This is a genomic window from Pseudomonas reidholzensis (assembly GCF_900536025.1).
Classification (GTDB): Bacteria; Pseudomonadota; Gammaproteobacteria; order Pseudomonadales; family Pseudomonadaceae; genus Aquipseudomonas; species Aquipseudomonas reidholzensis.
The window spans coordinates 1-115,343 of sequence record NZ_UNOZ01000027.1 but is presented as its reverse complement, the minus strand read 5'-3'; the positions used below and the strand labels follow the sequence as shown (position 1 = coordinate 115,343).

The window sequence follows — 115,343 nt, the reverse complement described above, 5'->3', positions numbered from 1 at the left end:
CATTTTCGTGCGCTGATCGTCATTGTCTTCCTGGCTGGCGTGGTTTTTGCCATGGCCCGCACCCCCTCCACCGACCTGATCCCCGAGGCCGATTTCAAGCGACGGCGTAATCTGTGGTTCCTGCTGACCTTTGTGGCGTTCTTTTCCCACAGCTTCTGGGTGTATGCCGCGGTGGCGGCGGTCATCATGTACCTGGCTCAGCGGCGTGAACGCAACGTCGTGGCGCTGTTCTTCATCCTGCTGTTCATGATTCCCCCGGCCTCGGTGCAGATCCCCGGCTTTGGCGTGATCAACTACCTGTTCGAACTCAACCACATCCGCCTGCTGGCGCTGTTCGTGCTGTTGCCGGCGGCGCTGGCGCTGAGCCGGCAGAGCGACACCCTGCCCTTCGGCCGCAGCTTGCCGGACAAGCTGCTCGGGGCCGCCGTAGTGCTGATGGGCCTGCTGTACCTGCGCGAAACCACGCTCACCGACACCTTGCGCCAGATGCTCTCGCTGTACCTCGATGTGTTCCTGCCGTACTACGTGGTCAGCCGCGCCCTGAAGACCCTCAGCGACTTCAAGGATGCCTTGCTGGCGTTCGTCCTGGCCGGGTTCGTCCTGTCGCTGACGGCCGTCGCCGAGTTCACCCGCCACTGGCTGCTGTACAACGGCCTGCTCGAGGCCATGGGCGTGGACTGGAGCATGTCCAGCTACCTCAGCCGCGGCGGTTCGCTGCGCGCCAGCGCCACTACTGGCCAGGCCATCGCGCTGGGCTACGTGATCAGCGTGGCGATCGGCCTGTTCCTGTTCGTCCAGGGCTATGTGCGCAGCACGTTGCAGCGCGTCCTGGGCGCCCTGCTGCTGGCGGCCGGGCTGATCGTCCCGCTGTCGCGCGGGCCGTGGATCGGCGCAGCAGTGATCGTCGTCATGTTCATCGCCACCGGGCGCCACGCGGTCAAGCGCCTCACGGTGCTGGCGCTGGCCGGCATCCTGGCCATGCCGCTGCTGACGGTGGTGCCCGGCGGGCAAAAGGTGCTCGACCTGCTGCCGTTCATCGGCAACGTCGAGAAAGAGAACATCACCTACCGCGAGCGCCTGCTCGACAACTCGTGGATCGTCATAAAGCGCTACCCGCTGTTCGGCTCGTTCGATTTCCGCAATACCCCGGAAATGCAGTCGATGATCCAGGGCGAGGGCATCATCGACATCGTCAACACCTACGTCAGCCTGGCGCTGCGGGTCGGCCTGGTCGGGCTGTCGCTGTTCGTCGGCTTCTTCGTCAGCGTGATGCTCGGGATCCGCAAGGCCATGCGCACCTTCGACGACCACGACAACGAATATCGCCTGCTCGGGCGGGCGCTGTTCGCCACCTTGCTGGGCATCATGCTGATCATCTTCACCGTCAGCAGCATCACCGTCATCCCCATCGTCTACTGGTCGGTCGGGGGTCTGGGCGTGGCCTACATCCAGATGGTCCGCCGGCTAAGGTCCGCCCCGAACACAGTGCTTGCCCCCTCCAGCCTCCAACCCAGGTAAAGCCCATGACTGCAATTTCCCTGCGCCCGCTGCTCTGCGGGTCGGCACTGGTTGGCCTGCTGCTGATGCCACTGGCCGGCTGGACGGCGGACTGGAGCGTCAGCGTCGATGAACGCAACGGCCTGCCGACCGTCAGCCATGGCGGCGGCCCGGCGATGATCTCGCGCTTCGACTTCTGGGCCGGCGACTGGCGCTGGACCGGCTTCGGCACGGCCTTCAAGACCCTTGCACCGTTCAGCTACAGCCTGATCGGCAAGAACCCGGACCTGGACTTCGACCTGAAAGCCGCCATCGAACGGTCACAGCCACAGACCCTGACCTGGACCTTCGACCTCGACGCCCACAGCAAAAAGGCCGGCGTAGAGGGCGGCGGCATGGTCTTCAGCTTCGACTCGGGGCTGATCGCCGGGGCGATGGGCGCCCCGGTGCTGCTGCCCGACAACCGCGGCTGGTCGTGGGGCGGCAGCGCCCAGGGCCGGCGCATCGAGATGCGCTTCGATCCGCCGCTGGCCCGGGTGTTCTTCGAGCGCGGCGACGCCAGCGAGCTGCGCGCGTTCTTCTACAAGGACCCGATCCTGCCGGGCCGCCAGCAGATCAAGGCGGTGCTCAATGTCACCGGCGACATCTCCCTCGCGCCAACCGCCAGCGAGCGTTTCGGCCTGACCGACCCCACCCGCTGGCCGGACGACCAGATCGACTACCGCACCGCGCCGGTCGACCTGTCGTTTCTCAACGCCGAGGAAAAACCCGCCGGCAAGCGCGGCTTCGTCAAGGCGGTGGGTGAGCAACTGATGTTCGCCGACAACACGCCCGCACGCTTCTGGGGCACCAACATGTCGGCCTACGCGATCTTCAGCAGCTCTGACGAGGAGATCAAGCTGCAGGCCAAGCGCCTGTCGGCACTGGGTTTCAACCTGCTGCGCCTGCACCACCATGATTCGCCCTGGGTCAGCCCGAACATCTTTGGCGACGGCCAGAAACTGCGCGACACCCAGCAACTGAGCGCCGAGTCACTGCGCAAGATCGACTGGTGGATCAAATGCCTCAAGGACGAAGGGATCTACGTCTGGCTCGACCTGCATGTCGAGCGCGCCCTGACTGCCAACGACCACATCTATGGCTTTGACGAGCTGCCCAATGACGAAGGCCGCGCCGGCCTCAAGGGCTACGCCTACGTCAACGTCACGATCCAGCAGGCGATGAAGCGCTTCGCCGAGCAGTACCTGACCCACGTCAACGCCTACACCGGCCTTGCCTACAAGGACGATCCAGCGATTGCCGCGGTGTTGCTGACCAATGAAAACGACATCACCCAGCACTTCGGCAACGCCTTGCTGCCGGACAAGGACGTGCCCAAGCACAGCCGCCTGTACATGGACGAGGCCAAGGTCTTTGCCCGGCGTCATGACCTGCCCGCGGAGCAGACCTGGCGGTCCTGGGAGCAAGGCCCGTCGAAGCTGTTTCTCAATGACCTTGAGCGCCGCTGGAACGAAGACATGATCGGTTACCTGCACGGCCTGGGGGTCAAGGTGCCGATCGTCACCACCAGCACCTGGGGGCTCAACGGCCTGACATCGCTGCCGGCACTGACCGCCGGCGACATGATCGACGCGCACAGTTATGGCGGTATCGGCCAGCTCGAGAAGAACCCGCTGAGCAGCGACGGCATGATCAACTGGCTGGGCGCGGCGCAAGTCGTCGGCTTGCCGATGACGGTCACCGAGTGGAACGCCGAGCCCTTCCCCACCCCCGACCGCCACTCGCTGCCGCTGTACGTGGCCGGCACGGCCGCCTACCAGGGCTGGGATGCGATGATGCACTACGCCTACAGCCAGCAGGGCTTCAACCGTGAATGGATGCGCGCGGACAACTGGCACGCCTACAACGACCCGGCGCTGATCGCCACCCTGCCCGCCGCCGCGCTGCTCTACCGGCGTGCGGATGTCCATGAAGCGCGCACCCGTTATGTGTTCGCGCCCAGCGCCAGCACCCTGTTCGACCGCGCCATCACGCCGAACAGTTCGGTGCTGCTGCGCACGGCCATGGAAAAGGGCAAGCTGCAGATCGCCATGCCCGAAACCCCTCAGCTGCCCTGGTTGAAGCCGAGCGTGATCGCCGCCGACGCCCAGGTGCTGCGCGACCCGGACCAGTCGCTGCTGGAGGCCAACGCCAGCGAGTCGGTGTCGGACACCGGCGAGCTCAAGCGCAACTGGCAGCAAGGCCTCTACACCATCGACACGCCCCGGACCCAGGCGGCGACCGGTTGGCTCGGTGGGCGCTCGGTCAGCCTGGCGGATATCCAGCTGCAGCTGAAAACCGCCTACGCCAGTGTCGTGGTGCAGAGCCTGGACGCCAAGCCGCTGCACCAGTCACGGTCGTTGCTGATCTCGCTGGGGACCCGCGCCGTACCCCGGCCCGAGGACATGACGCCGTTCTACGTCGAACCGCTCGAAGGCACGCTGAAGATAAAGGCGCCGGCCGGCTTGAAGGTGTTCAGCCAGAATGCCGCGGGCGAGCCGACGGTGCTGCCGGCGAGCTATCAGGACGGCCGCTACACCCTCGAATTCGACGGCAAGCGCATGTCCAACTGGCTATTTATCAGATAACCGCCACGCGGGCTGCCAAGCAGCCCGCATTCACCCTCACTGCACCGGCAGGAAGTTCATCAGCAGCAGGCTCTGGGCGTAGTTGAGGCCAATCCGCCGATAGCGTTCATCGAGCATCTGCGCCAACAGGTCCAGCCGCGCGACGATCTTGCCGAACTCCACGGCAAAGCTGAGGTTGCTGCCCTCCTCGGAAATCTCATTGGAGAACAGCAGCAGGACACCATTGGCGTCTTGCCGTTGACTGAGCATCCAGGTGGCTTTTTCGATGTTGCGCGCCGCGTTGTTGACGAACAGCGGGTCGATCGCATCGGTCATGTAGAACTCGGTGCGCCCGCCATGGGCGGTGATGATCATGCTGCCGATGGCATAGATGAACGCGCCGACCCGATCGCCGCGAAACTCCGGGCTCAAGGCATAGCTCAGCGCCGCCAGGTCACGCCGATCGCCCAGTTGCGCCAGCGGTTGACGCTGCTCGATGGCCAGCCGGATCTGCCGTTCGGCCGTGGCCGCGTCGAGGTAGCCGGACTGCTTCCACTGGTTGGGATTGCGCAGGTACAGCTTGTTCATCAGCAGGTACAAGCTCTGCAGGTTGTCGCGCATCGACAGGCTGGCCATGCGGTCGACGCTGGTCTGGAACAGCTCGCTGGGCTTGCCTTCACCGAACTGGCTGACGATGTCGCGCCCCTGTTGCTGGGTGCACGCGCACAGGGCGATCAGGGCGCCTGCCAGGAGCAGGCGGGAGCAAGGTCGGGAGGCTGAGGCAAGCATTGGCACCGGGGTCTGAGATCAACGACGGTGCCGGGGATCGGCGCTGCCTGATCAGACATAGAGCGCGCAAATCGGAAAAAGTGCGGTAGCGGCCTGGCCGCAATGCCAGTCAGTCAAGACTTGGTCGCGTGTTTTGGGGGCGCTTTGCGGGCCTTTCTGAGCGGGCCGGGGTGCCGTTCAAGGCCGCTCCCACAGTATCAGCGCTTGTCCCGTGAATAGGGTTCTTCACGGGTTATTGGGATCGTTGCCTGGAGTGCCGGGGTTCGATTGGTGAGCTTATCCGGTGGGTGTGGTGCTGCTGATGGCCCCTTCCGCCCTTACGGCGGGTCACTTTTTTTCTTGGAAAAAAGTAACCAAAAACCGCTTGCTCCTACATACGGCCCTTCGCTGCGCTACGGGTTCCCTCACTCCGGCCTTGCTCCCGTGAGGACCGCGCCGGACGGGCCTTCCTGGCCCGCGGCGCTTGCCGGCCATCCATGGCCGTCACCTCACTCCGCAAGACCTCCATTCGGCCTCCTGAAGTCGCAGTAGATCAAGAGCCAGATCAAAGGCCAGATCAAGTGCCACGGCAACGGCTGGCGAATCGCTGCGCTCTCGCTGGTTTATAAGGGCGGTACAGCGCGTCAGCGCCAGAACTTGTACTGGCAGTCCCGGCCTCTTCGCGGGGCAAGCCCGCTCCCACAGGATAGCGTCGCTCGTTCGGTCAGCGGAGATCCTGTGGGAGCGGGCTTGCCCCGCGAAAGTGCCTGAATAGCCACCACCGATGCCACTATCGAAGATAACGCCAGCCCAGGCACCACCCCTAACTTGGCGACCTCAGGAGGCCGAACGGAGGTCTTGCGGAGCGAGGTGACGGCCATGGATGGCCGGCAAGCGCCGCGGGCCAGGAAGGCCCGTCCGGCGCGGTCCTCGCGGGAGCAAGGCCGGAGTGAGGGAACCCGCAGCGCAGCGGAGGGCCGTATGTGGGAGCCGGCGGTTTTTGGTTACTTTTTTCCAAGAAAAAAAGTGACCCGCCGTAAGGGCGGAAGGGGCCCTAAGCGCCACCAAATCGAATGGATCAACCCCAACGCCCAACGCCTCTACACCGAACACACGCAAAAAACAGGAGCGTCACGCGGTCGGCGCCGGACCGGTCGGAAAGGGCTGCGTAGCGGCCCCAGCTTCTTGACTGACTGGCACTAGGCCTGGCCCGGCCGCGCGAGTAGGCCGGGCTGTCGCACCCTTACTGGGCGTGACGCAACATCTCCAGCACCTGCGCATGCAGCGCCGGATCACCGCAGGCGACCACGCAACCGCCTTTCTGCGCCGAGCTGCCATCCCAGGCGGTAATCACCCCGCCGGCACCTTCGATGATCGGCATCAATGCCTGCACGTCGTAAGGCTGCAGGCTGGCCTCGACGATCACATCGACAAAGCCCGAGGCGAGCATGCAGTAGGCGTAGCAGTCACCGCCGTAGCGCATCAGGCGCGCCTTGCCGGCGACCGCTTCGAAGGCGGCCTTGCGCTCGGCCGTGTCGAACATGTCCGGGGTAGTGCACATCAGCGTCGCCGCAGCCAGGTCGGTGCAGGCACGGGTCTTCAGCGGCGCACTGCCGAGCCAGGCCCCTTCTGGCGTGCCGATGAAGCGCTCACCGGTGAACGGCTGGTTCATCACGCCGACCACCGGCCGTTCGCCGTCGTTGAGGGCGATCAGGGTGCCCCACAGCGGCAGCCCGGTGATGAACGCACGGGTACCGTCGATCGGGTCGAGCACCCAGGTCAGCGGGCTGCTGCCCAGCGCCACGCCCTGCTCCTCGCCGAGGATGCCGTGCTCGGGATAACGCGCCTCGATCAATGCGCGCATGGCGTCTTCGGCAGCCTTGTCGGCCACGGTCACCGGGTCGTACAGGCGCCCGCCCTTGTCCTCGACATCCAGGCTGGCGCGAAAATACGGCTTGATCGCCGCAGCGGCGGCATCGGCCAACTGTTCAGCGAACGCGCGGTATTCGCCAATCTGTTCAGCGCTCAGGGACATGGGCAAGGCCTCTTCGAATGATGGGGCCCGCATCATACCCGAGCGAATCGGCAGATGGGGCTACGAACACCTATCTGCGCCGAAGCCACTATAATGCCACCATCGGCCCTTCATTTAACCGTCACTCAATCGTTGTACTAGGATAGCAACCACTCCCGCCGCGTTTTTACCCAGTCCAGGATCGTGACTGCGGTGCTGGCGGGGTACCCGCACCACGGCCCCTCATGGACGACACGATGAATTCACACCTGCTCTACCCGCAGATCGGCAAGGTCATTGCCAGCACGGGCAGCCGCCAGTTCCCGCGCATGCTGCATGACCTGATCCACGCCCACCTGACCATCGACGCCACGCAGATTCGCCAGTTGCGCGAGCCGCCTGCCAGCTGCAGCGCCGAGTCGACCTTGCTCAATGAAACGGTGTTTTCCTCGCAGGCGCGCGCCGATGACCATTTGCGCGACGCTTCGCGGCTGCACCTGTTCCGCCGCAAGGACGATTACCGCTACGAGATCCACGTGCTGCGTGCCGATTCGGCCGACGGCTTTTCTGCGCTGGAGCGCAGCCGCCTGGACGACATTTCGACCTTGCTGCTGCCGATGCTGGAAAAACACATCGATGCCCTGCAGCCCACCGCCCCCGAACGCAGCGCGCCAGAAAGCATCGAGCAGCGGTTTGTCGAGCGCCTCGCGCAGTCGGGGCTGAACCTGTCAGAACGCGAGTGCCAGGTGTGCCTGGGGCTGCTGGCCGGGCACACCGCCCCGGAGCAAGCCGAGCGCCTGGCACTCAAGGTCAATACCGTGGAGAGCTACCTGCGCCGTGCGGCGATCAAGCTGGGGATCAGCGGGCGCCATTCGTTGATGCGCTGGATGTATGCCCAGGCGTGAGTGAAGGGGGCCGCTTTGCGGCCCCAATGTACCCTTCAGTCCCGCGCCAATGCCTCGATCGGGTCCAGTCGCGCCGCATTTCTCGCCGGCACAAACCCGAACACCACGCCAATCAACGTCGAACAGGCAAACGCCATCACGATCGACGCCGGCGAAAACACCATCTCCCACTGCTTCACGAACACCTCGAACAACGAGCCGATCCCATACGACAAGGCAATCCCCACCACCCCGCCAAACAGGCAGACCATCACCGCCTCCACCAGAAACTGCTGGCGAATGTCCGACTGCCGGGCGCCCACCGCCATGCGAATGCCGATCTCGCGGGTGCGCTCGGTCACCGACACCAGCATGATGTTCATCACCCCGATACCGCCCACCACCAGCGAGATCACCGCAATCAGCGACAGCAGCAGGGTCAGCGAGCGGCTGGTTTTCTGCACGGTCTGCATGATGCTGTCGAGGTTGTTGGTGAAGAAGTCCTTGGTGCCGTGGCGCTGCATCATCACCTTGGTCACCTCCTCCTCCACCCGCTTGCTCGGCACGCCGTCCTTGATGCGCACGCTGATGCTGTCCAGGTGGCGCTGGCCGAGCACGCGGCCTGCCGCGGTTTCGTAGGGCACCCAGATGTTCAGCTGGTTGCTGGCGACGAACAGGTTCTTGTTCTCGGCGGTCACGCCAATCACCGTGCACGGCAGGTTGCCGACCAGGATCACCTGGCCCAGCGGGTCGATGTGCTGCCCGAACAGGCGCTTGCGCGTGTTGTGGTCGATCACCACCACTTGTGCCTGGCGCCGGGCGTCGTCGGCGCTGAACACGATGCCCGAGGCCAGGGGGATGTTGCGCACCTGGAAGTAGTGTTCACTGACGCCGTTGAGCTGCACGTCGACATCCAGGTTGCGGTAGCGCACCAGGGTGCTCTGGCCGATGACGGGGGTGGCGCTGTCGACGTAGTACAGTTCGTTGAGTGCCGCCACGTCGGCCGGTAGCAGGGTTTCGATGGTCTTGGCCCGGCTGTCGCCGAAGTTGCTGCCTGAGTAGATATCGATGGTATTGCTGCCGATGGCCTGGATGTCCTTGAGCACATAGCCTTTGGCGCCCTCACCGATGGCCGAGATGGACACCACCGAGGTGATGCCGATGACGATCCCGAGCATGGTCAGCAAGGTGCGCATGCGGTGCGAGACCAAGGCAATCCAGGCCATCTTGAAGGCTTCGCGGAACATCCCCAGGCTGGCCACCAGGCGCCGCGCTGCCGGTGCCTGCGGGGCCGGTTCGGCAGCTGGGGTGGGTAACGCTTCGGCGGCGTTGCGGCGGTCGCTGATGATCTGCCCGTCACTGACCTCGATGATCCGCTGTGCATGGGCGGCGACCTTCGGGTCGTGGGTCACCAGGATCACCGTGTGGCCTGCGGCGTGCAGCTCCAGCAGGATGTTCATCACCTCCTTGCCGCTGGCGGTGTCCAGCGCACCCGTGGGCTCGTCGGCGAGGATCACCTGGCCGCCGTTCATCAAGGCGCGGCAGATACTCACCCGCTGCTGCTGGCCACCGGACAGCTGGCTGGGGCGGTGTTCAAGGTGCCCGGCCAGGCCCAGGCGCGTCAGCAGTTCGCGCGCACGGTCATGGCGCTGGCCCTGCGGCGTGCCGGCGTATACCGCCGGGATCTCGACGTTGTGCAGGGCATCCAGGTGCGGCAGCAGGTGGTAGCGCTGGAAGATGAAGCCGAAATGGTCGCGGCGCAGCGCCGCCAAGGCGTCGTCGTCCAGCTCGCGGGTTTCCTGCCCGCCGACCTGGTAGCTGCCGCTGCTGGCGTTATCCAGGCAACCGAGGATGTTCATCAGGGTCGATTTGCCCGACCCGGACGCGCCGATGATCGCCACCAGCTCGCCGCTGTGAATCTCCAGGTCGATCCCCTTGAGCGCCAGGAACTCGCGGTCACCCGCCATGAAACTGCGGGTGACGCCTTGCAGGCGCAGCAAGGCCCCGCCGGTGCCGCTGGCGACCGCCCTGTGCGGGGTAAGCTCGACATTCATGTGCATGCTCACGCCCCTGCTTCGCCGGACACCGGCTCGCCGATCACCACCCGGTCGCCTTCGGCCAGGCCATCCTTGATCTGCACCTTGACGTTGTTGTTGATGCCGGTCTGCACGTTGCGCACCTGGGCAAAGCCCTTGGCATCGAGCACCCGCACCGGGAAGCTGCCGTCGCCGTTGCGCAGGCCCAGCGCCGCCACCGGCACGGTCAGCACGCCGGGGGCGGTGTCGAGGACGATATGCACCTGGGCAGTCATCGAGATGCGCAGGCGGTGCTCGGGGTTGGGCACTTCGAACAGTGCGTTGTAGAACACCGCGCCATTGGGCTTGGCGCTGCTGCCGTCGCTCTTGTCGCTGCTGTGCGCGTAGTTCTGCGGGGCAGGCTCGGTGCCGCGCAGCTTGGCGTAGTAGCGCTTGTCCTCGCCGAGGATGGTGAAGTACACCTCCTGGCCGGGGGTGATGTGGATCACGTCGGCTTCCGAGACCTGCGCCTTGACCGTCATGGTGTCGAGGTCGGCCAGCTTGAGCAGTATCGGCGCGAGCTGGTTGGCGATCACGGTCTGCCCTTCCTGGGTGACGATGCCGACCACATGGCCGGTAATCGGGGCGTTGATGCGGGTGTAGCCGAGGTTGACCTTGGCGGTGTCGATTTCGACCCGGGCGCTCTGGATCTGCGCGTCGAGCGAACGCACGGCGGCCTGCTGCACTTCGTACTCCGATTCTGCGTTTTCGTAGTCCTGGCGCGACACCGACTCGTCCGCCTGCAGCGCGCGGTAGCGCTCGTACACACGCCTGGCCTGCTTCAGCTGCGCCAAGGTCGAACGCCGTTCGGCCTGCAGTTTGTCTTCGTCGACCTCGGCCTGGCGCAGGGTATTGCGCAACACCAGCGGGTCGATCTCGGCCAGCCACTGGCCCTGGTCGACCTTGTCGCCAAGCTTGACCTTGAGCGACTTCAACTGCCCGGACACCTGGGCACCGACATCCACCTGTTTGATGCCTTCAAGGGTACCGGTGGCCAGCACCGCGCTCTCGATGTCACCCCGTTCGACCGTGGCGATGATGTACTGCGGCGCCTTGGCCGGGGCCTGGATGGCGTACAGCGCGATGCCGGCGACCAGGGCCACGGCGGCGCCGAGGGTGTATTTGCGGAATCTGGACTTGTCCATGAATACTCACTTTCACATTGAATGGCCATACCTCGCCCCCTGTGGGAGCGGGTTTACCCGCGACAGCGATGCAGGCTGCACCGCCATATTCGCGGGTAAACCCGCTCCCACAAGGGCCGAGGTGTCCCATGATTACTGGGTAACCTTGCCCAGCTGCAGCGCCTGCCCGTCATGCCACCAGGCCGCCAGGCTGAACACATCCGGCACCTTGAGGATGCTGAAGTGGTTGCCCGGCCCCTGCCACAACGCCAGTTGCGGCATCAGTTGCTGCCAGCCGTCCTGCATCGCCGCCTGTTCCCGTGCGTTACCGGCCGCATCCAGGCTCGGGTCATCGACCAGCACCAACCCCACCGGCCCGCTGTAGCCCAGCGTCGGCCGATAGCGCGTGCGCAGCGCCGTGGCGAACGTGCGCACGGTGCCTTCCAGGGCTTTGGGCGCGGAGCGCGCCGGCATCAACCCAACTCGCACCATGGCCCCGTGCAGTTGGCGCAGTTGCTCGTCATCGCTGGCCTGGGCAAACGCCATGGGCTCGATGTCCAAGGCCTTGCCGGTCGACAACTGCAACGCGTCGATCAGGCGCTGCAGCGCTTCGCCGAAGGTGTAGGGCTGGCCACAGGTACCGCCTTCGCCCGGTGCCTCGCTGTCGATCAGGGTCAATGAACGCACCGTGCGCCCTTTGGCCTGGAAGCGGGCCGCCATGGCATGCGCCACCCAGCCGCCGAACGAATGGCCCACCAGGTTGAGCGGCCCTTGCGGGTACAGCGCCTCGATGGCCTGCATGTGGCAATCGGCGGCGGCCTCTACCGATGTATGCGGCACCGAGCAACCCTCCAGGCCACGCGCCTGTAGCCCGTACAGCGGCCAGTCCGGCCCCAGCGCTTCGGCCAGGCCGATAAAGCTGGTAACGCTGTCACCCGCCCCCGGCACGCAGAACAGCGGTGCATGGCCCTGCTGGCCAGTCTGGATCGCCACCAGCGGCTGATAAGCCACAGCCTGCTCAGCCGGGCGCGCCGCGATGCTGGCGAGCGCGTTGCTGATCGCCTCACCCACCGCTGCCACATGCGGCGCCTGCATCATGCTGCGGTGGTCACCGGGCACGGCGATTTCAATCAGCGTCTGAGTCGGCAACGCTTCGCTCCAGCCCAGGCCGGGCAGGCCGTCGCTGCCCTGCTCGGCCCGGAACAGGTGCACCGGCACACTGAGCGGCGCCAGGCGGTACTGGGCCATGGCATGGCCGTGCGCCAGTTCGCGGGTGAAGTAATGGAGCAGCTGCTCATCGCTCATGCCCGACCACAGGCCGTAGAACAGGTGGTGTTCGCGGCAACTGGCCAGCAGCGTGGCGAAATCGGCCTGTTCCGCCTCCAGGCGCTGCAGATGCGCCAAGCGCGCTTCGCCGACCTCGCCCTGCGTACCCCAGAAGGCGCTGCAGTTGAGCAGCAGCTGCCGCTCCAGCGCGCGCGGCCCTTGCCAACGTGCCTTGCCCTGGTCGGCCAGGCGCGGCACATAGGTGTCGATCAGCCCGAGGAACTCGACGGTTTCATCCAGGCCCTGCAACTGGTTGGCCATTTCGAACGCCAAGACGCCACCGAACGACCAGCCTGCCAGGCGGTAAGGGCCATGTGGCTGCACCTTGCGCAGCTGTTCGATCTGGTAGCGGGCCAGGCATTCCAGCGTGCGCGGCTGCGGTTCGCCGCCAGGCACCCCCGGCAGGCCGTAGAGGGGGAAATCGCCTGGCAGGTGCTGGCCGAGCACCGGGAAGTAGAAGTCCAGGCCGCTGAACTCATGCACCAGGAACACCGCAGGTTGGCTGCCTGCTGCCCTGACGGTGACCACCGTCTGCACCTGAGCGGCGCTGCTGGCCGCCAGGTGGCGGGCCAGCGCCGCCACACCAGGGTGCTGGAACACGTCGTTGATGGCCACCTGCAGGCCTGCCTTGGTGAGTCTGTCGATCAGGCGGATGGCTGCCAGCGAATGGCCGCCGAGTTCGAAGAAGTTGTCGTGGCGGCCTACCCGCTCCACGCCCAGCAGTTCGGACCAGATCGCGGCCAGCAGCGTTTCGGTCTCGCCTTGCGGCGCTTCATAAGGGCGGTCTTGAATCGCCTCGGGCTGTGGCAGTGCCTTGCGGTCGAGCTTGCCGTTGGGGCTCAGCGGCAGGGCTTGGAGGTGCATGAACAGTGCGGGCAGCATGAATTCCGGCAGGTGTGCCGAAAGCGCCGAGCGCAGGGCTTCCAGCGCTTGCGGCTCGCCGGTGTAATACGCGATCAGGCGTTGATCGCGGGCCACGACGACGGCTTCCTTGATCCCGGCGATGGCGGTCAGGCCGGCCTGGATCTCGCCCAGCTCGATGCGCAGGCCACGGATTTTTACCTGGTCATCGTTGCGGCCAAGGTATTCGATGTTGCCGTCAGCCAGATGGCGCGCCAGGTCACCGGTGCGGTACAGACGTGCCCCGAGGCGGGTGCTGAACGGGTCGTCGATGAAGCGCTCGGCGGTCAGTTCGGCGCGGTTGAGGTAGCCACGGGCAACCTGCACGCCACCGATGAACAGCTCGCCTGCCACGCCCTGCGGTACGGGTTGGCCTTGCCCATCCAGCACGTACAGCGTGGTGTTGGCGATGGGTTTGCCGATCGGCGTGTTGTCCGGCGCGGTGACGCAGTGCCAGGCGCTCACATCCACCGCTGCTTCGGTTGGGCCGTAGAGGTTATGCAGTTCGACGCTCGGGAGCTGAGCGTGGAATCGACGCACCAGACTGCCCGGCAAGGCCTCGCCGCTGCACAGGACGCGTTTGAGACGATCTGCCGCCGCGTCGCCATGAGCGAGGAACACGTCCAGCATCGATGGCACGAAGTGCAAGGTGGTGACGCCTTCGCTGCGGATAAGCTGGCGCAGGTACTCCGGATCGCGGTGGCCGCCTGGGCGGGCCATGACCAGGCGCGCACCGGTCTGCAGCGGCCAGAGGAATTCCCACACCGACACGTCGAAGCTGAACGGCGTTTTTTGCAGCACCACATCGTCAGCACCGAGGCCGTAAGCCTCTTGCATCCACAGCAAGCGGTTCACCACCCCGGCATGCTCGTTCATCACGCCTTTTGGCAGGCCGGTGGAACCGGAGGTGTAGATAACGTAGGCCAGATGGCGCGGCGTCAGCGCTGCCACGACCGGGTTGCTGGCAGGTTCTGCGCTCCAGCTTGGCTGATCGAGATCGATCACCCTCCCAGCTTCCGGCACATGGCGGGTCGCCGCATGCACCAGCACTGCCACCGGCGCGCTGTCGCTCAGCATGTGCCGCACACGTTCGGCCGGGTAATCCGGATCGACCGGCACATAAGCACCGCCAGTTTTGAGGATGGCCAGCAAACCCACCACCATCGCCAAACCACGTTCGACGCAGATCGCCACGCGATCGTCCGGCTTCACACCAAGTCCGATCAGGTGATGCGCCAGACGGTTGGCCTGCTCGTTGAGCTGGCGGTAGCTCAATGCACCCTCTTCAGCCTGCACCGCCACTGCATCTGGCGTGCGCTCGACCTGCGCCTCGATCATCCCATGCAAGGTCTGCTCAAGGTCGTAGTCCACCGCCGTATCGTTGAACGCCAGCAACAGCTGCTTGCGTTCATCCGCATCCGGCAACCCGGTGTGCGCTGGAATCGCCTTCTCACCTTCGGCAAAGGTCCACAGCAATTGCTCCAGGTACCCCGAGTAACGCTCGATGGTCGCCCGGTCGAACAATGCCGTGGCATAGACGATGCCCCCGGCAAAGCCATCCACGCCCTCGCCCATGCTCAGGCTCAGGTCGAACTTGGCGATCCGCGCCTGCCCGCCCAGCGCACTCACCGCCAGCTCGCCCAACTTCAACGCCTGACGATCAGGGCTGCCCTCCCAGTCCAGCGACACCTGGTACACCGGCGTATGGGCAAGGCTGCGCTGCGGCCGCACGGCCTCGACCACCTGCTCGAAGGGCAGGTCCTGATGCGCCTGGGCCGCCAGCACGGTCGCTTTCACCCGCGCCAGCAGCGTGGCGACGCACGGCGCGCCCGAGGTGTCCACGCGCACGGCAATGGAGTTGACGAACATGCCGATCAACCCGTCCACCTCGGCCTGGCGGCGGTTGGCCAATGGCGAACCGACCACCACTTCGTCCTGCCCCGCAAGGCGCGTCAGCAACACCGCCCAGGTAGCCATGAACAGCATGTACGGTGTCACCCCATGGTCACGGCACAGCGCCTTCAGCTCGACGCTCAGCCGTGGGTCCAGGCAGATCGCGACGCTGTCGCCGGCGTACTGCTGGCGTTCAGGCCGTGGCCGGTCCCAAGGCAGGCTGATCAACGAGGGTGCCCCGGCCAGGTTGGCGGCCCAGTAGTCGGCCTGGCGCTGCATGTGGTCGGCGCCCAGCCAGCGCCGCTGCCACAAGGCGTAGTCCAGGTACTGCACGGGCAACGCTGGCAATGGGTCAGCGCGATCCTGGCTGAACGCTTCGTACAACTCGCCCAGCTCGCGCACCAGCACGCCCAGCGACCAGCCGTCAGCCACCAGGTGGTGCAGGGTCAGCAGCAGCACGTGGTGGTCCGCTGCCAGGTGCAACAGGCGGCCACGGATCGGCAGGCCCTGATTCAACGTGAAGGCTCGGCTGGCTTCCTGCTCGATCAGCGCAGCGATCCCCTGTTCGTCCAGGCCAGGCACTTCTATCCGGGCAAGGCTGAATGCGTCTGTGGCCAGCACCACCTGCGGTTCGCCATCCTGTTCGACAAACTGGCTGCGCAGGCTCTCATGGCGCTCGACCAGGCGCCGCAGCGCCCGCTCCAGCGCACCCGCATCCAGCGCACCGCGCAGGCGCAGGCCGATGGGGATGTGATAGGCCGCACTGCCGGGCGCCATCTGCGCCAGGAACCACAGGCGTTGCTGGGCGAACGACAACGGCAAGGGTCCCACGCGCAGGCTCGGCTGGATGGCCGGCAACGGCTGCGCCGGATGGCTGGCCAGGCTCGCCGCCACCGCGGCCAGGCGGTCGTCGGCAAACAGGTCGGCCAACGCCAGTTCCAGGCCCAGCCGCTGGCGGATCTGGGCCAGCATGCGCATCGCCAGCAACGAGTGGCCGCCCAGCTCGAAGAAGCGGTCGTCGCGCCCCACCCGCTCGACCTGCAACAGCTCGCACCACAGCTGGGCCAGGGCTTGTTCCTGCTGACCTTCAGGTGCTTCGTAGGCCGCTGCCGCGAAGTCCTGCGGCCCCGGCAGCGGCAATGCCCTGCGTTCGACCTTGCCGTTGTTGCTCAGCGGCATCCGCTGCAGCGCGACAAAGGCAGCCGGTACCATGTACTCCGGCAGGCGCCCACGCAGGTGGCTGCGCAGGTCACTGGCTTGCAGCGCCGCATCCAGGCGGGTGAACCAGGCCACCAGGCGCAACGGCCCCTGCTCGGCCGGCACGGCCATGACGACGACGTCGCCGATACCCGGGCACTGCGCCAGCTGCTGCTGGATTTCCCCCAGTTCGATGCGGAAACCGCGGATCTTGACCTGGTCGTCGTTGCGCCCCAGGCACTCCAGCTGGCCGTCGGCCTGCCAGCGCACCAGGTCGCCGGTGCGGTACAGCCTGGCACCGGCCTGTTGGCTGAACGGGTCATCGACAAAGCGCTCGGCGGTCAGCTCAGGGCGGTTGAGGTAGCCGAGGGCCAGGCCATCGCCGCCGATGTACAGCTCACCCACCACGCCCCGGGGGACCAGTTGCTGGTGGGCGTCGAGTACATAGACCTGGGTATTACCGATCGGCTGGCCGATCGGGACGTGGGTAGCGTTGGCGGCCAGCTCACGGACTTCGCAGGTGACCGCGAAGGTGGTGGTTTCGGTGGGCCCATAGCCGTTGACCAGGCGCAGCGTCGGCGCCCGTCCGAGCAGCGCCCGGAACGCCGCAGGCTCGGCACGCTCGCCACCGCTGATGACAATGCGCAGCCCCGCCAGTGCCTCGGGCAGCAGTTGTACGTACTGGTTGAACAGCGCCGTGGTGAGGAACAGCACGCTGATGCCTTCCTCTGCCAGGGCCACCGCGAAGTGCTGTGGGTCCACCAGCGTCGAGTGGTCGATCACCCGCACCTGGCCGCCGTTGAGCAGCGCGCCCCAGACTTCCAGGGTGCTGGCATCGAACGCCGGGTTGGAGGCAAAGGCGACACGGTCCAGGGCATTGAAATCGGCATAACCATTGGCCATCACCAGCCGCACGATGCCGCGGTGCGGCACGCACACGCCCTTGGGCATGCCGGTGGTGCCCGAGGTGTACATCACGTAGGCGCTGCTGCCGGCGTCCTGGGGCAGGCCTGGGTTGTGCACGGGCTGGCTGTCGAGTGCCAACCGGTCAAGGTCGATGCGCTGCACCGGGAACGCTGCAGCCGTGTCGGCCAACGTCAATAGCGCAGCAGCCTGGCAATCCTCGACCATGAACGCCTGCCGCTCGACGGGCGCATGGATGTCCAGCGGCACATACACCGCCGCGCACTTGAGCACCGCCAGTTGCGCCACCAGCAACGGCAGCGAGCGCGGCAGCAGGATCGCCACGCAGGCACCCGGCGTCACGCCTTCGGCGATCAGGTAGTGGGCCAGGCGGTTGGCGCGGGCGTTGAGCTCGCCGTAGCTCACGGCCTGCTGGCCATGCACGGCCGCCAGCGCCAGAGGGTGGCGTGCGACCCGTTGTTCGAACAGGCGCTGCACGCTGTGTTCACGCGGGTAATCGCGTCGGGTTGCGTTGAAGCCGTTCAGCAGGGTTTCGCGCTCTTGCTCGCCGATCAGGTCGACGTGTTCCAGGCGTGCCTGGTCATTGCCGACCATCGCCCACAGCAGGGTGTCGAAATAACCGAGGTACCGGCGCACGGTAGCCTCATCGAACAGCGCCGTGGCGTAGTCGAGGCTGCCGGCCAACGCTTCGCCTTGCTCGCCCAGGTTCAGCGTGAGGTCGAACTTGGCCACCTGCCCGGCCTGGGCCACGGCCTCGAGCTGCAGGCCCTGCAGTTGCAGCGCCGGGCCATGGGTAGCCTGCCAGTTGAGGGTCGCCTGGAACAACGGCGTGTGGGCCAAGCTGCGGGCCGGGCGGACGATCTCGACCACCTGTTCGAACGGCAGGTCCTGATGCGCCTGGGCTTCGAGCACACGGCTCCTGACCTGTTCGATCAGCGCCTGCGCGCTGGGTGCGCTGCCCGTGTCGATGCGGATGGCCAGGGTATTGACGAACAGCCCCGCCAGCGCTTCGAGTTCGGCGCGGCCTCGGCCAGCCACCGGGCAGCCGATCACCACCTCGGCCTGCCCGGAAAGCCGGGCCAGCAGCGCCGCCCAGGCGCCAAGCAGGGTCATGTACAGCGTTACCCCATGGCGCTGGGCCAGGGTGCGCAAGCCGGCGGCCAGGCGCGGGTCCAGCTGCACCGGCAGGCTGGCACCGGCGAAGTCCTGGCGCTCGGGGCGCGGCCGGTCGCCGGGGAGTTTGAGCAAGGTCGGTGCGCCTTCCAGCGCCTGGCGCCAGTAGTCGGCCTGGCGTTGCAACTGCTCACCGGCCAGCCAGCGACGCTGCCATACGGCGTAGTCGCCGTACTGGATTGCCAGGGGTGGCAATGGGTCTTCCAGGCCTTGGCACAGGGCCGGGTACAAGGTGCTCAACTCCTGGGTCAGCACACCGAGCGACCAGCCATCAGCGACGATATGGTGCACGGTCAGTGCCAGCACATGGTGTTCGGCGCCCAGGCGCAGCAGGCGCGCCCGCAGCAATGGCCCATGGGCCAGGTCGAAGGGCGCGCGGGCCTCCTCTGGCAGCCTTGTGGCCAGTGCTTCAAGGCTCGACGCCTCGCGCTGGAACCACTCGCCGCCGGCCGTGGCGGCGATGATCACCTCGGCGCTGTCATCACGCGGCACAAAGCGGCTGCGCAGGGTTTCATGGCGCTCGACGATGCGCAGCAGCGCACACTCCAGCGCATCGGCATCCAGCGGCCCGCGCAGGCCCAGGGCCAGCGGTACGTTGTAGGCCTGGTTGCCGCCTTCCATCTGCGCCAGGAACCACAGCCGTTGCTGGGCGAACGACATCGGCAGCGGTTGCTCGCGTGGCACCGGCAGAATGGCCGGCAGTTCACTGCGCCCGGCATCGGCCAGCACCGCGGCCACCGCCGCCAGTTCGGCATTGGCGAACAGCTCGGCCAAGGTCAGTTCTACGCCCAGGCGCAGGCGCACCTGCGAAACCATGCGCATGGCCAGCAGCGAATGGCCGCCGAGGGTGAAGAAGTGGTCATGCCGGCCCACCCGCTCGACCTGCAGCAATTCTGCCCAGATCTGCGCCAGGGCATGTTCGAGTTCGCCTTCGGGGCCCTCGTAGCCGTGCTCGAACAGCGCCGAACGCTCAGGCCTGGGCAACGCCCGGCGGTCCAGCTTGCCGTTGGCGGTCAGGGGCAAGGCCGCCAGCTCGACGAACGCTACCGGCACCATGTACTCCGGCAGGTGCGCCTGCAACTGGGCACGCAGGCTTTCAGGGGTTGCCGCCTCGACATCGGCCTGGCGCGTGAAGTACGCCACCAGGCGCGGCTGGCCGGGCTGGTCCTCGCGGGCGAGCACCACGGCCTCGTTGATGCCGGGCAAGGTGGCCAGGCGGTTCTCGATTTCGCCCAGTTCGATGCGCACGCCGCGGATCTTCACCTGGTCATCGTTGCGGCCCAGGTAGTCCAGCGTGCCATCGCCCCGCCAGCGCACCAGGTCGCCGGTGCGGTACATGCGTGCGTCAGGCGTAGCGCAGAAAGGGTCGTCGAGGAAGCGCTCAGCGGTGAGTTGAGGGCGGTTCAGGTAACCGCGGGCGACACCGGCACCGCCGATGTACAGCTCGCCCGGCACACCCAACGCCACCGGCTGGTGACGTTCGTCGAGTACGTACAGGCGGGCGTTGTCCACCGGCCGGCCGATGTGCAGCACCCCACCCGCCTCGACCACACCGGAGCTTGCCACCACGGTGGTCTCGGTGGGGCCGTAGTTGTTGACCACGGCAAAGCGCTGGGTGCGGTTGAACTGGCGCAGGCGGTCGCCACCGATCAGCAGGGTGCGCAGGGTCGGGTGTTCGATCTGGTGGCTGAAGGCATATTCGGCCACCGGCGTGGGCAGGAAGCTCACATCCAGTGGCTGGTCGCGCCACCAGGCGAGCATGGCATCGAGGTCTTCGTTGCCTTCAGCGGCCGGGGCCAGGTGCAGGGTGGCGCCGGCGCACAAGGCGGGCCACACCTCCCAGGCCATGGCGTCGAAGCCGAAGCCTGCCAGGCACGAAGTATGGCGGCCGTGGCAGAGGTCGAAGGCGCGGCAGTGCCAATCGACCAGGTTGTTGACGGTCTGGTGCTCGACCATCACGCCCTTGGGCTGGCCGGTCGAGCCGGAGGTGTAGATCACATAGGCCAGGTGGCGGGCGCCGAGGTCAGGGATTACCGGGTTGTCCTCGCGGGCGGGCCAGTCGGGCTGGTCCAGCAGCAGTACAGGAACGTTCAGGGCCCCCAGGCGCGTGCGCAGGGCGTGCTGGGCCAGCACCACCACCGGCGCGCTGTCGGCGAGCAGATACTGCACCCGCTCATCCGGGTGGGCCGGGTCGATCGGCACATAACCGGCACCGGCCTTGAGCACGGCCAGCAAGCCGGCAAGGGTCTCCAGGCCACGCCGGGCAACCACCGCAACGCGGTCATCGGCACGTACGCCAAGGCGGATCAGGTGATGGGCCAAGGCATTGGCCTGGCGGTTGAGGTCGGCGTACGTCAGGGATACGCCCGCATGGGTGGCGGCCGTATCGTGCGGATGTTTCTCGGCCTGCCGCTCGATACGCTGGTGCAGTGTCAGGCCGGTTTCATGGCTGATCGCGTAGTCATTGAAGCCTTCCAGCAGCGCCTGCCGCTCGCTGGCTGGCAGCATGTCGAGCCCCGCTACCTGTGCGCCCGGCGCCTCCAGCAGGCTTTCCAGGGTCTGCTGCAGGTAGGCGCAAACACGCTGCGCCGGCACTTCGGCACTGGCCAGCAAGGTCAGGCGGAAGGCTTCGCCCAGGTCATCGACGCTGAGCGTCAGCGGGTAATTGGTGGCCTCGGCCGAGTCGACGATGTCGATGCCGGCCAGTGCCGCACGGCGCGGTGCGCTGGCGGCCACCGCGCTGTGGCGATAGTTGAGCAGCGCGTTGAACAGCGGCGCCGGCGCCGCCACGCCGCTGCAGCGCTGGGCCAGTGCCAGCGGCGCGTGTTCATGGCGCATCAGCGCGCTCAGCCGCTGGTGGGTGGCACGGATCGCTGTCGGCAGGTCAACGCCGCCCAGGTCTACCCGCAGCGGCAACGTATTGATGAAGATGCCCAGCGCCCGGTCGGTGGCCTCGGCGCCCTGCAGGCGGCCCATCAGCACGGTGCCGAAGACCACCTGCGAGCGCCCGGTCAGGCCGCCCAGCACCCGGCCCCAGGCCAGGTGGAACAGGCTGGCGACACTGACGCCCTGCCCCCGGGCATAGGCCCGCAGGCGCAGGTTCAGTTCAAGCGACAGGTCGAGCTGATGCTCGTTGTGCTCCGCGCCATCGCCCTGTACGTCCTGGATGCCATAGGCCAGGGTCGATTCATCGATGTCGCCGAGCATCTCGCGGAAGAACGCCTCATGCTGCGCTTCGCTGATACCCAGCACCGCCTGCGCGACGTAGTTGCGGAACGGCACCGGCGCACCCAGGTGCTGATCTTCCCCGGTCAGGAAGGCGATCAACTCGTGGCGGACCACATCCAGGGCACTGTGGTCCATGGCGATATGGTGGAACTGCAACGTGGCGCTCAGTTTGCCATCGGCCTGGGCGGGCTCACGCAGCAGGCGGATCAGTGGGGCTTGGGTCAGGTCGAGCCGGGCACGGTCCGGGTCGTTCTCGGGCAACCCCAGCACCTGCAGTTCAGCTTCTCGCCAGACCACTTGCACCGGGGTTTCCAGGCCTTGCCAGTGGACCGAGGTGCGCAGGATGTCGTGGCGCGCGACCACACCGCGTAGGGCATCGGCGAACGCCTGCAAGCGCGCTTCGCTGGCAAACACGAAGCGCGCCTGCATCACGTACGGGTCATGGTCGGTGGCGCTGGCGTGGTGGAACAGCATGCCCTGCTGCAGCGGTGCCAACGGGTAGATGTCCTGCACATTGGCCGCGCCACCGGGGATGCAGGCGACGATTCGGTCGAGGGTGGCCTGGTCGAGGTCGATCAGGTTCACCAGCTGCGGCGTGATCCGCGTGCAGCCGGGCCCGATCAGGTTGCCCGGTACCTGTACCGCGCCCTGCTTCACGGCCATGTATTCGCCGCTTTCGATCATCGCCAGCAGTGCCGGCTTGTGCTCGCGCAGGCGCGCCACCAGGCTGGCATCGGTCAACGCCTGGCGATTGCCCTGGACCACCAGCTGGCCGTCCTTGAGCGCGAGTTGCACATTGTGGGCTGCCAGGGTTTCAAGTAATTGGTTAACACTCACAGGACGATCTCCATTCTGTCTGTGATGGCTGCATAGCCCGCCAGCGTGGGTTGTTCGAACAGCGCGCGGACATCGGCTTCCAAGCCTTCCTGGCGCAGCCGCGAAGTGAGGCTCACGGCCAGCAGCGAGTGGCCGCCCAGTTCGAAGAAGTTGTCGTTTCGGCCTACCCGCTCAACGCCCAGCAGTTCACCCCAGAGTTGCGCCAGGAGGATTTCGGTGTCGCCTTCGGGCGCCTCGTAGGCACGTTCTTGCAGCGCGTCGAGACCTGGGGCTGGCAGGGCCTTGCGGTCCAGCTTGCCGTTGGGGCTCAGTGGCAAGGACTCCAGGTGCATGAACAGCGCCGGGACCATGAACTCCGGCAGGTGTGCGAGCAAGGCTGCACGCAGCGTTTCCACCGGCTGTGGAATGCCGGTGTAGTACGCCACCAAGCGTTGTTCGTGGGCCAGGACTACAGCCTCCTTGACCCCGGCGATGCGGGTGAGGCCCGCCTGGATTTCACCCAGTTCGATACGCAGGCCACGGATTTTCACCTGGTCATCGTTACGACCCAGGTACTCCAGGTTGCCGTCGGCGAGGTGCCGTGCCAGGTCGCCGGTGCGGTACAGCTTCGCATCCGGCCGCGAGCTGAACGGGTCGTCGATGAAGCGCTCGGCAGTCAGTTCGGCGCGGTTCAGATAACCGCGAGCGACCTGCACGCCACCGATGTACAGCTCGCCGGCCACGCCCTGAGGCACCGGCTGGCCTTGCGCATCCAGCACATACAGCGTGGTGTTGGCGATGGGCTTGCCGATCGGCGTGTTGTCCGGCGACTCGACGCAGTGCCAGGCACTGACGTCGACGGCCGCTTCGGTTGGGCCATACAGATTATGCAGCTCTACCGTTGGCAGTTGCGTGTGGAAACGTCGGACAAGGCTGCCCGGTAGTGCTTCACCGCTGCACAGTACGCGCTTGAGGCCGTTGGCCGATGCTTCTCCGTGAGCCAAGAACACATCCAGCATCGACGGCACGAAGTGCAGCGTGCTGACACCCTCGGCACGGATCACCTGACGCAGGTACTCCGGGTCACGATGGCCACCTGGGCGTGCCATGACTAGCTTCGCGCCGGTCTGCAGCGGCCAGAGGAATTCCCACACCGAAACGTCGAAGCTGAACGGAGTCTTTTGCAGCACCACGTCCTGGGCATCAAGACCGTAGGCCTCCTGCATCCACAGCAGGCGGTTGACCACGGCGGCGTGTTCGTTCATCACGCCCTTGGGCAGGCCAGTAGAGCCCGAGGTGTAGATCACGTAAGCCAGATGACGCGGTGTCAGCCCAACAACCCGAGGGTTGGCAGCCGATTGCGCCTGCCAGCTTGGCTGATCGAGATCGATGACTTGCGCTGAATCCGTCACACGATGCGTGGCGGCATGCACCAGGACCGCCACCGGGGCACTGTCGCTGAGCATATGGCGAATACGCTCGGCCGGGTAATCCGGATCGACCGGCACATAAGCGCCACCCGCTTTGAGAATGGCCAGCAAGCCGACCACCATCGACAAACCCCGTTCGACGCAGATCGCCACTCGATCATCGGGTTTCACCCCAAGCCCGATGAGGTGATGCGCCAAGCGGTTGGCCTGCTCGTTGAGCTGGCGATAGCTCAGCTCACCCTCCTCCCCGCGCACCGCCAGTGCGTCGGGGCTGCGCTCGACCTGGGCCTCGATCAGCCCATGCAAGGTCTGCTTGAGGTCGTAATCACGTGCCGTATCGTTGAAGCCCGACACGACTCGCTGCCGCTCAGCGTCCTGCAGCACCGGCAACCGCTGCAACGGCAGTTCCGGCTGTTGTTCAAGGGCCTCGGCCATGGCCTCGAGCACTTGATTGAGCTGACCACAGACCCGCGCCGCGCCGACCCCGGCTGACGTCTGGGCCACCAGCCGGAAGCCCTCGCCGAGGTCATCGACGTTGAGATTGAGCGGGTAGTTGGTGCGCTCCTTGCCCTCGCCCGTGTCGATCCCCAGCAGTGCCTCGCGCTGCTCAGGGTTGATCTCACTGCCGTGGCGGTAGTTGAGCATCGCGCTGAACAGCGGCGCCGGCGCGACCACGCCACTGCAGCGCTGGGCCAGGGCCAGCGACGCGTGCTCATGAGCGAGCAGCGCGCTGAGCCGTTGATGGGTCGCCTGCGCCGCCTGGCGCAGGCTGACATCCGCCAGGTCGACGCGCAGCGGCAAGGTGTTGATGAACATCCCCAGCGCCCGTTCGGCGCCCTCGCCACCTTGCAGACGGCCAAGCAGCACGGTGCCGAAGACCACGCTGTGCTGGCCGCTGGCGGCGCCCAGGAGGCGCGCCCAGGCCAGGTGGAACAGGCTGGCGACGCTGATCCCCTGCTGCCGCGCAGCCTGGCGCAGGCGCTGGGCCAGGTCGGCCTGCAACCACAGCTGCGCCTCTTCCAGGGCGCGACCATCGCCGCGCACGTCGCTCAGGCCGAACGGCAAGGTCGGCTCGTCGATATCGCTCAGTTGCGCACGGAAGAACGCCTCGTGCTCGCCCTCGCTGACGCCAAGGCGGGCCTGGGCCACGTAGTTGCGGTACGGCACCGGCGGTTGTGCCGGGGCCGGGGCGCCTTGCAGGTAACCGACCAGCTCGTGGCCGAGCACCTCCAGGGCGGTGTGGTCGAGCACGATATGGTGGAAGCGCAGGCTGGCGAGCAGCCCCGGCCCTTGCGGGTCCTGCCAGTACACCAGCTCGATCAGCGGTGCCTGCTCAAGCGGCAGGCGCTGCACCAGCGCCTGCGGCCCCGCCACTTCGATCACCCGCGGCTCGGCCTGTCGCCAGACCACCTGCAACGGTTGCTCGAGCCCTTCCCAGAGCACGGCGGTACGCAGCACGTCATGCCGAGCGACGCCCTTGGCCAGGGCGGCGGCGAAGGCCTGCAAGCGTTCACGGCTGGCAAACGCCATGCCGGTCTGCAGCACATAGGGGTCATGCTCGGCGGCGCTGAGGTGGTGGTAGAGAATGCCCTCCTGCAACGGAGCCAGCGGGTAGATGTCCTGCACGTTGGCGGCACCACCCGGCACCGTGGCGACGACTCGGTCGATCGCGGCCTGGTCCAGCGTGACCAGGCTGAGCAGGTCCGGGGTGATGCGGCTGCAGCCGACCGCGATACGGTTGGCCGGCACCTCGACCTGGCGGCCTTGGCCGAGGGTCGCCGCCAGCGCGGCCACGCTCGGCTGGCCGAACAGCGTGCGCACATCGACGCTCAGGCCTTGCTGACGGAGTCGCGCAGTCAGGCTCACGGCCAGCAACGAGTGGCCGCCGAGTTCGAAGAAGTTGTCGTGGCGCCCTACCCGCTCAACCCCGAGCATCTCTGCCCAGACAGCGGCCAACAGGGTTTCCACCTTGCCTTGCGGCGCGGCGTAGGCCTGGCCGACCAGCGCGCCGAGGTCCGGCTCTGGCAAGGCCTTGCGGTCAAGCTTGCCGTGGCTGGTCAGTGGCAACTGCTGAAGGCGGGTGAAGGCCTGGGGCAGCAGGTGCGCCGGCAAGCTGGCTTGCAGGGCCTCGCGCAACGCCTCGATGCGCACTGGCTGCTGCTCGGTGTACCAAGCCAGGAGACGCTCGCCCCGCACCAGCACCACGGCATCGACGATGCCCGGCTGGGCCGCCAGTGCCGCTTCGATTTCGCCCAGTTCGACGCGTACGCCGCGGATCTTCACCTGGTCATCGTTGCGGCCCAGGTAATCCAGTGTGCCGTCCGCGTTCCAGCGCACCAGGTCGCCGCTGCGGTACATGCGGGCAGCGTGCTCGGTGCTGAATGGGTCGGCGAGGAAGCGTTCCTCGGTCAGATCGGGACGGTTCAGGTAGCCGCGGGCTACTTGCGCACCGCCGATGTAGAGCTCGCCAGTGACGCCGACAGGTACGGGCTGGAGGCCTTCGTCCAGCACATAGACACGCGTGTTGGCGATCGGTTGACCGATATGCAGCGCACCGCCCGGCGTCAGTTGCCCAGAGGTCGCGACGACGGTGGTTTCGGTCGGGCCATAGTTGTTGACCACGGCAAAACCGGGGTCGCGGTCGAACTGACGCAGGCGATCACCGCCGACCAGCAGGGTGCGCAAGGTCGGGTGCTGGCGATCACGGCGCAACGCTTGTTCAGCCACCGGGGTCGGCAGGAAGCTGACGTGCAGCGGTTGCTCCAGCCACCAGTCGAGCAGTTCGTCGACGTGTTCGTTGCCGATCTGGGCAGGCGGCAGGTGCAGCGCAGCCCCCGCACACAGCGCCGGCCAGACTTCCCAGGCCATGGCGTCGAAGCCGAAGCCCGCGACGCTCGAGGTCTGTGCCTGGTGATCCAGCTCAAATGCCTGGCAGTGCCAATGCACCAGGTTGGCCAAGGTGTGGTGCTCGACCATCACGCCTTTCGGCTGGCCAGTGGAACCCGAGGTATAGATGACATAGGCCAGCTGCCGTGCGTCCAGCCCCGCCACCTGCGGATTGCCCTCAGGCTCACCGCGCCAGGCGGCGCGGTCCAGCTCGACCTGCGGCGTCGCGCCGACCAGCCCCGAGGTATCGTGCTCGGTCAGCACCAGCAGCGGCGCGCTGTCGGCCAGCAGGTAGCGGATGCGCTCGGCCGGATAGGCCGGGTCCACCGGCACGTAGGCCGCACCGGCCTTGAGCACCGCCAGCAGGCCGACCAGGCGCTGGGTGCTGCGCGACAGGCACAGCGCGACCCGGTCACCGACCTTGACGCCACGGCCGATCAGGTGATGGGCCAGGCGGTTGGCGCGGCGGTTGAGCTCACCATAGCTGAGCACCTGCCCGGCCTGGACCACGGCCACCGCTTCAGGCATCTGCGCAGCGCGTGCTTCGACCCGTGCGTGCACCGTCTGCCCCTGCGGATGCGCCTGGACGGTGCTGTTGAATGCCTCGAGCACCTGCCGGCGAGCCGCTGTGTCGAGGATCGGCAGGGCGTCCAGCGCAGTGTCCGGCGCGGCTTCCAACGCCTGCACCAGCTGCGCCAGCGCCTCGGCCATCCACCCGGCGATACGCGCGGCGCCGACCCCCTGCTGTGCCTGCACACTCAGGGCAAACCCTTGCCCCAGGTCGTCGACACTCAGGGTCAACGGGTAGTTGCTGCGCTCTTCACCGCCGAGCAGCTGCACCCCTTGAAGACGCTGGTCGCCCGCCACCGGAGCGGCCAATGCGCTGTGCCGGTAGTTGAACAAGGCGCTGAACAACGGCGCCGAAGCCGGCACGCCACTGCAACGCTGGGCCAGGGCCAGCGACGCGTGTTCGTGGCCGAGTAACGCCGACAGCCGACCATGGGTGGCGCGCAGCGCTGCGCCGACCGGCGCCGAGGTATCGATGCGCAGCGGCAGGGTATTGATGAATACCCCCAGCGCCCGGTCGGCGCCCTCACCGCCCTGCAGACGGCCCATCAGCACGGTGCCGAAAACCACGTCACTGCGGTTGGCCAGCACCCCGAGCACCCGCGCCCAGGCCAGGTGGGCCAGGCTTGCGGCGCTCACCCCACGCTGGCGGGCCTGCTCGCGCAGGCGCTGGGCGAGGCTCGGATCAAGCAGCTCACGGACTTCTTCGACCGCCCCCCCATCACCTTGCACGTCGGCCAGGCCGAAGGGCAGCGTCGGCGTATCGAGATCACCGAGCATGTCGCGGAAGAACGCTTCGTGGCCGGCGTCATCGGCGCCCAGCCGCGCCTGGGCGACATAGGTGCGATAAGGCACCGGCGCCGCCAGTTGCTCGCCACGCCCGTTGAGCAATGCCTGCATCTCCTCGGCGATCACCGCCATGGCGGTGTGGTCGAGGGCCAAGTGATGGAACTGGAGGATCGCTACCACCCGCTGGTTGGCCGGATCTTCGGCATACACCAGGCGCATCAGCGGCGCCTGGGCCAGGTCGATGCGCTGATGGCGCGCGTCGAAGCGCGCCTGCAGGGCATCGATGACCGGGCCATCGGCGAGCCCGCTGATCGGCGTCAGCGCCAGTTGCGCGCGGCGCCAGACCACCTGCACCGGCTGCAGCAAGCCGTTGTGGAGCACCGCGGTACGGAGGATGTCGTGGCGGTCGATGACCTGCTGCAACACCGCGCACCAGCTGTGCAGGCGGGCAACGCTGTCGAAGGCCAGGCGCGACTGCAGCAGGTACGGGTCGCCCTGCTCGGCGCTCAGGTGATGGTAGAGAATGCCCTCCTGCAGCGGCGCCAGTGGGTAGATCTCCTGCACGTTGGCGGCACCTCCCGGCACCGTGGCGACGATCAGGTCCAGGGTCGCCTGGTCGAGGTCGATCAGGCTGAGCATGTCCGGGGTGATGCGTTGTGCGTCGCCCGGTACACGGTTGGCCGGCACCTGCACCTCGCGCCCGCTGCCCACCGCCGCCGCCAGTGCGGCCAGGGTCGGCTGGGCGAACAGCACCCGCACATCGGCAGACAAGCCGGCCTTGCGCATGCGTTCGACCAGACTGACGGCAAGCAGTGAATGGCCGCCCAGCTCGAAGAAGTGGTCGTGGCGACCGACCTGTTCGACCTTCAACAGCTCAGCCCAGATCGCCGCCAGGGTGCATTCCACCTCACCCTGCGGCGCGGCGAAGGCGCGGCTGAGCACGGCGTCGCGGTCAGGTGCCGGCAAGGCGCGGCGGTCGAGCTTGCCATTGGCGGTCAATGGCAGCTCAGCCAGGCACACGTAGGCCGCTGGTAGCATGTAGTCGGGCAACTGCCCTTGCAACTGGGCGTGCAGCGCGGTGATCGCCGGGGCCGGCGCATTGGCCGTGAAGTAGGCGACCAGGCGCTTGTCGCCCGGCGTGTCTTCGCGCAGTTGCACCACGGCATCGCGCACCCCTGCGCACTGACCCAGGCGTGCTTCGATCTCGCCCAGTTCGATACGGAAGCCGCGCAGCTTGATCTGCTGGTCGGCGCGGCCGAGGTACAGCAGGCTGCCGTCGGCCTGCCAGCACACACGGTCGCCGCTGCGGTACATGCGCGCACCGGGCTGGTCACTGAACGGGTCGTCGAGGAAGCGCTCGGCGGTCAGTTGCGGCTGGCCCAGGTAGCCCAGCGCAAGGCCGTCGCCTGCAATGTAAAGCTCACCGACCGCGCCCACCGGCAGGGGCTGCTGGTGGCTGTCGAGCACGTAGCAGCGGGCATTGCCGATCGGTCGGCCAATCGGGATGCTGGCCGCGTCCACGCCGAGGATGGCATGGGTGGTGGTGAAGGTGGTGGCTTCGGTCGGGCCGTAGCCGTTGAGCAGGTGCGCGGGGGCACCGTGGCGCAGCACCCGGGCGATCACCGCCGGGTCCAGCACATCACCGCCGACCAACAGGTAGCGCAGCTGGCGCAGGGCCGGCAGCAGGTCGTCGGCGTATTGATGGAACAGCCCGGCGGTCAGCCACAGCACGCTGACCCGCTGCGTCAGCAGCACCTCGCACAAGGCCGGGCGGGACAGCACCTGGTCCTGGTCGATCACCACCACCGCGCCGCCGTTGAGCAACGCTGCCCAGACTTCCAGGGTGCTGGCGTCGAACGCCGGGTTGGAGGCAAAGGCCACACGGTCCTGGGCGCTGAAGGCGGCATAGCCGTTGTTGATCACCAGGCGCACGATGGCCTGGTGCGGCACCTGGACGCCCTTGGGCGTGCCGGTCGAGCCGGAGGTGTACATGATGTAAGCCGCCTGGGTGGCCGCCACCGCAGGGCCTGGAGCCTCGGCTGAAGCGCCGCTCAGGGCGAGCTGATCGAGGTCGAGCCGGCGCACGGTGCCAACGGCGTGCTCATCGCTGCGGGTCAGCAGCACGACCGCTTGGCTGTCCTCGAGCATGAACGCCTGGCGCTCGACCGGGGCATTGCCGTCCAGCGGCACGAACACCGCGCCGCACTTGCTCGCCGCCAGTTGCGCAGCCAGCAGCTCCGGCGAGCGTGGCAGCAGGATCGCCACCCGCTCCCCCGGCTCAACGCCCAGTTGCAGCAGATGATGCGCCAGGCGGTTGGCCTGGGCGTCGAGCTGCTGGTAGGTCCACTGGCGCTCGCCGTGGACCACTGCCACGGCGTCGGGCGTGGACCGTGCGTGGGCCTCGAACAGCGTGTGCACGGCGTGTGTACGCGGGTAGTCACGCTGGGTCGCGTTGAACTGGTGCAGCACCTGCTCGCGCTCCTCGGGCAACAGGCAGCCGACGCGGTACAGCGGCGTGGCCGGGTCCTGTTCCAGGGCCTGGACCAGTGCGGCGAGCGCCGTTTGCAGCAGCTGGCAGACCCGCCCGCCGTCCACTTCAAGCACGGCCTGCACGGTCAGGGCAAAGCCTGCGCCGAGGTCATCGACGTTGACCACCAGCGGGTAGTTGCTGCGCTCATGCGCACCGAGCGATTCGATACCCTGCCAGGCCTCGCGGTGCTGAGGGTCGCTGGGCACGCTGTGGCGGTAGTTGAGCAGGCTGGTGAACAGCGCCTGCGACGCCGGCACGGCGCTGCAGCGCTGGGCCAGGGCCAACGAGGCCTGCTCATGGGCGAGCAGCCGCGCCAGCCGCTGGTGGGTCAGGCGCACGCCCTCGGCAGCGCCGGTGGCGCCACGGCTGACGCGCAATGGCAGGGTGTTGATGAACATGCCCAAGGCCCGTTCAGCGCCCTCGCCGCCGCGCAGACGACCGAGCAGCACGGTGCCGAACACCACCTCCTCACGCCCGGACAACTGCGCCAGGACTTGCCCCCAGGCCTGGTGCACCAGGCTGGCGACGCTGATGCCGAGCTGACGCGCCTGGTCCCGCAGGCGGCCGGCCAGGGCGTCGTCCAGGGCCAGGCGGCTCTCGCGCACCTCGCGGCCATCGCCTTGAGTGTCACGCAGGCCAAACGCCTCGGTCGGCTCGTCGATATCGCCGAGCAACTCGCGGAACAACGCCTCGTCGGCGGCGACATCGGCGCCCAGCCGCGCCTGAGCGACGTAGTTGCGGTACGGCACGCTGGCCCGTTGCGGCGCCTGGCCCTGCAGCGCGGCACCGAGCTCGGCGACCAACTGCTCGACGGCAGTGTGGTCGAGGAGGATGTGGTGCAGCAACAGGGTCGCGTGCAAACGGCCGTCCTCGACGCTGCTGCTCAGGTGCAGCAACGGCGCCTGGGTCAGGTCGAGGCGGTTGTCGGCGCGCGGCGTACCGAGCTGCAGGCGTGCTTCGCGCCAGACCACCTGCACCGCTTCGTCCAGCCCTTGCCAGTGGAGGCTGGTGCGCAGGATGTCGTGGTGGGCGATGACCTGGTTGAGCGCCGCGATGAAGGCGTCCAGCTCAGCCTGCCCGGCAAACGCGAAGCGTGCTTGCAGCACGTACGGGTCGGCGCCTTCGCTGGCCAGGTGGTGGTAGAGAATGCCCTGTTGCAGCGGGGCCAGGGCATAGATGTCCTGGACGTTGGAGACGCCACCGGGGACGGCGGCGACCAGACTGTCGATGGCCTCCTGGGTCAGATCAGCCAGGGGCAGCAGGTCCGGGGTGATGTGCGTGCACTCGGCGCTGATGCGATTGGCGGGCACCACGATCGGGGCTTCGCCGCCGACCGCGGCCGCCAGCGCGGCCAAGGTCGGCTGGCCGAACAACACGCGGACATCGGCTTGCAGACCGGCTTGGCGCAGGCGCGAGGTCAGGCTCACGGCCAGCAGCGAGTGGCCGCCCAGTTCGAAGAAGTTGTCGTTTCGGCCTACCCGCTCGACGCCCAGCAGCTCACGCCAGAGCTGCGCCAGGAGGATTTCGGTGTCGCCTTCGGGCGCTTCGTACGGACGTTCTTGCAGTGCGTCTAGGCCTGGAGCTGGCAGGGCCTTGCGGTCGAGCTTGCCGTTGGGGCTCAGTGGCAAGGACTCCAGGTGCATGAACAGCGCCGGGACCATGAACTCCGGCAGGTGTGCGAGCAAGGCTGCACGCATCGTTTCCACCGGCTGTGGAATGCCGGTGTAGTACGCCACCAAGCGTTGTTCGTGGGCCAGCACCACCGCCTCCTTGACCCCGGCGATGCGCGTCAGGCCGGCCTGGATCTCACCCAGTTCGATGCGCAGACCACGGATTTTCACCTGGTCATCGTTACGGCCCAGGTACTCCAGGTTGCCGTCGGCCAGGTGCCGCGCCAGGTCGCCGGTGCGGTACAGCCTGGCATCCGGCCGGGTGCTGAACGGGTCGTCGATGAAGCGTTCGGCGGTCAGTTCGGCGCGGTTCAGGTAACCGCGAGCGACCTGCACGCCACCGATGTACAGCTCGCCGGCCACGCCTTGTGGCACCGGTTGACCTTGCGCATCCAGCACGTACAGCGTGGTGTTGGCGATGGGCTTGCCGATCGGCGTGTTGTCCGGCGACTCGATGCAGTGCCAGGCACTGACGTCCACCGCCGCTTCGGTTGGGCCATACAGGTTATGCAGCTCTACCGTTGGCAGTTGCGTGTGGAAGCGTCGGACAAGGCTGCCCGGTAGTGCTTCACCGCTGCACAGTACGCGCTTGAGGCCGTCGGCCGATGCTTCTCCGTGAGCCAAGAACACATCCAGCATCGACGGCACGAAGTGCAGCGTGCTGACACCCTCGGTACGGATCACCTGCCGCAGGTACTCAGGATCACGATGGCCGCCGGGACGCGCCATGACCAGCTTGGCGCCGGTCTGCAGCGGCCAGAGGAATTCCCACACCGAAACGTCGAAGCTGAACGGGGTCTTTTGCAGCACCACGTCCTGGGCATCAAGGCCATACGCTTCCTGCATCCACAGCAAGCGGTTAACCACGGCGGCGTGCTCGTTCATCACGCCTTTGGGCAGGCCGGTGGAGCCAGAGGTGTAGATCACATAGGCCAGATGACGCGGTGTCAGCCCTACAACCCGTGGATTTGCAGCCGATTGCGTCTGCCAGCTTGGCTGATCCAGATCGATGACCTGCGCCGTATCCGTCACACCGCGTGTGGCGGCATGCACCAGCACCGCCACCGGGGCACTGTCGCTGAGCATATGGCGAATACGCTCGGCCGGGTAATCCGGGTCGACCGGCACATAGGCGCCACCGGCCTTGAGAATGGCCAGCAACCCGACCACCATCGACAAGCCACGTTCGACGCAGATCGCCACCCGATCATCGGGTTTCACCCCAAGCCCGATCAGGTGATGCGCCAATCGGTTGGCCTGCTCGTTGAGCTGCCGATAGCTCAGCTCGCCCTCCTCGCCACGCACTGCCAGCGCGTCGGGGCTGCGCTCGACCTGGGCCTCGATCAGCCCATGCAAGGTCTGCTCGAGGTCGTAATCACGTGCCGTATCGTTGAAGCCAGCCAGCACCCGCTGCCGCTCCTGCGCCTGCAGCACCGGCAGACCTTGCAACGGCCTGTCCGGCTGCTGCTCCAGGCCCTCGACCAGTGCCTCCAGCACCTGGCTCATCTGCCCGCAGATCCGTGCGGCGCCGATGTGCGCCGGCGTCATCGCCACCAGGCGGAAGCCCTCGCCGAGGTCATCGACGTTGAGGCTCAGCGGGTAGTTGGTGCGCTCCTTGCCCTCGATCACCTCGATGCCCTGCCAGGCCTGGCGCTGCTCGGCCGTCGCCTCGCCGCCATGGCGGTAGTTGAGCATCGCGCTGAACAGCGGCAGCGGCGCCGCCACCCCGCTGCAGCGCTGGGCCAGGGCCAGCGAGGCGTGCTCGTGGGCGAGCAGCGCGCTCAGCCCCTGGTGCACCGCCTGCACACCCTCGCGCAGGCTGACATCCGCCAGGTCGACGCGCAGCGGCAAGGTGTTGATGAACATCCCCAGCGCCCGTTCGGCGCCCTCACCGCCTTGCAGACGGCCGAGCAGCACGGTGCCGAAGACCACGCGGTCCTGGCCGCTGGCGGCGCCCAGCACACGGGCCCAGGCCAGTTGGAACAAGCTGGCGACACTGATGCCCAGCTGCCGCGCCTGACGGCGCAAGCGCAACGCCAGCGGGCCTGGCAGCGGCAGCTTGACCTCCTGCATGTCGCGACCATCGCCCTGCACGTCGCTGAGGCCGAACGGCAAGGTCGGCGCGTCGATGTCAGCCAGTTGCGACCTGAAGAAGGCCTCGTGCTCGGCCTGGCTCATGCCCAGGCGGGCCTGGGCCACATAGTTGCGATACGGGACCGACGCGTGGCGTGGCGCTGGTGCGCCCTGCAGGTACCCGGCCAGCTCCTCGGCGACCACCTCCAGCGCGGTGTGGTCGAGGACCATGTGGTGGAACTGCAACACGGCGTCCAGCCGTGGGCTGTCAGCCTGCGCGGTGAAGCGCAGGCGCATCAGTGGGGCCTGGCTCAGGTCGAAGTGGCCGTCAGCCTCCTGACCCTCCAGCACCTGCAGCTCAGCCTGGCGCCAGACCACTTGCAGCGGCTGCGCCAGGCCCTCCCAGAGCACGGCGGTGCGCAACACGTCATGGCGGTCGATGACCTTCTGCAACGCCGCGGCAAACGCCTGCAGCCGCGCCAGGCTGTCGAAGCTCAGCCGCGAGTGCAGCACGTACGGGTCATGCTCCGGCGCGCTGAGGTGGTGGTAGAGAATGCCCTCCTGCAACGGCGCGAGGGGGTAGATGTCCTGCACATTGGCGGCGCCGCCCGGCACCGTGGCAACGATGCGCTCGATGGCGGCCGGGTCGAGGTCGATCAGGCTGAGCATCGCCGGGGTGATCCGCGTGCAGTCGGCCGGGATGCGGTTGGCCGGCACCTCGACCTGCTGATCGCGCCCCAGGGTGGCCGCCAGCGCCGCCACGGTGGGCTGGCCGAACAGCGTGCGCACATCGACTTGCAGGCCTTCCAGGCGCAAACGTGCGGTCAGGCTGACCGCCAGCAACGAGTGGCCGCCCAGCTCGAAGAAGTTGTCATGGCGGCCGACGTTGTCGACGCCGAGCAGCTCGGCCCACAGCCGCGCCAGCAGCGTTTCGGTCTCGCCTTGCGCCGGTTCATAGGCCCGCCGTTGCAGGTGTGCGGCATCGGGTGCCGGCAGCGCCTGCAGGTCGAGCTTGCCATTGGGTGTCAGCGGCAGCGCATCGAGGTGGATGAACAGCGCCGGCACCATGTACTCCGGCAACTGGGCCAGCAGCGCCTGGCGCAGGGTCTCCAGCGCCTGTGCCGCCCCCGTGTGGTAGGCGACCAGGCGTGGCCCGCTGACGGCGTCGTCATGCACCCGCACCACCGCTTCGCGCACGCCGGGCTGGCGTGTCAGGGCGGCTTCGATCTCGCCCGGCTCGATGCGCAGGCCGCGCAGCTTGATCTGCTGGTCGTTGCGCCCGATGAAGTGCAGGGTACCGTCTTCGCCCTGGCGCACCAGGTCGCCGCTGCGGTACAGGCGCTCGCCAGGCAGCCATGGGCACGCGATGAAGCGCTCGGCCTGCTGCTCCGGCAAGCCCAGGTAACCCCGCGCCAAGCCAGCGCCGCCGATGTGCAGGTGGCCGATCACCCCCCACGGCAGCGGCTGGTCATGGGCGTCCAGTACGTACAGCTGGGTATTGTCGATCGGCCGGCCAATCGGCAGCGTGCCGCGCGGCAGCGGCGCGTCTGCCGGCAGGGTCCAGACACTGCAGTCGACCGTCGCCTCGGTGGGCCCATAGACGTTGTGCAGGCGTACCTGCGGCAGTTGCCGGCGTACCTGCGCCGCCAGCGCCTCGGTCAGCTCGCCGCCACCGCAGACGATGTCGGTGAGGCTGGTGCAGCGCGCACTGGCGGGCTGCTCGAGGAACTGCTGGAGCAGCGCCGGGACGAACTGCACCACGCTGACCTGGCGGGCCTCGATCACCTCTGCCAGGTAGTGCGGATCGCGCTGCCCGTCCGGCCGCGCCAGGACCAGCCGCAGGCCGCTGCACAACGGCCAGAACAGCTCCCACACCGAGGCATCGAAGCTGATCGGGGTCTTGTGCAGCAGCGCCGCCTGGGCGCCCGGCGGGCACAGCCCTGCGCTCCATTTGACCAGGTTGACCACACTGCGGTGCTCGACCATCACGCCCTTGGGCTGGCCGGTGGAGCCGGAGGTATAGATGACATAGGCCAGGTGTTCAGGTGTCAGCCCGGCAACCACTGGCCGGGTGGCCGGCAAGCGGTGCCAGCTGGGTAGGTCGAGGTCGACCTGCGGCACGTGAGTGGCCTCTGCCAAGGCACGTGTAGAGGCTTGCACCAGCACCGCGAGCGGCGCGCTGTCGAGCAGCATGTGGCCGATGCGTTCGGCCGGGTAACCCGGGTCGACCGGTACATAGGCACCGCCGGCCTTGAGAATGGCCAGCAGGCCAACCACCATCGGCAGGCCCCGTTCGACACAGATCGCTACCCGATCGTCCGGCTTGACCCCCAGGCCGACCAAGTGGTGCGCCAGGCGGTTGGCCTGCTCTTCGAGCTGGCGATAGCTCAGGTTGCCGTCCTCGGCCATCACGGCCAGGGCATTCGGCGTGCGCTGGCACTGCGCCTCGAACAGCGCGTGCAGCGGCTGCTGCAGGTCATGCGCGACGGCCGTCTGGTTGCTCGCGACCAGCAGTTGCTGACGCTCTTGCGGGGCGATCACCGGCAGTTGCCAGAGCGGCCGCTCGGGCTGCACTTCGAGGGCCTGGACCAGGCCGCTGAGGACCTGCTCCAGTTGCGCGCAGACCCGCGCTGCGCCAATCCGCGAGGTGACCTGGGCGGTCAGGCGCATGCCGTCGCCGAGGTCGTCGACGTTGACACTCAACGGGTAATGGCCGTGCTCGCCGCTGGGCAGGGTCTCGACCCCTTCCAGCACGTCGCGCTGGGCCTGTTGCTCGTCGGCACTGGCGCCATGGCGGTAATTGAGAATGGCGCTGAACAAGGGCGTCGGCGCCTGCACACCGCTGCAACGCTGGGCCAGGCCCAGCGACGCGTGCTCGTGGGCGAGCAAGGCGCTGAGGCGCTGGTGGGTGACCCGCACGCCTTCTCGCACACCCAGGCCGTCGAGGTCCAGGCGCAGTGGCAGGGTGTTGATGAACAGCCCCAGCGCACGGTCGGCGCCGGCGCCGCCCTGCAGGCGGCCGAGCAATACGGTGCCGAAGACCACCCGGTGGGTGCCACTGGTCACCGCCAGCCACTGCGCCCAGGCCAGGTGCAGCAGGCTTGCGGCGCTCACACCGAGCAACTGGGCCTGACGGCGCAGGCGCGGGTACAAGGCCGGGTCGACGGCGAGCGTGGCCTGTTCGATGGCCGAAGCGGGCTCGCTGGCCTCGCTCAGGCCGAACGGCAAGGTCGGTTCGTCGATGTCCGCCAGTTGCGCACGGAAGAACGCCTCGTGCTCGGCTTCGCTGATGCCCAGGCGCGCCTGGGCCACGTAGTTGCGGTAAGGCACTGCCGGCTGGGTCGGTTGGCCGTGACCTCGCAGGTGGTCGCGCATCTCCTCCAGCACCCGCTTGATGGCGGTGTGGTCGATGGCGATGTGGTGGAATTGCAGGGTGGCCTCGACTCGCGAGGTGGCTGCAGCCTGACGGTGCAGCAGGCGGATCAGCGGAGCCTGGCTCAGGTCGAGGGTGCCCGCGCCGCTGTCGCTGCCGTGCTCGATGACCGGCAGCTCGGCCGTACGCCAGACCACCTGCACCGGCTGGGCCAGGCCGTCCCAGAGCACGGCGGTACGCAGGATGTCATGCCGGGCAATGACCTGTTGCAGCGCGCCGGCGAAAGCGTGCAGGCGTGCCGGGCTGTCGAAGACCAGGCGCCATTGCAGTAGGTACGGGTCGTGACCGACGGCGCTCAGGTGGTGGTAGAGAATACCCTCCTGCAACGGCGCCAGCGGGTAGATGTCCTGCACGTTGGCGGCACCGCCCGGGACCGTGGCGACGATGCGCCCCAGGGTGACCGGGTCGAGTTCGATCAGGCTGAGCAGGTCTGGGGTGATCTGCGTGCAGCCGGCCGGGATGCGGTTGGCCGGCACGCTGACCTGGCGACCCTGGCCCAACGTCGCCGCCAGGGCGGCCACGCTCGGCTGGCTGAACAGCACGCGGACATCGGCCGACAGGCCGGCCTTGCGCATGCGCTCGACCAGGGTCACCGCCAGCAGCGAGTGGCCACCGAGCTCGAAGAAGTTGTCGTGGCGCCCTACCCGCTCGACGCCAAGCACCTCGGCCCAGAGCGCGGCCATCGCCTGCTCCGTCTCGCCCAGTGGCGCCTCATAGGCCTGGCCGAGCAGCGAGGCTGGATCGGGTTCGGGCAAGGCACGGCGGTCGAGCTTGCCGTGGCTGGTCAGCGGCAGTTCATCCAGGCGGATGAACGCCTGGGGCAGCAGGTGTGCAGGCAGGCTCGCCTGCAACGCTTGGCGCAGGGTGTCGAGATCGACCGGGGCGGATTCGGTGAACCAGGCCAGCAGGCGCTCGCCACGCACCAGCACCACGGCATCGGCGATGCCCGGCTGGGCCGCCAGGGCCGCTTCGATCTCGCCCAGTTCGACGCGTACGCCGCGGATCTTCACCTGGTCATCGTTGCGGCCGAGGTAGTCCAGGGTGCCGTCCGCATTCCAGCGCACGAGGTCGCCGCTGCGGTACATGCGGGCAGCCGGTTCGGCGCTGAACGGGTCGGCGAGGAAGCGTTCCTCGGTCAACTCGGGACGGTTGAGGTAGCCACGGGCGACTTGCGCACCGCCGATGTAGAGCTCGCCAGTGACCCCTACCGGTACGGGCTGCAGGCCTTCGTCCAGCACATAGACGCGGGTGTTGGCGATAGGTTGACCAATATGCAGCGCGCCGCCCGGCGTCAGTTGCCCAGAGGTTGCGACGACGGTGGTTTCGGTCGGGCCATAGTTGTTGACCAGAGCAAAACCGGGGTCGCGGTCGAACTGCCGCAGGCGATCACCGCCGACCAGCAGCGTGCGCAACGTCGGGTGCTGGCGGTCACGGCGCAAGGCTTGCTCAGCCACCGGGGTGGGCAGGAAGCTGACGTTCAGAGGTTGCTCCAGCCACCAGTCGAGCAGTTCGTCGACGTGCTCGTTGCCGATCTGCGCGGGCGGCAAGTGCAGCGCAGCGCCCGCGCACAGTGCCGGCCAGACTTCCCAGGCCATGGCGTCGAAGCCAAAGCCCGCGACGCTGGAGGTCTGTGCCTGGTCATCCAGTGCGAACGCTTGGCAGTGCCAATGCACCAGGTTGGCCAGGGTATGGTGCTCGACCATCACCCCTTTTGGCTGGCCGGTGGAGCCGGACGTGTAGACCACATAGGCCAACTGGCGATCATCCAGCCCAACCACCTGCGGATTGTTCTCGGCTGCCGCGTAGGCACCCGGCTGATCCAGGTCCAGGCGCGGTGCGCCCTCGGGCAAGCCTTCAAGGCTCGACACGGACAGCACCAGGGCCGGCGCACTGTCGGCCAGCAGATAGGCGATTCGCTCCGCCGGATAGTTCGGATCGACCGGTACATAGGCAGCGCCAGCCTTGAGCACCGCCAACAGCGCCACCACGCGCTCGCAGGTGCGCGGCAGGCACAGCGCGACGCGATCGCCGCACTGCACACCGCGCGCGATCAGGTGATGGGCCAACTGGTTGGCCCGCGGGTTCAGCTCGCCATAGCTCAGCACCTTGCCGGCCTGGACCAGCGCCACCGCCTCGGGCGAACGCGCTGCTTGGGCCTCGACCAAGGCATGCACGGTCTGCCCCTTAGGATAAGCCTGAGCCTCTTGATTAAAGCCTTCGAGCAGTTGCCGACGGCTGTCGACATCCAGGATCGGCAGGCAGTCGACCTTGCTGCCCAAGCCCTGTTCCAGCGCCTGCACCAGTTCAGCCACTGCCTGGCCCATCCACGCGGCGACCCGCGCGGCACCGATGCCGTCGACCGCCAGCACGCTGAAGCTGAAGCCGTCGCCATGGTCATTGACGCTGAGGGTCAGCGGGTAGTTGCTGCGCTCCTCGCCACCGAGCAGGCGCACGCCCTGCCAGATGCCCTCGCCCTCGCGCGGCGCATCGCCGGCGCTGTGGCGGTAGTTGAGCAAGGCACTGAACAGTGGCGCCGACGCGGCCACGCCACTGCAACGCTGGGCCAGCGCCAGGGGCGCGTGTTCGTGGCCCAGCAGGGCCGACAAGCGCTGGTGCGTGGCACCCACGGCGGCGCCCACCGAGGCGCCGGTGTCGACCCGCAATGGCAAGGTGTTGATGAACATCCCGAGTGCCCGGTCGGCACCCTCGCCGCCCTGCAGGCGGCCCATCAGCACGGTGCCGAAGACCACGTCGCGGCGATTGGCCAGCACCCCGAGCACCCGCGCCCAGGCCAGGTGCATCAGGCTGGCGGCGCTGACCCCACGTTGCCGGGCCTGCTCGCGCACGCGGCCGGCCAGCGCGCTGCGCAATGCCAACTGCGCCTGCTCGATGCCCCGGCCATCGCCCTGCACGTCGGCAAAGCCCAGGGGCAAGGTCGGCTCTTCGACATCCGCGAGCATCTCGCGGAAAAACGCCTCGTGCCCGGCCTGGTCACCCAGGCGCGCCTGGGCTACGTAATTGCGGTAGGGCACTTGCGCAGGCAGCGTGTGCGCCTGGCCGAACAACAACGCACGCATCTCGCGGGCAACCACGTCCATCGCCGTGTGGTCGAGGGTCAGGTGATGGAACAGCAGGATCGCCACCACCTGCCGGTTGAGCGGATCGAGGCTGTAGACCAGCCGCGTGAGCGGCGCCTGGGCGAGGTCCAGGCGGTAATGACGGGCATCGAAACGCGCCTGCAACTGGTCGATGCGCGCGGCCTGCGGGTCGCTGACCAGGTCATCGACTTCGACCAGTGCCAGTTCGGCCGTGCGCCAGACCACCTGCACCGGCTGCGCCAGCCCCTGCCACACCACCGAGGTGCGCAGGATGTCGTGCCGATCGATCACCTGCTGCAGGGCGCCGGCCCAGGCCAGCAGCCGTTCGACGCTGTCGAACGCCAGGCGGGTCTGCAGCAGGTACGGGTCGCCCTGCTCGGCACTCAGGTGATGGTAGAGAATGCCTTCCTGCAACGGTGCCAGCGGGTAGATTTCCTGCACATTGGCGGCGCCACCGGGCACCGTGGCGACGATCTGCTCGATGCTGGACGGGTCCAGTTCGATCAGGCTGAGCATCTCCGGAGTAATCCGCTCGGCATCCTGGGGAACACGGTTTGCCGGTACCTCGACCTCACGCCCGGTACCGACCGCTGCCGCCAGGGCGAGCAGGGTCGGCTGGGCGAACAGCACGCGCACATCCGCCGACAGGCCGGCCTTGCGCATGCGCTCGACCAGGGTCACCGCCAGCAGCGAATGGCCGCCGAGTTCGAAGAAGTTGTCATGTCGCCCTACCCGCTCGACGCCAAGCACCTCGGCCCAAATGGCCGCCATTGCCTGTTCCGTCTGGCCGAGCGGCGCCTCGTAGGCCTGGCCGAGCAGCAGCGCCGGGTCAGGTTGCGGCAAGGCACGGCGATCGAGCTTGCCGTGACTGGTCAACGGCAGTTCATCCAGACGGATGAACGCCTGCGGCAGCAGGTGTGCAGGCAGGCTGGCCTGCAACGCTTGGCGCAGGGTGTCGATCTCCACCGGGGCGGATTCGGTGAACCAGGCCAGCAGACGCTCGCCACGGACCAGCACCACGGCATCGCGGATGCCGGGCTGAGCCGCCAGGGCCGCTTCGATCTCGCCCAGTTCGACGCGCACGCCACGGATCTTCACCTGGTCATCATTACGGCCCAGGTAGTCCAGGGTGCCGTCCGGGTTCCAGCGCACCAGGTCGCCGCTACGGTACATGCGGGCAGCCCGTTCACTGCTGAACGGGTCGGCGAGGAAGCGTTCCTCGGTCAGTTCGGGGCGGTTCAGGTAGCCACGCGCTACCTGTGCGCCGCCGATGTACAGCTCGCCGGTGACGCCAACAGGGACCGGCTGGAGGCCTTCGTCCAGCACATAGACGCGGGTGTTGGCGATCGGTTGGCCGATATGCAGCGCGCCGCCCGGTGTCATCTGCCCGGAGGTCGCGACGACCGTGGTTTCGGTGGGGCCATAGTTGTTGACCAGAGCAAAACCGGGGTCGCGGTCGAACTGCCGCAGGCGATCACCGCCGACCAGCAGCGTGCGCAACGTCGGGTGCTGGCGGTCACGGCGCAAGGCTTGCTCAGCCACCGGGGTGGGCAGGAAGCTGACGTTCAGAGGTTGCTCCAGCCACCAGTCGAGCAGTTCGTCGACGTGCTCGTTGCCGATCTGCGCGGGCGGCAAGTGCAGCGCAGCGCCCGCGCACAGCGCCGGCCAGACTTCCCAGGCCATGGCGTCGAAGCCGAAACCGGCGACGCTGGAGGTCTGTGATCGAGCATCCAGTGCGAACGCTTGGCAGTGCCAATGCACCAGGTTGGCCAGGGTATGGTGCTCGACCATGACCCCTTTTGGCTGGCCGGTGGAGCCGGACGTGTAGACCACATAGGCCAACTGGCGATCATCCAGCCCAACCACCTGCGGATTGTTCTCGGCCGCCGCATAGGCACCCGGCAGGTCCAGGTCCAGGCGCGGTGCGCCCTCGGGCAAGCCGTCAAGGCTCGACACGGACAGCACCAGGGCCGGCGCACTGTCGGCCAGCAGATACGCGATACGCTCCGCCGGATAGCTCGGATCGACCGGCACATAGGCAGCGCCCGCCTTGAGCACCGCCAGCAGCGCCACGACGCGTTCGCAGGTGCGCGGCAGGCACAGCGCGACTCGATCGCCGCACTGCACACCACGCGCAATCAGGTGATGGGCCAACTGGTTGGCCCGCCGGTTCAGTTCGCCATAGCTCAGCACTTCGCCGGCCTGGGCCACGGCCACCGCCTCGGCCGCACGTGCCGCCTGGGCCTCGACCAAGGCGTGCACGGTCTGCCACTGCGCATAGGCCTGGGCGTGGCGGTTGAAGCCTTCCAGCACCTGTTCACGCTCATCGGCCGGCAGCACCGCGAGCCCTTGCAGGGGCGCCGTCGGGTTCGACTCCAACGCGTCGATTACGCTCACGAGCACCTGTTGCAGTTGCTCGCCGAGGCGCGCCGCGCCCCATTCCGGCAGGGTCTGGATAGTCAGGCGCAGGTCGTCGCCGAGGTCGTCGACACTGACCGTCAGCGGGTAGTCGGTGCGCTCCTCGGCGCCGACGATATCGATGCCCGGCGCCACCGCGATGACCTCGGCGGCATCGCCGACATCACTGTGCCGGTAGTTGAGCATGGCGTTGAACAACGGCGCCGGCGCGGCGACACCGCTGCAGCGCTGGGCCAGGGCCAGCGGCGCCTGCTCGTGGCCGAGCAAGGCGCTCAGGCGCAGGTGCGTGGCCAGCAGTGCATCACGCACCGCGTGCTGACCGAGGTCGATGCGCAGCGGCAAGGTATTGATGAACATGCCCAGCGCCTGCTCGCCGCCTTCGCCCGTGGTCATGCGCCCGAGCAGCACGCTGCCGAACACCACCGCCTGGCGGGCCGACAGCTGCCCGATCAGGCGGGCAAAGCCCAGGTGCAGGACACTCGCCGGGCTGACCCCGAGCTGGCGGGCCTGGGCGCGCAGGCGCTGGCTGAGGGCCGGCGCAAGCATCTGCCGCGCTTCTTCGACCCGGCGTTCGCCGATATGGGCCAGGCCAAAGGCCAGGGTCGGCTCGTCGATGTCGGCCAGCATCTCGCGGAAGAACCGCTCGTGGGCGCGCTCGTCATGGGCCAGGCGGGCCGCGGCGAGGACGTTGCGAAACGGCATCGGTGCACTCAGCTGGGCGTGCTCGCCGGCTAGGCACGCCTGGATCTCGCGACGGACGATGTCCAGGGCGGTGTGGTCCATCACCGTGTGGTGGAACAGCAGCAAGGCCAGCCATTGCTCGCCCTCGCCGCGGGTGTGCATCAGCTGCATCAATGGCGCCTGGCTGAGGTCCAGGCGATAGTGGCGGGCATCGAAGCGCGTGCGCAGCGCGGCCAGCGGGTCAGCGCCAGACACCGCCACCGCCTCACGCACCAGCGTCGCTTCGCGCCAGACCACTTGCACCGGCGTGTCGAGGTACTGCCAGTGCAACGCCGTGCGCAGGATGTCGTGACGCTGGATAACCCATTGCAGGGCCGTGGCGAAGGCCTCCAGGTGCGCCTCGCTGGCGAAGCGCAGCTGCACCTGCGACAGGTACGGGTCGCCGGCGCTGGCCGACAGGTGCTCGTAGAGCATGCCCTGCTGCAGCGGCGCCAGCGGGTAGATGTCCTGCACGTTGGCGGCGCCGCCCGGCACGCTGGCGACGATGCGGTCGATGGCGCCCTGGTCGAGCTGGACCAGCGGCAGCATGTCCGGGGTGATCTTGAACGCCGGGCTGAGCCAGTCGCCGTCGCGCGTGGCGAGCATCTCCAGCAACGCAGGCTTGTGCCTCGACAGTGCCTCCCACAAGGTGTCGTCGAGCGTCTCCTCGTCACCGAGGACGATCAGGTCCTGGTGTTCGCGCTGGAGGCGGATCGGGCGGGTGGAGAGTGCAGCCATCAGTTCGCTGAAGTGCATCGGTAAGCATCCTGCTTTGCCAATCGGAAGTGGGCAAGAAGCTAAAGGATCGTGACCGCAGGGGCTGACAGGGGAACCGGGGACAATGCCCGTCAGGGCAAATGCCGGGGCCGTGAGGCGGCCCCGGCGGAGGGCTCAGAGACGCCGCCGGGTGGCAAGCTTGGGGATGGTCGTCTCGGGGATCACCACCTGCACCTGCTCGAGCCGGGTACTGGCCGCCAGCCCGGCCAGGGTCGGCTGGCTGAACAAGGTGCGCGCATCGACGTGCAAGCCGGCCTGGCGCATGCGCGCGACCAACCCCACCGCCAGCAGCGAATGCCCGCCGAGCTCGAAGAAGTTGTCATCGCGCCCGACCTGCTCGATCTTCAGCACCTGCGTCCAGATCTCGGCCAGGGCCGTCTCCAGCTCGCCCTGTGGCGCCTGGTAAGCGCGGCTGATCACCGACTCGGCGCCCGGTGCCGGCAGCGCCTGGCGGTCGACCTTGCCATTGGTGCTCAAGGGCAACACGGCCAAGGCGACGAACGCCTGCGGCACCATGTACTCCGGCAAGCGCGCCAGCAGGTGGCTGCGCAGCACCTCCAGGGCCGGCGCCGGGCGCCCATCGCGGCAGGTGAAATAGGCCACCAGGCGCTCCTCGCGCATCAGCACCACACTCTGGCCGACGGCCGGATGCTCACCCAGCAGCGCCTCGATCTCGCCCAACTCGACCCGCAAGCCACGCAACTTGACCTGGAAGTCGTTGCGCCCGACGAACTCCAGCTCCCCGTCCAGGCGATAACGCACCAGGTCACCGGTGCGGTACAGGCGGTCCCCCGTGACAAACGGGCTGGCGATGAAGCGCTCGGCCTGCAGCGTCGGCAGCCCAAGGTAGCCGCGCGCCACGCCGACACCGCCGATATGCAGCTGACCGATAGCGCCCAACGGAACGGGTCGGTCGTGGGCGTCGAGCACATACAGACGGGTATTGCTGATCGGCCGGCCGATCGGCGGTGGCAGGTCGGGCAGCGGCTGATGCGGGTGCAGGGTCCAGGCGGTGCTGTCGACGGTCGCCTCGGTCGGGCCATAGACGTTGTGCACGCGCACCTGCGGCAGGCGTTCGCGCACGCTGCGCAACAGCGCCAGGGTCAGTTCGCCACCGCCACAGAAGATCTCGCGCAGGCTGCTGCAGCGCTCGACCCCCGGTTGCTCGAGAAACTGATGCAGCAGCGCCGGCACGAACTTCACCGTGGTCACCTGGCGCGCCTGGATCAACTCCACCAGATAAGCCGGGTCGCGGTGGCCATCGGGCCGCGCCAGCACCAGCCGCAGCCCCGCCACCAGCGGCCAGAACAGCTCCCAGACCGAACCGTCGAAGCTGAACGGCGCCCGTTGCAGCAAGGCATCCCCCGCCTGTGGGGGACAGATCAGCGAGCCCCAGTGCATCAGGTTGCACAGGCCGCGGTGCTCGACCATCACCCCTTTGGGCGTGCCCGTGGAGCCCGAGGTGTACATCACGTAGGCCAGGTGCGCAGGGCCCAGGCCGGCAACCTGTGGGTTGTCCTGCGGGTAGCCAGTGGCCCCGTCACGGTCGAGGTCGAGCAGCGGCGCCGGCAACTGGTCGAACAGGCCCAGCGTGGCGCCGTGCACCAGCACCACCTGCGGTGCGCTGTCGTCGAGCATGAAACGCAAGCGCTCGCTCGGGTAGCCTGGGTCCATTGGTACATAGGCGCCACCGGCCTTGAGCACCCCGAGCAGCGCGACGATCAGCGCCTCACCGCGCTCGACGCACACCGCCACCCGGCTGTCGGCCTCGACGCCCCGCGCGATCAGTTGATGAGCCAGGCGGTTGGCCTGGGCATTGAGGGTCTGGTAATCCAGGCTGGTGCTGTCGGTCTGCAACGCTATCGCGTGAGGCGTGCGCCGCACCTGGGCCTCGAACAGCGCTGGCAGCGTCTGCTGCACGGGGCTGTGCGGGTCATCGCTGGCATTGAACGCGTGCAGCAGGCGTTGGAGTTCGCCGGCGGGCACGCTGCACAGTGACTGCAAGGGCATGCCGGCGCCTTGCGCCAGGGCCTCGGTGAACCTGGCCAGCGTAGTCGTCAGGTAGTCCGTTACGCGCTGCGCGCCGATCGCGCGCGGGGCCCGCAGCGCAACCTGGACGCCCTGGGCGTGGTCATCCACCGTCAGCACCAGGGCATGGCTGAGCACTTCGCTGGCCTCGAGCAACTGCACCCCCGGCAGCACCTCGGCCTGCAACAGGCCGCCTGAGCGGTAGTTGATCAGGCTGTGGAACAGCGGCGTGCCGGCCGGCAGGCCACTGCAACGCTGGGCCAGCAGCAACGGCGCGTCTTCGTGGCCGAGCAGGCCGGCGAGGCGTGCATGGGTCTCGCGCAAGGTTTGCGCAACGCTGCCCTGGGCCAGGTCGACCCGCAGCGGCAGGCTGTTGATGAACATGCCCAAGGCGCGATCGGCGCCCTCACCGGCCATGGCCCGGCCGAGCAATACCGTGCCGACGGTAACCTGGTCCTGCCCCGCAAGCGTGCCCAACACCTGTGCCCAGGCCAGGTGAAACAGGCTGGCGAGGCTGACGCCCTGTTGCCGGGCCTGCTCGCGCAGGGGCTCGATGAGGCTCGGGTCAAGGGGCTGGGTGTGGGTCTGCAAATCGTCTTCATCGACCGGCACACCGCCCAGGCCTGGGATCGGCGCGGGCGCCTCGACACCGGCCAGCTGTGCCCGGAAGAACGCTTCGTGGCGGGCCTGACGCGCCGCCGCGCCACTGCGTGCGACGTACTCGCGGTAGGCCACCGGCGCCGGCAACTGCTCACTGCGCCCGTGCATGAACGCCTCCAGCTCGCCGAGCAGGACCTGGATCGACACCGCGTCGTTGATCAGGTGGTGGAAGCGCAGCAGGCCCAGCCAGCGGCCGCGCTGCGGGTCTGCGGCGCAGCCCAGCGCCATCATCAGCGCGTGACGCAGGTCGAGGGCGCTCTGGCCGGGGTCGTAATGACTGCGCAGCTGCGCGGCGACATCGGCGCTGGCAGGGTCGCACGCGAGCGTGTGCACCTCCAGGCGCGCCTGGCGCCAGACCACCTGCTGCGGCTGCTCGAGGTCTTCCCAGACCAGGCTGGTGCGCAAGATGTCATGGCGCTCGATCACCTGTTGCAGGGCCTGGGCAAAAGCCTGCAACTGGGCGTGGCTGGCGAAGGCGAACAGCGCCTGCTGCTGGTACGGGTCACGCACGTCGGTGACGTGGTGGTAGAGCAAGCCTTGCTGGAGCGGCGCCAGCGGGTAGATCTCCTGCACATTGGCGGCACCGCCGGGCACGCCGGCGACGATCCGCTCGATGGCCGCCTGATCCAGCTCGGTCAGTGCGAGCATGTCCGGGGTGATCCGCTGGCAGCCCGGCGGGATGCGGTTGGCCGGCACGCTCGGCGCCTCGCCGACCACCACGGCGGCGGCCAGGCTGGCCAGGGTCGGCTGACCGAACAGCACCTGGGCGTCGGCCTGCAAGCCTTGCTCACGCATGCGCGCGATCAGTTGCACAGCCAGCAGCGAATGGCCGCCGAGCTCGAAGAAGTGGTCCTGGCGCCCTACCCGCTCGACCTGCAACAGCTCGGCCCAGAGCAGCGCCAGGCGCTGTTCGATATCGCCCTCGGGGGCTTCATGCAGGCGCTGTAACAAGGCCTCGGCGTCGGGCGCCGGGAGCGCCCGACGGTCGAGCTTGCCGTTGGCCGTGAGCGGCCAGGCCGCCAGGCATACATAGGCCACCGGCAGCAACGCGGCGGGCAGGCGGCTGCGCAGATGCGCGTGCAACGCCAGCGGCGTCACTGCCGCCGCGCCGATGAACCAGGCCTGCAACTGGCCTTCGCGCAGCAGCACCACGCACTCGCGCACCGCCGCATGGCTGGCCAGGGCCGCCTCGATCTCGGCCAGCTCGACGCGCACGCCGCGGATCTTCACCTGGTCGTCGTTGCGCCCGAGGTACTCCAGGGTGCCGTCGGCCAGCCAGCGCACCAGGTCGCCGGTGCGGTACAGGCGCGCGCCGGGTGCGGGGTGGAACGGGTCATCGAGAAAGCGTTCGGCGGTCATCTGCGGCCGGTTCAGGTAGCCGCGCGCGACCCCGGCACCGCCGACATACAGCTCGCCGGTGGCGCCGATCGGCAGCAACCGCTGCTGCGCGTCAAGCACGTACAGCCGGGTGTTGGCCACAGGTCGGCCGATATGCAGCGGGCCACCCGCCTCGACTTCACCGGCGCTGGCGACCACGGTGGCCTCGGTCGGCCCATAGTTGTTGATCACCCGGTAGCCACGCTCCCGCGCCAGCCGGCGCAGGCGGTCGCCGCCGACCAGCAGGGTGCGCAGGGTCGGGTGCGGTTCACCTTGGGCGAACGCATGCTCGGCCACCGGGGTGGGCAGGAAGCTGACATCCAACGGCTGCGCCCGCCACCAACGGAGCAAGCCGTCGATGTCCTCGGCACCGTCGCGCGGCGGTGCCAGGTGCAGGGTGGCACCGCTGCAGAGGGCGGGCCAGAGCTCCCAGGCCATGGCATCGAAGCCAAACCCGGCCAGGCACGACTGCTGGCGGCCGGGGCCCACGTCGAAGGCCTGGCAGTGCCAGTCGACCAGGTTGGCCAGGCTCTGGTGCTCGACCATCACACCTTTTGGCTGGCCCGTGGAGCCGGAGGTGTAGATGACGTAGGCAAGGTTGTGCGGGGCCTGGCAGGTGATGGCAGAGACGCTACCGGCCGCCTGCCAGTCGAAGCGGTCCAGCTCGATCTGTGGCAGGGCATGCTCAGGCAGGCGCCCGACCAGCGCCGACTGGGTCAGCAGCACCCGCGGGGCACTGTCTTCAAGCAGGTAGGCCAGCCGCTCATGCGGGTGTGCAGGGTCGATCGGCACATACGCGCCGCCCGCTTTGAGCACCGCCAGCAAGCCGACCAGGGTGTCGAGGTCACGGCGGGCGATCACCGCGACGCGTTGATCGGCCCCCACGCCCAGGGCGACCAGGCGCTGGGCGAGCAGCTCGGCGCGCCGGTCCAGCTCGCCATAATTGAGGCTGCGCCCGTCCTGCACCAGCGCCAGCGCCTCAGGCCGGGCCTTGGCCTGGGCCTCGACCCGGCGGTGGATCAGCCGTTCTGCCTGGGCTGCCAGGTCGGTATCGTTCCAGCGCTGCAGTTGCGTGTGCTCGCTGGCGGTCAGCAGGTCGAACTGGTCAATCCCCAGCTGTGGCTGGCTCAGCCCCTGCTCCAGCACGTGCAGCAGGCGCGCCGCCAGCGCCTCGACGTCTGCCGAGCTGAACCAGGCGCGGTTGTGCACCAGGTGCAGGCAGGCCTTGCCACTTTGGCTGTTGCTGCGCAGGTGCACGGTCAACGGTGTCGGCTCATGGCCGTTGCTGATCATCACCGTGTGCCCGGGGATCTCGCCGTAGCGCAGGTCATTGCTGTCCTCCTCGTAGGAGACCACCAGCTCGAACAGTTGCGCACGCGCTTCGCGCAGCACGCCAAGGCTGCGGTTCAGCTCGCTGAGGGCGAAGCGCTGGTGGCGAAAGTCCTGCTTGAGGGCGTCGCGAATGCCGCCCACCAGGTCGGCGAACGACTGGCTGCGGCCAAAGTCCATGCGCAACGCGCTGACCTGGGTGAACAGCCCCAAGGTCGCCTTGAAACGGGCATTGGCGCGGTTGCGCACCGGCAGGCCGACGATCCATTCGTCACGCTGCCAGGTGCGCGCGCAGCAGACGTGCAAAGCGCCCAGCAGCACATGGAAGGCAGACGCCTGCAACGTCCCGGCGAGCTGATGCATGCGTGCCAGCAGCGCGCTGTCGAATGGCAGCTCGAGTGCGCCGCTAGGGTCGCCGCTGGCGACGGCGCCGCGCTCACGCGGCAACAGCAAGGCATCCGGCAGCTGCTGGTACTTGCCCAGCCAATAGTCGCGGTCGCGGGCTTGTCGGGGCGATGCCTGGTAAGCGCCATCGTCATCGATGAACGCACGGTACGACGGCGCGCTGTCGGGCAACGGCTGGCCGTGTTCGAGGAGGCGGTAGTAGTCGGCAACCTGCTTGAACAGCTGGTCGACACCCCAGCCGTCGAGAATCAGGTGATGGGCCTGCACGGCGAACAGGTAGCCCTGGGCGTCGACGCGGATCAGCATCGCGCGCCACAGCGGGCTGCTGTCCAGCGCACAGGGCCGCTGCATCTGGGCGTTCAGCAGTGCCTGGGCAGCGGCGCGCGGCTCGGGGCCGTGCTGCACGTCCCACTCGATCAGCTCGACGGCCAGCGACGCGGCAAAATACTGGCGAGGCACCCCGCTCGGCTCGCTGCCCGTCACCAGCACCGTGCGCAGCGCGTCGTGCAGGCTCGCCAGGTGGTTCAGCGCCTGCCGCAACCGCTCGGCATCCACCGCCCCGGCCAGCTCGACATAGGCGCCAATGTTGTACAGCGGCGAGTCGCCATGGCTGATCTGGTCCAGCCAGATGTCGCGCTGGGCAGTGGTCAGGGCAAAGGTTTCGGCGGCGGGCATGGCTTGGCAGGTCCTTCTGAAGGGTCATCGGCGGATTCAAGCACCCTCGCCTCGGCCTGTATGGCCCCTGAAACCCGGACAGCCTGGCCCCCCAGCGCCGGGCGCTGAAAATCGTGTAGGAGATCTGCCATAGAGCAGCACCGGATCAAGCCTACGTCTTCGAGCATCAGCGCTGAAAGGTCGGGATCGTCTGCCTTTCTGACGTCAATTAGCTGGCTACCGATGCCATCAGCGATTGCAGCAGGAAACCCGCAACGCCCCAGCGGCGCGCGATTGCTGGCATTTTCTGTCCCGGATTTCCATTACAGACGTCGAACAGGCGCCGAGCTTGAATAGCGCCACACCATTGCCAGGAGTACTCGACCGCGAGACCACCCGCCGTAATGCCCGGAATCAAGGATGAGCCGACCTATGAAGCTGAACGACAGCCACGCACACCGCCCCGACCCACACCTCTATCTGCAACTCGGTGAGCTGGTCGCCAGCACCGGCGACGACAGCTTCGCCGAGCAGATGCACCGCCTGGTCGACGCCCAAGTGCCGATCCACCGGCTCGAACTCAGCGAATGGACCCTCGACCCGCGTCAGACCAGCGTCAGCCATATCAAGCTGCTTGGCAGTGCCGGCCTGGCGCCTGAGGCGCCGCCCGCGAACACCCTGCGCCATCCGCTGCTGCAAAGCATCATGCAGATGAAGGACCCGCTGCTGATCCAGTTCAAGGCTCCGCAAGACCCCGAGCAGGCCCGCCACGGCGCGCACCAGTGCCACCTGGTGTCGCGCAGCCGTGACCGGCGCTGGGTGATCGGCTGCCATCGGCTGCCCAGCCAGCGGGGCTTCTCGCTGGCCGAGCTGTCGCTGCTCAAGAACCTTTCCGACACCTTGCTGCCGCTGGTCGAGCACCACGGCCAGATCCTCGCCCAGGCCCTTGGCCGGGGCCTCGGCACTGCGCCGGCGGAACTGCAAAGCGGCTCGTTGCGTCAAGCCTTCGGCGAGCGCCTGGCGCTGGACGCGATCACCCTGTCGGCCCGCGAACAGGAAGTCTGCCTGGGCTTGCTGACCGGCGGCACGGTGCCGCAGATGGCGCACCAGCTCAACGTCAAGAACAGCTCGGTGGAAACCTACCTCAAGCGCGCCACCGCCAAGCTCGGCGTCAGTGGCCGCCACGGCCTGGCCAAATGGATGGCCGGCGCCTGAACCTGCAAGGGAATTGCTGATGCGCAGATCCACCCTCACCCTGCTCGTCCTGTGCCTGGGCGGCTGCAGCCTGGCTCCGGACTACCGGCGCCCCGCCGCGCCCGTTGCCGCCAGCTACCCGCAGGGACCGGCCTACGCAACCGTCAACACAGCCGGCGCCAGCGCCGAGGACTGGCGCGGGGTGTTCAGTGATCCGGCCCTGCGCCAGCTGATCGACCTGGCCCTGGGCAATAACCGCGACCTGCGGGTGGCGGCGTTGAACGTCGAGGCGTACCGCGCGCAGTACCGCATCCAGCGCGCCGACCTGTTGCCCAAAGTCTCGCTGGACGCTTCGGGCCAACGCCAGTACCTGCCACGCAACAGCACCGGCACCGGTGAGGGCGTGATCAGCTCGACGCAGGCCACCACATTAGGCATCAGCGCCTATGAGCTGGACCTGTTCGGCCGCGTGCGCAGCCTCAGCGACCAGGCGCTGCTGACCTACCTGGCGAGCGACCAGGCCCGGCGCAGCGTGCAACTGAGCCTGGTGGCCAGCGTCGCCAGCGGCTACCTGACCTGGCGTGCCGACCAGGAGCTGCTCGAGGTAGCGTTGCACACCCTCGCCGCAGACGAACAAAGCCTGCGCCTGACCCGCGGCCAGCGCCGCGTCGGCAGTGTTTCGGCACTCGAGCAGATCCAGGCGCAGACCAGCGTCGACAGCACCCGCGCCGCCGTGGCGCGCTACCGCCGGCAAATCGCCGAGGACCTCAACAACCTGGGCCTGCTGGTCGGCGCAAGCCTGCCCGATGCGCTGCCCGGCGCACCGCTGACCAGCGCACAGGTAGCACAATTGCCGGCGGGCTTGCCTTCGGCACTGCTGCAACGCCGGCCCGACATCGTCCAGGCCGAGTACGACCTGCTGGCCGCCAACGCCAACATCGGCGCGGCGCGTGCGGCGTTCTTCCCGAGCATCAGCCTGACCGCCAACGCCGGCACCACCAGCCCCGAGCTGTCCGGCCTGTTCACCGGCGGCTCCGGCACCTGGCTGTTCCAGCCACAGATCAGCCTGCCGATCTTCAATGCCGGCAGCCTGCGCGCCAGCCTCGACGCTGCGCGGCTGCAGAAGGACATCCAGGTGGCGCAGTACGAGAAAGCCGTCCAAGGCGCCTTCCAGGAAGTCGCCGACGGCCTGGCCGCGCGCGCCACCTACCAGCGCCAGGTGCAGGCGCAACGCGACCTGGTCGCCTCGACACAGCGCTACTACGACCTGGCGAACAACCGCTACCGCAATGGCGTCGACAGCAGCCTGGTGTTTCTCGACGCCCAGCGCGCGCTGTTCAGCGCCCAGCAGGGGCTGATCAACGATCGCCTGGCGCAGTTGCTGGCAGAGGTGAACCTGTATGCGGCGCTGGGGGGTGGTTGGGGAGAGAATGCCGGCCCTGTGCTGGGCGCGACGAATTGAGCCGCCAACCTGGAGCACAGCCTGAGCGGTTTTGCCGCGCCGATCAACGCACGTCCTTTTCCAGTGACCGCCACAGTTCGAGCATGGTCGGGTTGCTGTTATTGATGGCCTTGAACGACCAGATCTCCAGCTCCGCACTCCACTGCGTGTCGCCCGCCGGCACCAGGCGGCCCGCCGCCAGTTCGTCTTCGACCGCCGAGACCGGCACCCAGCAGACGCCATAGCCTTCGCGCGCCATGCGCGCCAGGTGCATGGCCATGTCGGCTTCATGGAAGCGTTCCAGCGCCAGGGGTTGCGGCGCAGCGCGCAGGATCATCTCGACCACCCGACCGAGAAACGATGTCGCGGTGTACCCCAGGTACGGAATCGGCTGTTGGCTGTCACCCGGCAAACGGAACAACGCCTGGCCCTGCGCGTCGGGCGCGGACACCGGGATGAAACGGTCGATGCCCAGGCGCAGGCCGACAAACTTGTCCGGATCGAGAAAGATCGGCACCTGCGGGTGGCTGTAGCCGATCATCAGGTCGCAGTTGCCCTCGGCCAGGGCAATGACCGCCTCCTGGACGTTATCGGCCAGTACCCGTGCGTTGAAGTAGCCGTTGCGCCGCTGAAACGCGGCGAACCATTGCGGCACGAAGGTCATCGACAAGGTGTGCCCGGCAACGACCTGGATCGAGCGGCCGGGCATGCGTTCGCCACGGCGCAGCGCGGTGCGCAGTTGCATGAAGCTGGCCAGCGCTTCGCCGCCCTCGGCGCAGAAGGTCTGGCCAGCCTGGGTCAGCTGCACGGGGTACGTGCCGCGGTCGACCAGTTCGACGCCAACCCATTCTTCCAGTGAGCGGATGCGTCGGGACAGCGCCGATTGGGTGATGCAACGGATCTCGGCAGCGCGGGAGAAGTTCTTGGTCTGGGCCACTGCCAGGAGGTCGTCGATCCATTTGGTTTGCATGGGGTGCCTGGGTGTGAGCGTGAATAAGGCGATTTTAAGGCCGCTTTGGCGCTATCGCGAGAGACGACCACTCAGGCGTTTGCCTACCGCAGTGATTCATTGAGTATTTCGTCGCAAATGGTCACCCGTTCGAAGCCAATCGGCAGTATTGGCAAACTATGCAATTGTCGCATCGAACTATGGTGCGAACTCATCAAGGCCCCTCTCGATCACTTTTAGTCTGTTGTTGTCAGCCACCGGTGGTGGCGACCCACAACAAGAGAGGTTGCGATGAACCACAAGAAACTCCCCCGCTATATCGCCCTGGCGATCGTGCTCGGCATCCTGGTGGGCTGGGGCTGCCATCATTACGCCGAGGATGCTCAAGCCAGTCAGCGTATCGCCGGTTATTTCAGCCTGGTGACGGATATTTTTCTGCGCATGATCAAGATGATCATCGCCCCGTTGGTGTTTGCCACCCTGGTCGGTGGCATCGCCAGCCTTGGCAGCTCGGGCTCGGTGGGCCGCATCGGCCTGCGCGCGATGACCTGGTTCGTCTGCGCCTCGTTCGCGTCGCTGGCACTCGGCATGTTGCTGGTCAACCTGTTCCAGCCCGGCGCCCACCTCGACCTCAGCGTCAGCCAGGGCAGCGCCCAGGCCGCAGTCAGTGCAGGCGATTTCAGCCTCAAGGCGTTCATCGGCCATGTGTTCCCACGCAGCATTGCCGAAGCCATGGCCAACAACGAAATCCTCCAGATCGTGGTGTTCTCGCTGTTCTTCGGGCTGGCCCTGGCCTACGCCAAGCGTCAGGGGCACAACGCCATCGCCAACCTGGTCGACGAATTGGCCAAGGTCATGTTCCGCATCACCGACTACGTCATGCTGTTCGCCCCCGTGGGCGTGTTCGCAGCACTTGCCGCGGCGATCACCGCCCAGGGTATCGGCCTGCTGCTGGACTACGGCAAGCTGATCGGCCAGTTCTACCTGGGCATCCTGCTGCTGTGGGCGCTGCTGTTCGCGGTGGGCTTCATGTTCCTTGGGCGCCCGGTGTTCACCCTCGCCAAGCTGATCCGCGAGCCGGTGCTGCTGGCCTTCTCCACGGCCAGCAGCGAGTCCGCCTACCCCAAGACCATCGACGCCCTGGAGAAATTCGGCGCGCCCAAGCGGGTCTCCAGCTTCGTCCTGCCACTGGGTTACTCGTTCAACCTGGACGGCTCGATGATGTACCAGGCCTTCGCCATCATGTTCATCGCCCAGGCCTACAACATCGAGCTGAGCTTTGCCCAGCAGTTGTTGATCCTGTTGACCCTGATGATCACCAGCAAGGGCATGGCCGGCGTGGCCCGCGCCTCGGTGGTGGTGGTCGCGGCAACGCTGCCGATGTTCAACCTGCCCGAAGCCGGGCTGCTGCTGATCCTGGCTATCGACCAGTTCCTCGACATGGCCCGCACTGCCACCAACGTGGTCGGCAACAGCATTGCCACTGCCGTGATCGCCGACCTCGAGAAACGTCGAGGCGAGCAGGACGAGACTGCGCCCGCCGCCCCTCCGATCGCCGTACAAAACGCCTGAGACCGACCATGAACAGCAACCCTGCGCGTCAACCCACCCGTACCCTTGGCGTCATCGGCGGCCTCGGCGCCCTGGCTGGCGGCGACCTGTTCTACAAACTGCTCAGGAGCCAGCCGTTGCTGGCCGATCAGGGCCGCTATCACCTGTTGTTCGAGCAACACCCGTTCAGGGACCTCGAGCTGCCATTGGAGGCCGGCGCACGGCTGACGTCACGCCAGCTGTATGTGTTCCAGGCCGGCCAGCGCTTCGCCGAGCGCGGCGCCGATGCGCTGCTGGTGCCCTGTTTTGCCAGCCAGAGTGTGCTCGGCGAGTTGCAGGCCGAGTTGCCGATCCCGATCCTGGACCTGTTCGCCGCACTCGAATTCCCCTTGGCGCAGCGCGTTGTAGACGGTGCCCGGCTGGGCGTGCTGGCGTCGGATTATGTCCGCGCGTCAGGCAGCTTCGAGCGGCATTTCGGCGACCGCTTCGAACTGGTCTATCCGAGCCCACGCAGCCAGGCGCGGCTGATGGAAGCGGTCTATGGCGCACGTGGCATCAAGCGTGGCCACCTGGAGGGCGAGGTGCTGGAGCAGTTGCATCAGGTGTGCCTTGAGCTGCAGGCGCAAGGGGCGACGTTGCTGTTGCCCGGGATGACCGAGCTTTCGCTGGTGGCCAGCGACCTGCAGGGTCGCGGCGTGCCCTTGGTGGACGCCAACCAGGCCTATGCCGACTACGCCAGCAGCGACCTCGCGGTGCCTGCGCCGATGCCGTTCAAGCTTGGCGTCGTCGGCGGTGTCGGGCCGGCGGCAACGGTCGATTTCATCGCCAAGGTGGTTCAGGAGACCCCGGCGGGCCGAGACCAGGAGCACCTCAAGCTGGTGGTCGAGCAGAACCCGCAGATTCCCGATCGCACGGCCAACCTGCTGCACGGCGCCAGCGACCCGACCGTGGCCCTGTATGCCACCTGCAAGCGCCTCGAAGACGAAGGCGCGCAGGCGATCGCCATCCCGTGCAACACGGCGCATGCCTATGTCGAGCGGATCCAGGGTCATCTGCGGGTGCCGATCGTCAATATGCTGGAAGAGACCCTGGGGTATATACGCGAGCACTTTGGCGAGGGCCTGCCAATCGGCCTTTTGGCGACTTCGGGGACGCTGCAGAGCCGGGTCTACCACGAGGTCGCCGGGCGGCTCGGGCTGGTGCTGAAGGTCCCCGACGACGCGGGTCAGGCGCGGGTGATGCAGGCGATTTATGGTGAGTGCGGGGTCAAAGCCGGGTTTACCGAGGGGCAGTGTCGGCAGGATCTGCGCATGGCGGCGCAACAACTGGTGGAGATGGGCGTGCGGGTGCTGATTCTGGGGTGCACCGAGCTGCCGTTGATCCAGGCCGCTGGCGAGGAGGTACTGGATGGGGTGAGCGTTACCTATGTGGACCCTACGAGGGTGTTGGCGAAACGCTGCGTGAAACTGGGGCTGACAGGACGCTAGGCGGCTCCTGCTGATAGGCTGCTAGCATGAGCTCGCTGTGCTGGCCTCATCGCGGGGCAAGCACCAGCCAGCGAACCTCGGACAAGGAATCTCCAGCATGACCTGCAAGGCAGTTGCCCTGGTACTCGCCGCTGGCCGTAGCCGGCGCTTCGGCAGCGACAAGCGCCATCACCCTCTGGATGCTGGCAGGACCTTGCTGCAATCCAGCCTGGCGCTGCCCTGCGCGCTGTTGGAGGAGGTCTGGCTGGCCCTGCGCGATGACGACCCGCCACCTGCCCACCTGCCCGCCAAGGTGCACATCGTGCAATCCAGCCGCAGCCGGCTGGGGCTAGGCCAGAGCATTGCCGCCAGTGTCGAGTGCATCAGCCGGGCGAGCGATGCCGACGCCCTGGTGCTGTTGCTCGGCGACATGCCGTTCATCCAGCCAGGCACCCTCGCCACCCTGCTCGCCCATGCCAGCCGCGAGGGCATCTGCCGCCCCGCCTTTCAGGGCAGGCCCGGCCACCCGGTGGTCTTCGGACGGGCCCTGTGGCCCGAACTGGCCAGGCTCGAAGGCGACCAAGGGGCCCGCGCCGTGTTGCAGGCGCACCCTTCGCAGGTGCTGACGTTGGCGGTGGACGACCCCGGGGTGCTGCTGGACATCGATCACCCCAGCGACCTGCCAGGGCCAGACAGGGTCTAGACTAGAGGTGGGATTTGCCGGGCCATGTGATCCGGCGTACCCGCACGGCATGAACGGGGGGCTGCCACACGTGGAGGTGTGAGATGAGCCAGTTCAAGCGAATGTTGGTCATGCTCGGCCCGCAGATGCGCCATACACCCGCCTTGCAGCGGGCGGCGGCGCTGGCCGAATCCAGCGGCGCGCTGTTGGATATCAACGTAATGGTCGACGATGTCGACACGTTCGGCCTGATGAGCGATGGCAGCGAGCGCGAGCGCCTGCTCACGCACAATCGCCTGTGGCTGGCCGACGAAGCCGAACAGCTGCGCGACAGCGGTTTGGATGTTTCCACTGACCTGCTGCTCACCCGCGACCCGCTGGGCAGCGTGCTCGAACAGGTCGAACGGCTGGGCTGCGACCTGTTGATCAAGGATGTGCAGCACGAGCCGGTGCTCAAGCGCTTGCTGGTGACGCCACTGGACTGGCAGCTGCTCAAGGACAGCCCGGTCGCCGTGCACCTGGTCAGCGACATCCGCCTGCCGTTGCCCAGGCAGATCGCCGCCGCCGTCGACCTCAACAGCCACGGCGCCGGCGAGCACCTCGACGAGCAAGTGATTCACACCGCCCGCGCCCTGGCCTTGCAGTGCAACGCCGAACTGCACCTGCTGCACGTGTGCGACGCGAGCAAGACCCACCTGGCCGACTTTGGCGCCGGCACGGTGACCATGCCGGGCTTCGAGGGCGGTGTGCGGACCGCCCAGCGCACGACGTTCAACCAGTTGGGTGACCATCACCAGATCGAGCTGGAACACCGGCACTTCCTCGAAGGCCCGGCGATCAGGGCGATCGCCCAGTACATCAGCCACAGCCGGGTCGATGTGATCGTCATGGGCAGCCATCGCCACGATGCCTTGCAAACGTTCCTGGGCGGCACTACAGCGCATGTGCTGGAGCATCCGCTGTGCAATGTGCTGGCGATCAAGGCGGGGCATTGAGGTATCGGCGCCGAACTGACACGCGGCCGCTCGGCTAGCGCCAGTTCAAGTCCACCTTGGCCGGACCCTTGCCGTCGACGACGACCAGTTGCTGCACGGTCTGGCCTTCCGCCTGGCCCGTCACCCGATAGTGCCCGGGCGGCAACTGCACATAGATCATGGGGCCGACATCCTCAAGGGTGATCACTGGCTGCCCTTGGGCGCTTTGGATGGCCACGGACGCGCCGCTCTGGAACTTGCCCTCAGGCCCGGTCGAGAGGGTGATGTGCAGGTTGTAGCCTTGTGTCTGACGCAAGGCCAGGGCTTCGTCCTGGCCAATGCCGCCCTGCAGGTAGCGAATGCCGTTCTGTTCCTGGGGCTGCAGTTGGACGGCCTGGTAGTCGACCGCTGCAACGGGATCGGCCGCGGCCGCCAGGCCCCACGGCATGGCCAACGCCAGCAGCAGCGTGCCACACACACTGTAGTGATGGTTGCGCATGATGCACTCCTCCATCGAGGGATGGTTACTCTGCTTTTGACGCTGCCGCCTGCCCGCCGTTCGGCCCATCGGTCAGGCGGCGCGGCGCTCTTCGAGCAGCTTGATGAACATGCTCAGGCTGCGCGACACCGTGCCCCGGCGCCACACCAGCCAGGTCTTCAGGTAGCGGAAGTCCTGCGACAGCGGCCAGACACTGACGGTACTCAGCCCCGGCATGCTGTCGAGCATGCTGCGCGGCATCAGCGCCAGGCCGGCACCGGCGCTGACGCAGGCGAGCATGCCGTGGTAGGACTCCATTTCGTGGATCTTGCCGGGCACGGCCTGGTCCTGGACGAACCAGTTCTCGAAATGGTGGCGGTACGAGCAGTTGGCGCGAAAGGCATAGATGCTCTCGCCGTTGACGTCCTGGGCGCGGCCGATTGGCGCATGGTTGAGCGGCGCGATGACCACCATCTCCTCCTCGAACACCGCCATGCCCTCCAGGGTCGGGTGCAACACCGGCCCGTCGACGAAGGCGGCCACCAGCCGACCCGACAACACCCCTTCGAGCATGGTCCCGGACGGCCCCGTCGAGAGGTCCAGGTCGACCTTGGGGAAGCGTTGGTTGTAGGCCGCGAGCAACGCCGGGATACGCACCGCCGCGGTACTTTCCAGCGAACCCAGGGCGAACGTGCCTTGCGGGTCTTCACCCGCTACGGTCAGCCGCGCCTCGTGCACCAGGTCGAGGATCCGCCGCGTGTACTCGAGAAAATTCCAGCCGGCCGGCGACAGCCGCAGGCGGCTTTTTTCGCGGATGAACAGCTCGACGCCGAGGTCTTCCTCGAGCTGTTTGATCCGCGTGGTCAGGTTCGACGGCACCCGATGGATCTGCTGGGCGGCGGCGCTGATGCTGCCGTGTTCGGCGACGGCCTTGAAGATTTCCAGTTGCACCAGGTCCACAGCCATTCTCCAAACGTGAATGTTTCGCTCATTATTATTCAGTTTTCAATAAAGATGCACGCCACTAGTCTGAGCACCACTCACTACAACAACGAGGAACTCCGCCATGAGCCAGATCAGCAGCCTGACCCACGCCATCTCGGTCGACCCGCACAGCGGCGAACAGATCGGCCACTACGCTTTCGACACCGACGCCGCACTGGACGCGGCGCTGCAACGCGCCAAGGTTGGCTTCAACCAATGGCGCAAGGTGTCGCTGGGTCAGCGCAGCGAGTACCTGGTGGCCCTGGCGGATGCCCTGCAGGCCAATCACGAGGCCCTGGCGGTGATGATCAGCCGCGAGATCGGCAAGCCGATCAGCCAGGCCCGTGGTGAAGTGAGCAAATGCGTCGGGCTGTGCCAGTGGTACGCCGAACACGGCCCTGCCATGCTCGCGCCAGAACCGACCCAGATTGAAAAAGCCCGCATCGAATACCGCCCACTGGGGCCGATCCTGGCGGTCATGCCATGGAACTTCCCGGTCTGGCAGGTGCTGCGCGGGGCGGTACCGGCGCTGCTGGCCGGCAACACCTACGTGCTCAAGCACGCACCGAACGTGATGGGCAGCGCCTACCTGATGCTGGACATCATTCGCCAGGCGGGTCTGCCAGAAGGCATCTTCGAAGTGCTCAACGTCACCCCGGAAGGCGTCACCCGCGCGATCAACGACCCGCGGATCGCCGCCGTCACCCTGACCGGCAGCGTGCGCGCCGGCATGGCGATCGGTGCCCAGGCTGGCGCCGCGCTGAAGAAGTGCGTGCTCGAGCTGGGCGGCTCCGACCCGTTCATCGTACTGGCAGACGCTGACCTCGATGCCGCTGTGAAGGCTGCCGTGATCGGCCGCTACCAGAACACCGGCCAGGTTTGCGCTGCGGCCAAGCGCCTGATCGTCGAAGACAGCATCGTCGATGAGTTCACCCGCAAGTTCGTCGAGGCGACCCGCCAACTGAAAGTCGGCAACCCGCTGGAAGACGACACTTACATTGGCCCGATGGCCCGCTACGACTTGCGTGACGAGCTCGATGGGCAGGTCCAGGCGACGCTGGCGGAAGGCGCGACCCTGCTGCTGGGGGGCAAGAAGGTCGAAGGCGTGGGCAACTTCTACGAACCGACGGTGTTTGCCGGGGTGACCTCGACGATGACCGCGTTCAAGCAGGAGCTGTTCGGGCCGGTGGCGGCGATTATCAGCGCTCGCGATGCCGAGCACGCGGTGGAACTGGCCAATGACAGCGAGTTCGGGCTGGCGGCGACCATTTACACGGCGGATGTGGCGTTGGCGGAGCGGATGACCGAAGCGCTGGACACCGGCGGTGTGTTCATCAATGGCTACTGCGCTTCTGATCCGCGCGTGGCGTTTGGCGGCGTGAAGAAGAGCGGGTTTGGGCGGGAGCTGTCGCACTTTGGCGTGCGGGAGTTCTGTAACGTGCAGACGGTGTGGCTGGATCGGAATTGATTCTGATCTGAGATTTTGGGGCCGCTTTGCGGCCCTTTCGCGACACAAGGCCGCTCCCACAAGGGACTTGCGCAAGGCGTTCCACTGTGGGAGCGGCCTTGTGTCGCGAAAGGGGCGCAACGCGCCCCCAAAACATTCAATCGCGTACCTGATCCTTGACCCAATCCAACATGCCACCCGGCACGATCAGCTCATGCCGTGCCCGCGAACACGCGGTGTAGAGACCGGCGAGCATCCGCGCCCGCTCGTTGCGGTTGTTCCCGGCCGTAGGCGCCACCATCAGTTCCGGCGACACCATGACCCGAGCGAACTCCATGTTCTTCACATCCCGCACCCGGCCGAGAAACAGCTTGGGCGCCTTGTCCCAGCGGTAACGACTCTTGGCTTTGGCAAAGTGCTCCGGCGAGTAACCCTTGCGCAGCATGTTGGCCACCGCGGCAAACGCCTTGTCATCGCCTTTGTCCTGCTCCAAGGCCTGCCAGCTGGCATAGCGGAACAGCATGTTGTGCCGCGGCCGCGTGCCATGCCGGTACAGCTCGATGCAGTCCTCGACGAACAGCTCGAACTCCTTGCGCGCGCCCTGCAGCAACACGAACGGCACGCCCTGGTGGGTCAGGCGCTGGAACCAGCCGAACAAGCCCCACTCGTCATCGACGATCAGCGCCGTAGGCTGCTCCGGCACCGTCACGGTGTCGAAGAAGCTCACCCGCGTGTAGTGCTCGGCACTGCCGCTGAAGGCTGCTTGGATCGCCGCCGGGTGGGCCAGGATCAACGGGTTGAGCACGCCTTCCATGGCCGGCCCGGCGCGCAGCGAATGGTCGATGCAACGCTGGCGAATGAACCCGCCATGGTGCGGGCTCAAGCCATTGAGGTTCTGCAGGTCGTCGCCCAGGGTGATGATCGCCTGGGGGCTGCGGTCGAGCACCGCGAGCATCGGCGCTGACAGTTCGTGCGCCTCGTCGACGATGACATGGCTAAACTGGACGTCGATCACTTCAAGGGTCAGCGACAGCAGCTTGACCCGGTGATAGTCACGCACCGGCAGCTGGATCTCCCGCGCCGCGGGGCGGATCAGCTGCTGCCAGTACAGGCGCGCCTTCTCCAGCAGCACCTCCTGGTCCAGCGGCGAAAACCCTGGCCCCATCCACGGCAGGTGCTGCAGCTGCAACGTGGCATCGCCACTGCGGCAGAAGCTGCGCACGGCCTTGATGCACAGGGCGACCACCTCACGGGCGGCCAGCGGGCCGATATCGGGTATCCCCAGCCATTGCACCACCTGCGCCTCCTGCGGGCGCCACGAGAGCTTGGTCCGGTAGACATCCCGCAGCCGCCAGCCGTTGCTGGTCAGGTCGCGGTTGAGGATCTCGTCGGCCAGTTGGCCGAAAGTCATGGCGGTAAACGCCGAGGCGTCCTTGACCCGCGCCTGCAACGCCCGCAATTGGCCTTCGGTCATGGCCAGGAGCAAGGTGCGCTGAGGGTCGAGCAGGCGCGCGAACTGGTGGATCAGAAACGTCTTGCCGGTACCGGCAAAGCCTTGCACGGCCACCGACTCGTCAACGCCGGAGAGGAATTCGCGCAGCAGGCGGTTCTGCTGGTCGCTCAGGCGCAGGTCGCTCGACAGCGACGGCAGGCTGACCGGTTGCAATGGCGTGACCCGTTGGCGGTAGCTGTCGGCAAAACGGAAGTTCCAGCCGCCTTCCGTGTCGCGCAGATCGACCGGGTCGACCGGGTGCTCGGCGGACAGCAGGCCGATGCCGTTCTCGCCCAGCATGCCCAGGCCCATGGCAAACACCTCGGCATCGAAGCGCTGGGCTACCTGCTGCTGAAACTGGCCAGGCGCCGCGGCTTCGACTTCATCGGCGATGCGCAGGATTTCGGCGAAACGCCGCTCCTGCGCCTCGACCGACGGCGCGCCGTGCTGGCGCGGCAGGTTCTGGATGAACAGCACGGTGGCCGCCTCCAGCAAGCTGGCGCGGCTGATGAAGTCGGTGGCGGGCGAGCTGGTAAGGGGCTCGGCCTGCTCGCTGGTGAGTGGCAGATAGAACATCGGGACCTCGGGGGGAAACTGCCGCGCACGATACCAGTAATGGGGATTCGCTGCTGGGCTGGAGGGCCCTCAGCTTCTGCCGCGCTTGAGCGTCTCGCTCGGCAACTCGCCGAACAACTGCCGGTAACTCTCGGAAAACCGCCCCAGGTGCCAGAACGACCAGCGCATCGCCACCTCGGCCACGGTCGGGCCACCACCGCGCAGCAGGTCCCGCCGCGCGCCGTTGAGCCGGCGCAAGCGCAGCCATTGCGCCGGCGGCATGTTGGTGAAGGCCTTGAAGGTCTGCTGCAACTGGCGTACCGAGACCCCGGCCACCCGCGCCAGCTGCACCAGGTTCAGCGTCTCGTCCGGGCAATCCGCCGCCCAGTCACTGACCCGGCGCATGACCGTGCGCGCCTCACCGCGCCGCCCGAGGGCATCGCCCTGCAAGCGCTGGCTGGCGCCGTCGAGGATGAACAGGCAGTCCTCCAGCAACTGTTCGGCCAGCGCCCTGCCCTCCAGCGGGCAATCCGCCTGCCCCAGGCGGGTCAGGGTAGCGCTGAGCCAACTGCCGAACAGCGCGTTCTGCACGCTGTCCAGCGGCACCATGAACAACCCCTCGAGGCGCGCGACATCCAGGCCATGCCCCTGCAGGAAACCGCGGTCGAACACCACCGCCACCTCTTGGTAGTTCTCCGGGGTGATCCAGATATTGCGGCTGTCTTCATTGAGCAGGTAAAGGCTGTTTTCGCTGCGGTCGAAGCAGAACGTCAACGACCCGCTTGGGGCGCTGAAAAACTGCTCCACGCGGGTATTCAGACGCTCTTCGTAAACCTCCACGCCCTCGAGCCCCAGACAGCGCAACTGGCCATTGAAATGGCCCGGCGACATCTGCCGGTACTGCTGTTGCCAACCGGGCGTGGCACGCACCTGCTCGGTCACGTCGCTGGTCTGGTAAGCCTGCACTTGCAAGGCATTGGCCGTTGTCACGCTAAATCCTATATGCACTCTTTTGGTGCATTTGCTAACGAAAGAAGTGGATAGATCAACCCTGCGGGCTGCGCCCAAGATAGCCCTCAGCGCGTCGCCTGGGAAGATTCCTGCACCGATGCGCCACCCAATGGCAACCCTGAGGTCTGTATGAACGCCCCCTTCGATCAGCTTTCAACGTGGCTGAAAGAACACCGCATCACCGAAGTCGAATGCGTGATCAGCGACCTGACCGGCATCGCCCGGGGCAAGATCGCGCCCACGGCCAAGTTTCTCCATGAGCGCGGCATGCGCCTGCCCGAGAGCGTGCTGCTGCAGACCGTGACCGGCGACTACGTCGACGACGACATCTACTACGACCTGCTCGACCCGGCCGACATCGACATGATCTGCCGCCCCGACCCGTCGGCGGTGTACCAGATCCCTTGGGCCATCGAACCGACCGCGATCGTCATCCACGACACCTTCGACAAACAGGGCAACCCGATCGAGCTGTCGCCGCGCAACGTCCTCAAGAAGGTCCTCAAGCTGTATGCCGACAAGGGCTGGCAGCCGATCGTCGCGCCGGAGATGGAGTTCTACCTGACCAAGCGCTGCGAAGACCCGGACCTGCCGCTGCAGGTGCCGATGGGCCGCTCCGGGCGTGCCGAGAGTGGCCGCCAGTCGTTCTCGATCGACGCCGCCAACGAATTCGACCCGCTGTTCGAAGACGTCTACGACTGGTGCGAAATCCAGGGCCTGGACCTCGACACGCTGATCCATGAAGACGGCCCGGCGCAGATGGAGATCAACTTCCGCCATGGCGATGCGCTCGACCTGGCCGACCAGATCACCGTGTTCAAGCGCACCATGCGTGAGGCGGCGCTCAAGCACAACGTCGCCGCGACGTTCATGGCCAAGCCGATCACCGACGAGCCTGGCAGTGCCATGCACCTGCACCAGAGCGTGGTCGACATCGCCACCGGCAAGCCGATCTTCGCCAACGACGACGGCAGCATGAGCGAATTGTTCCTGCACCACATCGGCGGCCTGCAGAAGTACATCCCCAAAGTGCTGCCGATGTTCGCCCCGAACGTCAACTCGTTCCGCCGCTTCCTGCCCGACACCTCGGCGCCGGTCAACGTCGAGTGGGGTGAAGAAAACCGCACCGCCGGCCTGCGGGTACCAACTTCGAGCCCGGAAGCGATGCGTGTCGAAAACCGCCTGCCAGGCGCCGACGCCAACCCGTACCTGGCGATTGCCGCGAGCCTGCTCTGTGGTTACCTGGGCATGGTCGACAGGATCGAGCCGAGCGCGCCGGTCCAGGGCCGCGCCTATGAGCGACGCAACCTGCGCCTGCCGATCACCATCGAAGACGCCCTGCAGCACATGGAAGACTGCCAGATCCTGCAAGACTACCTGGGCAAGCAGTTCGTCCAGGGCTACGTGGCGGTCAAGCGCGCCGAGCACGAGAACTTCAAGCGGGTGATCAGTTCCTGGGAGCGTGAGTTCCTGATGCTCAGCGTCTGATCCCGAGCACCCGCAACAGACCCCAGAAAAAATCCAACGAGGTGTCGACATGCGTCATTTGCAAGCCCTGATCCCCGCGGCATTCACCCTGCTGTTCGGCGCGAGCGCCCAGGCCGCCCAGCCGAGCGTCAGCGTGTACAACTGGACCGACTATATCGGTGACACCACCCTGGCGGACTTCCAGGCCAGCAGCGGGATCAAGGTGGTGTATGACGTGTTCGACTCCAACGAGACCCTGGAGGGCAAGTTGCTGGCCGGGCGTACCGGCTACGACGTGGTGGTGCCCTCCAACCACTTCCTGGCGCGCCAGGCCAAGGCCGGCGCCTTTCTGGCGCTGGACCGCAGCAAGCTGCCCAACTTCAAGCACCTCGACCCCAAACTGCTCAAGCAGCTCGAACAGAACGACCCCGGCAACCAGTACGCGGTGCCGTACCTGTGGGGCACCAACGGCATCGGCTACAACGTCGACAAGGTCAAGGCTGCCTTGGGTATCGACAAGATCGACTCCTGGGCGGTGCTGTTCGAGCCGGAGAACCTGAAAAAACTCCAGCAGTGCGGCGTGGCCTTCATGGACTCGCCGGACGAGCTGTTCCCGGCGATGCTCAACTATTTAGGCATGAACCCGCGCAGCGAGAATGAGGACGACTACAAGAAGGCCGAGGCGCAACTGCTGAAATTGCGCCCGTACATCACCTATTTCCACTCCTCCAAGTACGTCTCGGACCTGGCCAACGGTGATGTCTGCATCGCCTTCGGCTATTCGGGCGATGTATTCCAGGCAGCCAACCGCGCCGTAGAGGCGAAAAACGGCGTGAAGATCGCCTACAGCATTCCCAAGGAAGGCAGCAACCTGTGGTTCGACCTGCTGGCGATCCCCAAGGACGCCAGCAACCCCGAGCAGGCCCTGGCCTTCATCAACTACCTGCTCGACCCGCAGGTGATCGCCAAGGTCAGCACCACGGTCGGCTACGCCAACGCCAACCTCGAGGCCAAGCAGCACATGGCCCCGGCCTTGGTGAACAACCCCGAGGTCTACCCGCCGCAGGAGGTGCTGGACAAACTGTACGTGTCGAGCACCCCGAGCGCGAAGATCATGCGCGTCATGACCCGCTCCTGGAGCAAGATCAAATCCAACCGCTGAGGCGAGCACCAGCCATGTCCCTTGATACCCGACACACCGCCTCCTACTACGCCGCCACGGCGCGCGCAGCGGCGCCCTACCCCACGCTCGACGCCGAGCTGATTGCCGACGTCTGCGTAGTCGGCGGCGGGCTGACCGGCGTCAATACCGCCCTGGAACTGGCCGAGCGCGGGCTTTCGGTGATCCTCCTGGAGGCCCGGCGGATCGGCTGGGGCGCCAGCGGGCGCAACGGCGGCCAGCTCATCCGCGGCATCGGCCATGACGTCAGTGGCTTTGCCCGCTATGTCGGCCAGGAGGGCGTGCGCTACCTGAAACAGGCCGGCATCGACTCGGTCGAGCTGGTGCGTGAGCGGATCGACCAGTATGCGATCCCGTGCGACTTGCGCTGGGGCTTTTGCGAACTGGCCAACACCCCGGCGCAGTTCGCCGCCTTCAGCACCGAGCAGGACGAGTTGGCCAGCCTCGGCTACCGCCATGAGACCCGCCTGGTCAGTGCCGAGCGCATCCACGAAGTGGTCGCCAGTGAGCAGTATGCCGGCGGCCTGGTCGACATGGGCTCGGGCCACCTGCACCCGCTCGACCTGGTTCAGGGTGAAGCGCGTGCCGCGGCCAGCCTCGGTGTGCAGATCTTCGAGCAAAGCCCGGTGCTGCGTATCGAGCATGGCGCTACCGTGACCCTGCACTGCGCGCACGGCAAGGTGCGCGCCAAGAGCCTGGTGCTCGGCTGCAACGCCCATCTCGATGAGCTGGAGCCGCGTCTGACCGGCAAGGTGTTACCGGCCGGCAGCTATGTGGTCGCCACCGAGCCCCTGCCCGAGCAGGTTGCCAACGCCTTGATCCCGCAGAACATGGCGCTCTGCGACCAGAAGGTCGGTCTCGATTACTACCGCCTGACCGCCGACCGCCGCTTGCTGTTTGGCGGCGCCTGCCACTACTCCGGGCGCGACCCCAAGGACATCGCCGCCTACATGCTGCCGAAGGTGCGCAAGGTGTTCCCGCAGTTGGGCGAGGTGCGCATCGACTATCAATGGGGCGGGATGATCGGCATCACCGCCAACCGCTTCCCCCAGGTCGGGCGGCTGAGCCAGCACCCTAATGTGTATTACGCCCAGGGGTATTCAGGTCACGGGCTGAACGTCACCCACTGGACCGCCAGGCTGCTGGCGGAAGCGATTGCAGTGGGTCATAGCCGAGGGTTGGATGTGTTCAGCGCGGTCCCGCACCTGACCTTCCCGGGCGGCAAGGCGCTGCGCTCGCCGCTGCTGGCGTTGGGGATGTTGTGGTATCGGGTGCGGGAGGTGTTGGGGTAGGCCTGGGAGGGCTGATCAACGCTGCAGGCCCCTCAAGACCGATCGTCGTCAACTCTTGCAAGCAATTCAAAGAATGGCATGCAACCCCTTGTCAGCAATAACATTAAGCAGCTTCAGGGCCGGCCCCGCAGGACGCGTTTCTCCCTGCTCCCATTTGCGCACCGTGGACGCACTGGTGTGCAGATGCAAGGCAAAAACCGGCTGGCTGAAATTGAGCGTTTCGCGCAATTGGCGAATGTCCAATGCGCTGAAATCGCGCACCGGGGCCGGGCAGATGGCCTCAAAGTCACGCAGGGTGACCTTGCTGACAGCGCCAGCCGCGTACAGAGCGCTGAGGTCATCGCGCAAGGATTCAATAAGTTTGCTGGTCACAGCATACCTCCATCAATACACCTGCCTTCAGGGCCTTGTTCAAGGCGACCGCAGACAGCTCGAGAAAAATCTTACCGGCAAACTGCAAGGCTTTTTGCTCATCTTGAGTGATCGAAGCTTTGTCACTCTTGGCAAAGCCATGCAGGAACACATAGCGACTTCCGATGCGCGCCGAAACGAGGGTCCTGTAACCTGAGCTTTTCCCCGTTCCGTCTGCAGCGATTCGCTTCTTGTACAGCAGACCACCAAGGCTTGCATCGACGAGGCCATTGCGCATCTCGTTGACCGCCCTGCACAACATCGCGTCCGATAATTTCACGCTGACCTGCCAGCGTGAAAAATCCCTTCGCTTGTAAACATCCATTATGAGACCGTCCAAATCATACCCTTAACGGGTATAGTTTTTCAATCTTGCACATCGAACGATAGTCAGCACAGTCAGGTTTTTTTGTAGGATTCAGCCTCACCCCCCACCTCAGCGTGCCTCCCCATCCCTTCACTCGCGCATCAAAAACCAGCCGCCACTGGCCAACTGCCAAGCACCTGCTAGCGTTGTTCTGGCCGTCCCCTCAATGGATGCCCTCAATCATGAAACCACTGCCCCGCGCCACCCTGCTGTGCGCCGCCGTGCTTGCCCTGGCCGCGTGCTCCAGCAACCGTGTCGATCCGAGCGAGTATTCCGGGTTTCTCAAGGACTACAGTCGGCTAAAGCCCGCTGAAAGCGTTTCTGGCCAGCCGGTGATGCGCTGGATAGACCCCAACGTCAAAGCCGGGGACTACACCCAGGTGTTCATCGAGCCGAGCCAGTTCTATCCCAAGCCACAAGCCACCGCGGTGATCTCCGCACAGACCCTGCAAGAGATCACCCGCTACTTCAACGACGCCATGCGCCGCGAGCTGGGCAGCGTCCTGACGCTGGCCAAGGCACCGGGGCCCAACACCATCGTGGTGCGCCCCGCGATCACGGCGGTGTCCACCCACACCGAGGGCCTCAAGCCCTATGAGGTCGTGCCCATCGCCCTGGTCGCCGCCGCCGTGAACACCGCCGCGGGCGGGCGTGACCAGGCCGTCGACATCGCCGTGGAAGCGGCCTTCCTCGACGGCGGCAATCAGAAGGTGCTGGCGCAGGTGGTGCGCAAAGGCAGCGGCAAGGAGCTGGAAAACGATACCCAGCAACTCACCTTGCAAGACGTCAAGCCGGTGCTCGATGGCTGGGCCAGCGACATGCGCAAGAGCTTTGTCGCGTTGAAGGACAAGACGCGCTGAGGGCCGTTTTGGGGCCGCCTGGCAGCGGCCCCGGCACTGCCGGCATCCTGATATCTGCCCTCTGCTCAAGCACCGCGAAACATCCCCGCAGTCAAAGCCCCAGTTCCGACAACCCCGGATGATCATCCGGGCGCCGACCCAGCGGCCACAGGTACTTGCGCTCGGACGGATGGATCGGCAGGTCGTTGATGCAGGCAAACCGCAGCGCCATCAGCCCATTGTCGGCGAACTGCCAGTTCTCGTTGCCGTAGGAGCGGAACCAGTTGCCCGAGTCGTCGTGCCATTCGTAGGCGTAGCGCACGGCGATGCGGTTTTCACTGAACGCCCACAACTCCTTGATCAAACGGTACTCGAGTTCCCTGTTCCACTTGCGCGTCAGGAACGCTTCGACTTCGTCGCGACCGTGAATGAACTCGGCGCGATTGCGCCACTGGGTGTCGACGGTGTAGGCCGTGGCGACCTTTTTGGCGTCGCGGCTGTTCCAGCCATCCTCGGCCATGCGCACTTTCTGGATCGCCGACGCGTGGGTGAACGGCGGCAAGGGCGGACGGGGTGCGTCGGGAGCGGTCATGGCAGTGTCTCCAGGGTTAGCGGCGCAAGGTGGCGGCGCGAAGAGGCCGGTACAGCCTGCAACGATAGCCGCTTCACGCGGAACCAAGCGGGCCTGATCCAGCTCTTCTGATCAACAGTCCATCGCAGGGGCGACGGCATCCGTCCTTCGCCCGCCCATCCTTTGTGCTAGTTTTTTTGCACGGGTGCGCACAACGAGGCGCCTTCGACCGCCCGACAAGACCTACCAGATCCATCCAACCGACTGATTACGGGTGAGCCATGCAACTTCGAATCAACCAGACGACCTACGAGGTCGATGCTGAGGCAGACACGCCTTTATTGTGGGTGATCCGCGACGATCTGGGCATGACCGGCACCAAATACGGCTGCGGCCTGGCACAGTGCGGCGCCTGCTCGGTGCTGGTGGACGGTAACGTGGTGCGTGCCTGCGTGACGCCGGTGGCGGGCGTGGTCGGGCGCGAGATCACCACCATCGAGGCCATCGAAACCGACGAGGTCGGCAAACGCGTGGTGGCGGCCTGGGTGGAAAACCAGGTGGCACAGTGCGGTTATTGTCAGTCCGGACAGGTGATGGCGGCCACCGCGCTCCTAAAGCACACCCCCAAACCCAGCGATGAGCAGATCGCGGCGGCGATGGTCAACCTGTGCCGGTGCGGCACCTACAACGCCATTCATACCGCCGTGCACGCCCTCGCCGCACAAGCACCCAAGCAGGAGGGCGCGTGATGGACAAGCCCGTCGATTATCCCGCCGATTTGCTCACCCTGGACGCGCCGGTCAACCTCTCGCGCCGGCGCTTCCTCGCCGGCACCGCCGTCGGCGCCCTGGTGCTGGGCTTCGGCCTGCCGCTCGGCAGCTCAAGGGTGCAGGCCGCCGCAGCGGCAGCACCGGCGCAAGGCACCCAGGTGCCGGCGTTTCTGGAAATTCGCCCGGACAACAGCATCCGCCTGCTCAGCCCGTTCATGGAGGGCGGCCAGGGCACCTTTACCGCCATGGCACAGATCGTCGGCGAAGAGCTGGACGCCGACCCGGCAACCTTCCTGGTCGACGCAGCGCCACCCGGCGAGGCCTATGTGGTGATGGAGAACGGCATGCGCATCACCGGTGGCAGCATGTCGGTGCGCATGAGCTACCCGACCATGCGCCGCCTCGGAGCGCTGGCCCGGGCCATGCTCCTGCAGGCCGGCGCTGAGCGCCTCGGCGTGCCGCTGAGCGAGCTGAGCACCGAGCCGGGGCGCGTGGTGCACGCTGCCTCGGGGCGTTCGCTGGCCTATGGCGAGCTGGCCGGCGCCGCGATGGACCTGCCGGTACCCGACCCCGGCAGCGTGACGCTGCGCGATCCGAGCCAGTTCCGCTGGATCGGCAAGCCGGTCAAGCGCGTCGATGCCTATGAAAAATCCACCGGCAAGGCGCTCTATTGCATCGACCTGAAGCTCGACGACATGCTTCACGCTGCGGTGCAGCACGCGCCGCGCCTGGGCATGAATGTCGGCGAGCTGCGCAACGAAGCACAGGTCAAGGCGATGCAAGGCGTGCACTCGGTCCACCGCCTGCCCGGCGCAGTGGCGGTGGTCGCTGAACGCTGGTGGCATGCCAAGCGCGCAGCCGAAGCCCTGCAGGTGCAGTGGCAGGAGCCGACCGCCGATTCGCCAGTGCGGCCGATGCCGGCGGACTTTTCCAGTGAGGGCTTTCGCGAGCGGCTGGCCGGCGCAAGCGGCCCGGCACGTGAGGAGGAGCGCGAGGGCGATTTTGCCAAGGCGCTGGAGGGAGCCAAGACCCAGGTCGAAGCGACCTACCACAACCAGTTTCTCAACCATGGCCAACTGGAGCCGCCCTCGGCGCTGGCGCGTTTCAATGCCGACGGTTCGCTTGAGGTCTGGCTGCCCAACCAGGCACCCGACATGTTCCGTGCCGACATCGCCAAGCGCACCGGCCTGGACCCGGCGCAGATCACCCTGCACTCGCCCTTGCTCGGCGGCTTCTTTGGCCGGCATTTCCTCTACGACAGCGCCAACCCCTATCCACAGGCGATTGCCCTGGCCAAGGCCGTCGGCCGGCCGATCAAGCTGATCTGGAGCCGTGAAGAAGAGTTTCTGCGCGACGTGCTGCGGCCGATGGCGGTGGTCAAGTTCCGCGCCGGGCTCGACGCCGATGGCCTGCCGGTGGCGCTCGAAGCGGTCAGTGCCACCGAGGGGCCAACCGAGGCGATTGCCGGCAAACAGGGGGACAAGATCGACCCGACGGCGCTGGAAGGCCTGTCGGGCAAGTCCTACGCCATCGCCAATCGCCGCGTGGCGCAGATTTACGTGAAAGGCCCGGCGATGCTCGGCTACTGGCGTTCGGTGGGCAACTCGATGAACGACTTCTTCTACGAAGCGTTTCTCGATGAGCTGGCCGACAAGGGCGGCCACGACCCCTATGAACTGCGCCTGCGCCTGCTGCGCGACAACCCACGCCTGACCACCTTGCTGCAGGCCGTGGGCGAGTTGTCCGGCGGTTGGCAGCGCGGCCCGTTCACCGCCGCGGACGGCAGCAAGCGCGCCCGTGGGGTGGCCATGGCCTCGCCATTCGGCTCGCATGCGGCGGTGATCGCCGAAGTCTCGATCGAGAACGGCCAGGTGCGCGTGCACGATATCTGGCAGGCCATCGACCCTGGCAGCGTGGTCAACCCGGCGATCGTCGAGGCGCAGGTCAACGGTGCGGTGGCGCTGGGCCTGTCACAGGTGCTGCTGGAAGAGGCGGTGTACCTGGACGGCAAGCCGCGTGCGCGCAACTACGACCTGTACCCGATCTTGCCGGCGGCACGCATGGCGCGGGTGCATGTGCGGATCGTCGAGAGCGGCGAGAAGATGGGCGGCATCGGTGAACCGCCGTTGCCTGCCGTGGCCCCGGCGGTGGCCAACGCGGTCGCGCGGCTGACCGGCCAGCGCATTCGCAGCATGCCGCTGTCGCGGTACACCTTCAGCTAGCCCGGCCAGGACGACCCGCACATGACCCGATCCAGCACTGCAAAAACCTTGGGCGTGCTCGCCGTGCCCTGCCTCGTCGCGGCCGGCCTGCTGGCCTGGTATGTCACCCGCGAGCCGGCGTCGGCGCTCGCCGACAGCCCAGCGGCGGCGGCGGACCCGGCGCTGATCCAGCGCGGCGAGTACGTGGCCCGGCTCAGCGACTGCGTCGCCTGTCACAGCGTGCCGGAGGGCGCACCGTTCGCTGGCGGGCTGAAGATGGCGACGCCGCTGGGTGCCATCTACGCCACCAACATCACCCCGGACCCGAGCACCGGCATCGGCGCCTACAGCCTGGCCGACTTCGACCGGGCCGTGCGCCATGGCGTTGCGCCCGGAGGGCGCCGGCTGTACCCCGCGATGCCCTACCCCTCCTACGCCAAGCTCAGTGACGATGACGTGCGCGCGCTGTACGCCTTTTTCAACAAGGGCGTGCGCCCGGTCGCGCAAGCCAACACGCCCGGGGAGATTCCCTGGCCGCTCAACCTGCGCTGGCCGATCGCGCTGTGGAACGGCGTGTTCACCGACGCCGGGCCCTACGCCGCGAAAGCCGATCAGGACCCGCAGTGGAACCGCGGTGCCTACCTGGTCCAGGGCCCCGGGCACTGTGGCAGCTGCCACACGCCGCGTGGCCTGGCGTTCAACGAAAAGGCCCTGAACGAGCATAGCGAGGCGTTTGTCGCAGGCGCCTTGCTGGACGGTTGGTACGCCCCCAGCCTGCGCAATGACCCCAACACCGGGCTGGGCCGCTGGAGCGAGGCGGACATCGCCGGTTTCCTCAAGACTGGCCGTAACCAGCATGCCGTGGTCTACGGCTCGATGACCGAGGCCTACAACAACTCGACGCAGTTCATGAGTGATGAGGACCTGGCGGCGATCGCCCGTTACCTCAAGTCGCTGCCGGGCGACCCCAAGCGTGATGGGCCGGCCTGGCAGTACCAGGCGGTGTCCGCCGCCACGCGCCTGGAGGCCCCCGGTGCGCACACCTACGTGACCCTGTGTGCGTCCTGTCACGGCCTGGAGGGGCGTGGCCAGGCGGAGTGGATGCCGCCGCTGGCGGGCGCGACCTCGGCGCTGGCCAAGGAGACGGCCTCGGCGATCAACATCACCCTCAATGGCTCGCAGCGGGTGGTGACCGCCGGGGTGCCGGATGCCTATCGGATGCCGGCGTTCCGCGAGCATCTGTCGGACCGGGAGATCGCCGAGGTGCTGAGCTTCGTGCGCAGCACCTGGGGCAATCATGGCGCCGCCGTCCAGGCCAAGGAGGTAGCGAAGTTGCGTGAACACACCGGGCCGGCCAGTGCCAGCCCGATCATTCTGCAGATGCGATGAACGCACGGAGTGCCCATGGAAAGCATTGACCTGATGGTCCTGCGTACCGCCCACGACTGGCTCGCAGGCGGCGAGCGCGCGCTGCTGGCCACTGTCGCCCGCACCTGGGGCTCGTCGCCGCGGCCGGTGGGTTCGATGATGGCCCTGCGCGAAGACGGCCGGGTGGTCGGCAGCGTGTCCGGCGGCTGTATCGAGGACGACCTGATCCACCGGTACACCCGTGCCTACGGCGCCAGTGGCTTGCCCGAGAGCCTGCCGCAGGTGGTCCGCTATGGCGTCAGCGCCGAAGAAGCCCACCGCTTCGGGCTGCCCTGTGGCGGTACCTTGGAGCTGATCCTCGAGTTCAACCCGTCGCACACCGCCCTGGCGCATTTGCTCGCCCGGCTCGACAGTGGCGGCCTGGCCCGGCGTACCCTGGACCTGGCCAGCGGTACGGCGAGCCTGGCACACACCTCGACGCCCGAGCAGTTCAGCTTCGATGGCCGGCAGATGATCAGCACACTGGGGCCCGGCTACCGGATGCTGTTGATCGGCGCCGGGGCGCTGGCCGAGTACGTCGCCACCATGGCCCTGTTCAACGGGTTCAGGGTGACCGTCTGCGATCCTCGGCCCGAGTACATGAGCGGCTGGAATGTGGCCGGGGTCGAGCAACGGGTCGGTATGCCCGACGATGTCGTCAGGGCCTTCGCGCCCGACCTGCGCTCGTGCATCCTGGCGCTCAGCCACGACCCCAAGCTGGATGACCTGGCCTTGCTCGAAGCCCTCCATGGCCCGGCGTTCTATGTCGGTGCCATTGGCTCGCGGCGCAACAGCCGCCAGCGTCGCGAGCGGCTGATCGAGCACTTTGGCGAGACCGAGGCGTCACTTGCGCGGTTGCATGGGCCTGTCGGGATCTATATCGGCAGCAAGACACCGGCGGAGATCGCCGTGAGTGTCATGGCGGAGATTCTGGCGGTGAAGAACAACGTGCAGGTGCCGGTCGGGCTGTCGGTGAGCGATGCCAAACAGGCCAGGGAGCCGAAGGTACTTGCGGGTTGATCGGTGGCGTTCAGGGTCCAGGCCCTGAGAAAATTTGCTTCGCCGATCATGTCGCGTACAGTTCCCCTAAGCAAACCCGGGCCAGTCACCCTTCATGGACAAATACACGCCACGCCAGTGGCTCCCTCACGAAAAACCCACCCTGCCCGGCTCGCCCTCGACGCCACTGCACGCCCCCGGCACGCGTCTGGCCTATGGCGCGGTGGGTCTGCTGGTGGCCATTACCGGCGGGCTGGGCAACGCCCTGGTCACCGCCAACCTGACCTTCCTGCAGGGCGCCCTGGGCGCGACCACCGCCGAAATGGCCTGGCTGCCGGCCGCCTTCGTCATGACCAACGTGTCGATGAACCTGCTGCTGGTGAAGTTCCGCCAGGAGTTCGGCCTGCGCGCCTTCACCGAGGTGTTCCTGGTGCTTTACGCCCTGGTCACCTTCGCCCACCTGTTCGTCAACGACCTCAACTCGGCGGTCGCCGTGCGCGCGGCGCATGGCATGGTCGGTGCTGCGCTCAGTTCCCTGGGGCTGTACTACATGATCCAGGCCTTCCCCGCGCAGTGGCGACTGAAGGCCATGGTGCTGGGGCTGGGCGCCTCGCAACTGGCCATACCGCTGGCCCGGGTGTTTTCCGAAGACCTGCTGCAGATCGCCGAGTGGCGCGGCCTGTACATGTTCGAACTGGGCCTGGCGCTGACCGCGCTGGGCTGCGTGTTGCTGCTCAAGCTGCCACCCGGTGATCGTTTCAAGACCTTCGAGCCGCTGGATTTCCTGACCTTTTCACTGATGGCCGGCGGTACCGCGCTGCTGTGCGCCGCGCTGTCCCTGGGGCGCATCGACTGGTGGCTCGACGCACCCTGGATCGGCGTTGCCCTGGCCGGCGCGATCGGCCTGATCTGCGCGGGCCTGGCGATCGAGCACAACCGCAGCAACCCGTTGCTGATGACCCGCTGGCTGGGCAGCGCCGCGGTGATCCGACTGGCCCTGTGCGTGATCCTCATCCGCATGGTCACCTCGGAGCAGTCGACCGGCGCGGTGGGCTTTCTGCAGACCCTCAACATGGGCACCGAGCAGCTGCGTCAGCTGTACTGGATCATGCTGCTGGGCGCTGTCGCCGGGCTGGCCACCAGCGCCTTGACCATCAACCCGCAACACCTGGTGATGCCGCTGTTCATCTCGCTGGGCCTGATGGCCACCGGCGCGTTCATGGACAGCAGCTCGAGCAACCTGACCCGGCCAGCGCAGATGTACCTGAGCCAGTTCATGCTGGCCTTCGGCAGCACCTTTTTCCTTGGTCCTTCGATGGCTCTGGGCATCAGCCATGTACGCGCCAACCCGCGCAATCTGGTCAGCTTTTCGGTGATGTTCGGGATCTGCAACAGCCTCGGCGGGCTGATCGGTGCGGCCTTGCTCGGCACCTTCCAGACCGTGCGGGAGAAATTCCATTCGAGCAACCTGGCCGAGCAACTGGGCCGTCTCGAACCGCTGGTCAACGCCCGCGTGCAAAGCGGCGGCAGCGGCTATGCCGGGCTGATCGCCGACCCCAGCCTGCGCAGCGAGGTCGGCACTCGCCTGCTGGCCAGCGCGGCTACCCGTGAGGCCAACGTGCTGGCCTACAACGACGTGTTCATGCTGATCGGCGGGATTGCCGTGTTGACCATGCTGTGGATCTTTATCCGCAGCCTCTGGGTCTGGTACACGACCCGCCAGGCCAGCCCCTCCACTTCCACCCCCGGCGCCAGCAACAGATGACCCAAGAGACACCGACCACTTCGACAACGGCCATCGCAGAAACCCCGGAAGGCCTCACGCCGCCCAACGCGCCCAGCAGCCCGACCCGCTCCCGCCGGGTGCGCGTACTGTCATCGCTGATCTTTGGCGGGGTGGCCCTCGCCGGCATCCTGTTGGTGCTCTACGCCTGGCGCCTGCCGCCGTTCGGCAGCGCCATCGAGAGCACCGAAAACGCCCTGGTCCGCGGCCAGGTGACGATCATCGGCCCGCAGTTGGCCGGCTATATCGTCGAAGTGCCGGTGCACGACTTCCAGTTCGTCAAGGCCGGCGACCTGCTGGTGCGCCTCGACGACCGCATCTACACCCAGCGCCTGGCCCAGTCGATCGCCCAGTTGCAGCAACAGCAGGCGGCCCTGGCCAATAACCTGCAGCAACGCAAGAGCGCCGAGGCGACCATCGTCCAGCGCCAGGCGGCGATCACCGACGCCGCCGCGCAGGCCCAGCAGAGCCAGGCCGAGCTGCGCCGCAACCAGGCGCTGGTCAGTGACGGTTCGGTGTCACGCCGCGAGCTGGATGTCGCCCGCGCCAGCAACGCGGCCACCGTCGCCAGCCTGGCCCAGGCCAAGGCGGCGCTGGAGATCGCCCGCCAGGACCTGCAGACGGTGATCGTCAACCGCGCCTCGTTGGAAGCCGCGGTGGAAAACGCCAAGGCCGCCGTCGAGCTGGCGCGCATCGACCTGGACAACACCCGCGTGGTCGCCCCGCGCGATGGCCAGCTTGGCCAGATCGGCACGCGCCTGGGCGCCTACGTCAACTCCGGGGCGCAGTTGATGGCGCTGGTCCCGGACACCCTCTGGGTAATCGCCAACCTCAAGGAAACCCAGATGGCCAAGGTGCGCATCGGCCAGCCGGTGCGCTTCACCGTCGATGCCCTGGACCACCTCGAACTGCGCGGCCACGTACAGCAGATCTCGCCCGCGACCGGCTCGGAGTTCGCCCTGTTGCAGGCCGACAACGCCACCGGCAACTTCGTCAAGATCGCCCAGCGCATCCCCGTGCGGATCACCGTCGACCCCGAGCAGCCAGAAGCACACCGGCTGCGCCCGGGGATGTCGGTGGTGGTCGAGGTCGATACGCGCCAGCTGCATGAGTGAGGCTCAGGCTTACCCCTAAAACCACCCTTTAGTGCCTGAACGAATTGCCTGCCGATGCCGTCGTGCCACGATTGCGCCGCTCTAGCCCGTGGGTTTTAATCCGGACCCACCGGTCACTCCGGCAACTTTTCGTTCTCCGCATCTCAAGGACGCACGACCATGTACAGGACGCTCGCACCGCTGGCGCTGCTGGCCACCCTGGCCGGCTGCTCGGACAGCAAGGAGGTCACCGAGGCCCACTTGCACAAAGCCGCCCAGGCCTACCTCGACACCCAGTACCCTCACTGTTTCGTGGTCACGTCGTTCCCGACCAAGACCCAGGATTTCGACGTCAACGGCACCAACAAGGCGCTGCACGCGCTGGCCGCGGTCGGCGTTGTCACGGAAAAGGAAATCTCCCGTACCGAAGTGCCCGAGCGCCTGTGGCAGCGGGCACGCACCGATATCTACTACGCCTATGACCTGACCGACGAAGGCCGCAAGTACTACAAGGCCGACGGGCACAAGCTGCTCAATGGCAAGACCGTGGGTGGGTTGTGTTTCGGCAAGGCGCAGGTGACCGGCATCGAGCAGTTCAGTGAGCCGGGGGAATTGGCGGGGCAGAAGGTGTCGCGGGTGACCTACGCCTACAGCATCACCGGGTTGCCTGAGTGGGCGGCGAATGATGGCGTCAGGGGCAGTGTTGCCGGGTTGGACAAGGTGGTCGCCAGTGGCGCTACGCCGTTGAAGGAAACGCAGGGGATGGTGTTGACCAACGATGGCTGGGTGCATGAGCGGTTGCTTGGGAAGTAGGGGGTTGGGGTGGTGGATTGTGAGCTTATCCATTTGATGTGGTGGCGCTTCTGGCCCCTTCCGCCCTTACGGCGGGTCACTTTTTTTCTTGGAAAAAAGTAACCAAAAACCGCCGGCTCCCACATACGGCCCTCCGCTGCGCTGCGGGTTCCCTCACTCCGGTCTTGCTCCCGCGTGGACCGGGCTGTACGGGCCTTCCTGGCCCGCAGCCCTTGCCGGCCTTCCTGGCCGTCACCTCGCTCCGCAAGACCTCCGTTCGGCCTCCTGAGGTCGCCAAGTTACGGGTGGCGCCTGGGCTGGCGTTATCTTCGATAGTGGCAATGGTGGTGGATAGCCTGGCCTCTTCGCGGGTAAACCCGCTCCCACAGGGACCGCAGTGGCCTTACAGTCAGCAGATAACCTGTGGGAGCGGGTTTACCCGCGAAGAGGCCGGAACTGCCAATGCACATTCTGGCGCTGACGCGCTATACCGCCCTTATAAACAAGCGAGAGCGAAGCGATTCGCCAGCCGTTGCCCTGGCCGTTGATCTTGATCTGGCTTGTGATCTTGATCTACTGCGACTTCAGGAGGCCGAACGGAGGTCTTGCGAAGCGAGGTGACGGCCAGGAAGGCCGGCAAGGGCTGCGGGCCAGGAAGGCCCGTACAGCCCGGTCCTCGCGGGAGCAAGGCCGGAGTGAGGGAACCCGTAGCGCAGCGAAGGGCCGGATGCAGGAGCAAGCGGTTTTTGGTTACTTTTTTCCAAGAAAAAAAGTGACCCGCCGTAAGGGCGGAAGGGGCCAGCAGCAGCACCCCATCAAACGGATATGCCCCACCACCGCCCCCGCCACCGCCCCCCACCCAAAGCCCCTAAACCAAAACACACCGGTCGAAAAACCGCTCCCGCCCAAGGATCACCAACGCCGCCCGCTTGTGCGGAAAATCGAACTCCTTGTCACAGTGGAAGCCCTGATCCTGCAGATACCCGATCATCTTCGCATTGTCCGCCCGAGGCTCGACCACGATCCGTTGGGTCCGCGGGTCATCCAGGAACAGGTAGTGCACCAGCGCCGACATCCAGCTGGCGACCTTGTGCGGCCCCCGGTGGCTCTCCTCCCCGACCAGCATGTGCATCCCGCGATCATAATCATCCGCCTGACAGAACGGCGCGATGCGATCTTCCTTGGCCCAATACGCCTCGAAATAGGCAAACGGCTGGTCATCGAAACAGCCAATCAAGGTCAAGGCATGCGGGTCGGCCGCAAGCTTGGTCAGGTACTCACGGTGCTGCTCCAGGCTCCCCTGCTCCTGCCAGAAATGCGCCACACGCGGGTTGTTCTGCCAGCGGCTGTAGCGCTCCAGGTCCTCCTCGATCTCCAGCGTACGCAGCGACACCCACGCCCCCAGGCGCGAGTCGAAACGCCGGTACACCTCACCGCGCGGCTTGGGTGCTCGGCGCGGGTGACGCTTGCCATCGCTCATCTGCATCTGCTGCGGGTACACCGCGCTGATCGACTCGCCCAACCACGGCTGCGGCAACTGCCAGAACAGCGTGCGTTCGCTCAGGTACACACCCGCCTGCGCAGTGGCCAGCAACAGACCCGTCGCCTGAGCCTGCGGCACGGCGTCGGGCAAATGCCACTGCAAGCGCTGACAACCCACGTCACGCGCGAACAGCCAATAACACGCCGCCCACAGCGCCTGCTGAACACGCTCGCTGCAGATCTCCTGCAGGTGCACCGCCAGCACCTCGCCCGGCACCAGGCGCAGTTGAATCAGCGGCCGCCCTTCGAGGGTCAGGCTCAGCCGAGCGTCCCCCTCATCGGCACTCAGGCTCCCCCAACGGGGCAAGGACAGGGGCTGCGAGGCGACATCGAACGGCATGGTCTTGGCTCACGAAAGATGAAAGAAGGACTTACCACTGAAACGTCATGAGCCGGCGCTAATTTAGTCGCCAGGCGCCGCGACGCTGATCCGGTAAGGCGTGAAGATGCGCAGCAGTTCGCCGTTGTCACGCAGGCGGCGCAGCAGCGAAGCGAAGGTCGCGCCACTGATGGGCGCGCCTGGGCGGAGCAAGGCGTAATGGTGATAGACCTGGTCGACCCGCTCGGACGCCATCAACTGGTCGCGGCTACCCGGGTTACGCACCAGGAAGTCGCTGAAGAACGAACGCGTGACCAAGGCGATCTCGGCGCGCCCACGCTGGACCATGAACAGGTTGCTGTCATGCGAATAGGTCAGCGTCGCGCTGTAGGTTTCAACCAGCTGGCGCGGGTCGGAATTGAAATGGGCGAACGCATAGTGGTAGCCGTTGAACAGTGCCAATCGTTTGCCACGCAGCTCGTCAAAATAGTGCTGGTCGCGCCCAGGCTGCTGCCGGGCGACAAAGATCTCGGCGTCTTCCAGGCCCATGTCCACCGCCTGGTGCGGGATCTGCTGCCAGCCCCATTGCGGGTTCTCGAAGATGGCCATGTCGGTACGGCCCTGCTGGAAATCGCCAAAGCGTCGGGGGATCGAGGTCGGCACCAGCACGAAGCGGTAATCCTGCTGCAGCGCGTTGAGCGCCTCGGCCAGCTGCGCCAGCAAGCCGCGCTCGGCGCCCTGCTCCGGGCGCACGGTATACGGGGGGAAGTGCGCCGCGCCGATCCTGATCTCGACCCCTTGTTCGGCCCAGGCGGGCACCGCCAGCCACGACAGCGCGAACAGTAGCAGGGCAGAAAAGGCCTTGAGCCTGGGCAGTGGAGTCAAGACGGAACACTCGATACGGGATGGGACCTTGGTACACGTAAGCTAGGCGTTTTCCTACCCTGGCACAACCGTCGGCTATGCCAAAGTGCCATGGGATGCCTCGGCGGCCGACTTTGGCTACGCTCTAGCAAGTCTTGCAAGGGAGCCCGCCATGGCCCATTGGTTAGTGATCGACCTGGAGGCCACCACCGATGACGGCGGCTGGCCGGTCACGGAAATGGAAATCATCGAAATCGGCGCCAGCCTGGTGACCCGGGAAGGCCGCGAAGTGGACCACTTCCAGTGCTTCGTCCGGCCCAAGCGACGGCCGCAACTGACGCCGTTCTGCCGCGAGCTGACCCACATCAGCCAGGCCGACGTGGACGCCGCCGCGTGCTTTCGCGAAGCCTGGGCGCAGTTCGAAGGCTGGCTCGGCGAGCAGGCCGAGGCGCTGCAGGCGTGGGTCAGCTGGGGCGACTATGACCGCCGGCAACTGCTCCAGGAATGGCACGACTACAAGGTCCGCAGCCGCCTGCAGGACCTGCCGCACATCAACCTCAAGCAGCGCTTCGCCAAGGCCCGACACCTGCAGCGCCCGGCCGGCCTCAACGGCGCCTTGCAACTGGCCGGCCTGCAGTTCACCGGCCAGCAGCATCGCGCCCTCGAAGACGCCCGCAACACCGCGCGCCTGCTGCCCCTGAGCCTGCCGGCCAACGGCGCCTGAAAGCAGATGACGACGGGGCGGGCCTTGGGCATACTGGCCAGCCCTTTTTCTCATCCTTTTTCAGGAGTCGCCCCATGTTCAAGGTCAACGAGTACTTCGATGGCACCGTCAAGTCGATCGCCTTCACCGGTGAAGAAGGTCCGGCCACCGTTGGCGTGATGGCCCCGGGCGAATACGAGTTCGGCACCGCCAAGCGCGAAATCATGCACGTGGTTTCCGGCGCCCTGAACGTCAAGCTGCCAGGCAGCGACAACTGGGAAAACTTCACCGCCGGCAGCCAGTTCAACGTGCCAGCCGACAGCAAGTTCCAGCTGAAAGTGGCTGTTGAGACCGCTTACCTGTGCGAGTACCGCGACTGATCTATTGAATGTGCGGCCTCTTCGCGGGTAAACCCGCTCCCACAGGGTTCACATTGCCCCCTGTGGGAGCGGGTTTACCCGCGAAGAGGCCGGCACAGGCAACCGATTATTGCCGAATAAACGCCGCCACCCGCTCCGCCGTCGTCTGCAAATGCCCCTCGTGGGTCAGCCCCGACGCCTTCAACGGCTTCAGGTCATGGTCCGCCGCCCCCAGCCAGCACACCTCGATCGCTGGCGACAGCTCATACCCTTCGACCGCCTGCCGGTTACCCAGCGCATCGCGCTCACCCTGAACGATCAGCGTCCGCGTGCGTAACCCTGCGAGATGCTCGACCCGCGGCTTCTCCGGCTTGCCCACCGCATAGAACGGATAGCCCAGGCACACCAGCGCATCGACCTCCAGCTCATCCGCCAACAGGCTGGCCATGCGCCCGCCCATCGACTTGCCGCCAATCGCCAGCGGCCCTGTGACCAAAGGTCGCACCTGCCGGTACACCTCACGCCAGCATTCCAGCAGCACCTTCTGCGGATTGGGCGGCCGCTTGCCGCCGTTCAGGCGCCGTTCGGCCATGTACGGAAACTCGAAGCGGACCACGCCCACCCCTTGTGCCGCCAGCCTTTGCGCCATGTCGTCCATGAACCCGCTGTCCATCGGCGCGCCCGCGCCGTGGGCCAGGATCAAACAGCCCGAATAGCCGTGATCACCGCCCATTTGCGGAGGATCGCAGCGCAAGCCTGGGACATTTCCCACATGCGGCCATTGACCCCCGTCAATACCGGCACTTTGCCCTTCTTTCATTCTTGCCTCGCTGTTTAGCCTGCCTATAACCGTGGATGGGAACCCATACATGAACACAACACCCAGTACCGCCTATAACTACAAGGTGGTCCGCCAATTCGCCATCATGACGGTGGTGTGGGGAATCGTCGGGATGGGACTCGGCGTTTTCATCGCCGCACAACTCGCCTGGCCCTCCCTCAACTTCGACCTGCCGTGGACCAGCTTCGGCCGCCTGCGCCCGCTGCATACCAATGCGGTGATCTTCGCCTTTGGCGGCTGCGCGCTGTTTGCCACCTCGTATTATTCGGTGCAACGCACCTGCCAGACCACCCTGTTCGCACCCAAGCTGGCGGCGTTCTCGTTCTGGGGCTGGCAACTGGTGATCGTGCTCGCGGCCATCACCCTGCCGCTGGGCTACACCAGCTCCAAGGAATACGCCGAACTCGAATGGCCGATCGACATCCTCATCACCATTGTCTGGGTGGCCTACGCGATCGTCTTCTTCGGCACGCTGATGAAGCGCAACACCAAGCACATCTATGTCGGCAACTGGTTCTTCGGTGCGTTCATCCTTACCGTGGCGCTGCTGCACATCGTCAACAACCTGGAAATCCCGGTCAGCCTGACCAAGTCCTACTCGGTCTACGCCGGCGCCACCGACGCCATGGTGCAGTGGTGGTACGGGCATAACGCGGTGGGCTTCTTCCTCACCGCGGGCTTCCTCGGGATGATGTACTACTACGTGCCCAAGCAGGCCGAGCGGCCGGTGTATTCCTATCGCCTGTCGATCGTCCACTTCTGGGCGCTGATCACCCTGTACATCTGGGCCGGCCCGCACCACCTGCACTACACCGCCCTGCCCGACTGGGCACAGTCGCTGGGCATGGTCATGTCGCTGATCCTCCTGGCGCCAAGCTGGGGCGGCATGATCAACGGCATGATGACCCTCTCCGGGGCCTGGCACAAACTGCGCAGCGACCCGATCCTGCGCTTTTTGGTGGTGTCGCTGGCGTTCTACGGCATGTCGACCTTCGAAGGCCCGATGATGGCCATCAAGACGGTCAACGCGCTGTCCCACTACACCGACTGGACCATCGGCCACGTGCATGCCGGCGCCCTCGGCTGGGTGGCGATGATCTCGATCGGTGCGCTGTACCACACCATCCCGAAGATCTACGGCAAAGAGCGCATGTACAGCATCGGCCTGATCAACGCGCACTTCTGGCTGGCGACCATCGGCACCGTGCTGTACATCGCCTCGATGTGGGTCAACGGCATCGCCCAAGGCCTGATGTGGCGCGCGGTCAACAGCGACGGCACGCTCACCTACTCGTTCGTCGAAACCCTGGTGGCCAGCCACCCCGGCTTCATCGTGCGCTTCGTCGGCGGTGCGATCTTCCTCAGCGGCATGTTCCTGATGGCCTGGAACACCTGGCGCACGGTGCGTGCACCGCACGCCGCGACCGCCCCTGCGAACGCCCAGCCGGCCTGAGGAGACACGCCTGATGAAACATGAAGTCATCGAGAAAAACGTCGGCCTGCTGGCCTTGCTGATGGTCCTCGCCGTCAGCGTCGGCGGCCTGACCCAGATCGTCCCGCTGTTCTTCCAGGACGTCACCAACAAGCCGGTCGAAGGCATGAAGCCCTACACCGCCCTGCAGCTCGAAGGCCGCGACATCTATATCCGCGAAGGCTGCGTGGGTTGCCACTCGCAGATGATCCGCCCGTTCCGCGCCGAAACCGAACGCTACGGGCACTACTCGGTGGCCGGCGAAAGCGTCTGGGACCACCCCTTCCTGTGGGGCTCCAAGCGCACCGGGCCGGACCTGGCGCGGGTCGGTGGGCGCTACTCGGACGACTGGCACCGCGCGCACCTGTACAACCCGCGCAACGTCGTGCCCGAGTCGAAGATGCCGTCCTACCCGTGGCTGGTCGCGCATGAAGTCGACAACAGCCATACCGACGGCAAGATGCGCGCGCTGCGCACCCTGGGCGTGCCGTACAGCGACGCGGACATCGCCGGCGCCCGCGACGCGGTCAAGGGCCACACCGAGATGGATGCCCTGGTGGCGTACCTGCAGGTGCTCGGCACCGCGATCAAGAACAAGAGGTAAGCGATGGAACTGTCAATCGACATCGGCATGATCCGTGGGCTCGGCACCCTGGTGGTGATGATCGCCTTCATCGGCCTGAGCCTGTGGGTGTTCAACCGTCGCCGTGACCGTGATTTCGCCGAAGCGGCGCTGCTGCCCTTCGACGATGACCGCCTGCCCGCCGCCGGGCAGGAACCTGCCATGAGGAATAACCGGCAATGACCACCTTCTGGAGTACCTACATCAGTGTACTGACCCTCGGCAGCCTGATCGGCCTGACCTGGCTGCTGCTCAGCACCCGCAAGGGCCAGAGCAGCGACACCACCGACCAGACCATGGGCCACAGCTTCGACGGTATCGAGGAGTACGACAATCCGCTGCCCAAATGGTGGTTCTGGCTGTTCGTCGGCACCCTGGCGTTCGGCGTTGGTTACCTGATCCTCTACCCCGGCCTGGGCAACTGGAAAGGCATCCTGCCCGGCTACGAGAACGGCTGGACCCAGGTCGATGAATGGCAGCGCGAGATGGACAAGGCCGACGCCCGCTTCGGGCCGATCTTCGCCAAGTTCGCCGCCATGCCGGTGGAAGAGGTGGCCAAGGACCCGCAGGCGCTGAAAATGGGCGGCCGGCTGTTCGCCTCGAACTGCTCGGTGTGCCATGGCTCGGACGCCAAGGGCGCCTACGGCTTCCCCAACCTGACCGACCAGGACTGGCGCTGGGGCGGCGAGCCGGAGACCATCAAGGCGTCGATCATGGGCGGTCGGCATGGCGTGATGCCGGCCTGGTCAGAGGTGATCGGCGAGCAGGGCGTGGCCGATGTGGCGGCGTTCGTGTTGACCAACATGGACGGCCGCAGCCTGCCCGAAGGGGTCAAGGCCGACCCGCTGAAGGGCCAAGAGATCTTTGCCGCCAACTGTGTCGCCTGTCATGGCCCAGAAGGCAAAGGCACGCCGGTGATGGGCGCGCCTGACCTGACCCACCCGCAGGCGTTCATCTATGGCTCGAGCTTCGCGCAGCTGCAACAGACCATTCGCTATGGTCGCCAAGGGCAGATGCCCGCGCAGGAAGAGATCCAGGGGCATGACAAGGTGCACCTGCTGGCCGCGTATGTGTACAGCCTGTCGCATGAACAACCCGCTGAAACCGTAACTGCCAAGTAACATCCCTGGGGCCGCACAGCGGCCCCAGAATTTGCCCGCAATACCCCTCCCCTTGCACCCCCCCCGAACAGAACTAAGCTTGTTGCCAAAGTGGCCACGCATCCAGCGTTGGCCTACGACGCGGCGCATGGCCTGACGCTGCGCAGTCTTTCGAACGGTTCGCCTACGGCTTGAGGATGAGCAAACAGCCGCCCTTGGCCGTCAAAAAACCCTGACCGTTCGATCAGAAAAAGATGAAAAACGGTACACATTACAAGAATTTATTTGTGTACAATCTTCCGAACCCGACAGCCGCGGGACGGCGGTAGAGGGCCTGGACACGGGTCGGCGCAAGGAGCCTTGCGTTGCCATAACCCTGGTGGTTATCAATACTGGCGCCGATTTTTCAACCAACAAGAACTACCCAAACCGTGGAACCTTAGAATGAGCACAGCAATCAGTCCGACTGCTTATAACTATAAGGTGGTCCGCCAGTTCGCCATCATGACGGTGGTCTGGGGGATCCTTGGCATGGGCATCGGCGTCTTCATCGCCTCGCAACTGGTATGGCCACAGCTCAACCTGGACCTGCCATGGACGAGCTTCGGCCGCCTGCGCCCCCTGCACACCAACCTGGTGATCTTCGCCTTCGGCGGTTGTGCGCTGTTCGCCACCTCGTACTACGTGGTGCAGCGCACCTGCCAGACCCGGCTGATCTCCGACGCGATGGCCGCCTTCACCTTCTGGGGCTGGCAGGCGGTGATCGTCAGCGCACTGATCACCTTGCCGATGGGCTACACCACGACCAAGGAATACGCCGAGCTGGAGTGGCCGATCGCGATCCTCCTGGCGATCGTCTGGGTCACCTACGGGCTGGTGTTCTTCGGCACTATCGTCAAGCGCAAGACCAAGCACATCTATGTCGGCAACTGGTTCTACGGCGCCTTCATCGTGGTCACGGCGATGCTGCACATCGTCAACCACATCTCGCTGCCGGTCAGCCTGTTCAAGTCCTACTCGGCCTATGCCGGCGCTACCGATGCGATGATCCAGTGGTGGTATGGGCACAACGCGGTGGGCTTCTTCCTGACCACCGGTTTCCTGGGGATGATGTACTACTTCGTGCCCAAGCAGGCCGAGCGGCCGATCTACTCGTACCGGCTGTCGATCGTGCACTTCTGGGCGCTGATCACCCTGTACATCTGGGCCGGCCCGCACCACCTGCACTACACCGCCCTGCCCGACTGGGCGCAGTCGCTGGGCATGGTCATGTCGATCATCCTCCTGGCGCCCAGCTGGGGCGGCATGATCAACGGCATGATGACCCTCTCCGGGGCCTGGCACAAACTGCGTACCGACCCGATCCTGCGCTTCCTGGTGGTGTCGCTGGCGTTCTACGGCATGTCGACCTTCGAAGGGCCGATGATGGCGATCAAGACCGTCAACTCGCTGTCGCACTACACCGACTGGACCATCGGCCACGTGCATGCCGGCGCCCTCGGCTGGGTGGCGATGATCTCCATCGGCGCCGTCTACCACATGATTCCCAAGCTCTACGGCCGGGCCCAGATGCACAGCGTCGGGCTGATCAACGCGCACTTCTGGCTGGCGACCATCGGCACCGTGCTGTACATCGCCTCGATGTGGGTCAACGGCATCACCCAAGGCCTGATGTGGCGCGCAATCAACGACGACGGCACCCTCACCTACTCGTTCGTCGAGGCGCTCCAGGCCAGCCACCCGGGCTATATCGTCCGCGCGCTGGGCGGTGCGTTCTTTGCCTCGGGCATGCTGTTGATGGCCTACAACGTGTTCCGCACGGTGCGTGCCGCTGATGCCACACAAGCGCAAGACGCCGCCAAGATCGTCGTCGTGGGAGCCCACTGATGAAGCATGAAGCAGTCGAGAAGAACATCGGCCTGTTGGCCTTCTTCATGGTCATCGCCGTGAGCATCGGCGGCCTGACCCAGATCGTCCCGCTGTTTTTCCAGGACGTCACCAACAAGCCGGTCGAAGGCATGAAGCCGCGCACCGCGCTGGAACTCGAAGGGCGCGATATCTACATCCGCGAAGGCTGCGTGGGCTGCCACTCGCAGATGATCCGCCCGTTCCGCGCCGAGACCGAGCGCTACGGGCACTACTCGGTGGCCGGTGAAAGCGTCTGGGACCACCCGTTCCTGTGGGGCTCCAAGCGCACCGGGCCGGACCTCGCCCGGGTCGGTGGGCGCTACTCCGATGACTGGCACCGCGCGCACCTGTACAACCCGCGCAACGTCGTGCCCGAGTCGAAGATGCCGTCCTACCCGTGGCTGGTCGAGAACACGCTCGATGGCAAGGACACCGCGAAAAAGCTCGACGTACTGCGCACCCTGGGCGTGCCGTACACCGACGCGGACATCGCCGGCGCGGCCGACGCGGTCAGGGGCAAGACCGAGATGGACGCCCTGGTGGCGTACCTGCAAGGCCTTGGCACCATCATCAAAAGCAAACGGTGACGCTGATGGATATCGGAATGATCCGCGGCCTGGGCACCGTGGTGGTGATGGTGGCCTTCGTCGGCCTGGCGCTGTGGGTGTTCAACCCGCGGCGCAAGCAGGAGTTCGACGAAGCGACCCGCCTGCCGTTCGCGGATGACCCCGAGGCCAGCCAGCACGTCGAGCAAGCGCAAGCGAAAGCTTTGGATAAAGCTTCTGGGAGCAAACAACAATGACAACCTTCTGGAGTCTGTACGTCAGCGTGCTGACGTTGGGCACTATCTTCGCCCTGACCTGGCTGTTGCTGTCGACCCGCAAGGGCCAGCGCGAAGAGATCACCGACGAGACCGTCGGGCACGCCTTCGATGGCATCGAGGAATACGACAACCCGCTGCCCAAGTGGTGGTTCTGGCTGTTCGTCGGCACCATCATCTTCGCCCTCGGCTACCTGGTGCTGTACCCCGGCCTGGGTAACTGGAAAGGCATCCTGCCCGGCTACAGCTACCTGGATACCGACAAGCAGACCGAGTTCAGCAATGGCCAGCCGGGCTGGACCGGCGTGCACGAGTGGGAAAAGGAAATGGCCAAGGCCGACGCGCGCTTCGGGCCGATCTTCGCCAAGTTCGCGGCGATGCCGATCGAGGACGTGGCCAAGGACCCGCAAGCGCTGAAGATGGGTGGCCGACTGTTCGCCTCCAACTGCTCGGTGTGCCACGGCTCCGATGCCAAGGGCGCGTATGGCTTCCCCAACCTGACCGACAACGACTGGCGCTGGGGCGGTGAGCCGGAGACCATCAAGACCACCATCATGAACGGCCGTCATGGGGTCATGCCGGCGTGGTCGGAAGTGATTGGCGAACAGGGCGTGGCGGATGTTTCCGCCTACGTGCTGACCAACCTCGACGGGCGCACGCTGCCGGAAGGGGTCAAGGCCGATGCGGCCAATGGCCAGAAGATCTTCGCGGCCAACTGCGTCGCCTGCCACGGGCCTGAGGCCAAGGGCACGCCGGCCATGGGTGCGCCGAACCTGACGCATCCGCAGGCGTTCATCTACGGCTCGAACTTCGCCCAGTTGCAGCAGACCATTCGCTATGGTCGCCAGGGGCAGATGCCGGCACAAGCGGACTTGCAGGGGAATGACAAGGTGCACCTGCTGGCGGCGTATGTGTACAGCCTGTCGCATCAGGCCAATGAGGAAACTGCCAAGGCTGATTAGCGGTTTGTCAGTTCTGGCCTCATCGCGGGCAATCCCGCTCCTACAGCGCCTGTAGGAGCGGGTTTACCCGCGATGAGGCCGGCAAATCCAACCCGCAATGACCTGGATCAATTGACACTCGCCATAACACGTTTCAAACCCCAAACCCAACGCGACTAAAGGTCGCACCTCGCCCCACCCTGCCAGCACAGGCGTATCATGGGCCGCAGAGCGCCAGCAGACGGCGCACGACCACGGCCGGCATGCACTGGCCGCGGCATTTCTCCACTGCCGTGGGACTTGATGATGAGCAAGCAGATTCCGCTACATGACGTGACCCCGCCTGCCAGCAAAGGAAAGGATTCCGTCGACCTCTACGCCGCACGCGAGAAAATCTACACGCGCGCCTTCACCGGCGTCTTCCGCCGCTTGCGGATCGCCGGTGGCGCGCTGCTGTTCCTGCTCTATTTCGGCACCGTGTGGCTGAACTGGGGCGGCCACCAGGCGGTCTGGTGGAACCTGCCCGAGCGCAAGTTCTACATCTTTGGCGCGACCATCTGGCCGCAGGACTTCATCCTGCTGTCCGGCATCCTTATCGTCGCCGCCTTTGGCCTGTTCTTCATCACCGTGTTCGCCGGCCGGGTGTGGTGTGGCTACACCTGCCCGCAGAGTGTCTGGACGTGGATCTTCATGTGGTGCGAAAAGGTCACCGAAGGCGACCGCAACCAGCGCATGAAGCTCGACAAGGCGCCGCTGAGCGCCAACAAGCTGCTGCGCAAGACCGCCAAGCACACGATGTGGCTGCTGATCGGCTTTGTCACCGGCATCACCTTCGTCGGCTATTTTTCGCCGATCCGCGAGCTGATGATCGAATTCTTCACCGGCCAGGCCGACGGCTGGGCGTACTTCTGGGTCGGCTTCTTCACCCTCGCCACCTACGGCAACGCCGGCTGGCTGCGTGAGCAGGTGTGCGTGTACATGTGCCCGTATGCGCGCTTCCAGAGCGTGATGTTCGACAAGGACACCCTGATCGTCTCGTACGACCCGCGCCGCGGCGAACTCCGTGGCCCGCGCAAGAAAGACGTCGACTACAAGGCCAAGGGCCTGGGTGACTGCATCGACTGCACGATGTGCGTGCAGGTCTGCCCGACCGGCATCGACATCCGCGACGGCCTGCAGATCGAGTGCATCGGCTGCGCCGCGTGCATCGATGCCTGCGACAGCATCATGGAGAAGATGGACTACCCCAAAGGCCTGATCAGCTACACCACCGAGCACAACCTGTCGGGGCAGAAGACCCACCTGGCCCGGCCGCGCCTGATCGGCTATGCACTGGTGCTGCTGGTGATGATCGGTGCCCTGGCCACGGCGTTCGCCACCCGCTCGCTGGTCGGCTTCGACGTCAGCAAGGACCGCGTGCTGTACCGCGAGAACGCCCAGGGGCGGATCGAGAACGTGTACAGCCTCAAGGTCATGAACAAGGACCAGCGCGACCACGTCTACGTGCTCGACGCCGCCGGCCTGCCCGACCTCAAGCTCGAAGGCCGCCGCGAGATCCCGGTCGCCGCCGGTGATATCGTCAGCCTGCCGGTGCAGCTGTCGGTCGCCCCCGAGCAGTTGCCGTCGACCACCAACGAAGTCACCTTCATCCTCAAGGACGCCGACGACAACGGCACCCAGGTCGAAGCCAAGAGCCGCTTCATCGGCCCGCAAATACGCTAAGGAAACGCGCCATGCCTGCCACCGCCACCAGCCCCTGGTACAAGCACCTCTGGCCCTGGATCATCATCGGCATCCTGACCACTTCAGTGTGCCTGAGCCTGACCATGGTCAGCATTGCCGTGCGCAACCCGGACAACCTGGTCAACGACAACTACTACGAGGCCGGTAAAGGCATCAACCGCTCGCTGGATCGCGAACTGCTGGCCCAGACCCTCGGCCTCAAGGCGCGGATTATGCTCGACGAGCTGACCGGCGAAGTCGAGCTGCGCCTGACCGGCAACAGCGACCCGCAGACCCTTGAGCTGAACCTGATTTCGCCGACCCAGCCCGACAAGGACCGCAAGGTGCCGTTGGCGCGCAGCGAGCCAGGGCGCTATGTCGGCCAGCTGGAGGACAAGGTCGACGGCCGGCGCTTCGTCGAGCTGCTCGGCAGCCAGGACGGCCAGGTGTGGCGTCTGTTCGAGGAAGAAAAGGTCGAGCACGGCGTGACCCTGGAGCTCGGTGACGAGGCTCTGCAAGGGGCTGAACATCACGAACCGTAAGCCACGCCTCGGTACTTGTGGGAGCGGGTTCACCCGCGAAGAAACCAGCGCGGTGAATGGCAAGGGCTTCGCCCTTGTTCGCGGGCAAACCCGCTCCCACAGAGCTCAGCGAATTGCCTAAGGCGCGAAATCCATGACCCACCCCACCCCTTGCTACCACTGCGCCCTGCCCGTCCCCGCCGGCAGCCGCTTCAGCGCCGTGGTCCTCGGCGAACCGCGGGCCTTCTGCTGCCCCGGCTGCCAGGCGGTGGCCGAGTCGATCGTCGCCGGCGGCCTGGAGCACTACTACCAGCACCGTAGCGAAACCAGCGCCAACCCCGAAGCCCTGCCGCGCCAGCTGCAGGACGAACTGGCGCTGTATGACCGCGTCGACGTGCAACAGCGCTTCGTGCGCCACCAGGACAACCTCGCCGAAGCCGTGCTGATGATCGAGGGCATCAGTTGCGCCGCCTGTGGCTGGCTGATCGAAAAGCACCTGCGCGCAATCGCGGGTGTCGCCGATGCGCGCCTGAACCTCTCCAACCACCGCCTGCTGCTGAGCTGGGACGACCAGCAACTGCCGCTCTCGACGCTGCTCGCCGAACTGCGCCATATCGGCTACGTCGGCCACCCGTATCAACCGGACCAGGCCGCCGAGCAACTGGCCGAAGAAAACCGCAGCGCCCTGCGCCGGCTTGGCGTCGCCGGGCTGCTGTGGTTCCAGGCGATGATGGCGACCATGGCCACCTGGCCGGAATTCAACATCGACCTCAGCCCCGAGCTGCACACCATCCTGCGCTGGGTCGCGCTGTTTCTCACCACACCGATCGTGTTCTACAGCTGCGCGCCCCTGTTCAAGGGCGCCGCCCGCGACCTGCGCACCCGCCACCTGACCATGGACGTGTCGGTGTCGCTGGCCATCGCCCTGGCTTACTGCGCCGGGATCTGGACCGCGATCACCGGCCATGGCGAGCTGTACTTCGACACTGTCGGCATGTTTGCACTGTTCCTCCTGACCGGCCGCTACCTCGAGCGACGCGCCCGCGAACGCACGGCCGCCGCCACCGCGCAGTTGGTCAACCTGCTGCCAGGCTCGTGCCTGCGGCTGGACGCCGAGGGGCGCAGCGAGCGCATCCTGCTGGCCGAACTGCAGCAAGGTGATCGGGTGCAGGTACTGCCCGGCGCGGTGATCCCGGCCGACGGGCGAATTCTCGAAGGCCGCTCGAGCATCGATGAGTCGCTGCTGACCGGCGAGTACCTGCCCCTCGCGCGGCGCGTCGGTGACCGCGTCACCGGCGGCACGCTCAACGTCGAGAGCAGCCTCACCGTCGAGGTCGAGGCACTGGGCCAGGCCTCGCGCCTGTCGGCGATCGTGCGCCTGCTGGAACGGGCCCAGGCGGAGAAGCCGCGCCTGGCGCAGATCGCCGACCGCGCCGCGCAGTGGTTCCTGTTCTTCAGCCTGGTCGCGGCCGCGGCGATTGGCCTGCTGTGGTGGCAGCTGGATGCCGCGCGGGCGTTCTGGATCGTCCTCGCCATGCTGGTCGCGACCTGCCCCTGCGCGCTGTCGCTGGCCACCCCGACAGCACTCACCGCGGCTACCGGCACGCTGCACAAGCTCGGCCTGCTGGTCACCCGCGGGCATGTGCTCGAAGGCCTCAACCAGATCGACACGGTGATCTTCGACAAGACCGGCACCCTCACCGAGGGCCGCCTGGCCCTGCGCAGCGTACGGCCGCTGGGTGCGCTCGGCGCCGACCGCTGCCTGGCACTCGCCGCGGCCCTCGAGAACCGCTCCGAACACCCCATCGCGCGCGCCTTCGGCCGTACCGCGCAGCCCGCCGAGGAGGTCCAGAACGTGCCCGGCCTGGGCCTGCAAGGGCAGGTCGACGGCGAGCGCCTGCGCATCGGCCAGGCCAGCTTCGTCTGCGCCCTGAGTGGCGCCGAAGTGCCGCCCGTGCCCGAACCCCGCGGCCAGTGGCTGCTGCTCGGTGACCGGCAAGGCCCGCTGGCCTGGTTTGGCCTGGACGATCGCCTGCGCGACGACGCCAAGGCGCTGCTCGACGCCTGCCGGGCGCGCGGCTGGCGCACCCTGCTGCTGTCCGGCGACAGCTCGCCGATGGTCGCCGAAGTGGCGGCGCAACTGGGCATCGACCAGGCCGTTGGCGGCCTCCTGCCGGACGACAAGCTGGCCCGCCTGCGCGCGCTGCAGGCCGAGGGGCGCAAGGTGCTGATGCTCGGTGACGGGGTCAACGATGTACCGGTGCTGGCCGCCGCCGACATCAGCATCGCCATGGGCTCGGCCACCGACCTGGCCAAGACCAGCGCCGACGCCGTACTCCTGTGCAACCGCCTGCAGGCGTTGGCGCAGGCCTTCGACCTGGCCCGCCGAACCCGGCGCGTCATCCTTGAAAACCTGCTCTGGGCGACGTTGTACAATAGCCTCATGCTGCCTTTCGCCGCGCTGGGCTGGATCACCCCGGTGTGGGCGGCCATCGGCATGTCGGTCAGCTCGTTGATCGTGGTCCTCAATGCCCTGCGCCTGACCCGGCTGCACGGCGCGGCCGCATCGCCGGGCAAGCCCGCGCCCACCCAGCCCTCGCTGGCGTGAGACACTACCTGGGCTCGCCCCGCGACCGCCGATAGCATAGGAAGACACCATGCCCGCCCTCTACATCATGATCCCCGCAGCCCTGCTGATCGTCGGTGTGGCCGTGTACATCTTCTTCTGGGCGGTGGACAGCGGCCAGTACGACGACCTCGACAGCCCCGCGCACAGCATCCTGTTCGACGAGCAGGACCCCAACCACCAGGCCGCGGTCAAGCACGACAGCACCCGGCCCGCCGACGAGGACAGCACCCCTCGTGGCTGAGCTGCTCCCCCTGCTCGGCTCCGCGCTGGTACTTGGCCTGCTGGGCGGCGGCCACTGCCTGGGCATGTGCGGCGGCCTGATGGGCGCACTGACCCTGGCCATCCCGCAGGAGCAACGCGCCCGGCGCCTGCGCCTGTTGCTGGCTTACAACCTGGGGCGGATTCTCAGCTATGCCAGCGCTGGCCTGCTGGTCGGCCTGGCCGGCTGGGCCGTGGCCAGCAGCCCGGCCGCGCAGGCCTTGCGGGTGGTGGCGGCGTTGCTGCTGATCGCCATGGGCCTGTACCTGGCGGGCTGGTGGAGCGGCCTGACCCGTGTCGAGGCGCTGGGGCGGGGCTTGTGGCGGCATATTCAACCGCTGGCTACGCGCTTGTTGCCAGTGTCCAGCGTGCCACGGGCGTTGCTGCTGGGCGCGCTGTGGGGCTGGCTGCCGTGCGGGTTGGTGTACAGCACCTTGCTGTGGGCGGCGAGCCAGGGTAATGCCGGGCACAGTGCCGCGCTGATGATCGCCTTTGGGCTGGGGACCTGGCCGGTGTTGCTGGCCACTGGATTGGCGGCAGAGCGGGTAAACCGCGTGCTGCGCAAACGCAGCGTGCGCGTCGCTGGTGGCGTGCTGGTGATGCTGTTTGGCCTGTGGACCCTGCCCGGGCCGCATCAGCACTGGCTCATGGGGCATTGAGCAGCTGCAAGCCATAAGCTGCAAGCTACAAGTAGAAATGCCAGCGCACCTCTTGCGGCTTGCGGCTTGCAGCTGCCCTTTGATGCAAATCAACACCGATTATTACCGACGCCCATAGACTCCGGACACTGCTGCTCCTATCCGGGGACTACCCTCATGCTCGACGACCTCCGTTGGGATGCCGACCTGATTCGCCGCTACGACCTGGCCGGCCCGCGTTACACCTCCTACCCGACCGCGGTGCAACTGCACGGCGAAGTGGGTTCGTTCGACCTGCTGCATGCCCTGCGCGAGAGCCGCCGGGCGCTGCGGCCGCTGTCGCTGTACGTGCACGTGCCGTTCTGCGCGAACATCTGCTACTACTGTGCCTGCAACAAAGTCATCACCAAGGACCGCGCCCGCGCCCAGCCCTACCTGCAGCGCCTGGAGCAGGAGATCCAGCTGATCGCCTGCCACCTCGACCCCAAGCAACGCGTCGAGCAGCTGCATTTCGGTGGCGGCACGCCGACCTTTCTCAGCCATGTAGAACTGCGCCAGCTGATGGCCTGCCTGCGCCAGCACTTCAACCTGCTCGACGACGACTCCGGCGACTACGGCATCGAAATCGACCCGCGCGAAGCCGACTGGTCGACCATGGGCCTGCTGCGCGAGCTGGGCTTCAACCGGCTCAGCCTCGGCGTGCAGGACCTCGACCCGCTGGTGCAGCGTGCAGTCAACCGCCTGCAGAGCCTGGAGCAGACCCGCACGCTGGTCGAGGCGGCGCGCACGCTGCAGTTCCGCTCGGTCAACCTCGACCTGATCTACGGCCTGCCCAAGCAGACCCCGGAGGGCTTCGCGCGCACTGTCGACGAAGTCATCCGGCTGCAGCCCGACCGCCTTTCGGTGTTCAACTACGCCCACCTGCCCGAGCGCTTCATGCCCCAGCGGCGCATCGACAGCCACGACCTGCCGGCCCCGGCAGCCAAGCTGGAGATGCTCCAGGCGACCATCGAGCAACTGACCGCCGCCGGCTACCGCTACATCGGCATGGACCACTTCGCCCTGCCCGACGACGAGCTGGCCATCGCCCAGGAAGAAGGCACCCTGCAGCGCAATTTCCAGGGCTACACCACCCATGGCCACTGCGACCTGATCGGCCTCGGGGTGTCGGCGGTCAGCCAGATCGGCGACCTCTATTGCCAGAACAGCAGCGACCTCAACACCTACAAGGAGACCCTTTCCAGCGCCCAGCTGGCGACCCAGCGCGGGCTGCTGTGCAACCAGGACGACCGCCTGCGGCGCGCGGTGATCCAGCAGCTGATCTGCCATTTCGAGCTGCAGTTCGAGCAGATCGAGCGGCAGTTCACCGTCGATTTTCGCGGCTATTTCAACGCCCAGTGGCCTGCGCTGCAGGCCATGCACCACGACGGCCTGATCCACCTCGACAGCAAGGGCATCACGGTGTTGCCGGCGGGCCGGCTGCTGGTGAGGCCGGTGTGCATGGTCTTCGACGCGTACCTGGCCCAGCACGATCGCCAGCGATTTTCGCGGGTGATCTGAGCCACAACGAGACGATCAACCGCATGGACATCCCTGTTTGACGGGCACACTATTGGCCGGTGACGGGCCGCCGCACACCCCTGCGGCGGCCCGGCCAGCACGCACGCAAAACGCGCGCGCTGGCCTCCAACCTACGCCGTCGGTTATCCTTACGGCTTATGTGTGTTTTCCCACAAGGATCGATTGAAATGTCCGAGCCAGTCAAACTGCGCCCACACGGTCAGGCCCATTGCAAGGATTGCAGCCTGGCCCCGCTGTGCCTGCCCCTGTCACTCAACCTCGAGGACATGGACGCACTGGATGAAATCGTCAAACGCGGTCGCCCACTGAAGAAGGGCGAATTCCTGTTCCGCCAGGGTGACGATTTCGGCTCGGTTTACGCAGTACGCTCCGGCGCCCTGAAGACCTTCAGCCTGAGCGACAGCGGCGAAGAACAGATCACCGGCTTCCACCTGCCCAGCGAGCTGGTCGGTTTGTCCGGCATGGACACCGAGTCGTATCCGGTGTCGGCCCAGGCGCAGGAGACCACCTCGGTCTGCGAGATCCCCTTCGAGCGCCTCGACGAGCTGTCGGTACAGCTGCCACAGCTGCGCCGCCAGCTGATGCGGGTGATGAGCCGGGAGATCCGTGACGACCAGCAGATGATGCTGCTGCTGTCGAAGAAGACCGCCGACGAGCGCATCGCTACCTTCCTGGTCAACCTTTCCGCGCGCTTCCGTGCGCGTGGTTACTCGGCCAACCAATTCCGCCTGAGCATGTCGCGCAACGAGATCGGCAACTACCTGGGCCTGGCGGTGGAAACCGTGTCGCGGGTGTTCACGCGCTTCCAGCAGAACGGCCTGATCAGCGCCGAGGGCAAGGAAGTGCACATCCTCGACCCGATCCAGCTGTGCGCACTGGCCGGCGGCGCGATGGACGCCTGAATGGCACTCCGGGGTATACTTGCCGCTTGGTTTTACAGGATACCCCTTACATGCACAGCGACACCTTCGACCTCAAAGCCCTGATCCGCCCGGTGATCGACTTCCCCAAGCCGGGCGTGATCTTCCGTGACATCACCCCGTTGTTCCAGTCGCCGCGCGGCCTGCGCTACGTGGCCGACCAGTTCATCGAGCGGTATGTCGAGGCCGAGTTCAGCCATATCGGCGCGATGGACGCACGCGGCTTTCTGATCGGCTCGATCATCGCCCACCAACTGAACAAGCCGCTGATCCTGTTCCGCAAGCAGGGCAAGCTGCCGGCCGACGTGCTCAGCGAGGGTTACCAGACCGAATACGGCGAGGCCTTCCTGGAAGTGCATGCCGACAGCATCTGCGAAGGTGATTCGGTATTGATCTTCGATGACCTGATCGCCACCGGCGGCACCCTGCTGGCCGCGACCAACCTGGTGCGCCGCACCGGTGCCCAGGTGTTCGAGGCAGCGGCAATCATCGACCTCCCCGAGCTGGAAGGCTCGCGTCGCCTGCAGGACGCCGGCGTGCCGACCTTCTGCCTGACCGAGTTTTCGCTGAGCGAATACTGAAGATCGAGCCCGTTCCTGCGCTAATGGCGTGGGAACGGGCTTGACCCACAGGATTTGTGCTGGACTCAGAATCCGGGCATTGCAGGGACCCTGTGGGAGCGGGCTTGCCCCGCGAAGAGGTCCTGTGGGCTTACAGCGAAATCGGCCGACGCCCGGCAAAGGCGTGTGCCAAGGTCCCGCCATCCACCAGCTCCAGCTCCCCGCCCAACGGCACACCATGGGCAATACGCGAAGCCACCAGCCCTTTCTCATTGAGCAACTGCGCGATGTAATGCGCCGTCGCCTCGCCTTCCACCGTCGGGTTGGTCGCCAGGATCACTTCGGTGAAACTGCCCTGCTCTTCGATCCGCGCCATCAACTGCGGAATCCCGATCGCCTCCGGCCCCAGCCCGTCCAGCGGCGACAGATGCCCCTTCAACACGAAGAAGCGCCCGCGGTAACCGGTCTGCTCCACCGCATACACATCCATCGGCCCTTCCACCACGCACAGTTGCGTGTCATCCCGGCGGGTATCGGCACACAGCGGGCACAGCTCCTGCTCGGTCAGGCTCCGGCACTGGCGGCAATGGCCAACGCCTTCCATGGCCTGGGTCAGGCTCTGGGCCAGGCGCAGGCCGCCGCTGCGATCGCGCTCGAGCAGCTGCAGCGCCATGCGCTGGGCGGTTTTCTGGCCGACGCCGGGCAAGATGCGCAGCGAGTCGATCAGTTGGCGGATGAGGGGGCTGAAGCTCATGGGAAAGGCCTGACAGATCAATGAGAGGCGGTTTATACCGGCCAGGGCAGGCAGCGTCAAATCAGCGACCCGTTGCTGCGGTTGACCCACGCGCGCCTGCCGGCGTTCACATGCCTGGCAGCGGGCTTTGGCGCAGGCGAAAAAAAACGCCCGGTGCGAACACCGAGCGTTTTTGCGGCGACCTGGCCGTGTAAGGCAGGTCACCGACCCGTGCCGATCAGAACGGCATCTTGAAGCCTGGCGGCAGTTGCATGCCGGCCGTCATGCCACCCATCTTGTCCTGGCTGTTCTGCTCGACCTTGCGCACGGCGTCGTTGACGGCGGCGGCGATCAGGTCTTCGAGCACTTCCTTGTCTTCCTGCATCAGGCTGTCGTCCAGGCTGATGCGCTTGACGTCATGACGCCCGGTCATCACTACGCTGACCAGACCCGCGCCGGATTGGCCGGTCACTTCAGCGTTGGCCAGCTCTTCCTGCATCTTGGCCATTTTTTCCTGCATCTGCTGCGCCTGCTTCATCAGGCCGGCCATGCCACCTTTCATCATGGGGTACACCTCGATTGGGTCATGTGATGCGGCCCGGCACACTGCCGGCCACACGGATATCGGTTTATTGCGCCTGGCTGACCAGGGGCTCTACAGGTTCAATAGTATCCTGCCGCACGGTCGCGCCGAACTGGCGGATCATCTGCTGGATGAGCGGATCCTGTTCGATCGACACTTCAGCTTCGTGCTGGCGCTCGGAGCGCTTGCGCGAAGCGGCCTGGGCCGGCGTTTCCTGCTCGGGGCGGATCAGCTCGATGCGCAACTGCAAGGTGCGCCCCAGGTGCTGGTTGAGCGCATCGTTGAGGCGCCGTTGCTGGGTCGAGTTGAACAGCGCGCCTTGCGCCGGGTCCAGGTGCAGCAGCCAGTCATCGCCCTCGGCGCTGATCAGCGTACAGTTCGCGGCGATGTTGCCTGTCATCCCTGAGACTGGCAACTGTGGGCATAATTCCAGCCATTGCAGGGCGAGGCCGGTGGCCGGCTTCAACGCCGGCAGCGGCTCGGGCACGACGACCGGCTCGGGCTCGTGGACATGCTCGGCCAGCTCGTCCAGGTAGCTGAAGCCAGCCGGGTCGGACTCCGGTGCGTAATAGTCTTCGTCCAGCGGCGGCTCGTCGTCGCGGTCCATGCCGACCGAATCGTAGGCGGACGGGTCGAACGGCGGCGCGTCATCGCTCGGCGGCGCAGCGTGCGGCTCAGCGGCCGGCACCGCTGCCGGTGGCTGGGCCACGGGCTGGGCGGCGGGCACTGGCGCGGCAGGCTCTTCCCACGGCAGGTCGATGACCGCTTCAGCAACGGGCTCAGGCGCGGGCGCGGCGATCTGCACCTCAGGCTCGGGAGCGACCTCGACGACTTCGGGCGCGGCAGCTGGCTCGACCACGGCAGGCTCGGCCACGACCGGCGCGGCAATCGGCGCCACCGCCTCGACGGGTGGCTGGGAAGCGACGGGCGGGGCAACTGCCGCCGCCACTGCCACCGGCTTTGTAGAATCAGCTGTGGCCTGGCTGATCCCCACCGGCTTTAGTACCGGCTTCGGTGCATCGTCGTTGTCTGCGGGCCGGAAGGCCAGCATGCGCAGCAGGACCATCTCGAAGCCACCGCGTGGGTCCGGCGCCAGCGGCAGATCGCGCCGGCCGATCAGGCCCATCTGGTAATAGAACTGCACGTCTTCGGCCGGCAGTGCCGCGGCCAGGCTGAGCACCCGGTCACGGTCGCCCTGGCCGTTGTCGACCGCCTCAGGCAAGGCCTGGGCAATCGCCACACGGTGCAGCACGTTGAGCATTTCGGCGAGCACGCCGCTCCAGTCCGGGCCCTGCTCGGCCAGATCACGCACGGCCTCCAGCAGCGCCCGCGCATCGCCCTCGAGCAACGCCTGCAGCACGCCGTAGACCTGGCCGTGGTCGAGGGTGCCGAGCATCGCCCGCACATCCGCGGCCAGCACCTTGCCTTCGCCAAAGGCGATGGCCTGGTCGGTCAGGCTCATGGCGTCGCGCATCGAGCCGTCGGCGGCGCGGCCGAGCAGCCACAGGGCATCGTCTTCGAACGGCACGTTCTCGGCACCGAGCACATGGCTGAGGTGCTCGACCACCCGCTCCGGGCTCATGTTCTTCAGCGAGAACTGCAGGCAGCGCGAGAGGATGGTCGCCGGCAGCTTCTGCGGGTCGGTGGTGGCGAGGATGAACTTGACGTAGGGCGGCGGCTCTTCGAGGGTTTTCAGCAAGGCGTTGAACGAGTGCGTCGAGAGCATGTGCACTTCGTCGATCAGGTAGACCTTGAAGCGCCCACGGCTCGGTGCGTACTGGACGTTGTCGAGCAGCTCGCGGGTGTCTTCGACCTTGGTCCGGCTGGCGGCGTCGATCTCGATCAGGTCGACGAAGCGCCCCTCGTCGATCTCCCGGCACACCGAGCAGGTGCCGCAGGGCGTGGAGGTGATGCCGGTTTCGCAGTTCAGGCACTTGGCGATGATCCGCGCGATGGTGGTCTTGCCGACCCCGCGGGTGCCGGTAAACAGGTAGGCGTGATGCAGCCGCTGGTTGTCCAGGGCGTTGATCAAAGCCTTGAGCACATGGGTCTGGCCGACCATTTCGCGGAACGAGCGCGGACGCCATTTACGTGCAAGAACCTGATAACTCATCAAAAAACCATCGCAAACTGAACCAGCGGAAGATCGCTAATGCTAGCGGAGCGGGGCCGAAATTGCACTCGACCAATCTCGTCTACGCTAAGGAACGCATGCTTGGGCGCTAATCAGGGAGGACTGGACGTGCGGCATATCCTGGCGGGCCTGTTGTTGTGCGCCACTCACAGCCTCGCGGCGCAGCCGGTGCTGCGCTTCTCGGTTGCCGAAAGCTGGAGCATGCCGTTGATCCGCCTGGAGGGCGACCAGCCGGTCGAAGGCATCCTCTACGACCTGATGCAGGCCGCCGCGCGCGAAGCCGGGGTACGCCCGGAGTACCACGTGATGGCCCGCCTGCGCTTGCAGCAGGCCATGGAAGGCGGCGATATCGACGTGCGCTGTTACGTGGCCACACAGTGGCTGATAGACCGCCCAGGCGACTATATCTGGAGCGTGCCGCTGATCCACCAGCGCGATCTGCTGGTCAGCCACCCCGGCGACCCGCCCCGCCTCAACCCCGAGCAGGTGCCCGCGCAGGCCATCGGCACGGTGCTCGGCTACAGCTATCCCTCGCTCGATTCGCTGTTCAGCGCCGGCCGGCTACGCCGCGAAGACAGCCGCAACCAACAACTCGCCCTGCAGAAGCTGCGCGCCGGCCGCTATCAATACGCGGTGAGCAACCAGTTGTCGTTGAACTGGTTCAATCGCCAACTGCCCCCCGAGCAACGCCTGCGGCCGCAAAAAGTGCTGGAGGAGCAGACCCTGGGCTGCATGGTGCGCAGCGATCCGGGGGTGCCGACACAGGCGTTGCTCCGGGCGCTGGTGCGGCTCAAGGAGTCGGGGGAGATCGAGCGGATTCTGCAGCGTTATGCCAGCCCGGATGCGTCGGCGGGGGTCGTTAGCGGGTCAGGCCAGTGACAGCACCAAGGCACTGAGATAGAGCCCGAGCCCGAATATGCAGTGGGTGGCCAGACTGCGCAGGCAGTTTTTAAGCGGGGTCGGTGTCTTCGAAGCAAAGAACCCCGCGCCCATCGCCGGTTGCATCAGGCACAGCGGCGCGAGCGCCGAGCAGAGGCCGAACAGCAGCGCTGGGATGAGGGTCGGCGCCAACAGCCAGCCCTGCCCTGCCAGCGTGATCAGCGATGCTGCGAATACCAGGCCGATCAGGTAATGCAGGATCCACCCCCAGGCCAGCTCATGCCTGACCGGGTCAGCCTTGCCGATTGCCTGATGGCAAACGCGCCCGTTCAGCAGGTGTCCGGCCCAGCGGCCGAGCATGGCGTAGTTCAGCGTGGTCACGCCCAGGCGCTTGAGCAGTTGGGTCCACAGGTCCATGACAAGGGTGGCACCGATGCCAATCAGCACGATGGAGAGGATCAAGGAGGTGGTGGTCATGGCAAAGCCTCTGGCGGATTGACGAAAAAGCCCAATGCCGCGCAGCATAGAAGTTGAAGTCAACTTCAAGTCAAGGGGTCGAGAATGGACATTGCCGATGTTGCCAAACGCACGGGCGTGCCGGCTTCGACGCTGCGTTACTACCAGAAGATCGGGTTACTCAGGTCGCTGGCGGGGCCGGGCCAGCGGCGACAGTTTGCGGCGGACGTAGCGGATCGGCTGGCGCTGATTGCGCTGGGGCAAGCGGCGGGGTTTTCACTGGATGAGGTGGGAGCGATGCTGGTGGATCTGCAGGTGGATCGGCAGATGCTGATGGCCAAGGCTGAGGAGATCGATGCCAAGGTGAAGCGGCTGCAGGCGATGAGCAAAGGGCTGCGGCATGCGGCGGCGTGTCCGGAGGAGGATCATCTGGCGTGTCCGACGTTTCAGCGGTTGATGAAGCTATCTGCGGCGGGGGGCCTGGCGGCTGAGCGGGGGCGGACGGGGAAGTAGCGAACAGCGGACATTTCGATCACTTACACAGTTAAGGGCATGAGGGCTGCCAGGCGCATGCCACAGGCGTTTCTAGCGTCCTTGAGATCGAGCGCCGCCCGCGCGGCGCATCGCGGGCAAGCCCGCTCCTACATTTGTTGCAACGCGCCACGGCCTGATAGACCGAGGTTTTAGCCTTGTTTATAAGACAACAATCTTGAGCCGGCCCTGATGGCCTCTCACCAGGCTTTCGTCATGCACCAGGGCTGGCAACGCCTCTTTCACAGGCCATGGCACGTTGCAGCAAATGTAGGAGCGGGCTTGCCCGCGATGCGCCGCGCGGGCGGCGCTCGATCTTGAGGGCGCTAGAAAAGCCTGTGGCATGCGCCTGGCGGCCATAATGCGATCAAGAGCCCACACCTTCAACACTCTCGCCTTGCAGGCACCCACACCGCCCTCCAGCCGTAGGACATTTCTGAACCTGAAACCAATTGCTTCAGATCGCCAAGCCTTCGGAACTATCCTACGCACCTTGCCGAACCTTCGCTGTTGTCGGGGAAATGCCTCAGAGATACCGTCCTTGGGTCGCCATTTTCAGGTGACCGGGTGTGAGAACCCGAGAAGAGTAAGATGGCAAGCCGTTATGGCAGCGGTGCGCGGGCAGACCCAGGTCTGGCCGGTCTTCCTTATTCTTCCGGTTTCTCACCCCGCGTACGGCTGCCACCTTTGATCCGTGAGAAAGATCGCTCGTGGCGCCTCCTTGAGCAGAATAAGGATCGCTACCATGAAAAAGATCGTACCCGACCCACCCCAGCCACCCCACTTCTACGCCCCGCCCCTGACAGAGCAAGCATCCACCCTGCTGCAATCCCGCCAAGGAGCACAGTGATGAGCGACGACACCGAAACCAACGTCACAGTAGGCGTAGAGACCTTCTTCGAGGCCGGCGACAAGCCCTGCCACATCTTCCGGGTCATGCCCGGCGTCCCCTTTGAACATGCCTATGAGCAGGTGTCTGTCCTACTCGGCTACATCAAGCACCTGGTGCGCGAGGGCGATATGGAAGATGACCACAAGTTTCTGGGAGCTGCCGATTACCTGAGCGCGTTTGCCAAGGCGATCATGGACGACATCGAGATTGCCCGGAACAGGTTGCACTGACCGCAGGGCCCAATCGCGGGACAAGCAGCAACACACCCTGCCCTTCAGGCAGACCGCAGATCGAATTCGGGAGAGGTAACAATGAAGCTGAAGCAGGACAGCCGGTAGATTTTCCGACCCCTGAAATGGAGGCGGCCCCACCAGCCACACCCCGGCACACGATGTTCCCGCTGTGGCTGCTTCCTTCCGGATCTGACCAGGTCGCATGCAAGCATGCACGGGAATCAATGCGGACCTTATGGGGCAAGGGTTTCAGGCTGATTGGGTAGTTCGCCGCCCTCCCGTGCAGACATCCAGCACGGGCGCTCAAAGCTTGGGGTGTGACCAGAATTGTTCCACTCAATTGGTCCACTCTACTGGTCCACTCTGGTGTTAATTCATGGCCTACATCGTCCGCCGCCAGTCCGTTTACTACCTCAACCTTCGACTGCCAAAGCACCTGTTTCCCAACCGGCACACACTTCGAATTTCTCTGCGTGTACGTGAACGTCAGGCAGCCCTCTTCCTCGCCTCTTCCTTAGCTCAGCAGGTGAACAGCCACCTGAGGGAACACCCGTTAACAGCTCCTGAGACGCTGCGTGCACTATGTGGGCAGTGGCGTGAGGCGACACCCCAACCTTCCGTCCCGACTGCACCACGGGCGGCTTCAGCAGCGATACATAAGCCGATAGTTGAAGGCCCAGCCCTGGCCACCCTCTCCAAGCTGTATGTAGAAGAAGGGAAGCGTGGAGGTACATGGCGGCAAGGCAGCACCGATGACGTTGAGCGTGCCCTAGCTGACCTGTTCGAGCTGATGGGTGATATGCCTGCTGCTGCGTTCGATGCTCATCAAGCTCGCCTACTAAAGGAACGCCTTAGCCGCTGCCCCCAGTACTTTGGCTTACGCCCCGAGTTCAAGGGTAAGACCCTGAAGCAAGTGGTCGAGTCAGGCAGCACCTACAAGACCATTACCGCCGTCACGGTGAACAATCGGCTGCGTAAGCTCACAGCATTCCTCAACTGGTGCAAGGTGAACAGGTACGTTACTGAAAACCCTTTGGCGGGCATGAAGGTAATGACTGGTTCAGCAAAGGAAGCTCGACTGTCATTTGATCGCCACGATCTAGTGGCCCTGCTGGACCATGAAGCCTTGCGAAAGGAAGCCGTCAAACATCAGTGGCGATTTTGGTTACCACTTCTGGGTCGATACACAGGGGCACGCTTGGAAGAACTTTGCCAGCTACGGCTTGATGATTTCATCGAGCAACAAGGTATCCAGTGCTTCCGTATTGATGACAGTTGTGAAGGCCAGAATCTTAAGAACACAGGTAGTCGGCGTGTGCTCCCAATCCACCCTACCCTTATCGACCTGGGGTTGTTACAGCATGTTGAAGCAGTCAAGGCGGCCGGTGCTTATCACCTGTTCCCTGATCTGGAAGCAGTACGTGGGAAGCTGGGCCACGCTCCATCTAAATGGTTTAGCAGGTACAAGACGAAGCTTACCATCACTGACACCCGAAAGACCTTTCACAGCTTTCGCCACACGTTCATTGATGACCTTCGTGATGCAGCGATACAAGATTCATTAATCAAGCGCATGGTTGGACACGAGGACAGTTCAGTAACTTTTGGTATCTATGGCAGTCGGACGCCGATAGCGGCTATGCGGGAAGCTTTATTATCTATCAAATGACACAACATAAGCCCTAGAGGTTGAAATAAATTGTAGATAACGCATGTAACGTATTGACAAATAAGAATCATTAGTGATATAATTTACGTATGTTAAGGAGATTAAAGCTTAGTGCTTTTCAGGGTTGCACAACCTTCCTCTTAATATTCTCTTACACCGCTCACCGGTGTTGCTGAACAACTGTAGTTCATGGCCTTTCCTTTCTGATCTACGGTTGTTCCTGCCACTGTGGTTCTCACCATGGTGGTACACATTTCTCCTTTTTCCTCTCGTTCACTTCACTGTGGCGAGAGGTTCTATTTGTCTTCAATAATTCAATTCGTCGTAAAACGACTATCCAATCACATGGAGGATATCTTATGTCTGAAGAACGTACATGTTTAAATTGCAATACACCACTGATCAATCGCCGTAGTCACGCTAAGGTGTGCTCAGACAAATGTCGAGTAAAAAGGTGGCGAGCACTTAAGGAACAATCAGTGCTGATCCCCTTTCGTATGTCTATTGTTAACCATACTGATTTGTTCTTGAAGGCGTATGCTGCCAATCTGAGTATAGATTTTTACCTTAACAAACTGGTGAGCAATCACCTTACCTGCAACCCATAAAAAGGAACTGAGAATGACGAATAATGAGATTCACCAGCATCTGAAATACTACAAATCACTTCGCATGGCAGCCTGTGCCACTGGTAACCGCAGCGAGTCACAACGTTGCAGCGATATCCTAGAACTATTGTCTTCACACGTAACGGGGGGTGCCCGTTATGAACGCTGATTCATTCATCAAGGGAATGCAACGAGCAAACGCTAATCGCAAACAACGGCAGACCAAGCAACAGGCAAACACTGTAACCGGTAAGCCAGTGGTAGTTGAACCATCACCAGCAGTCATCGCCTCACCGGATTTTGATCTAGAAGCTTTCCGCTTAGATATCATTCGAAAGGCGATTGCCAAAATCATGATTAACAAACAAAGGAAATGAACAAATGACAGAGAAGATTAAGATAAATGGTATTCCTCCGCAATATGACGAATCTGAGCTTGAACGGCGTGTTGCTGATTGGGTTAAGGTGTATAAGCAGACGGAACAGTCGATGGAGTTGGTTAGTGCGAGCCTAGGTCATGAGTTCCTACAACTTGTAATCGACAAAGCAAACCAAGGCTATACAATCACTCAAACCAAACGCCTGAATCATGCTCAGTTGTACCATTCGACCTACATGGTTAAGCCACCGGCAATGCAGGAAGAAGACATTGCCAAAATTCGAATTGAGCAGAAAGAGAAGTACGTTGCCCACCTGCAAGCTGAACATGCACGATATCAGGATATGCTTCGCCAACAACTGATTCAGGCTGCTGAGGAAAAAGAGCGTAAGGCAGCAGAAACCGCAAAGGCAAAGCAGATGGCGGCGATTGAGAAACAAGTCAGTGAGTGTTACACACCACTCAGTATCCCTGAATAATCACCAGTTCGATCTGGGGGTCAATTACAGTGAAAATAACAGAATGCTTCCTACTGGTTAATCTGGTAGGAAGCTTTTTTATGTCTAAAGGAATGTGGTTTTACACCGATAAACATTGGGGATTACCGATCAGGTGATTAAGCATAACCAACGTTCGCTCCGAAAGCTTCGTAGTTCTCAACGGATGCAACGGATTGATCTAGGTTGATTGCAGAATGTCATGATTAATGCTCCTGTGACTCTCTCCGGTTTGATTATGAGGGTTTTCTTGCGTTGGGCATGGAAAGTAATGGGTAGCCGCTAAAGCCTCTGTATGGGTCTGATATCGCGTTAGTGAATCCTTGCTGAGAATGGAGATACGACACTAATCTAATACCGTTTTTCGCTAAATCGTCAGCATCGCCTACCAATTTGAATTAGATTGAAAATCTTTATTGCACCGGTCAACCCTACGCCGTATAATCCCTGCCCTTAAATTCAGCATGCCAACCTCCACGCGACCACTTCATTTCAGAAAGGGTGCCTCGCAGGAGGACTTGTCGTGCCTGCGATTTGAGCAGTTACACCACTACACACATGGCACCACCCGAGAGGAATGCCTATGCAAAAGAACTGAAAAGGAGAATGAAGAATGCTTACTAATGAAGAACTATCAAAACTGAATGCTCGGTTTGAGAACAATGCAAACGCCCTAATTTCTGCGCGTCAAGCTGGCAGCATTAAGGCTGAGCGGTCAGCTACTGGTAGCGACTACGAAAAATTGGCAAACCCTTTTGCAGGGTACATTGTCTGTCCGATGTATCCAATTGACAATGCATCCAAGGACTTCACTCTATATCCGAAGTGGTGTCTTGATGTTGTCGAGGGTGTTGCTAGATTGAACTGGTATCGCCCTGAAGGTGATCAGCGTCCATTGTCGGTTAAGAAGATTCTGCTGATACTGCAAACATGTAAGCAGGTCGACAAATACACCATTGGTGAGATGTTCGGATTTGATTCGCGGCAAGCTGAACGTTATGTTCAAGCCGTCCGCATCATCATTCCGCAACTTGAAAAGGTTGTACCTGATGGTTTGAAAGTGAAAATCAAAAGTTGCACGCCATTATTTGAGAAGTCTTCCCAGATTGTCGGGATCGCGTCTAGTGTTGACCTGACTGACGATGTGCCAGATGTTCTTGATTGGAAACAACACAAGGCCGTGTGGCTTGACAAACTACATCGTGACTATGAAATTGTTTTTACCGAGTACAACACTCGTGAATTCTATGAGGCTGACAGGCTGGAAATCCTATCAGAAGCTACCGTGCGTTACCCGGTGAGGGAGCCGGTTGTTGTTGAAGTGCTGAGGGTTGAGCATCCAATGCAAGCCAAAGCCCTTGAGCTGATCCGGGGCGGTCTGTCCGTGGCCAAGGTAGCACGGGAGACTGGCGTTCACAGGAACACCGTCAGCAAGTGGAAAAAGGCAGCTTGAAAAGTGCACACCTAAGTGCGTCGCATTATATTTAAGGGGAACCCGATCTAGGGGGAACCGAAAATATAACCGCTTTTCTTCTGTGGAGATTGTCCACAGGGCATGCTTTCTTCAGGGTATTCACCCTGCATTGATACTCTGAGAATTTGGAAAGGAGAGGATGGGTAAACCATCCATAACTAGAGATAATTACTCATAGCTTCGCTATGAATATTGCTTTCCTGTACTGAGTACAGAAGACAGATCAAGAGCTTGGTAGGCTATTTGCCTCCCTATTGAAGAGCATTCACTCACTTTGTTCGCTCACCTGCGGACACTGAATGTATACAGAGTGTTGTCTATCGCTAGTCAATCGATGATCGCTGCTTTGTCTTGTCTGGTTACCAGACGAACATAACCTTGAAAACCATCATGCCTCACCGTCTACGGTGAATATGGTTATCCCTAGATCATTCGTGAGGTAGTGAGGAACGAACCTACAAACACCGTATCATCATGTTCACCGATGACGGTGAAGAGTATTCGCCATCACCTCTTGACGCCCCCCCCTTTTTGATCTTCCTCGAATCACGATTTTGAATCGCAGGTTGTTACAACATCCAATCCTCATGCTGACGATGATCGCATTGTCACTATCAAAGGACTCTACTTGTCTGATAGTTCGATAGCTGGTGATAAGACGCTATCAAATAACTATTGCCGATGGCTATCCGATAGCGTTATCATAGGTCTATCAAATCGCTAGCTAAAGGATATCAGCATGAACGCACATCTCTACTTGAGAGCATCGACCAAGGACCAAGATGCAAACCGTGCAAAGGTAGCATTGGACTCATTTGCCGATGACAAGGGATTGAACATCGTTGACGTGTACGCTGAGAACATCAGTGGAACCAAGCTGAACCGACCAGAGTTGATGAGACTGTTGGACACTGCCGAAAGTGGTGACGTGTTATTGGTGGAGTCTGTAGATCGTCTGAGTCGTTTGGCACAAGCTGACTGGGAGAAGCTCAAGATAATGATCAAGGAGAAAGGTTTGCGTCTGGTGATTGCAGACCTACCCACCAGTCACATGATGGTGAAGGACAAAGGTATCACCGGGCAGATCATGGATGTGATCAACGACATGCTGATCGAACTGATGCAAACCATGGCACGTCTTGATCAAGACAAACGTGTTGAACGAATCAACCAAGGTTTGGCAAACAAACGTGCTGCTGAACCTGGGTGGAAACCAGCAGGCAAAGGGAAGAATGCCGCGTTGTGGGAGCAAGTGAAGTCGCTGATGACAAAGCATCCAAGTATGTCTGCTGACCAGCTTGCCAAGCTCGCTGAATGCGGTGTTGCAACTGTATACCGGATCAAGCGAGAGCTAGCCTGATAAACATAGGGCAACGATAAGTGCTATGAACTGAAGAGAGCAGGGATTAGTGACTAACAAAGAAATGGTTCATCATTACACGACTGAAAAACACCACCTGCCTTTGATCCTTGCATCAAGGGCTTTACTCCCAAGCAACGCAGGTGCCGAGAATGAACCTCCATTATTATGGTTCTCAAAAGCTCAGTTTTGGGAAAAAACTGCAACTAAGATGGTGCAGGGTGAACACGGTCTACGATTACTAACTTTTTCTGAGCAATTGGCTAAATTTGGCTGTGTCCGCTTTTCTCTCGCGAGTGATGATCCCCGCCTGATGAATTGGGTCAGTGCTTGCAGGTACGCCGGCATTACTAGTACCGTCCGCCGAAAACTGGAGACCGAGGGCAAGAAACGAGGCGGTTCGCCCATTGATTGGTTTGCAATCTCAGGAGCTATACAGCTTACTGAGGTGAGGCTACAACGATATGATGGCTCTCAATGGGTGAACAGTACGTCGCCTGATGCTGGCACTTGATCTGTCATTCATTAAATCCGCATAAGACCAGCCCATACAGGGCTTTATAGACTTACCTTGTAGGGGTTGGATGGGGATGCATCAAGCGCCTCGCTATGGGCTTAGTGACGGGGCTTCCTGGTGCTACCTCCGTTACTGAACGCCTTTTCTGTTTAAAGTATGTCAGCACGCAGGTCTAAGCTGATAAGCAGACCTTTCATAATTTCGTGGCAATCCTTCTCGGGCATGTCTGTTGTAATGCTAATCAAGCCAATGCTGTTTCTTTTTACTATGCAGCCAACATCCTCAAAGTGAGATGCAGTGTCTATATACAGCGCCTCAAGCCTCTGCTCTTGCTCATCAATAGAGAGATCGTCACGCATTGGATTGGTTAGGGTTGGCCCTTGGTAGTAGGGTCTGTAGCTGTAGGTTTTCATATATCGCCATTGAAAGTTAGATTCAGGCTGAGTCTATCCGGACGCAATATTTTATGCAATTGTATTAATTTTCTCGAAATATGATTCACATGAGAAGTGACTAGGAGTATTAAGAAGAACCTCGCTCATACTGACTGACGCCCAATCGTATGGTATAATGGCAGTTTGCCATACTTAAAAATAGGTGACGGTCGTGAATGTTAGCTTAGGGAAGGTGAAAACGTGGGTGTTGATTGGTGGTCTATCTGCCATGGCTGCTCTGGCAGGGTGCAAGCCTAAAGAAGGCGTATACACTGAGGACGTTAAAGGAGGCGGTTTAGCTGTTTATGTGGATGGCACACAGCTGCCTAATTATTGGGAAGGTATGCCGTATACCATCTGGTATGATCAAGCAGCCCGCGTGGACATTGACAAGGCTAACGTCTTCATTGAGCACAAGGAGGCCGAGTGGAAAGCTCTTGCAGAGCGAACAAACAGTGAGCCTCTGAAAGCCTTCCCTTATGAACACCTCAGAGTTGCCAAGGCATACAAGCTTCAAGGAGGACCAGAGGGATATCCTGTGGCTAAGGCTGGCTGGCAGGTGAGGGCTATGGTGTGGGAGTGCGCTCACACTGACTCTAAGGCTGGCATTGATACACCGAGCTATCTCTCATGCGACAACTATAAAAGTTATGAGTATGCCGTGGATAGGTTGAAAGACCTCCCTTAAAGGGCACTATATCCTCACTCTATAGGTAGGATGGGAAAATGCATTCAATCGCCTCGCTATGAGCTTCCTACAAGCTTGTGGCGGGGCGTTCTTGTTTGTACTCGCCAGTAGTCACCATCGGATTCGATTTTTATAAAAATGATTCCATATGCGCAAGCTACGGACAGGTTAGGCAGGTTCGATCAATCTCAGTGTCGGATTCTGACTGTGGACCGTTCCCGGCTTGACTCGAAAGCCAGATTTGAAATTGCGGGGGGGGGGGGGGGGGGGGGAAAAACTTTTTCGGAAAAA

General features: G+C 65.1%; 72 protein-coding genes (1 of these 72 running past the window's edge). 49 read left to right on the top strand and 23 right to left on the bottom strand.

Going from position 1 to position 115,343, the window contains the following annotated elements:
* Positions 1-1,518, top strand: the 3' portion of a protein-coding gene (locus tag CCOS865_RS17625; RefSeq protein WP_119143133.1) for an O-antigen ligase family protein. The gene continues 9 nt to the left of window position 1, outside the view; 1,518 of the gene's 1,527 nt are visible here — the last part of the coding sequence; its start codon lies off the left edge, out of view; the stop codon is at positions 1,516-1,518.
* A 5-nt stretch (positions 1,519-1,523) separates the two neighbouring features.
* Positions 1,524-4,124 carry a glycoside hydrolase 5 family protein gene (locus CCOS865_RS17620; protein WP_119143131.1) on the top strand — a complete coding sequence of 867 codons (2,601 nt, stop codon included), beginning with the start codon at positions 1,524-1,526 and terminating at the stop codon, positions 4,122-4,124.
* 36 nt (positions 4,125-4,160) lie between these two features.
* On the opposite strand, the gene CCOS865_RS17615 is transcribed toward CCOS865_RS17620, so the two are convergent.
* Together CCOS865_RS17615 and hisN are read right to left on the bottom strand one after the other, a co-directional pair.
* Positions 4,161-4,892: a hypothetical protein gene (locus tag CCOS865_RS17615; protein ID WP_119143129.1), complete on the bottom strand. Its 732-nt coding sequence runs from the start codon at positions 4,890-4,892 to the stop codon at positions 4,161-4,163.
* A 1,222-nt stretch (positions 4,893-6,114) separates the two neighbouring features.
* Entirely contained in the window at positions 6,115-6,906 is a 792-nt protein-coding gene (gene hisN / locus CCOS865_RS17610) for a histidinol-phosphatase (RefSeq protein ID WP_119143127.1), read from the bottom strand.
* A 236-nt stretch (positions 6,907-7,142) separates the two neighbouring features.
* Between hisN and CCOS865_RS17605 the strand changes: the two genes are divergently transcribed.
* Complete coding sequence (locus tag CCOS865_RS17605; protein WP_119143125.1) at positions 7,143-7,790, top strand: helix-turn-helix transcriptional regulator; 648 nt, start codon at positions 7,143-7,145, stop codon at positions 7,788-7,790.
* A 35-nt stretch (positions 7,791-7,825) separates the two neighbouring features.
* Here the strand turns inward: CCOS865_RS17605 and CCOS865_RS17600 are convergent, their stop codons facing one another.
* From CCOS865_RS17600 to CCOS865_RS17580, 5 genes are all read right to left on the bottom strand, one after another.
* A complete protein-coding gene (locus CCOS865_RS17600; RefSeq protein WP_119143123.1) occupies positions 7,826-9,829 on the bottom strand; it encodes a MacB family efflux pump subunit in 2,004 nt (667 codons plus the stop codon).
* A gap of 2 nt (positions 9,830-9,831) precedes the next feature.
* On the bottom strand, positions 9,832-10,989 hold the full coding sequence (gene macA, locus CCOS865_RS17595) for a macrolide transporter subunit MacA (protein ID WP_119143121.1): 1,158 nt from the start codon (positions 10,987-10,989) through the stop codon (positions 9,832-9,834).
* 132 nt (positions 10,990-11,121) lie between these two features.
* A complete protein-coding gene (locus tag CCOS865_RS17590) occupies positions 11,122-22,446 on the bottom strand; it encodes a non-ribosomal peptide synthetase (protein ID WP_119143119.1) in 11,325 nt (3,774 codons plus the stop codon).
* Positions 22,443-44,795, bottom strand: coding sequence for a non-ribosomal peptide synthase/polyketide synthase (locus CCOS865_RS17585; protein ID WP_119143116.1), 22,353 nt, complete (start codon positions 44,793-44,795; stop codon positions 22,443-22,445). The genes CCOS865_RS17590 and CCOS865_RS17585 overlap by 4 nt, the downstream gene beginning before the upstream one ends.
* Before the next feature lie 135 nt (positions 44,796-44,930).
* A complete protein-coding gene (locus CCOS865_RS17580) occupies positions 44,931-51,290 on the bottom strand; it encodes a non-ribosomal peptide synthetase (protein WP_119143114.1) in 6,360 nt (2,119 codons plus the stop codon).
* 411 nt (positions 51,291-51,701) lie between these two features.
* On the opposite strand from CCOS865_RS17580, the gene CCOS865_RS17575 reads away from it, so the two are divergent.
* Entirely contained in the window at positions 51,702-52,484 is a 783-nt protein-coding gene (locus CCOS865_RS17575) for a helix-turn-helix transcriptional regulator (protein WP_119143112.1), read from the top strand.
* A 19-nt stretch (positions 52,485-52,503) separates the two neighbouring features.
* A complete protein-coding gene (locus tag CCOS865_RS17570) occupies positions 52,504-53,925 on the top strand; it encodes an efflux transporter outer membrane subunit (RefSeq protein WP_119143110.1) in 1,422 nt (473 codons plus the stop codon).
* 43 nt (positions 53,926-53,968) lie between these two features.
* Here the strand turns inward: CCOS865_RS17570 and CCOS865_RS17565 are convergent, their stop codons facing one another.
* Positions 53,969-54,874, bottom strand: coding sequence for a LysR substrate-binding domain-containing protein (locus CCOS865_RS17565; protein ID WP_119143108.1), 906 nt, complete (start codon positions 54,872-54,874; stop codon positions 53,969-53,971).
* A 270-nt stretch (positions 54,875-55,144) separates the two neighbouring features.
* Here CCOS865_RS17565 and CCOS865_RS17560 point away from each other — a divergent pair, with 270 nt between their 5' ends.
* The 4 genes from CCOS865_RS17560 to CCOS865_RS17545 all read left to right on the top strand — a co-directional run bounded on the left by CCOS865_RS17560 (position 55,145) and on the right by CCOS865_RS17545 (position 59,547).
* Positions 55,145-56,425: a dicarboxylate/amino acid:cation symporter gene (locus CCOS865_RS17560; protein WP_119143106.1), complete on the top strand. Its 1,281-nt coding sequence runs from the start codon at positions 55,145-55,147 to the stop codon at positions 56,423-56,425.
* Between the two features lie 8 nt (positions 56,426-56,433).
* Positions 56,434-57,891: a cysteate racemase gene (cuyB, locus tag CCOS865_RS17555; RefSeq protein ID WP_119143104.1), complete on the top strand. Its 1,458-nt coding sequence runs from the start codon at positions 56,434-56,436 to the stop codon at positions 57,889-57,891.
* A gap of 97 nt (positions 57,892-57,988) precedes the next feature.
* Entirely contained in the window at positions 57,989-58,573 is a 585-nt protein-coding gene (locus CCOS865_RS17550; RefSeq protein ID WP_119143102.1) for a nucleotidyltransferase family protein, read from the top strand.
* Positions 58,574-58,656: 83 nt separating this feature from the next.
* On the top strand, positions 58,657-59,547 hold the full coding sequence (locus tag CCOS865_RS17545) for a universal stress protein (RefSeq protein WP_119143100.1): 891 nt from the start codon (positions 58,657-58,659) through the stop codon (positions 59,545-59,547).
* A gap of 34 nt (positions 59,548-59,581) precedes the next feature.
* On the opposite strand, the gene CCOS865_RS17540 is transcribed toward CCOS865_RS17545, so the two are convergent.
* Positions 59,582-60,025 (bottom strand): carboxypeptidase regulatory-like domain-containing protein, encoded by a 444-nt coding sequence (locus CCOS865_RS17540; RefSeq protein WP_119143098.1) that lies wholly within the window; start codon positions 60,023-60,025, stop codon positions 59,582-59,584.
* A 72-nt stretch (positions 60,026-60,097) separates the two neighbouring features.
* On the bottom strand, positions 60,098-60,964 hold the full coding sequence (gene ptrR / locus CCOS865_RS17535; protein ID WP_119143172.1) for a putrescine utilization regulator PtrR: 867 nt from the start codon (positions 60,962-60,964) through the stop codon (positions 60,098-60,100).
* 106 nt (positions 60,965-61,070) lie between these two features.
* Here ptrR and CCOS865_RS17530 point away from each other — a divergent pair, with 106 nt between their 5' ends.
* Entirely contained in the window at positions 61,071-62,456 is a 1,386-nt protein-coding gene (locus CCOS865_RS17530; protein WP_119143096.1) for an aldehyde dehydrogenase family protein, read from the top strand.
* Between the two features lie 136 nt (positions 62,457-62,592).
* Here CCOS865_RS17530 and CCOS865_RS17525 read toward each other — a convergent pair whose 3' ends face one another.
* Together CCOS865_RS17525 and CCOS865_RS17520 are read right to left on the bottom strand one after the other, a co-directional pair.
* Positions 62,593-64,503, bottom strand: coding sequence for a DEAD/DEAH box helicase (locus tag CCOS865_RS17525; RefSeq protein WP_119143094.1), 1,911 nt, complete (start codon positions 64,501-64,503; stop codon positions 62,593-62,595).
* Between the two features lie 69 nt (positions 64,504-64,572).
* Entirely contained in the window at positions 64,573-65,472 is a 900-nt protein-coding gene (locus tag CCOS865_RS17520) for a helix-turn-helix domain-containing protein (RefSeq protein WP_119143093.1), read from the bottom strand.
* A 150-nt stretch (positions 65,473-65,622) separates the two neighbouring features.
* On the opposite strand from CCOS865_RS17520, the gene CCOS865_RS17515 reads away from it, so the two are divergent.
* Genes CCOS865_RS17515 through CCOS865_RS17505 form a run of 3 tightly spaced genes read left to right on the top strand, consistent with a single transcriptional unit; the run spans position 65,623 to position 69,432 of the window.
* The gene (locus CCOS865_RS17515; RefSeq protein ID WP_119143091.1) at positions 65,623-66,981 is read left to right on the top strand and encodes a glutamine synthetase family protein; all 1,359 of its coding nucleotides are present in this window, start codon (positions 65,623-65,625) and stop codon (positions 66,979-66,981) included.
* Positions 66,982-67,030: 49 nt separating this feature from the next.
* Positions 67,031-68,122: a polyamine ABC transporter substrate-binding protein gene (locus CCOS865_RS17510; protein WP_119143089.1), complete on the top strand. Its 1,092-nt coding sequence runs from the start codon at positions 67,031-67,033 to the stop codon at positions 68,120-68,122.
* A gap of 14 nt (positions 68,123-68,136) precedes the next feature.
* Positions 68,137-69,432: an NAD(P)/FAD-dependent oxidoreductase gene (locus CCOS865_RS17505; protein ID WP_119143087.1), complete on the top strand. Its 1,296-nt coding sequence runs from the start codon at positions 68,137-68,139 to the stop codon at positions 69,430-69,432.
* A gap of 66 nt (positions 69,433-69,498) precedes the next feature.
* Here the strand turns inward: CCOS865_RS17505 and CCOS865_RS17500 are convergent, their stop codons facing one another.
* Positions 69,499-69,804: a helix-turn-helix domain-containing protein gene (locus CCOS865_RS17500; RefSeq protein WP_119143085.1), complete on the bottom strand. Its 306-nt coding sequence runs from the start codon at positions 69,802-69,804 to the stop codon at positions 69,499-69,501.
* Positions 69,785-70,168, bottom strand: a complete 384-nt coding sequence (locus tag CCOS865_RS17495) for a type II toxin-antitoxin system RelE/ParE family toxin (protein WP_119143083.1) — start codon at positions 70,166-70,168, stop codon at positions 69,785-69,787. Before CCOS865_RS17495 ends, CCOS865_RS17500 begins: the two co-directional genes overlap by 20 nt.
* Before the next feature lie 224 nt (positions 70,169-70,392).
* On the opposite strand from CCOS865_RS17495, the gene CCOS865_RS17490 reads away from it, so the two are divergent.
* The gene (locus tag CCOS865_RS17490; protein WP_119143082.1) at positions 70,393-71,070 is read left to right on the top strand and encodes a DUF3313 domain-containing protein; all 678 of its coding nucleotides are present in this window, start codon (positions 70,393-70,395) and stop codon (positions 71,068-71,070) included.
* A gap of 91 nt (positions 71,071-71,161) precedes the next feature.
* On the opposite strand, the gene CCOS865_RS17485 is transcribed toward CCOS865_RS17490, so the two are convergent.
* A complete protein-coding gene (locus CCOS865_RS17485; RefSeq protein WP_119143080.1) occupies positions 71,162-71,641 on the bottom strand; it encodes a nuclear transport factor 2 family protein in 480 nt (159 codons plus the stop codon).
* Positions 71,642-71,901: 260 nt separating this feature from the next.
* Between CCOS865_RS17485 and CCOS865_RS17480 the strand changes: the two genes are divergently transcribed.
* The 7 genes from CCOS865_RS17480 to CCOS865_RS17450 all read left to right on the top strand — a co-directional run bounded on the left by CCOS865_RS17480 (position 71,902) and on the right by CCOS865_RS17450 (position 80,687).
* Entirely contained in the window at positions 71,902-72,369 is a 468-nt protein-coding gene (locus CCOS865_RS17480; RefSeq protein WP_119143078.1) for a (2Fe-2S)-binding protein, read from the top strand.
* Positions 72,369-74,612, top strand: a complete 2,244-nt coding sequence (locus CCOS865_RS17475) for a xanthine dehydrogenase family protein molybdopterin-binding subunit (RefSeq protein WP_119143076.1) — start codon at positions 72,369-72,371, stop codon at positions 74,610-74,612. Before CCOS865_RS17480 ends, CCOS865_RS17475 begins: the two co-directional genes overlap by 1 nt.
* 21 nt (positions 74,613-74,633) lie before the next feature.
* Positions 74,634-75,980: a c-type cytochrome gene (locus CCOS865_RS17470; RefSeq protein ID WP_119143074.1), complete on the top strand. Its 1,347-nt coding sequence runs from the start codon at positions 74,634-74,636 to the stop codon at positions 75,978-75,980.
* 15 nt (positions 75,981-75,995) lie between these two features.
* On the top strand, positions 75,996-77,018 hold the full coding sequence (locus CCOS865_RS17465) for an XdhC family protein (RefSeq protein WP_119143072.1): 1,023 nt from the start codon (positions 75,996-75,998) through the stop codon (positions 77,016-77,018).
* 94 nt (positions 77,019-77,112) lie between these two features.
* On the top strand, positions 77,113-78,762 hold the full coding sequence (locus CCOS865_RS17460; RefSeq protein WP_119143070.1) for an MFS transporter: 1,650 nt from the start codon (positions 77,113-77,115) through the stop codon (positions 78,760-78,762).
* Positions 78,759-79,895 (top strand): HlyD family secretion protein, encoded by a 1,137-nt coding sequence (locus tag CCOS865_RS17455; protein WP_119143068.1) that lies wholly within the window; start codon positions 78,759-78,761, stop codon positions 79,893-79,895. The genes CCOS865_RS17460 and CCOS865_RS17455 overlap by 4 nt, the downstream gene beginning before the upstream one ends.
* Positions 79,896-80,054: 159 nt before the next feature.
* Positions 80,055-80,687 (top strand): hypothetical protein, encoded by a 633-nt coding sequence (locus CCOS865_RS17450; RefSeq protein WP_119143066.1) that lies wholly within the window; start codon positions 80,055-80,057, stop codon positions 80,685-80,687.
* An 847-nt stretch (positions 80,688-81,534) separates the two neighbouring features.
* Here CCOS865_RS17450 and CCOS865_RS17445 read toward each other — a convergent pair.
* Both CCOS865_RS17445 and CCOS865_RS17440 read right to left on the bottom strand, forming a co-directional pair.
* The gene (locus tag CCOS865_RS17445; RefSeq protein WP_119143064.1) at positions 81,535-82,548 is read right to left on the bottom strand and encodes a GNAT family N-acetyltransferase; all 1,014 of its coding nucleotides are present in this window, start codon (positions 82,546-82,548) and stop codon (positions 81,535-81,537) included.
* 63 nt (positions 82,549-82,611) lie between these two features.
* On the bottom strand, positions 82,612-83,412 hold the full coding sequence (locus CCOS865_RS17440) for a substrate-binding periplasmic protein (RefSeq protein WP_119143063.1): 801 nt from the start codon (positions 83,410-83,412) through the stop codon (positions 82,612-82,614).
* Between the two features lie 151 nt (positions 83,413-83,563).
* On the opposite strand from CCOS865_RS17440, the gene CCOS865_RS17435 reads away from it, so the two are divergent.
* Positions 83,564-84,115 carry a 3'-5' exonuclease gene (locus CCOS865_RS17435; RefSeq protein WP_119143061.1) on the top strand — a complete coding sequence of 184 codons (552 nt, stop codon included), beginning with the start codon at positions 83,564-83,566 and terminating at the stop codon, positions 84,113-84,115.
* Positions 84,116-84,189: 74 nt separating this feature from the next.
* Entirely contained in the window at positions 84,190-84,474 is a 285-nt protein-coding gene (ppnP, locus tag CCOS865_RS17430) for a pyrimidine/purine nucleoside phosphorylase (RefSeq protein ID WP_119143060.1), read from the top strand.
* Positions 84,475-84,580: 106 nt separating this feature from the next.
* On the opposite strand, the gene CCOS865_RS17420 is transcribed toward ppnP, so the two are convergent.
* Entirely contained in the window at positions 84,581-85,273 is a 693-nt protein-coding gene (locus CCOS865_RS17420) for an alpha/beta family hydrolase (RefSeq protein ID WP_119143058.1), read from the bottom strand.
* 49 nt (positions 85,274-85,322) lie between these two features.
* On the opposite strand from CCOS865_RS17420, the gene ccoN (CCOS865_RS17415) reads away from it, so the two are divergent.
* From ccoN (CCOS865_RS17415) to CCOS865_RS17330, 16 genes are all read left to right on the top strand, one after another.
* On the top strand, positions 85,323-86,747 hold the full coding sequence (gene ccoN / locus CCOS865_RS17415) for a cytochrome-c oxidase, cbb3-type subunit I (RefSeq protein WP_119143056.1): 1,425 nt from the start codon (positions 85,323-85,325) through the stop codon (positions 86,745-86,747).
* Positions 86,748-86,760: 13 nt separating this feature from the next.
* Positions 86,761-87,369: a cytochrome-c oxidase, cbb3-type subunit II gene (ccoO, locus tag CCOS865_RS17410; protein WP_119143054.1), complete on the top strand. Its 609-nt coding sequence runs from the start codon at positions 86,761-86,763 to the stop codon at positions 87,367-87,369.
* Between the two features lie 9 nt (positions 87,370-87,378).
* Positions 87,379-87,570 (top strand): cbb3-type cytochrome oxidase subunit 3, encoded by a 192-nt coding sequence (locus CCOS865_RS17405; protein ID WP_119143170.1) that lies wholly within the window; start codon positions 87,379-87,381, stop codon positions 87,568-87,570.
* Positions 87,567-88,508 carry a cytochrome-c oxidase, cbb3-type subunit III gene (gene ccoP, locus CCOS865_RS17400; protein WP_119143052.1) on the top strand — a complete coding sequence of 314 codons (942 nt, stop codon included), beginning with the start codon at positions 87,567-87,569 and terminating at the stop codon, positions 88,506-88,508. The genes CCOS865_RS17405 and ccoP (CCOS865_RS17400) overlap by 4 nt, the downstream gene beginning before the upstream one ends.
* A gap of 423 nt (positions 88,509-88,931) precedes the next feature.
* On the top strand, positions 88,932-90,374 hold the full coding sequence (gene ccoN / locus CCOS865_RS17390) for a cytochrome-c oxidase, cbb3-type subunit I (RefSeq protein ID WP_119143050.1): 1,443 nt from the start codon (positions 88,932-88,934) through the stop codon (positions 90,372-90,374).
* Positions 90,374-90,982, top strand: a complete 609-nt coding sequence (ccoO, locus tag CCOS865_RS17385) for a cytochrome-c oxidase, cbb3-type subunit II (RefSeq protein ID WP_119143049.1) — start codon at positions 90,374-90,376, stop codon at positions 90,980-90,982. The genes ccoN (CCOS865_RS17390) and ccoO (CCOS865_RS17385) overlap by 1 nt, the downstream gene beginning before the upstream one ends.
* A gap of 5 nt (positions 90,983-90,987) precedes the next feature.
* Complete coding sequence (locus CCOS865_RS17380) at positions 90,988-91,197, top strand: cbb3-type cytochrome oxidase subunit 3 (RefSeq protein WP_119143047.1); 210 nt, start codon at positions 90,988-90,990, stop codon at positions 91,195-91,197.
* On the top strand, positions 91,194-92,177 hold the full coding sequence (gene ccoP / locus CCOS865_RS17375; RefSeq protein WP_119143045.1) for a cytochrome-c oxidase, cbb3-type subunit III: 984 nt from the start codon (positions 91,194-91,196) through the stop codon (positions 92,175-92,177). Before CCOS865_RS17380 ends, ccoP (CCOS865_RS17375) begins: the two co-directional genes overlap by 4 nt.
* A 285-nt stretch (positions 92,178-92,462) precedes the next feature.
* Positions 92,463-93,878 carry a cytochrome c oxidase accessory protein CcoG gene (gene ccoG / locus CCOS865_RS17370; protein ID WP_119143043.1) on the top strand — a complete coding sequence of 472 codons (1,416 nt, stop codon included), beginning with the start codon at positions 92,463-92,465 and terminating at the stop codon, positions 93,876-93,878.
* Positions 93,879-93,889: 11 nt separating this feature from the next.
* On the top strand, positions 93,890-94,420 hold the full coding sequence (locus CCOS865_RS17365; RefSeq protein ID WP_119143041.1) for a FixH family protein: 531 nt from the start codon (positions 93,890-93,892) through the stop codon (positions 94,418-94,420).
* A 133-nt stretch (positions 94,421-94,553) separates the two neighbouring features.
* Positions 94,554-97,007: a heavy metal translocating P-type ATPase gene (locus CCOS865_RS17355; protein WP_119143039.1), complete on the top strand. Its 2,454-nt coding sequence runs from the start codon at positions 94,554-94,556 to the stop codon at positions 97,005-97,007.
* A 49-nt stretch (positions 97,008-97,056) separates the two neighbouring features.
* Positions 97,057-97,269 carry a cbb3-type cytochrome oxidase assembly protein CcoS gene (ccoS, locus tag CCOS865_RS17350; protein ID WP_119143037.1) on the top strand — a complete coding sequence of 71 codons (213 nt, stop codon included), beginning with the start codon at positions 97,057-97,059 and terminating at the stop codon, positions 97,267-97,269.
* Complete coding sequence (locus tag CCOS865_RS17345) at positions 97,262-97,945, top strand: sulfite exporter TauE/SafE family protein (protein WP_119143035.1); 684 nt, start codon at positions 97,262-97,264, stop codon at positions 97,943-97,945. The genes ccoS and CCOS865_RS17345 overlap by 8 nt, the downstream gene beginning before the upstream one ends.
* A 156-nt stretch (positions 97,946-98,101) precedes the next feature.
* Positions 98,102-99,484, top strand: coding sequence for an oxygen-independent coproporphyrinogen III oxidase (gene hemN / locus CCOS865_RS17340; protein ID WP_119143033.1), 1,383 nt, complete (start codon positions 98,102-98,104; stop codon positions 99,482-99,484).
* A gap of 188 nt (positions 99,485-99,672) precedes the next feature.
* Positions 99,673-100,407: a Crp/Fnr family transcriptional regulator FnrA gene (gene fnrA, locus CCOS865_RS17335; protein ID WP_119143031.1), complete on the top strand. Its 735-nt coding sequence runs from the start codon at positions 99,673-99,675 to the stop codon at positions 100,405-100,407.
* A 50-nt stretch (positions 100,408-100,457) separates the two neighbouring features.
* Positions 100,458-101,006, top strand: coding sequence for an adenine phosphoribosyltransferase (locus tag CCOS865_RS17330; protein WP_119143029.1), 549 nt, complete (start codon positions 100,458-100,460; stop codon positions 101,004-101,006).
* 130 nt (positions 101,007-101,136) lie between these two features.
* Here the strand turns inward: CCOS865_RS17330 and recR are convergent, their stop codons facing one another.
* The 3 genes from recR to dnaX form a co-directional block, all read right to left on the bottom strand.
* Entirely contained in the window at positions 101,137-101,739 is a 603-nt protein-coding gene (gene recR, locus CCOS865_RS17325) for a recombination mediator RecR (protein ID WP_119143027.1), read from the bottom strand.
* A 217-nt stretch (positions 101,740-101,956) separates the two neighbouring features.
* A complete protein-coding gene (locus CCOS865_RS17320; protein ID WP_119143025.1) occupies positions 101,957-102,283 on the bottom strand; it encodes a YbaB/EbfC family nucleoid-associated protein in 327 nt (108 codons plus the stop codon).
* Positions 102,284-102,347: 64 nt separating this feature from the next.
* Positions 102,348-104,414 carry a DNA polymerase III subunit gamma/tau gene (dnaX, locus tag CCOS865_RS17315; RefSeq protein WP_119143023.1) on the bottom strand — a complete coding sequence of 689 codons (2,067 nt, stop codon included), beginning with the start codon at positions 104,412-104,414 and terminating at the stop codon, positions 102,348-102,350.
* Between the two features lie 129 nt (positions 104,415-104,543).
* Here dnaX and CCOS865_RS17310 point away from each other — a divergent pair, with 129 nt between their 5' ends.
* Entirely contained in the window at positions 104,544-105,314 is a 771-nt protein-coding gene (locus CCOS865_RS17310) for a substrate-binding periplasmic protein (RefSeq protein ID WP_119143021.1), read from the top strand.
* Here the strand turns inward: CCOS865_RS17310 and CCOS865_RS17305 are convergent.
* On the bottom strand, positions 105,303-105,791 hold the full coding sequence (locus tag CCOS865_RS17305; protein ID WP_119143019.1) for a DUF2938 domain-containing protein: 489 nt from the start codon (positions 105,789-105,791) through the stop codon (positions 105,303-105,305). The genes CCOS865_RS17310 and CCOS865_RS17305 overlap by 12 nt on opposite strands.
* A gap of 84 nt (positions 105,792-105,875) precedes the next feature.
* Between CCOS865_RS17305 and CCOS865_RS17300 the strand changes: the two genes are divergently transcribed.
* From CCOS865_RS17300 to CCOS865_RS28060, 8 genes are all read left to right on the top strand, one after another.
* A complete protein-coding gene (locus CCOS865_RS17300) occupies positions 105,876-106,283 on the top strand; it encodes a helix-turn-helix domain-containing protein (protein WP_119143017.1) in 408 nt (135 codons plus the stop codon).
* Between the two features lie 867 nt (positions 106,284-107,150).
* A complete protein-coding gene (locus tag CCOS865_RS17295) occupies positions 107,151-107,423 on the top strand; it encodes a DUF3077 domain-containing protein (protein ID WP_119143015.1) in 273 nt (90 codons plus the stop codon).
* Positions 107,424-107,802: 379 nt separating this feature from the next.
* Positions 107,803-109,095, top strand: coding sequence for a site-specific integrase (locus CCOS865_RS17290; protein WP_119143013.1), 1,293 nt, complete (start codon positions 107,803-107,805; stop codon positions 109,093-109,095).
* 766 nt (positions 109,096-109,861) lie between these two features.
* Positions 109,862-110,080, top strand: coding sequence for a hypothetical protein (locus CCOS865_RS28065; protein ID WP_147406523.1), 219 nt, complete (start codon positions 109,862-109,864; stop codon positions 110,078-110,080).
* A 4-nt stretch (positions 110,081-110,084) separates the two neighbouring features.
* The gene (locus CCOS865_RS17285) at positions 110,085-110,561 is read left to right on the top strand and encodes a hypothetical protein (protein ID WP_119143011.1); all 477 of its coding nucleotides are present in this window, start codon (positions 110,085-110,087) and stop codon (positions 110,559-110,561) included.
* Positions 110,562-111,192: 631 nt separating this feature from the next.
* On the top strand, positions 111,193-112,032 hold the full coding sequence (locus CCOS865_RS17280; RefSeq protein WP_119143009.1) for a helix-turn-helix domain-containing protein: 840 nt from the start codon (positions 111,193-111,195) through the stop codon (positions 112,030-112,032).
* A 760-nt stretch (positions 112,033-112,792) separates the two neighbouring features.
* On the top strand, positions 112,793-113,413 hold the full coding sequence (locus CCOS865_RS17275; protein ID WP_119143007.1) for a recombinase family protein: 621 nt from the start codon (positions 112,793-112,795) through the stop codon (positions 113,411-113,413).
* 49 nt (positions 113,414-113,462) lie between these two features.
* Positions 113,463-113,927, top strand: a complete 465-nt coding sequence (locus tag CCOS865_RS28060; protein ID WP_147406522.1) for a hypothetical protein — start codon at positions 113,463-113,465, stop codon at positions 113,925-113,927.
* A gap of 152 nt (positions 113,928-114,079) precedes the next feature.
* On the opposite strand, the gene CCOS865_RS17270 is transcribed toward CCOS865_RS28060, so the two are convergent.
* Complete coding sequence (locus tag CCOS865_RS17270) at positions 114,080-114,343, bottom strand: hypothetical protein (protein ID WP_119143005.1); 264 nt, start codon at positions 114,341-114,343, stop codon at positions 114,080-114,082.
* A gap of 193 nt (positions 114,344-114,536) precedes the next feature.
* Between CCOS865_RS17270 and CCOS865_RS17265 the strand changes: the two genes are divergently transcribed.
* The gene (locus CCOS865_RS17265; protein ID WP_147406521.1) at positions 114,537-115,052 is read left to right on the top strand and encodes a hypothetical protein; all 516 of its coding nucleotides are present in this window, start codon (positions 114,537-114,539) and stop codon (positions 115,050-115,052) included.
* The last annotated feature ends 291 nt before the right edge of the window (positions 115,053-115,343 follow it).

Excerpts from the sequence above, each read along its gene's own strand:
- CCOS865_RS17290 (WP_119143013.1), top strand. The coding sequence starts at position 107,803 with ATGGCCTACATCGTCCGCCGCCAGTCCGTTTACTACCTCAACCTTCGA.
- CCOS865_RS17580 (WP_119143114.1), bottom strand. The coding sequence starts at position 51,290 with ATGCCCGCCGCCGAAACCTTTGCCCTGACCACTGCCCAGCGCGACATC.
- CCOS865_RS17530 (WP_119143096.1), top strand. The coding sequence starts at position 61,071 with ATGAGCCAGATCAGCAGCCTGACCCACGCCATCTCGGTCGACCCGCAC.
- CCOS865_RS17320 (WP_119143025.1), bottom strand. The coding sequence starts at position 102,283 with ATGATGAAAGGTGGCATGGCCGGCCTGATGAAGCAGGCGCAGCAGATG.
- CCOS865_RS17355 (WP_119143039.1), top strand. The coding sequence starts at position 94,554 with ATGACCCACCCCACCCCTTGCTACCACTGCGCCCTGCCCGTCCCCGCC.
- CCOS865_RS17605 (WP_119143125.1), top strand. The coding sequence starts at position 7,143 with ATGAATTCACACCTGCTCTACCCGCAGATCGGCAAGGTCATTGCCAGC.
- CCOS865_RS17470 (WP_119143074.1), top strand. The coding sequence starts at position 74,634 with ATGACCCGATCCAGCACTGCAAAAACCTTGGGCGTGCTCGCCGTGCCC.
- ccoO (WP_119143049.1), top strand. The coding sequence starts at position 90,374 with ATGAAGCATGAAGCAGTCGAGAAGAACATCGGCCTGTTGGCCTTCTTC.
- macA (WP_119143121.1), bottom strand. The coding sequence starts at position 10,989 with ATGGACAAGTCCAGATTCCGCAAATACACCCTCGGCGCCGCCGTGGCC.
- CCOS865_RS17575 (WP_119143112.1), top strand. The coding sequence starts at position 51,702 with ATGAAGCTGAACGACAGCCACGCACACCGCCCCGACCCACACCTCTAT.
- CCOS865_RS17465 (WP_119143072.1), top strand. The coding sequence starts at position 75,996 with ATGGAAAGCATTGACCTGATGGTCCTGCGTACCGCCCACGACTGGCTC.
- CCOS865_RS17295 (WP_119143015.1), top strand. The coding sequence starts at position 107,151 with ATGAGCGACGACACCGAAACCAACGTCACAGTAGGCGTAGAGACCTTC.
- ccoP (WP_119143052.1), top strand. The coding sequence starts at position 87,567 with ATGACCACCTTCTGGAGTACCTACATCAGTGTACTGACCCTCGGCAGC.
- CCOS865_RS17620 (WP_119143131.1), top strand. The coding sequence starts at position 1,524 with ATGACTGCAATTTCCCTGCGCCCGCTGCTCTGCGGGTCGGCACTGGTT.
- ccoS (WP_119143037.1), top strand. The coding sequence starts at position 97,057 with ATGCCCGCCCTCTACATCATGATCCCCGCAGCCCTGCTGATCGTCGGT.
- CCOS865_RS17280 (WP_119143009.1), top strand. The coding sequence starts at position 111,193 with ATGCTTACTAATGAAGAACTATCAAAACTGAATGCTCGGTTTGAGAAC.
- ccoN (WP_119143050.1), top strand. The coding sequence starts at position 88,932 with ATGAGCACAGCAATCAGTCCGACTGCTTATAACTATAAGGTGGTCCGC.
- CCOS865_RS17285 (WP_119143011.1), top strand. The coding sequence starts at position 110,085 with ATGACAGAGAAGATTAAGATAAATGGTATTCCTCCGCAATATGACGAA.
- ccoG (WP_119143043.1), top strand. The coding sequence starts at position 92,463 with ATGAGCAAGCAGATTCCGCTACATGACGTGACCCCGCCTGCCAGCAAA.
- CCOS865_RS17480 (WP_119143078.1), top strand. The coding sequence starts at position 71,902 with ATGCAACTTCGAATCAACCAGACGACCTACGAGGTCGATGCTGAGGCA.
- CCOS865_RS17510 (WP_119143089.1), top strand. The coding sequence starts at position 67,031 with ATGCGTCATTTGCAAGCCCTGATCCCCGCGGCATTCACCCTGCTGTTC.
- ccoP (WP_119143045.1), top strand. The coding sequence starts at position 91,194 with ATGACAACCTTCTGGAGTCTGTACGTCAGCGTGCTGACGTTGGGCACT.
- CCOS865_RS17420 (WP_119143058.1), bottom strand. The coding sequence starts at position 85,273 with ATGAAAGAAGGGCAAAGTGCCGGTATTGACGGGGGTCAATGGCCGCAT.
- CCOS865_RS17485 (WP_119143080.1), bottom strand. The coding sequence starts at position 71,641 with ATGACCGCTCCCGACGCACCCCGTCCGCCCTTGCCGCCGTTCACCCAC.
- CCOS865_RS17515 (WP_119143091.1), top strand. The coding sequence starts at position 65,623 with ATGAACGCCCCCTTCGATCAGCTTTCAACGTGGCTGAAAGAACACCGC.
- CCOS865_RS17490 (WP_119143082.1), top strand. The coding sequence starts at position 70,393 with ATGAAACCACTGCCCCGCGCCACCCTGCTGTGCGCCGCCGTGCTTGCC.
- CCOS865_RS17365 (WP_119143041.1), top strand. The coding sequence starts at position 93,890 with ATGCCTGCCACCGCCACCAGCCCCTGGTACAAGCACCTCTGGCCCTGG.
- ppnP (WP_119143060.1), top strand. The coding sequence starts at position 84,190 with ATGTTCAAGGTCAACGAGTACTTCGATGGCACCGTCAAGTCGATCGCC.
- recR (WP_119143027.1), bottom strand. The coding sequence starts at position 101,739 with ATGAGCTTCAGCCCCCTCATCCGCCAACTGATCGACTCGCTGCGCATC.
- CCOS865_RS17585 (WP_119143116.1), bottom strand. The coding sequence starts at position 44,795 with ATGCACTTCAGCGAACTGATGGCTGCACTCTCCACCCGCCCGATCCGC.
- cuyB (WP_119143104.1), top strand. The coding sequence starts at position 56,434 with ATGAACAGCAACCCTGCGCGTCAACCCACCCGTACCCTTGGCGTCATC.
- CCOS865_RS17380 (WP_119143047.1), top strand. The coding sequence starts at position 90,988 with ATGGATATCGGAATGATCCGCGGCCTGGGCACCGTGGTGGTGATGGTG.
- CCOS865_RS17445 (WP_119143064.1), bottom strand. The coding sequence starts at position 82,548 with ATGCCGTTCGATGTCGCCTCGCAGCCCCTGTCCTTGCCCCGTTGGGGG.
- CCOS865_RS17565 (WP_119143108.1), bottom strand. The coding sequence starts at position 54,874 with ATGCAAACCAAATGGATCGACGACCTCCTGGCAGTGGCCCAGACCAAG.
- CCOS865_RS17455 (WP_119143068.1), top strand. The coding sequence starts at position 78,759 with ATGACCCAAGAGACACCGACCACTTCGACAACGGCCATCGCAGAAACC.
- CCOS865_RS17525 (WP_119143094.1), bottom strand. The coding sequence starts at position 64,503 with ATGTTCTATCTGCCACTCACCAGCGAGCAGGCCGAGCCCCTTACCAGC.
- CCOS865_RS17545 (WP_119143100.1), top strand. The coding sequence starts at position 58,657 with ATGAGCCAGTTCAAGCGAATGTTGGTCATGCTCGGCCCGCAGATGCGC.
- CCOS865_RS17450 (WP_119143066.1), top strand. The coding sequence starts at position 80,055 with ATGTACAGGACGCTCGCACCGCTGGCGCTGCTGGCCACCCTGGCCGGC.
- CCOS865_RS17475 (WP_119143076.1), top strand. The coding sequence starts at position 72,369 with ATGGACAAGCCCGTCGATTATCCCGCCGATTTGCTCACCCTGGACGCG.
- CCOS865_RS17560 (WP_119143106.1), top strand. The coding sequence starts at position 55,145 with ATGAACCACAAGAAACTCCCCCGCTATATCGCCCTGGCGATCGTGCTC.
- CCOS865_RS17460 (WP_119143070.1), top strand. The coding sequence starts at position 77,113 with ATGGACAAATACACGCCACGCCAGTGGCTCCCTCACGAAAAACCCACC.
- CCOS865_RS17600 (WP_119143123.1), bottom strand. The coding sequence starts at position 9,829 with ATGCACATGAATGTCGAGCTTACCCCGCACAGGGCGGTCGCCAGCGGC.
- CCOS865_RS17495 (WP_119143083.1), bottom strand. The coding sequence starts at position 70,168 with ATGGATGTTTACAAGCGAAGGGATTTTTCACGCTGGCAGGTCAGCGTG.
- CCOS865_RS17305 (WP_119143019.1), bottom strand. The coding sequence starts at position 105,791 with ATGACCACCACCTCCTTGATCCTCTCCATCGTGCTGATTGGCATCGGT.
- CCOS865_RS17540 (WP_119143098.1), bottom strand. The coding sequence starts at position 60,025 with ATGCGCAACCATCACTACAGTGTGTGTGGCACGCTGCTGCTGGCGTTG.
- CCOS865_RS17300 (WP_119143017.1), top strand. The coding sequence starts at position 105,876 with ATGGACATTGCCGATGTTGCCAAACGCACGGGCGTGCCGGCTTCGACG.
- CCOS865_RS17270 (WP_119143005.1), bottom strand. The coding sequence starts at position 114,343 with ATGAAAACCTACAGCTACAGACCCTACTACCAAGGGCCAACCCTAACC.
- fnrA (WP_119143031.1), top strand. The coding sequence starts at position 99,673 with ATGTCCGAGCCAGTCAAACTGCGCCCACACGGTCAGGCCCATTGCAAG.
- CCOS865_RS28065 (WP_147406523.1), top strand. The coding sequence starts at position 109,862 with ATGAACGCTGATTCATTCATCAAGGGAATGCAACGAGCAAACGCTAAT.
- CCOS865_RS17615 (WP_119143129.1), bottom strand. The coding sequence starts at position 4,892 with ATGCTTGCCTCAGCCTCCCGACCTTGCTCCCGCCTGCTCCTGGCAGGC.
- hisN (WP_119143127.1), bottom strand. The coding sequence starts at position 6,906 with ATGTCCCTGAGCGCTGAACAGATTGGCGAATACCGCGCGTTCGCTGAA.
- CCOS865_RS17275 (WP_119143007.1), top strand. The coding sequence starts at position 112,793 with ATGAACGCACATCTCTACTTGAGAGCATCGACCAAGGACCAAGATGCA.
- hemN (WP_119143033.1), top strand. The coding sequence starts at position 98,102 with ATGCTCGACGACCTCCGTTGGGATGCCGACCTGATTCGCCGCTACGAC.
- CCOS865_RS17505 (WP_119143087.1), top strand. The coding sequence starts at position 68,137 with ATGTCCCTTGATACCCGACACACCGCCTCCTACTACGCCGCCACGGCG.
- CCOS865_RS17550 (WP_119143102.1), top strand. The coding sequence starts at position 57,989 with ATGACCTGCAAGGCAGTTGCCCTGGTACTCGCCGCTGGCCGTAGCCGG.
- CCOS865_RS17570 (WP_119143110.1), top strand. The coding sequence starts at position 52,504 with ATGCGCAGATCCACCCTCACCCTGCTCGTCCTGTGCCTGGGCGGCTGC.
- CCOS865_RS17435 (WP_119143061.1), top strand. The coding sequence starts at position 83,564 with ATGGCCCATTGGTTAGTGATCGACCTGGAGGCCACCACCGATGACGGC.
- dnaX (WP_119143023.1), bottom strand. The coding sequence starts at position 104,414 with ATGAGTTATCAGGTTCTTGCACGTAAATGGCGTCCGCGCTCGTTCCGC.
- ccoN (WP_119143056.1), top strand. The coding sequence starts at position 85,323 with ATGAACACAACACCCAGTACCGCCTATAACTACAAGGTGGTCCGCCAA.
- ccoO (WP_119143054.1), top strand. The coding sequence starts at position 86,761 with ATGAAACATGAAGTCATCGAGAAAAACGTCGGCCTGCTGGCCTTGCTG.
- CCOS865_RS17330 (WP_119143029.1), top strand. The coding sequence starts at position 100,458 with ATGCACAGCGACACCTTCGACCTCAAAGCCCTGATCCGCCCGGTGATC.